The 110,669-nt window shown below is 72.5% G+C and carries 111 protein-coding genes and 3 pseudogenes (2 of these 114 running past the window's edge); 61 read left to right on the top strand and 53 right to left on the bottom strand.

The genetic code is table 11. From position 1 onward, the window contains the following. Window positions 1-564, bottom strand: partial view of a LysR family transcriptional regulator gene (locus AB6L24_RS04465; RefSeq protein ID WP_030362550.1) — the 5' portion only. It extends 312 nt beyond the left edge of the window; the window shows 564 of its 876 coding nt (coding positions 1-564); the start codon lies at window positions 562-564; the stop codon falls past the left edge of the window. Window positions 565-659: 95 nt separating this feature from the next. Between AB6L24_RS04465 and AB6L24_RS04460 the strand changes: the two genes are divergently transcribed. Genes AB6L24_RS04460 through AB6L24_RS04450 form a run of 3 tightly spaced genes read left to right on the top strand, consistent with a single transcriptional unit; the run spans window position 660 to window position 4,060 of the window. Further along, window positions 660-1,367 (top strand): succinate dehydrogenase, encoded by a 708-nt coding sequence (locus tag AB6L24_RS04460; protein ID WP_405652320.1) that lies wholly within the window; start codon window positions 660-662, stop codon window positions 1,365-1,367. 3 nt (window positions 1,368-1,370) lie between these two features. Then, window positions 1,371-3,320: a fumarate reductase/succinate dehydrogenase flavoprotein subunit gene (locus AB6L24_RS04455; RefSeq protein ID WP_405652318.1), complete on the top strand. Its 1,950-nt coding sequence runs from the start codon at window positions 1,371-1,373 to the stop codon at window positions 3,318-3,320. Further along, the gene (locus tag AB6L24_RS04450) at window positions 3,317-4,060 is read left to right on the top strand and encodes a succinate dehydrogenase/fumarate reductase iron-sulfur subunit (protein WP_405652316.1); all 744 of its coding nucleotides are present in this window, start codon (window positions 3,317-3,319) and stop codon (window positions 4,058-4,060) included. The genes AB6L24_RS04455 and AB6L24_RS04450 overlap by 4 nt, the downstream gene beginning before the upstream one ends. A 7-nt stretch (window positions 4,061-4,067) precedes the next feature. On the opposite strand, the gene AB6L24_RS04445 is transcribed toward AB6L24_RS04450, so the two are convergent. The 4 genes from AB6L24_RS04445 to AB6L24_RS04430 all read right to left on the bottom strand — a co-directional run bounded on the left by AB6L24_RS04445 (window position 4,068) and on the right by AB6L24_RS04430 (window position 9,906). Beyond that, entirely contained in the window at window positions 4,068-5,090 is a 1,023-nt protein-coding gene (locus AB6L24_RS04445) for an MBL fold metallo-hydrolase (RefSeq protein ID WP_405652314.1), read from the bottom strand. A gap of 232 nt (window positions 5,091-5,322) precedes the next feature. After that, on the bottom strand, window positions 5,323-7,701 hold the full coding sequence (locus AB6L24_RS04440) for an ABC transporter (protein ID WP_405652312.1): 2,379 nt from the start codon (window positions 7,699-7,701) through the stop codon (window positions 5,323-5,325). 87 nt (window positions 7,702-7,788) lie between these two features. Continuing rightward, window positions 7,789-8,853 (bottom strand): LLM class flavin-dependent oxidoreductase, encoded by a 1,065-nt coding sequence (locus tag AB6L24_RS04435; RefSeq protein ID WP_405652310.1) that lies wholly within the window; start codon window positions 8,851-8,853, stop codon window positions 7,789-7,791. Window positions 8,854-8,970: 117 nt separating this feature from the next. Further along, the gene (locus AB6L24_RS04430; protein ID WP_405652308.1) at window positions 8,971-9,906 is read right to left on the bottom strand and encodes an NAD(P)-dependent oxidoreductase; all 936 of its coding nucleotides are present in this window, start codon (window positions 9,904-9,906) and stop codon (window positions 8,971-8,973) included. Between the two features lie 60 nt (window positions 9,907-9,966). On the opposite strand from AB6L24_RS04430, the gene AB6L24_RS04425 reads away from it, so the two are divergent. Beyond that, the gene (locus AB6L24_RS04425) at window positions 9,967-10,317 is read left to right on the top strand and encodes a winged helix-turn-helix transcriptional regulator (RefSeq protein ID WP_405652307.1); all 351 of its coding nucleotides are present in this window, start codon (window positions 9,967-9,969) and stop codon (window positions 10,315-10,317) included. Window positions 10,318-10,439: 122 nt separating this feature from the next. On the opposite strand, the gene AB6L24_RS04420 is transcribed toward AB6L24_RS04425, so the two are convergent. After that, window positions 10,440-11,537, bottom strand: a complete 1,098-nt coding sequence (locus AB6L24_RS04420; protein WP_405652306.1) for an FAD-dependent monooxygenase — start codon at window positions 11,535-11,537, stop codon at window positions 10,440-10,442. Between the two features lie 285 nt (window positions 11,538-11,822). On the opposite strand from AB6L24_RS04420, the gene AB6L24_RS04415 reads away from it, so the two are divergent. Both AB6L24_RS04415 and AB6L24_RS04410 read left to right on the top strand, forming a co-directional pair. Then, window positions 11,823-12,032: a hypothetical protein gene (locus AB6L24_RS04415; protein WP_405652304.1), complete on the top strand. Its 210-nt coding sequence runs from the start codon at window positions 11,823-11,825 to the stop codon at window positions 12,030-12,032. Then, entirely contained in the window at window positions 12,029-15,160 is a 3,132-nt protein-coding gene (locus AB6L24_RS04410) for an AAA family ATPase (RefSeq protein ID WP_405652302.1), read from the top strand. Before AB6L24_RS04415 ends, AB6L24_RS04410 begins: the two co-directional genes overlap by 4 nt. Window positions 15,161-15,242: 82 nt before the next feature. Here the strand turns inward: AB6L24_RS04410 and AB6L24_RS04405 are convergent, their stop codons facing one another. Continuing rightward, window positions 15,243-15,680 (bottom strand): nitroreductase family deazaflavin-dependent oxidoreductase, encoded by a 438-nt coding sequence (locus AB6L24_RS04405; protein WP_405657031.1) that lies wholly within the window; start codon window positions 15,678-15,680, stop codon window positions 15,243-15,245. A 213-nt stretch (window positions 15,681-15,893) separates the two neighbouring features. On the opposite strand from AB6L24_RS04405, the gene AB6L24_RS04400 reads away from it, so the two are divergent. From AB6L24_RS04400 to AB6L24_RS04380, 5 genes are all read left to right on the top strand, one after another. Then, entirely contained in the window at window positions 15,894-16,715 is an 822-nt protein-coding gene (locus AB6L24_RS04400) for an SGNH hydrolase domain-containing protein (RefSeq protein ID WP_405652300.1), read from the top strand. Window positions 16,716-16,734: 19 nt separating this feature from the next. Further along, the gene (locus AB6L24_RS04395) at window positions 16,735-18,000 is read left to right on the top strand and encodes an acyltransferase family protein (protein WP_405652298.1); all 1,266 of its coding nucleotides are present in this window, start codon (window positions 16,735-16,737) and stop codon (window positions 17,998-18,000) included. Between the two features lie 94 nt (window positions 18,001-18,094). Further along, a complete protein-coding gene (locus tag AB6L24_RS04390) occupies window positions 18,095-18,793 on the top strand; it encodes a response regulator transcription factor (RefSeq protein ID WP_405652296.1) in 699 nt (232 codons plus the stop codon). Then, window positions 18,790-20,364, top strand: a complete 1,575-nt coding sequence (locus tag AB6L24_RS04385; RefSeq protein ID WP_405652294.1) for an ATP-binding protein — start codon at window positions 18,790-18,792, stop codon at window positions 20,362-20,364. The genes AB6L24_RS04390 and AB6L24_RS04385 overlap by 4 nt, the downstream gene beginning before the upstream one ends. After that, a complete protein-coding gene (locus AB6L24_RS04380; protein ID WP_405652292.1) occupies window positions 20,361-20,921 on the top strand; it encodes a hypothetical protein in 561 nt (186 codons plus the stop codon). Before AB6L24_RS04385 ends, AB6L24_RS04380 begins: the two co-directional genes overlap by 4 nt. A 32-nt stretch (window positions 20,922-20,953) precedes the next feature. Here the strand turns inward: AB6L24_RS04380 and AB6L24_RS04375 are convergent, their stop codons facing one another. Then, the gene (locus AB6L24_RS04375; protein WP_405652290.1) at window positions 20,954-22,237 is read right to left on the bottom strand and encodes a styrene monooxygenase/indole monooxygenase family protein; all 1,284 of its coding nucleotides are present in this window, start codon (window positions 22,235-22,237) and stop codon (window positions 20,954-20,956) included. Between the two features lie 59 nt (window positions 22,238-22,296). Between AB6L24_RS04375 and AB6L24_RS04370 the strand changes: the two genes are divergently transcribed. Beyond that, complete coding sequence (locus AB6L24_RS04370; protein ID WP_405652288.1) at window positions 22,297-22,815, top strand: hypothetical protein; 519 nt, start codon at window positions 22,297-22,299, stop codon at window positions 22,813-22,815. Between the two features lie 21 nt (window positions 22,816-22,836). Here the strand turns inward: AB6L24_RS04370 and AB6L24_RS04365 are convergent, their stop codons facing one another. Further along, window positions 22,837-23,052, bottom strand: coding sequence for a dodecin (locus AB6L24_RS04365; protein WP_030362570.1), 216 nt, complete (start codon window positions 23,050-23,052; stop codon window positions 22,837-22,839). Between the two features lie 242 nt (window positions 23,053-23,294). Here AB6L24_RS04365 and AB6L24_RS04360 point away from each other — a divergent pair, with 242 nt between their 5' ends. Further along, window positions 23,295-24,569 (top strand): extracellular solute-binding protein, encoded by a 1,275-nt coding sequence (locus AB6L24_RS04360; RefSeq protein ID WP_405652286.1) that lies wholly within the window; start codon window positions 23,295-23,297, stop codon window positions 24,567-24,569. 60 nt (window positions 24,570-24,629) lie between these two features. On the opposite strand, the gene egtD is transcribed toward AB6L24_RS04360, so the two are convergent. The 4 genes from egtD to egtA are packed head-to-tail and all read right to left on the bottom strand — an operon-like array spanning window position 24,630 to window position 29,099. Then, window positions 24,630-25,604: an L-histidine N(alpha)-methyltransferase gene (egtD, locus tag AB6L24_RS04355; protein ID WP_405652284.1), complete on the bottom strand. Its 975-nt coding sequence runs from the start codon at window positions 25,602-25,604 to the stop codon at window positions 24,630-24,632. After that, entirely contained in the window at window positions 25,601-26,362 is a 762-nt protein-coding gene (gene egtC / locus AB6L24_RS04350) for an ergothioneine biosynthesis protein EgtC (protein WP_405652282.1), read from the bottom strand. The genes egtD and egtC overlap by 4 nt, the downstream gene beginning before the upstream one ends. Then, window positions 26,362-27,726, bottom strand: coding sequence for an ergothioneine biosynthesis protein EgtB (gene egtB, locus AB6L24_RS04345; RefSeq protein ID WP_405652280.1), 1,365 nt, complete (start codon window positions 27,724-27,726; stop codon window positions 26,362-26,364). The genes egtC and egtB overlap by 1 nt, the downstream gene beginning before the upstream one ends. Then, window positions 27,723-29,099 carry an ergothioneine biosynthesis glutamate--cysteine ligase EgtA gene (egtA, locus tag AB6L24_RS04340; RefSeq protein ID WP_405652278.1) on the bottom strand — a complete coding sequence of 459 codons (1,377 nt, stop codon included), beginning with the start codon at window positions 29,097-29,099 and terminating at the stop codon, window positions 27,723-27,725. The genes egtB and egtA overlap by 4 nt, the downstream gene beginning before the upstream one ends. A gap of 274 nt (window positions 29,100-29,373) precedes the next feature. Here egtA and AB6L24_RS04335 point away from each other — a divergent pair, with 274 nt between their 5' ends. Beyond that, a complete protein-coding gene (locus AB6L24_RS04335; protein ID WP_405652276.1) occupies window positions 29,374-30,231 on the top strand; it encodes a TIGR02452 family protein in 858 nt (285 codons plus the stop codon). A gap of 19 nt (window positions 30,232-30,250) precedes the next feature. Here AB6L24_RS04335 and AB6L24_RS04330 read toward each other — a convergent pair whose 3' ends face one another. Both AB6L24_RS04330 and AB6L24_RS04325 read right to left on the bottom strand, forming a co-directional pair. Further along, window positions 30,251-30,586, bottom strand: coding sequence for a hypothetical protein (locus tag AB6L24_RS04330; protein ID WP_405652273.1), 336 nt, complete (start codon window positions 30,584-30,586; stop codon window positions 30,251-30,253). A 376-nt stretch (window positions 30,587-30,962) separates the two neighbouring features. Then, window positions 30,963-32,390, bottom strand: a complete 1,428-nt coding sequence (locus AB6L24_RS04325; protein WP_405652271.1) for an amidase — start codon at window positions 32,388-32,390, stop codon at window positions 30,963-30,965. A gap of 410 nt (window positions 32,391-32,800) precedes the next feature. Between AB6L24_RS04325 and AB6L24_RS04320 the strand changes: the two genes are divergently transcribed. Further along, window positions 32,801-33,886 (top strand): LacI family DNA-binding transcriptional regulator, encoded by a 1,086-nt coding sequence (locus AB6L24_RS04320; RefSeq protein WP_405652268.1) that lies wholly within the window; start codon window positions 32,801-32,803, stop codon window positions 33,884-33,886. A 117-nt stretch (window positions 33,887-34,003) separates the two neighbouring features. Here the strand turns inward: AB6L24_RS04320 and trxA are convergent, their stop codons facing one another. Continuing rightward, entirely contained in the window at window positions 34,004-34,387 is a 384-nt protein-coding gene (trxA, locus tag AB6L24_RS04315; RefSeq protein ID WP_030362580.1) for a thioredoxin, read from the bottom strand. Between the two features lie 118 nt (window positions 34,388-34,505). On the opposite strand from trxA, the gene AB6L24_RS04310 reads away from it, so the two are divergent. Then, window positions 34,506-35,948 (top strand): dihydrolipoyl dehydrogenase family protein, encoded by a 1,443-nt coding sequence (locus AB6L24_RS04310; protein ID WP_405652266.1) that lies wholly within the window; start codon window positions 34,506-34,508, stop codon window positions 35,946-35,948. Window positions 35,949-36,028: 80 nt separating this feature from the next. On the opposite strand, the gene AB6L24_RS04305 is transcribed toward AB6L24_RS04310, so the two are convergent. Then, entirely contained in the window at window positions 36,029-36,325 is a 297-nt protein-coding gene (locus tag AB6L24_RS04305; RefSeq protein WP_405652264.1) for a WhiB family transcriptional regulator, read from the bottom strand. A 69-nt stretch (window positions 36,326-36,394) separates the two neighbouring features. On the opposite strand from AB6L24_RS04305, the pseudogene AB6L24_RS04300 reads away from it, so the two are divergent. Next, a pseudogene (locus AB6L24_RS04300) lies at window positions 36,395-36,688 on the top strand (plasmid stabilization protein); the annotation flags it as partial. Between the two features lie 115 nt (window positions 36,689-36,803). Here the strand turns inward: AB6L24_RS04300 and AB6L24_RS04295 are convergent. Further along, window positions 36,804-37,826, bottom strand: a complete 1,023-nt coding sequence (locus tag AB6L24_RS04295) for an aminoglycoside phosphotransferase family protein (protein ID WP_405652262.1) — start codon at window positions 37,824-37,826, stop codon at window positions 36,804-36,806. A 256-nt stretch (window positions 37,827-38,082) separates the two neighbouring features. Here AB6L24_RS04295 and AB6L24_RS04290 point away from each other — a divergent pair, with 256 nt between their 5' ends. Further along, complete coding sequence (locus AB6L24_RS04290; RefSeq protein WP_405652260.1) at window positions 38,083-38,520, top strand: FluC/FEX family fluoride channel; 438 nt, start codon at window positions 38,083-38,085, stop codon at window positions 38,518-38,520. Further along, on the top strand, window positions 38,517-38,891 hold the full coding sequence (gene crcB / locus AB6L24_RS04285) for a fluoride efflux transporter CrcB (RefSeq protein WP_405652258.1): 375 nt from the start codon (window positions 38,517-38,519) through the stop codon (window positions 38,889-38,891). Before AB6L24_RS04290 ends, crcB begins: the two co-directional genes overlap by 4 nt. 90 nt (window positions 38,892-38,981) lie before the next feature. Here crcB and AB6L24_RS04280 read toward each other — a convergent pair whose 3' ends face one another. Then, window positions 38,982-39,914, bottom strand: coding sequence for a glycosyl hydrolase family 18 protein (locus AB6L24_RS04280; RefSeq protein ID WP_405652256.1), 933 nt, complete (start codon window positions 39,912-39,914; stop codon window positions 38,982-38,984). Between the two features lie 144 nt (window positions 39,915-40,058). Next, window positions 40,059-40,403, bottom strand: a complete 345-nt coding sequence (locus AB6L24_RS04275) for a tetratricopeptide repeat protein (RefSeq protein WP_405652253.1) — start codon at window positions 40,401-40,403, stop codon at window positions 40,059-40,061. A 274-nt stretch (window positions 40,404-40,677) separates the two neighbouring features. Between AB6L24_RS04275 and AB6L24_RS04270 the strand changes: the two genes are divergently transcribed. The 4 genes and pseudogenes from AB6L24_RS04270 to ligD all read left to right on the top strand — a co-directional run bounded on the left by AB6L24_RS04270 (window position 40,678) and on the right by ligD (window position 43,859). Beyond that, window positions 40,678-41,043, top strand: a complete 366-nt coding sequence (locus AB6L24_RS04270) for a PRC-barrel domain containing protein (RefSeq protein WP_405652251.1) — start codon at window positions 40,678-40,680, stop codon at window positions 41,041-41,043. Window positions 41,044-41,135: 92 nt separating this feature from the next. After that, window positions 41,136-42,101: a pirin family protein gene (locus AB6L24_RS04265; RefSeq protein ID WP_405652249.1), complete on the top strand. Its 966-nt coding sequence runs from the start codon at window positions 41,136-41,138 to the stop codon at window positions 42,099-42,101. A 514-nt stretch (window positions 42,102-42,615) separates the two neighbouring features. Next, a pseudogene (locus AB6L24_RS04260) lies at window positions 42,616-42,780 on the top strand (NAD(P)-dependent dehydrogenase); the annotation flags it as partial. Window positions 42,781-42,932: 152 nt separating this feature from the next. Then, a complete protein-coding gene (gene ligD / locus AB6L24_RS04255; RefSeq protein ID WP_405652247.1) occupies window positions 42,933-43,859 on the top strand; it encodes a non-homologous end-joining DNA ligase in 927 nt (308 codons plus the stop codon). Window positions 43,860-43,948: 89 nt separating this feature from the next. On the opposite strand, the gene AB6L24_RS04250 is transcribed toward ligD, so the two are convergent. Next, a complete protein-coding gene (locus AB6L24_RS04250; protein WP_405652245.1) occupies window positions 43,949-44,371 on the bottom strand; it encodes a CBS domain-containing protein in 423 nt (140 codons plus the stop codon). 308 nt (window positions 44,372-44,679) lie between these two features. Here AB6L24_RS04250 and AB6L24_RS04245 point away from each other — a divergent pair, with 308 nt between their 5' ends. Further along, on the top strand, window positions 44,680-45,873 hold the full coding sequence (locus AB6L24_RS04245) for a hypothetical protein (protein ID WP_405652243.1): 1,194 nt from the start codon (window positions 44,680-44,682) through the stop codon (window positions 45,871-45,873). Window positions 45,874-45,892: 19 nt separating this feature from the next. Here AB6L24_RS04245 and AB6L24_RS04240 read toward each other — a convergent pair whose 3' ends face one another. The 5 genes and pseudogenes from AB6L24_RS04240 to AB6L24_RS04220 all read right to left on the bottom strand — a co-directional run bounded on the left by AB6L24_RS04240 (window position 45,893) and on the right by AB6L24_RS04220 (window position 49,661). Beyond that, window positions 45,893-47,116, bottom strand: coding sequence for a cytochrome P450 (locus tag AB6L24_RS04240; protein ID WP_405652241.1), 1,224 nt, complete (start codon window positions 47,114-47,116; stop codon window positions 45,893-45,895). 93 nt (window positions 47,117-47,209) lie between these two features. After that, window positions 47,210-47,413, bottom strand: a complete 204-nt coding sequence (locus AB6L24_RS04235) for a hypothetical protein (protein WP_405652240.1) — start codon at window positions 47,411-47,413, stop codon at window positions 47,210-47,212. 60 nt (window positions 47,414-47,473) lie between these two features. Then, window positions 47,474-47,800 (bottom strand): plasmid stabilization protein, encoded by a 327-nt coding sequence (locus AB6L24_RS04230; protein WP_405657030.1) that lies wholly within the window; start codon window positions 47,798-47,800, stop codon window positions 47,474-47,476. A gap of 267 nt (window positions 47,801-48,067) precedes the next feature. Beyond that, window positions 48,068-49,162: pseudogene (locus AB6L24_RS04225) on the bottom strand (phytoene desaturase family protein); the annotation flags it as partial. A 34-nt stretch (window positions 49,163-49,196) separates the two neighbouring features. After that, window positions 49,197-49,661 (bottom strand): SRPBCC family protein, encoded by a 465-nt coding sequence (locus AB6L24_RS04220; RefSeq protein ID WP_405652238.1) that lies wholly within the window; start codon window positions 49,659-49,661, stop codon window positions 49,197-49,199. 496 nt (window positions 49,662-50,157) lie between these two features. On the opposite strand from AB6L24_RS04220, the gene AB6L24_RS04215 reads away from it, so the two are divergent. Beyond that, a complete protein-coding gene (locus AB6L24_RS04215; RefSeq protein ID WP_405652236.1) occupies window positions 50,158-50,286 on the top strand; it encodes a hypothetical protein in 129 nt (42 codons plus the stop codon). Window positions 50,287-50,635: 349 nt separating this feature from the next. Beyond that, window positions 50,636-51,439, top strand: a complete 804-nt coding sequence (locus AB6L24_RS04210; protein ID WP_405652234.1) for a SigB/SigF/SigG family RNA polymerase sigma factor — start codon at window positions 50,636-50,638, stop codon at window positions 51,437-51,439. Window positions 51,440-51,512: 73 nt separating this feature from the next. Here AB6L24_RS04210 and AB6L24_RS04205 read toward each other — a convergent pair whose 3' ends face one another. The 7 genes from AB6L24_RS04205 to AB6L24_RS04175 all read right to left on the bottom strand — a co-directional run bounded on the left by AB6L24_RS04205 (window position 51,513) and on the right by AB6L24_RS04175 (window position 56,281). After that, complete coding sequence (locus AB6L24_RS04205) at window positions 51,513-52,178, bottom strand: LysE family translocator (protein WP_405652232.1); 666 nt, start codon at window positions 52,176-52,178, stop codon at window positions 51,513-51,515. Window positions 52,179-52,193: 15 nt separating this feature from the next. Continuing rightward, window positions 52,194-52,988: a SigB/SigF/SigG family RNA polymerase sigma factor gene (locus tag AB6L24_RS04200; RefSeq protein ID WP_405652230.1), complete on the bottom strand. Its 795-nt coding sequence runs from the start codon at window positions 52,986-52,988 to the stop codon at window positions 52,194-52,196. Between the two features lie 166 nt (window positions 52,989-53,154). Further along, window positions 53,155-53,820, bottom strand: a complete 666-nt coding sequence (locus AB6L24_RS04195) for an HAD family hydrolase (protein ID WP_405652228.1) — start codon at window positions 53,818-53,820, stop codon at window positions 53,155-53,157. Continuing rightward, window positions 53,817-54,893, bottom strand: coding sequence for an iron-containing redox enzyme family protein (locus tag AB6L24_RS04190; protein WP_405652226.1), 1,077 nt, complete (start codon window positions 54,891-54,893; stop codon window positions 53,817-53,819). Before AB6L24_RS04190 ends, AB6L24_RS04195 begins: the two co-directional genes overlap by 4 nt. Further along, window positions 54,890-55,141 carry a CDGSH iron-sulfur domain-containing protein gene (locus AB6L24_RS04185; RefSeq protein WP_405652224.1) on the bottom strand — a complete coding sequence of 84 codons (252 nt, stop codon included), beginning with the start codon at window positions 55,139-55,141 and terminating at the stop codon, window positions 54,890-54,892. Before AB6L24_RS04185 ends, AB6L24_RS04190 begins: the two co-directional genes overlap by 4 nt. Continuing rightward, complete coding sequence (locus AB6L24_RS04180; protein ID WP_405652222.1) at window positions 55,125-55,790, bottom strand: HemK2/MTQ2 family protein methyltransferase; 666 nt, start codon at window positions 55,788-55,790, stop codon at window positions 55,125-55,127. The genes AB6L24_RS04185 and AB6L24_RS04180 overlap by 17 nt, the downstream gene beginning before the upstream one ends. Window positions 55,791-56,002: 212 nt before the next feature. Beyond that, window positions 56,003-56,281, bottom strand: a complete 279-nt coding sequence (locus AB6L24_RS04175; RefSeq protein WP_405652220.1) for an EamA family transporter — start codon at window positions 56,279-56,281, stop codon at window positions 56,003-56,005. Between the two features lie 593 nt (window positions 56,282-56,874). Here AB6L24_RS04175 and AB6L24_RS04170 point away from each other — a divergent pair. Continuing rightward, complete coding sequence (locus AB6L24_RS04170; RefSeq protein ID WP_405652218.1) at window positions 56,875-58,191, top strand: peptide ligase PGM1-related protein; 1,317 nt, start codon at window positions 56,875-56,877, stop codon at window positions 58,189-58,191. 65 nt (window positions 58,192-58,256) lie between these two features. Here AB6L24_RS04170 and AB6L24_RS04165 read toward each other — a convergent pair whose 3' ends face one another. Continuing rightward, window positions 58,257-58,412: a hypothetical protein gene (locus AB6L24_RS04165; protein ID WP_405652216.1), complete on the bottom strand. Its 156-nt coding sequence runs from the start codon at window positions 58,410-58,412 to the stop codon at window positions 58,257-58,259. Between the two features lie 298 nt (window positions 58,413-58,710). Here AB6L24_RS04165 and AB6L24_RS04160 point away from each other — a divergent pair, with 298 nt between their 5' ends. From AB6L24_RS04160 to AB6L24_RS04140, 5 genes are all read left to right on the top strand, one after another. After that, complete coding sequence (locus AB6L24_RS04160) at window positions 58,711-59,832, top strand: amidinotransferase (protein ID WP_405652214.1); 1,122 nt, start codon at window positions 58,711-58,713, stop codon at window positions 59,830-59,832. A 98-nt stretch (window positions 59,833-59,930) separates the two neighbouring features. Then, on the top strand, window positions 59,931-60,158 hold the full coding sequence (locus tag AB6L24_RS04155; protein WP_405652212.1) for a DUF5133 domain-containing protein: 228 nt from the start codon (window positions 59,931-59,933) through the stop codon (window positions 60,156-60,158). A gap of 120 nt (window positions 60,159-60,278) precedes the next feature. Continuing rightward, complete coding sequence (locus AB6L24_RS04150) at window positions 60,279-60,680, top strand: VOC family protein (RefSeq protein WP_405652210.1); 402 nt, start codon at window positions 60,279-60,281, stop codon at window positions 60,678-60,680. 204 nt (window positions 60,681-60,884) lie between these two features. Continuing rightward, on the top strand, window positions 60,885-62,168 hold the full coding sequence (locus AB6L24_RS04145; RefSeq protein WP_405657028.1) for an acetyl-CoA carboxylase biotin carboxylase subunit family protein: 1,284 nt from the start codon (window positions 60,885-60,887) through the stop codon (window positions 62,166-62,168). Between the two features lie 57 nt (window positions 62,169-62,225). Next, window positions 62,226-64,262: a CocE/NonD family hydrolase gene (locus AB6L24_RS04140; protein WP_405652208.1), complete on the top strand. Its 2,037-nt coding sequence runs from the start codon at window positions 62,226-62,228 to the stop codon at window positions 64,260-64,262. A gap of 64 nt (window positions 64,263-64,326) precedes the next feature. On the opposite strand, the gene AB6L24_RS04135 is transcribed toward AB6L24_RS04140, so the two are convergent. The 3 genes from AB6L24_RS04135 to AB6L24_RS04125 form a co-directional block, all read right to left on the bottom strand. Continuing rightward, window positions 64,327-64,836, bottom strand: a complete 510-nt coding sequence (locus AB6L24_RS04135; protein WP_405652206.1) for a DUF6328 family protein — start codon at window positions 64,834-64,836, stop codon at window positions 64,327-64,329. Window positions 64,837-64,867: 31 nt separating this feature from the next. Next, window positions 64,868-66,334 carry an aminotransferase class I/II-fold pyridoxal phosphate-dependent enzyme gene (locus tag AB6L24_RS04130; RefSeq protein WP_405652204.1) on the bottom strand — a complete coding sequence of 489 codons (1,467 nt, stop codon included), beginning with the start codon at window positions 66,332-66,334 and terminating at the stop codon, window positions 64,868-64,870. 267 nt (window positions 66,335-66,601) lie between these two features. Beyond that, entirely contained in the window at window positions 66,602-66,844 is a 243-nt protein-coding gene (locus AB6L24_RS04125) for a DUF6479 family protein (protein ID WP_405652202.1), read from the bottom strand. 83 nt (window positions 66,845-66,927) lie between these two features. Here AB6L24_RS04125 and AB6L24_RS04120 point away from each other — a divergent pair, with 83 nt between their 5' ends. From AB6L24_RS04120 to AB6L24_RS04095, 6 genes are all read left to right on the top strand, one after another. Next, window positions 66,928-67,062: a hypothetical protein gene (locus AB6L24_RS04120; RefSeq protein WP_405652199.1), complete on the top strand. Its 135-nt coding sequence runs from the start codon at window positions 66,928-66,930 to the stop codon at window positions 67,060-67,062. Between the two features lie 144 nt (window positions 67,063-67,206). Further along, window positions 67,207-67,620, top strand: a complete 414-nt coding sequence (locus tag AB6L24_RS04115) for a hypothetical protein (RefSeq protein WP_405652197.1) — start codon at window positions 67,207-67,209, stop codon at window positions 67,618-67,620. An 84-nt stretch (window positions 67,621-67,704) separates the two neighbouring features. Beyond that, window positions 67,705-68,394 (top strand): DUF6766 family protein, encoded by a 690-nt coding sequence (locus AB6L24_RS04110; protein ID WP_405652195.1) that lies wholly within the window; start codon window positions 67,705-67,707, stop codon window positions 68,392-68,394. An 872-nt stretch (window positions 68,395-69,266) separates the two neighbouring features. After that, the gene (locus AB6L24_RS04105; protein ID WP_405652193.1) at window positions 69,267-69,686 is read left to right on the top strand and encodes a CBS domain-containing protein; all 420 of its coding nucleotides are present in this window, start codon (window positions 69,267-69,269) and stop codon (window positions 69,684-69,686) included. A gap of 70 nt (window positions 69,687-69,756) precedes the next feature. Next, on the top strand, window positions 69,757-70,317 hold the full coding sequence (locus AB6L24_RS04100; RefSeq protein WP_405652191.1) for a hemerythrin domain-containing protein: 561 nt from the start codon (window positions 69,757-69,759) through the stop codon (window positions 70,315-70,317). 177 nt (window positions 70,318-70,494) lie between these two features. Then, window positions 70,495-70,728 (top strand): hypothetical protein, encoded by a 234-nt coding sequence (locus AB6L24_RS04095; protein ID WP_405652189.1) that lies wholly within the window; start codon window positions 70,495-70,497, stop codon window positions 70,726-70,728. Here AB6L24_RS04095 and AB6L24_RS04090 read toward each other — a convergent pair. Further along, window positions 70,710-70,973, bottom strand: coding sequence for an ANTAR domain-containing protein (locus tag AB6L24_RS04090; RefSeq protein WP_405652187.1), 264 nt, complete (start codon window positions 70,971-70,973; stop codon window positions 70,710-70,712). The genes AB6L24_RS04095 and AB6L24_RS04090 overlap by 19 nt on opposite strands. Window positions 70,974-71,263: 290 nt before the next feature. Then, on the bottom strand, window positions 71,264-73,069 hold the full coding sequence (locus AB6L24_RS04085; RefSeq protein WP_405652186.1) for a thiamine pyrophosphate-requiring protein: 1,806 nt from the start codon (window positions 73,067-73,069) through the stop codon (window positions 71,264-71,266). 808 nt (window positions 73,070-73,877) lie between these two features. Here AB6L24_RS04085 and AB6L24_RS04080 point away from each other — a divergent pair. From AB6L24_RS04080 to AB6L24_RS04065, 4 genes are all read left to right on the top strand, one after another. Continuing rightward, on the top strand, window positions 73,878-74,837 hold the full coding sequence (locus tag AB6L24_RS04080) for a TIGR03557 family F420-dependent LLM class oxidoreductase (RefSeq protein WP_405652184.1): 960 nt from the start codon (window positions 73,878-73,880) through the stop codon (window positions 74,835-74,837). Window positions 74,838-74,905: 68 nt separating this feature from the next. Then, window positions 74,906-75,505 carry a flavodoxin family protein gene (locus tag AB6L24_RS04075; protein WP_405652182.1) on the top strand — a complete coding sequence of 200 codons (600 nt, stop codon included), beginning with the start codon at window positions 74,906-74,908 and terminating at the stop codon, window positions 75,503-75,505. Window positions 75,506-75,574: 69 nt separating this feature from the next. Then, window positions 75,575-76,141 carry a DJ-1/PfpI family protein gene (locus tag AB6L24_RS04070; protein WP_405652179.1) on the top strand — a complete coding sequence of 189 codons (567 nt, stop codon included), beginning with the start codon at window positions 75,575-75,577 and terminating at the stop codon, window positions 76,139-76,141. Window positions 76,142-76,178: 37 nt separating this feature from the next. Beyond that, the gene (locus tag AB6L24_RS04065) at window positions 76,179-76,526 is read left to right on the top strand and encodes an SDR family NAD(P)-dependent oxidoreductase (protein WP_405652177.1); all 348 of its coding nucleotides are present in this window, start codon (window positions 76,179-76,181) and stop codon (window positions 76,524-76,526) included. A gap of 69 nt (window positions 76,527-76,595) precedes the next feature. On the opposite strand, the gene AB6L24_RS04060 is transcribed toward AB6L24_RS04065, so the two are convergent. Beyond that, on the bottom strand, window positions 76,596-77,018 hold the full coding sequence (locus tag AB6L24_RS04060; protein WP_405652175.1) for a winged helix-turn-helix transcriptional regulator: 423 nt from the start codon (window positions 77,016-77,018) through the stop codon (window positions 76,596-76,598). Between the two features lie 116 nt (window positions 77,019-77,134). Between AB6L24_RS04060 and AB6L24_RS04055 the strand changes: the two genes are divergently transcribed. From AB6L24_RS04055 to AB6L24_RS04045, 3 genes are all read left to right on the top strand, one after another. Then, window positions 77,135-77,986: an alpha/beta fold hydrolase gene (locus AB6L24_RS04055; protein ID WP_405652173.1), complete on the top strand. Its 852-nt coding sequence runs from the start codon at window positions 77,135-77,137 to the stop codon at window positions 77,984-77,986. A 37-nt stretch (window positions 77,987-78,023) separates the two neighbouring features. Then, on the top strand, window positions 78,024-78,578 hold the full coding sequence (locus AB6L24_RS04050) for a hypothetical protein (protein WP_405652171.1): 555 nt from the start codon (window positions 78,024-78,026) through the stop codon (window positions 78,576-78,578). Window positions 78,579-78,736: 158 nt separating this feature from the next. After that, a complete protein-coding gene (locus tag AB6L24_RS04045; RefSeq protein ID WP_405652169.1) occupies window positions 78,737-79,012 on the top strand; it encodes a hypothetical protein in 276 nt (91 codons plus the stop codon). 122 nt (window positions 79,013-79,134) lie between these two features. Here the strand turns inward: AB6L24_RS04045 and AB6L24_RS04040 are convergent, their stop codons facing one another. Next, on the bottom strand, window positions 79,135-80,199 hold the full coding sequence (locus AB6L24_RS04040; protein ID WP_405652167.1) for a Clp protease N-terminal domain-containing protein: 1,065 nt from the start codon (window positions 80,197-80,199) through the stop codon (window positions 79,135-79,137). 183 nt (window positions 80,200-80,382) lie between these two features. Between AB6L24_RS04040 and AB6L24_RS04035 the strand changes: the two genes are divergently transcribed. The 3 genes from AB6L24_RS04035 to AB6L24_RS04025 all read left to right on the top strand — a co-directional run bounded on the left by AB6L24_RS04035 (window position 80,383) and on the right by AB6L24_RS04025 (window position 83,177). Further along, complete coding sequence (locus tag AB6L24_RS04035) at window positions 80,383-81,252, top strand: alpha/beta fold hydrolase (RefSeq protein ID WP_405652165.1); 870 nt, start codon at window positions 80,383-80,385, stop codon at window positions 81,250-81,252. A 285-nt stretch (window positions 81,253-81,537) separates the two neighbouring features. Then, entirely contained in the window at window positions 81,538-82,263 is a 726-nt protein-coding gene (locus tag AB6L24_RS04030) for an RNA polymerase sigma factor (protein ID WP_405652163.1), read from the top strand. Next, window positions 82,260-83,177: a CU044_5270 family protein gene (locus tag AB6L24_RS04025; RefSeq protein ID WP_405652160.1), complete on the top strand. Its 918-nt coding sequence runs from the start codon at window positions 82,260-82,262 to the stop codon at window positions 83,175-83,177. Before AB6L24_RS04030 ends, AB6L24_RS04025 begins: the two co-directional genes overlap by 4 nt. 107 nt (window positions 83,178-83,284) lie before the next feature. Here AB6L24_RS04025 and AB6L24_RS04020 read toward each other — a convergent pair whose 3' ends face one another. Then, a complete protein-coding gene (locus AB6L24_RS04020) occupies window positions 83,285-83,917 on the bottom strand; it encodes a TetR/AcrR family transcriptional regulator (protein WP_405652158.1) in 633 nt (210 codons plus the stop codon). A 130-nt stretch (window positions 83,918-84,047) separates the two neighbouring features. Here AB6L24_RS04020 and AB6L24_RS04015 point away from each other — a divergent pair, with 130 nt between their 5' ends. Beyond that, a complete protein-coding gene (locus AB6L24_RS04015) occupies window positions 84,048-84,476 on the top strand; it encodes a DUF6463 family protein (RefSeq protein WP_405652156.1) in 429 nt (142 codons plus the stop codon). A gap of 76 nt (window positions 84,477-84,552) precedes the next feature. Here the strand turns inward: AB6L24_RS04015 and AB6L24_RS04010 are convergent, their stop codons facing one another. Beyond that, complete coding sequence (locus AB6L24_RS04010; RefSeq protein ID WP_405652154.1) at window positions 84,553-85,344, bottom strand: MBL fold metallo-hydrolase; 792 nt, start codon at window positions 85,342-85,344, stop codon at window positions 84,553-84,555. A gap of 54 nt (window positions 85,345-85,398) precedes the next feature. On the opposite strand from AB6L24_RS04010, the gene AB6L24_RS04005 reads away from it, so the two are divergent. From AB6L24_RS04005 to AB6L24_RS03995, 3 genes are all read left to right on the top strand, one after another. Beyond that, window positions 85,399-86,016: an ABATE domain-containing protein gene (locus AB6L24_RS04005; RefSeq protein WP_405652152.1), complete on the top strand. Its 618-nt coding sequence runs from the start codon at window positions 85,399-85,401 to the stop codon at window positions 86,014-86,016. A gap of 516 nt (window positions 86,017-86,532) precedes the next feature. After that, window positions 86,533-87,165: a winged helix-turn-helix transcriptional regulator gene (locus AB6L24_RS04000; protein ID WP_405652149.1), complete on the top strand. Its 633-nt coding sequence runs from the start codon at window positions 86,533-86,535 to the stop codon at window positions 87,163-87,165. Window positions 87,166-87,289: 124 nt separating this feature from the next. After that, window positions 87,290-87,781 carry a peptidylprolyl isomerase gene (locus AB6L24_RS03995; protein WP_030363713.1) on the top strand — a complete coding sequence of 164 codons (492 nt, stop codon included), beginning with the start codon at window positions 87,290-87,292 and terminating at the stop codon, window positions 87,779-87,781. A gap of 76 nt (window positions 87,782-87,857) precedes the next feature. On the opposite strand, the gene AB6L24_RS03990 is transcribed toward AB6L24_RS03995, so the two are convergent. Together AB6L24_RS03990 and AB6L24_RS03985 are read right to left on the bottom strand one after the other, a co-directional pair. Then, window positions 87,858-88,115 (bottom strand): hypothetical protein, encoded by a 258-nt coding sequence (locus AB6L24_RS03990; RefSeq protein WP_405652146.1) that lies wholly within the window; start codon window positions 88,113-88,115, stop codon window positions 87,858-87,860. Between the two features lie 159 nt (window positions 88,116-88,274). Then, entirely contained in the window at window positions 88,275-89,141 is an 867-nt protein-coding gene (locus AB6L24_RS03985; RefSeq protein WP_405652144.1) for an NAD(P)-dependent oxidoreductase, read from the bottom strand. Here AB6L24_RS03985 and AB6L24_RS03980 point away from each other — a divergent pair. Beyond that, on the top strand, window positions 89,140-89,541 hold the full coding sequence (locus tag AB6L24_RS03980) for a winged helix-turn-helix transcriptional regulator (RefSeq protein ID WP_405652142.1): 402 nt from the start codon (window positions 89,140-89,142) through the stop codon (window positions 89,539-89,541). The two genes, AB6L24_RS03985 and AB6L24_RS03980, sit on opposite strands and share 2 nt — an antisense overlap. Before the next feature lie 67 nt (window positions 89,542-89,608). On the opposite strand, the gene AB6L24_RS03975 is transcribed toward AB6L24_RS03980, so the two are convergent. The 5 genes from AB6L24_RS03975 to AB6L24_RS03955 form a co-directional block, all read right to left on the bottom strand. Further along, a complete protein-coding gene (locus AB6L24_RS03975; protein WP_405652140.1) occupies window positions 89,609-90,088 on the bottom strand; it encodes an SDR family NAD(P)-dependent oxidoreductase in 480 nt (159 codons plus the stop codon). 64 nt (window positions 90,089-90,152) lie between these two features. Next, the gene (locus tag AB6L24_RS03970; RefSeq protein WP_405652138.1) at window positions 90,153-91,496 is read right to left on the bottom strand and encodes a fibronectin type III domain-containing protein; all 1,344 of its coding nucleotides are present in this window, start codon (window positions 91,494-91,496) and stop codon (window positions 90,153-90,155) included. A gap of 404 nt (window positions 91,497-91,900) precedes the next feature. After that, the gene (locus AB6L24_RS03965; protein WP_405652135.1) at window positions 91,901-92,686 is read right to left on the bottom strand and encodes a hypothetical protein; all 786 of its coding nucleotides are present in this window, start codon (window positions 92,684-92,686) and stop codon (window positions 91,901-91,903) included. Between the two features lie 173 nt (window positions 92,687-92,859). Then, the gene (locus tag AB6L24_RS03960; protein WP_405657027.1) at window positions 92,860-93,957 is read right to left on the bottom strand and encodes a methyltransferase domain-containing protein; all 1,098 of its coding nucleotides are present in this window, start codon (window positions 93,955-93,957) and stop codon (window positions 92,860-92,862) included. Between the two features lie 137 nt (window positions 93,958-94,094). Beyond that, window positions 94,095-94,694: a DinB family protein gene (locus tag AB6L24_RS03955; RefSeq protein WP_405652133.1), complete on the bottom strand. Its 600-nt coding sequence runs from the start codon at window positions 94,692-94,694 to the stop codon at window positions 94,095-94,097. A 247-nt stretch (window positions 94,695-94,941) separates the two neighbouring features. On the opposite strand from AB6L24_RS03955, the gene AB6L24_RS03950 reads away from it, so the two are divergent. The 6 genes from AB6L24_RS03950 (at window position 94,942) to AB6L24_RS03925 (ending at window position 103,359) form a co-directional block, all read left to right on the top strand. Continuing rightward, on the top strand, window positions 94,942-96,567 hold the full coding sequence (locus AB6L24_RS03950; RefSeq protein WP_405652131.1) for a class I adenylate-forming enzyme family protein: 1,626 nt from the start codon (window positions 94,942-94,944) through the stop codon (window positions 96,565-96,567). 89 nt (window positions 96,568-96,656) lie between these two features. Continuing rightward, entirely contained in the window at window positions 96,657-98,081 is a 1,425-nt protein-coding gene (locus AB6L24_RS03945) for a helix-turn-helix domain-containing protein (protein ID WP_405652129.1), read from the top strand. 374 nt (window positions 98,082-98,455) lie between these two features. Further along, window positions 98,456-98,869, top strand: a complete 414-nt coding sequence (locus AB6L24_RS03940) for a hypothetical protein (protein WP_405652127.1) — start codon at window positions 98,456-98,458, stop codon at window positions 98,867-98,869. Between the two features lie 44 nt (window positions 98,870-98,913). Continuing rightward, complete coding sequence (locus AB6L24_RS03935) at window positions 98,914-100,968, top strand: bifunctional polysaccharide deacetylase/glycosyltransferase family 2 protein (RefSeq protein WP_405652126.1); 2,055 nt, start codon at window positions 98,914-98,916, stop codon at window positions 100,966-100,968. Continuing rightward, window positions 100,965-102,146, top strand: coding sequence for an LCP family protein (locus AB6L24_RS03930; RefSeq protein WP_405652124.1), 1,182 nt, complete (start codon window positions 100,965-100,967; stop codon window positions 102,144-102,146). The genes AB6L24_RS03935 and AB6L24_RS03930 overlap by 4 nt, the downstream gene beginning before the upstream one ends. A 106-nt stretch (window positions 102,147-102,252) precedes the next feature. Beyond that, window positions 102,253-103,359, top strand: coding sequence for an NAD(P)/FAD-dependent oxidoreductase (locus AB6L24_RS03925; protein ID WP_405652121.1), 1,107 nt, complete (start codon window positions 102,253-102,255; stop codon window positions 103,357-103,359). Window positions 103,360-103,411: 52 nt separating this feature from the next. Here AB6L24_RS03925 and AB6L24_RS03920 read toward each other — a convergent pair whose 3' ends face one another. Next, the gene (locus AB6L24_RS03920) at window positions 103,412-104,149 is read right to left on the bottom strand and encodes a polysaccharide deacetylase family protein (protein ID WP_405652119.1); all 738 of its coding nucleotides are present in this window, start codon (window positions 104,147-104,149) and stop codon (window positions 103,412-103,414) included. 387 nt (window positions 104,150-104,536) lie between these two features. Here AB6L24_RS03920 and AB6L24_RS03915 point away from each other — a divergent pair, with 387 nt between their 5' ends. Together AB6L24_RS03915 and AB6L24_RS03910 are read left to right on the top strand one after the other, a co-directional pair. Then, complete coding sequence (locus AB6L24_RS03915) at window positions 104,537-106,552, top strand: thioester reductase domain-containing protein (RefSeq protein ID WP_405652117.1); 2,016 nt, start codon at window positions 104,537-104,539, stop codon at window positions 106,550-106,552. A 326-nt stretch (window positions 106,553-106,878) separates the two neighbouring features. Continuing rightward, window positions 106,879-108,045 carry a cytochrome P450 gene (locus tag AB6L24_RS03910; RefSeq protein ID WP_405652115.1) on the top strand — a complete coding sequence of 389 codons (1,167 nt, stop codon included), beginning with the start codon at window positions 106,879-106,881 and terminating at the stop codon, window positions 108,043-108,045. A 150-nt stretch (window positions 108,046-108,195) separates the two neighbouring features. Here AB6L24_RS03910 and AB6L24_RS03905 read toward each other — a convergent pair whose 3' ends face one another. Beyond that, entirely contained in the window at window positions 108,196-109,740 is a 1,545-nt protein-coding gene (locus tag AB6L24_RS03905) for a hypothetical protein (RefSeq protein ID WP_405652113.1), read from the bottom strand. Window positions 109,741-109,747: 7 nt separating this feature from the next. Then, on the bottom strand, window positions 109,748-110,669 hold the final stretch of the coding sequence (locus tag AB6L24_RS03900) for a GTPase-associated protein 1-related protein (RefSeq protein ID WP_405652110.1). Its footprint extends 1,523 nt past the window's final position; 922 of the gene's 2,445 nt are visible here — the last part of the coding sequence; its start codon lies off the right edge, out of view; it ends in the stop codon at window positions 109,748-109,750.

Below are 110,669 nucleotides of genomic sequence, written 5' to 3'. Positions count from 1 at the left end.
CTGGAGGTCGGCGACGCGCGCGGACGCGCCGAGGCCGGGCGCGTCCGGCGAGGACACCACCACCAGGTCCTCGCGCAGCAGCTCCACCGTCGTCAGGGCGGGCGACGGCGTCGGCAGCGGAAGGACCACCAGGGCCAGGTCGAGGGCTCCGCGCGCGAGGTGGCGCACGAGGTCGTGGCTGCCGCCCTCCTCGATCAGGAGCTGGATGCCGGGGTGCCGGTCGTGGAAGTCGCGCAGGACCTGCGGGAGCAGCCCCGTGCAGACACTCGGGGTCGCCCCCAGTCGCACCCGGCCCCGGCGCAGCTGCGCCAGCTCCTGCACCTCGATGCGGGCGGTGTCGGCGTCCGCGAGGATCCGGCGGGCCAGCGGGAGCAGGGCCTCGCCCGCGTCGGTGAGCGCGATGTTCCCGCGCGCCCTGCTGAACAGCTCGGCGCCCAGCTCCTTCTCCAGGGCCCGCACCTGCTGGGACAGCGACGGCTGGGAGACGTGCACCTGCTCGGCGGCCCGTGTGAAGTGGCGGGTCTCGGCGACCGCGACGAAGTAGAGGAGCTGCTGGAACTGCATACGCCCCACGATAGGCCATGCATAGGGAGTGCCTATGGAGATGAGCGAAACCATCTCTTGGACTGATCAGGACCTTCGGCCGTAGCGTCTCTGACATGGCTCTGGCAACGCGGACGGACCGACGGCCGTCCCTCCCGCGCACGGTGTGGGACTCCACCGTCGGCAAGAAGACCGTGATGGCGGTGAGCGGCCTGATCATGCTGCTCTACCTGGTCGCCCACATGGTCGGGAACCTGAAGATCTTCTTCGGTCCCGGTGACTTCAACCACTACGCGCACTGGCTGCGCACCCTCGGCGCGCCCGTGATGCGCTGGGAGTGGACCCTGTGGGTCGTCCGCTTCGGACTCGTCGCCGCCGTCGTCGCGCACGCCGTGTCCGCGTACCAGCTCAGCCGCCGCGACATCAAGGCACGCCCGAGCAAGTACGTGCACAAGAAGCCGCGCTCCAGCTACGCCACCCGCACCATGCGCTGGGGCGGGATCATCCTCGGCCTGTTCATCGTCTGGCACATCCTCGACCTGACGACGGGCACCGTGCACCCGGGTGAGTACGAGCACCTGCACCCGTACCAGAACGTCATCGACACCTTCTCCACCTGGTACGGCAACGTCATCTACATCACGGCCGTGGTCGCCCTCGGCTTCCACGTCCGGCACGGGTTCTGGAGCGCCGCCCAGACCCTCGGCGTGGGCAACGCGGCCCGCGACCGCTTCCTGAAGACCTGCGCCAACGGCCTCGCGCTGCTGCTGACCGTGGGCTTCGTCTCCGTACCCGTCGGCGTCATGACCGGAGTGGTGAGCTGACCGATGAACAACTACGCCGAGTACACCACCGGAGAGCCCGTCGTCGACGCCAAGGCGCCGAAGGGCCCCGTCGCCGAGCGCTGGGACACCCGCCGCTTCGAGGCCAAGCTGGTCAACCCCGCCAACCGCCGCAAGCACACCGTGATCGTCGTCGGCACCGGCCTCGCGGGCGGCTCCGCGGGCGCGACCCTCGCCGAACAGGGCTACCACGTCGTGCAGTTCTGCTACCAGGACTCGCCGCGCCGCGCCCACTCCATCGCCGCACAGGGCGGCATCAACGCTGCGAAGAACTACCGCAACGACGGCGACTCCGTGCACCGCCTGTTCTACGACACCGTCAAGGGCGGCGACTTCCGCGCCCGCGAGTCCAACGTGCACCGCCTGGCGCAGATCTCCGTCAACATCATCGACCAGTGCGTGGCGCAGGGCGTGCCGTTCGCCCGCGAGTACGGCGGCCTGCTCGACACCCGCTCCTTCGGCGGCGTCCAGGTGTCCCGCACGTTCTACGCCCGCGGCCAGACGGGCCAGCAGCTCCTGCTCGGCGCGTACCAGGCGCTCTCGAAGGAGATCGCCGCGGGGAACGTCGAGATGCACCCGCGCACCGAGATGCTCGATGTGATCGTCGTCGACGGACGGGCGCGCGGCATCGTCGCCCGCGACCTGATCACCGGCAGGATCGACACGTACTTCGCGGACGCCGTCGTCCTCGCGTCGGGCGGCTACGGCAACGTCTTCTACCTGTCGACGAACGCCATGAACTCCAACGCGACGGCCGTGTGGCGCGCCCACCGCCGCGGCGCGTACTTCGCCAACCCCTGCTTCACGCAGATTCACCCCACCTGCATCCCGCGCACCGGCGATCACCAGTCCAAGCTCACCCTGATGAGCGAGTCGCTGCGCAACGACGGCCGCATCTGGGTGCCGAAGGCCAAGGGCGACAAGCGTCCGGCCAACGAGATCCCCGAGGCCGAGCGCGACTACTACCTGGAGCGCATCTACCCGTCCTTCGGCAACCTCGTCCCGCGCGACATCGCGTCCCGCGCCGCGAAGAACGTCTGCGACGAGGGCAGGGGAGTGGGCCCCGGCGGCCAGGGCGTCTACCTGGACTTCGCCGACGCGATCCGGCGCATGGGCCGCAAGGCGGTCGAGGAGAAGTACGGCAACCTCTTCGACATGTACGAGCGCATCACCGCGGAGAACCCGTACGAAGTGCCCATGCGGATCTACCCCGCCGTGCACTACACGATGGGCGGACTCTGGGTCGATTACGACCTCCAGACCACCGTCCCCGGCCTGTTCGCGATCGGCGAGGCCAACTTCTCCGACCACGGCGCGAACCGCCTCGGCGCCTCCGCCCTGATGCAGGGCCTGGCCGACGGCTACTTCGTCCTGCCCTCCACCATCAACGACTACCTCGCGCGCCACCCGCACAAGGACGAGGTCGACGCCGAACACCCGGCCGTCCGCGAGGTCCTCGCCGAGACCGAGGACCGTCTGAACCTCCTCCTCGCCGTCGACGGCGACCGCACCCCTGACTCCTTCCACCGCGAACTCGGCGAGCTGATGTGGGAGTTCTGCGGCATGGCCCGCACGGACGCGGGGCTGCGCAAGGCCCTGGAGCGCATCCCGCAGATCCGCGAGGAGTTCTGGCGCCGCATCAAGGTGCCCGGCACCGGCGAGGAGTTCAACCAGTCCCTGGAGAAGGCCAACCGCATCGTCGACTATCTGGAGCTCGCCGAGCTGATGTGCCTCGACGCGCTGCACCGCGCCGAGTCCTGCGGCGGCCACTTCCGCGAGGAGTCCCAGACCCCGGACGGCGAGGCCGCCCGCGTCGACGAGGAGTTCTCGTACGCGGCGGCCTGGGAGTTCTCCGGCACCGGCACCGCACCCGTCCTGCACAAGGAAGACCTCGTCTTCGAGTACGTCCACCCCACTCAGCGGAGCTACGCATGAAGCTCACCCTGCGCGTCTGGCGCCAGAAGAACGCCGACGCCGAAGGCGCGATGTCCACGTACGAAGTGGACGGAATCTCCTCGGACATGTCCTTCCTGGAGATGCTCGACACCCTCAACGAAGAGCTCATCGTCAAGGGCGAGGAGCCGGTCGCGTTCGACCACGACTGCCGTGAGGGCATCTGCGGCGCCTGCTCGCTCGTCATCAACGGCGACGCGCACGGCCCCGAGCGCACCACGACCTGCCAGCTGCACATGCGGTCCTTCGACGACGGCGACACCATCGACATCGAGCCGTGGCGGGCGGCCGCCTTCCCGGTCATCAAGGACCTGGTCGTCGACCGCTCCGCCTTCGACCGCATCATCCAGTCCGGCGGCTACATCAGCGCCCCGACCGGCGCCGCCCCGGAGGCCCACGCGACCCCGGTGCCGAAGCCGGACGCCGACTCCGCCTTCGAGCACGCCGAGTGCATCGGCTGCGGCGCCTGCGTCGCGGCCTGCCCCAACGGCTCCGCGATGCTCTTCACCTCGGCGAAGGTGAACCACCTGAACGTGCTGCCGCAGGGCGCCCCCGAGCGCGAGACCCGCGTCCTCGACATGGTCGCGCAGATGGACTCCGAGGGCTTCGGCGGCTGCACCCTCACCGGCGAGTGCGCGACGGCCTGCCCGAAGGGCATCCCGCTGCCGTCGATCGCGGCGATGAACAAGGAGTGGCTGCGGGCGACGCGCAAGGTGCGCTGACGTCGCTTCAGCGGGCGGGCCCGCGCGGTCGCAGGTCCGCCCCGTACGCCGTCGCGTAGTCCGGCACCACGACCCGCGACGCCGGACTCGCCTCGCGCACCCGCGCGACGAAGTCGTCCAGGGCCGTGCCGTCCTTGCGCGGCGGCTCGCTCAGCGGCCGCTCGAAGTCGTCCCAGTGCACCGGCACGACCACACCGGGACGGCCGAGCGCCGCGAGCAGGCGCGGCACATAGCGGTACGTCGACTCGGTCGACGCCACCGCGAGCATCGCCACATCCGGGGCGAGCCCCGCGAAGGACCGCTCGTCGAAGTCGCTCGCCCCCATGAACAGCGCCGACGGCGCGCCGTCCGGCGTCACCTTGAACGCCAGCGTGTCGCCCTCCGGCAGGTCCGCGACCGTCCGGGGCGCCGTCGCGGGCGGCGCGGTCAGGGTGCCGGGCGCGAAATAGGAGTACGCGGCGTTGCGGCTGTGCCGCGAACTCGCCACCTCCACCACGTACCCGTCGAAGTCCAGCACCTCGCCGCCCTTCACGACGACGAGCTGCGCCGCGTCCACGCCGAAGGACCGCAGCACGTGGTACGTCGTCTCCGTCCCGATGACCCGCGCGCCCGTGGCCCGGGCCAGGAAGGGCACGTCGTTGAGGTGGTCCCAGTGGGTGTGCGTGACGCAGATGACCTCCGGTGTGCCCGCGTGCCTGCGGACCAGCGGCTTGTCGGTGCGCAGCCGTGTGGTGGGGTCGAAGGCGCCGGTGAACAGGCCCGTGGCGAAGCGGGTGACGTAGGGGTCGACCAGCACGGTGGCCGTCGCCGGCCGCTTCTTCTGGCCCTGGGCCCGGCGGATGTCGATCCGCCAGCCCGAGGTGCCGAGCCAGCGGTACGTGACGGAGTCCGGCGCACGCGTGCGTCCGTCCGCCGCCTTGCCCGTGTCGGCGGCCGCGGTCCCCGAAAGGACCGGCGCGGCCGCGCCCAGGGCTGCGCCTCTGAGGAGGGTGCGGCGGGCGGGGGTGGTGGTTCTCCCGTGGGTGTTCATGGCGGCAGCGAAGCAGGTGACGTGGCGTCATGTCCAAGATGGGATTGACCGGGGATCGATACGGTTTCGGCTATCGCGGCAGGTCGCCCCGCTCCTCAGACGCCCAAGGGGCTGAAAATGTGCCGGTGCGGCAAGGTTTCAGCCCGTCCGGCGATTGAGGACGAGGCGCGGAGCGCCGATCGGCGGAGGCTGTCCCACCCGAAGGGAACACCCACCCCCGGGGTGCGAAGGCCTACCGCCCCACTGCCCGTCCCAAGAAACGCGCAGTCCGCCCCTGCCCCCGTCCCACGTCCCGAGGCGTCCCCGCGGCCACCACCCGCCCCCCGTCGGCCCCACCCCCGGGCCCGAGGTCCACCACCCAGTCCGCCCCGGCCACGACAGCCATGTCGTGCTCGACGACGACCACGGAGTTCCCCCCGTCGACCAGCTCGTGCAACTGCCCCACCAGGACCTCGACATCCGCCGGGTGCAGCCCGGCGGTGGGCTCGTCCAGGAGGTAGAGGGTGTGCCCACGCCGCACCCGCTGCAACTCACTGGCCAGCTTGATGCGTTGCGCCTCCCCGCCGGACAGCTCGGTCGCGGGCTGCCCGAGCCGCAGATAGCCGAGCCCGACGTCGAGGAGGGCGCGCAGGCTGCGCAGCACGGCGGGGGTGTCGGCGAAGAAGTCGGCGGCGGCCTCGACGGTGAGGTCGAGGACGTCCGCGACGGTGAGCCCGGCGTGGGTGACCTGAAGGGTCTCGGGGTTGTAGCGGGCGCCCCCGCAGTCCGGGCAGGGGGCGTACGTGCTGGGCAGGAAGAGCAGCTCCACGCTGACGAACCCCTCGCCCTGGCACGTCTCGCAGCGCCCGCCCGCCACGTTGAAGGAGAACCGGCCCACGCCGTAGCCGCGTGCCCGCGCCTCGTCCGTCTCGGCGAACACCTTGCGGACGACGTCGAACAGCCCGGTGTACGTGGCGAGGTTGGAGCGCGGTGTGCGCCCGATCGGCTTCTGGTCGACGCAGACGAGGCGGTCCACGCCGGGGAGGTCCGCCGCGTTCTCGGCCAGTTCCCCGATGAGCGTGGACTTGCCGGATCCCGAGACCCCCGTGACGGCGGTGAACGCGCCGAGCGGGAACTCCGCGGTGACGTCCCGCAGGTTGTGCCGCGTCACCGGCCCCACCTTCAACCAGCCCTGCGGCTCCCGCACCTGACGTACCGTCATCGGCGTCCGGTCGAAGAGGAAGCGGGCCGTCGCCGACTCCGCCACCGCCTCCAGGTCCGCCACCGGACCGCTGTGCAGCACCTGCCCGCCGTGCTCGCCCGCGCGCGGGCCCACGTCGACGAGCCAGTCGGCGTGCCGCATCACGTCCAGGTGGTGCTCGACGACGAACACGGAGTTGCCCGCGGCCTTCAGCCGGTCGAGGACGGTGAGCAGGGACTCCGTGTCGGCGGGGTGCAGTCCGGCGGACGGCTCGTCGAGGACGTACACGACGCCGAAGAGGCCGGAGCGCAACTGCGTGGCCAGGCGCAGGCGTTGCAGTTCGCCCGCCGAGAGGGTGGGGGTGGCGCGGTCGGGGGAGAGGTAGCCGAGGCCCAGCTCGGTGATGGTGGCGATGCGGGCGAGCAGGTCGGCGGTCAGGACGTCGGCCGTCTCCGCTCCGGCCGCGCCCGAGCCCGAACCGGCGGCGTCCTCAAGGCACGTGGCCAGTTCGGCGAGCGGCAGCGCGGACATCTCGGCGATGGTGCGGCCCGCGAACGTGACCGCGAGCGCCTCCGGCCGCAGCCTGCTGCCGCCGCACGCCGGGCACGGCTCACTGGCGAGGAAACGCTCGGCCTTCGTACGCAGCGTCGGGCTCTTGGAGTCGGAGAATGTCTTCATGACGTAGCGCCGCGCGCTCATGTAGGTGCCCTGGTACGGGCGTTGGATGCGGCCGGCGTCGCGCACCGGGTGGACCGTCACGACCGGCTGTTCGTCGGTGAACAGGATCCAGTCCCGGTCGGCCTGCGGCAGCTCGCGCCACGGCCGGTCCACGTCGTGCCCGAGGGTGTCGAGGACGTCCCGCAGGTTCTTGCCCTGCCAGGCGCCGGGCCAGGCGGCGACGGCGCCCTCGCGGATGGACAGCGAGGGGTCGGGGACGAGCAGTTCCTCGGTCGTGCGGTGCACCTTGCCGAGGCCGTGGCACTTCGGGCAGGCCCCGGCCGCGGTGTTCGGCGAGAAGGCGTCGGAGTCGAGGCGCTCGGCACCCTCCGGGTAGTCGCCCGCGCGCGAGAACAGCATCCGCAGGGAATTGGAGAGCGTCGTGACCGTACCCACCGACGAGCGGGAGGTCGGCGCCGCACGGCGCTGCTGGAGCGACACCGCGGGCGGCAGACCGGTGATCTCCCCGACCTTCGGCGCGCCCACCTGGTGGATCAGCCGGCGCGCGTACGGGGCGACCGACTCGAAGTAGCGCCGCTGGGCCTCCGCGTAGATCGTCCCGAAGGCCAGCGAGGACTTCCCGGAGCCGGAGACGCCGGTGAACACGGCGAGGACGTCACGCGGGACGTCCACGTCGACACCCCGCAGATTGTGCTCGCGGGCACCCCGGACCCGGACGAAGGGGTCGTGCTCGTGGGCGGGGCGGCTGTGCATGGGCGGGCTCCGTACCGGGCTCGGGGGCAAACCCCACGATTCTAGGCCGGGGCCCGATCCGCACCCCGGGGCGGACCGGGCCGGGCCTCAGGCACCCTCGGGGGCCCGCAGCCCGGCGATCCGGGCGAGCCGCCGGAAGGAGTCCCTGAGGCCCTCGCGGTCGTACGTGCTCGTGGTCACCAGGACCTCCTGGGCGCCGCTCTCCTTGAGCAGCGTCTCCAGCTCCGCGGCCACCTCGTCCTCGGTGCCGTGGAGGTGGCCGCGCAGCCCCGACTCGTAGAAGCCGCGCTCCTTCTCCGTCATCGCGCCCGTCGCCGCACGTTCCTCGACGCTCTCGGCGGACGGCAGCGGCGGGAACGTGCCGTGCGTGCGGGAGTACGCGAGGGACCAGGCCTCGGGGACGAGCAGGCGGCGGGCCGCCTCCTTCGACTCCGCGACGGCGATCGTGCCCGAGACGATCACGTACGGCTCGTCGGACCAGAGCGAGGGCCGGAACGCGGCGCGGTAGCGGTCGACGGCGGCGAGCATCTTCTCGCGGCCCCTGATGTCGCCGACGACCATCGGAAGACCCGCCTCCGCGGCGATCCTGGCGCCCTCGCCGATCGCGAGGACGTACGGCGGGACGCGCATCCCCTCGGCCGGGCGCGCGTGCACGCCCGTGTCCGAGGTGCCGCGGAACCAGCCGAGGAGTTCGGTGAGGTGCTCCGCGAAGTCGTCCGCGTCGTGCTTGTCGCGGCCGAGCGCCCTGCGCACCCCGTCCGTGAACCCCACCGAACGGCCGAGCCCCATGTCGATCCGCCCCGGGAAGAGCGCTTCGAGGACGCCGAACTGCTCGGCCACCACCAGCGGCTGATGGTTCGGCAGCATCACGCCGCCGGTGCCCACCCGGATCGTGCGGGTGGCCCCGGCGACCGCCGCCGCGAGCACCGTCGGCGCGGAACCGGCGACTCCGGGCACGCCGTGGTGCTCGGACACCCAGAAGCGGTGGTAGCCGAGCGCCTCCAGCTCCTGGGCGAGGGCGACGGTGTCCCGCAGGGGCTCCGCGGAGTCATGTCCCTCGCGGGTGCGGGAGCGGTCGAGGACGGAGAACCGCACCCCCTCGGCGCTGGGGGCCGCTGTCCGCGGCAGGTCGCTCTGCTGTTGCTCTCGCACGGCTGCTCCGGGGGAGTGGGATCCGGCTGTCACCCGGCTGATCTCCGCTGCAGCTTCCATGATCCGTCAGGCGTGCGGGGCGGGCAAAGTGATTCTGATCTCTGCGGCGGCCTGCTCTCAGCGGCGGCCCATCAGTTCGGCGACCCGGATGAACCCGTCGGCGCCGTGGCCCTGTCCGATGGCTCGGCGCGCCAGGCCCTCGGCCGCGCGCATCACGCCCGCGTCGATGCCGTGGGCCTCGGACGTGTGGACGATGTGGGCCATGGACGAGGCGACCGAGGTGAGCGGGGTGCCCTCGGCGGAGGCCGTGCCGTCGTCCACCTCCACCGCGAGCTCCTCGAAGATGGGCGGGAGGATGTCGCCGATGCCCTTGGCGAACGGCGCAAGATCGCCCGCGGTGATCCCTTCCGCCCGCGCCACCGCCACGGCGTGGGCATAGCCCGCCATGGCCGTCCAGAAGATGTCGAGCAGCGCGATGTCGTAGGCCGCGGCCCGGCCGATCTCCTCGCCGAGGTGGGTGTGGGTGCCGCCCAAGGCCTCCAGGACGGGCCGGTGCTCGCCGTAGAGGTCCTTCGGGCCGCTGTGGATGAACACCCCGGCCGGGGTGCCGATGGCCGCCGTCGGCGTCATGATCGCGCCGTCCAGATAGCGCACGCCGTGCCCGGCCGCCCAGGCCGCCGTGTCCCGCGCCCGGTCCGGCGTGTCCGCGGTCAGGTTGACCACCGTGCGGCCCTTGAGCGCGGCGGTGACCTCCTCGTGCCGCAACAGGGCGTCCACCGCGTCGTAGTTCACCACGCAGACCACCGTCAGGTCGCTCGCGGCGACCGCCTCCGCCACCGTCCCCGCGCTCACCGCGCCCCGCGCGACCAGCTCTGTGTCCCGGCCAGGCGTCCGGTTCCAGACCGTGGTGCGCACCCCGGCGTCGAGGAACGCGCCCGCCAGGGCCCGACCCATCGGTCCCAGACCGATGACGGTGACGGCAGACTGGTCCGTGGATGTGGATGTGGATGTGGAAGTAGACGTGGAAGTAGACGTGGATGTGGATGCGGGCATGGCTCGACTCCATGGATGATTGACATGTCGACAGATGTAGTGAGGGGCGAGGGGGAGAAGATGACGCGCAGTCGTGCTCAGGACCCGGAGGTGTGCGGGGTGACCGCCGCGATCGCTGTGATCGACGGGAAGTGGAAGACCGCCCTGCTGTGGCTCCTCGAATCCGGTCCGCAACGCCCCGGCGCACTGCGTCGGCAACTGCCGGGCCTCAGCGAGAAGGTGCTGACGCAGGCGCTGCGCGAGATGGAGAGCGACGGCCTGGTGCACCGGGAGGTGCACGACACGCTGCCGCTCAAGACCCTCTACTCCCTGACCGTGTTCGGCCGGGAACTCTCCGAGGCGCTGGGTCCCGTCTCCGACTGGGGCCACCGCCGCCTGAGCAGGCTCACCGACGTCCAGTCGGCTTCCTGACACAGCACCCGATCACCCCGCTTCCCGTCCCGGATCCGGCGGCCCCGCGGCCGCCCCACATCAGGATCACCCGAGCACCGGACACCGCCAAGTACCCACAAAAAAGTGGGTACGGCGGGCGCTCAGGCCGGCTCGGCCATCAGCCGGTGGCAGGCGTCGATCAGCGGATAGGTGTCGTGGAGCCGCCCCGCCCGCTCCAGGCCCACGAGGGCCACCGAGGTGTCCACGAGCGTGCGGCACCGCTCCGCGCGCCGGCTCACGAACGCCCCGAGCCCCGCCGCGGTCGACCCGTGCCGCTCCAGTTCCTCGGCGAGCAGCAAGCCGTCCTCGACGGCGAGGGCCGCGCCGCTGGCCATCTGCGGCGCGGGCGCGTGCGCGGCGTCCCCGATGACCACGCCGTTGCCCCGGTTCCACGGGCCTTCCAGGTACCCCGTCAGCACGGGGCGGCGTACCACCGCGTCCGCGCCGGACACCGCAGGGCGGATCTCCCGCACCCGGCCGGCGAAGGGGCCGAGCAACTCCCGCATGCGCGCCGCGAGTTCAGGCTCGGGCAGGACGTTCCGCGCCACGCCGTTCTCCGTCAGGAACACATACGCCCGGCTCTCCGAGACGGGCACGAGACCCGCCGAGTCCGGCTTCCCGGCGAAGTGGTGGATCCCGGTGAGCCACGAGGGGCGGGGCACCAGCGCCCGCCAGACCATCTGCCCCTGATAGCCGACCGGGCTCTCGAAGCCAAGGAGCCGCCGCACCGTCGAGCGGATCCCGTCCGCGCCGACCAGCAGCTCGACCTGACGTACCGTCCCGTCCGACAGTCGCACCCGGACGAGCCCTCCGTCCTGCTCCACCGCCGTGACCGTCAGCCCGTGCCGCACCCTCACGCCGCACCGCTCGGCCTCCGCGCGCAGGACGCGGTGCAGCAGCGGGCGCGCGATCCCCGCCATCGCCGGTCGCCGCGCACCGATGAGGCGCGGCAACGGGACCTCGCCCGCCATCTCGCCGTCCACCTCCACATGCGTGATGACGCTCATGCCGTATCCCTCGGCCAGACACGCGTCCGCGAGGCCCAGCGCGTCCAGCGCGCGCAGCGCGGGACCCGTCAGGCAGAGCCCCCAGCCGGACGTCGACCCCGACGGGCTCAGCTCGGCGATCTCCACCTGCCAGCCCTTGCGTGCCAGGGCGGTGGCCGCCGCCAGACCGGCGACGCCCGCACCTACGATCACGGCCGTCCGTGCACCGCGAGAACTCTCCATGTCCGCCTCCAGAGCGACGAATTCCTTCAGATTCCTTCAGAGCGACGATGTCCTCGCGACCGTAGGCGGCGGCGGGGTTCCGCCCTGTCCACATCCGGCGAGGACCATCCGCCGTCGGCAACGGGCCGCCCGGAACCCGCCGGGACGGCCCTAAGGTGCCTGCGCCCCGGACCTAAGGCAGCGCGCGCCCCGCAGGATCCGAAGACCTCCCGATGCGGCGCCCCCACCTGGGTGACGACGCTGGAAGCACACCGAATGACCAGCACGTCGAAGGAGGCCGTCGTGATGCATCACGAGTTCCAGACCGCCCGGCAGGCCGAGATCCTCGCCCGGGCCGCGCGCCGCCGCCTGGCCCGCGAGGCCGAGGAGGCGGCGAAGGCGGCGAAGGAGGCGGAGGCGGCCCGCACCGCCGCCGACAGCGGGCCCGCCCCGGACAGCCGCACGCGCTACGCCCGCACCGCGTGACGGAGCAAGAGCCGCGCGAGGCCGTGCCCCCGGCCGGGGCCGCCGCCGACGCCGAATCGGCTGTCCCGCCTCTCGCGCGGCATGCGATGCTCGGCACCATGCAGAGCAGCCACACCAGCCCCGTCTTCGTCGGCCGCAGCGCCGAGCTGACCGCCCTCGGCGAGGCCCTGTCCCGGGCGAACGCCGGGGAGCCCCGCGCCCTCTTCGTGGGCGGCGAGGCCGGTGTCGGCAAGACCCGCCTGATCCAGGAGTTCCTCGGCAGGGCCGCCGCGGGCGGCGCCGTCGTCGCCCTCGGCGGCTGCGTCGAGATCGGCGCCGACGCCCTGCCGTACCACCCCGTCTCCGCCGCGCTGCGCTCCCTGCGCCGCCAGCTCGGCGAGGAGCTCGACGCCGCCGTCGCCGGCCAGGAGGGCGAGCTGGCCCGTCTCCTTCCCGAACTCGGCGAGATGGACCGGGGCCACCTGGAGACCGACGGCCGCGCCCGGCTCTTCGAACTCACCGCCCGCCTCCTGGAGCGCCTCGCCGCGGACCGCACCCTCGTCCTCGTCCTGGAGGACCTGCACTGGGCCGACCGTTCCACCCGCGAGCTCCTGAGCTATCTGCTGCGCGCCCTCACGGACAGCCGCATGCTCATCGTCGCCACCTTCCGCGCCGACGACCTGCACCGCCGCCACCCGCTGCGCCCCGCTCTCGCCGAGTACGAGCGGCTGCGCACCGTCACCCGCGTCGACCTGCTCCGCTTCGACCGCGCCGAGGTCCGCCGCCAGCTCGCCGCCATCCGCGGCGAGGCCCCGCCGGAGCCGGTGCTCGACCGGATCTTCGACCGCTCCGAGGGCAACGCGTTCTTCGTCGAGGAGCTGGCCTGCAGCATCCTCGAAGGCTCACCCGGCGGCATCAGCGACTCCCTGCGCGACCTCCTCCTCGTCCGGGTCGAGGCGCTGCCGGACGAGGCGCAGCGCGTGGTGCGGATCGCCGCCGAGGGCGGCTCCGAGGTGGAGTTCCGCCTCCTCACAGCCGTCACGGGCCGCACCGAGGACGAGCTGATCGAGATCCTGCGCACCGTCGTCGGCGCCGCCGTCCTGCAGCCCTGCGACGACGGCGAGTCCTTCCGCTTCCGGCACGCCCTGATGCGCGAGGCCGTGGCGGGCGACCTGCTGCCCGGCGAGCGCTCCCGGCTGGGCCGCCGCTACGCCGAGGCGCTGGAGGCCGACCCCACGCTCGTACGCCCCGCGGAGCTGACCGGACGCCTGGCCGGGTACTGGTTCGGCGCTCGCGACGCGGCTCGGGCGCTGCCCGCCGCGATCGCGGCGGCGGCCGCGGCGCGCGGCCGGCACGCGTTCGCCGAGCAGCACCACCTGCTCGAACGCGCCCTGGAGTTGTGGGACGACGCCCCCGAGGAGCTGCGCCGCCGCACGATGCGGCAGGGCGTCGAGGACGGCCTGGGCGTGGCGTTCTCCCCGGACGTCACCGGGGACTTCGTGGACCTGCTCGCCGCGGTCGCCGTCGCCGCGCGGCTCGCGGGCGAGCGGGAGCGGGCCCTCGCCCTCTGCAAGCGGGCGCTGCGCACGCTGGAGGGCGACCCCTCGCCGGGTGCGTCCGGTCGCACGGCCGGGGGAGACCCCCTGCGGGCGGCCTGGTTCTGGACCGAGCGCCACCGGCTGGTGCGCGCCCTGTCCCGCTCCGACGGCTGGGACGAGATCGCCCACGCCCAGGAGCTCGTGCAGGGCCTGCCGCCGTCCGTCGTGCACGCCGAGGTGCTGATGAACGCGGCGTACTGGTGGGCGGTGCACCAGCCGGGTCCGACGGCGCTCGAGACCGCTCAACAGGCCGTGGAGATCTGCCGGTCGACGGGCGCCGAGATCGCGGGACTTGCCGCCCAGCAGACCCTGGCCTGGCTCATCATGGACACGGGCGACCTGGAGGAGGGGCTCGCACTGGCCCGCGACGTGTGCGCGCGGGAGCTGACGCCGGGCAACACGGACGTCGTGCTGCGCGGCTACGGCAACGTGGCCACGGCGCTGCACGGCATCGGCCGCTTCGGCGAGGCCGTCGAGGTCGCCGAGGAGGGCAGCGGCCTGGCTGACCGGCACGGCCTTCCGGACATCGCCTCCTTCGTCGACGGCAACCTCGCCGAGTCCCTCACCCAGCTCGGCCGCTGGACCGAGGCCGACGCGGTGCTCGCCCGGGCCGTCGGCCGCCGTGGGGTGAGCGCCCGCACCTGGGGGCAGGTCGCCGAGCAGCGGGCCGAACTGACCCTGGCCCGGGGCGCGTACGAAGAGACCCGGCGCGTCCTCGACGAGTCCGGCGGCTGGACCAGCGGCCCCTACCCGGAGCCGCAGCACACCCTGACCGTGGCCCGGTTCGCCATCGCCCTCGCGGCCGCCGACGGCCGGATCCTGGACGTGCGCTTCCTCCTCGAAGCCGAGGTCGGCGACGGCATCCCGTCCGGCCACCAGCGCTACGGCTGGCCGCTGCTGTACGAGGCCGCGGCGGCGGAGGCGCGGGCCCGCGGGCAGGCGGTGGCCGAGCCGGGGCGCGCGGCGGCGGTGGCGCGGATCCGCGAGGCGATGCGGGGCCAGCCCGACTTCGTGCCGCTGTGGGCCGCGCAGGCCCTGATGATCGAGGCCGAGCTGGTCACGGCCGAGGACGGTGACGCCACCGCTCTCTGGACGGAGGCCGTGGCCGCCGTCGAACAGCTGGAGACCCCGGTGCTCCTCGCCGGCGCCCGGCTTCGGCTCGCCGAGGCCCTGATCACCCACGGCGGCAGTGGGGCCCGCGAAACGGCCGGTGAGCTGCTGCGGCAGGCCGAGAGGGTGGCGCGCGACCTTGGCGCGGTGCCGCTGGAGGCGGAGATCGGCACGCTGGCGGGCCGCGCGCGGATCCCGCTGCGGCAGGCCGACGGGGAGGCGGCCCCGCCCCCGGCGGCGGCGCTGGGGCTGACCGCGCGGGAGCGGGACGTGCTGCGTCTCGTCGCCGCCGGACGGAGCAACCGGCTCATCGCTCAGGAGCTGTTCATCTCACCGAAGACGGCGAGCGTGCACGTCTCCAACATCCTGGCCAAGCTGGGCGCCTCCGGCCGGGGGGAGGCCGCGGCCATCGCGCACCGGCTGGGGGTCTTCGACGAGTAGCCCTGCGGGCCCGGCCCCGCGCGGCGTCCGCCCGGCGCGCGGGACCGGGGTCAGGCGGGAGTGGCGGTACTGTCGGTACTGGCTAGGGTTCCAGCACGAACACGGGAATCACCCGGTCGGTCTTCTCGCGGTACTCGTCGTACGTCGGGAACGCGGCGACCGCGCGCTCCCACCACGCGGCCCGCTCGTCCCCGGTGAGCTCACGGGCCGTCATGTCCTGGCGCTCGGCGCCGTCCTGGAGCACCACGCGCGGGTCGGCCAACAGGTTGAAGTACCAGTCCGGGTGGGTGGGGAAGCCGCCGTTCGTGCCCACGGCCGCGTACCGCCCCTCGTGTTCCACGCGCATGAGCGGCGCCTTGCGGATCTTGCCGCTCTTCGCGCCGCGCATCGTGAGGATGACGACGGGCAGGCCCGTGTCCCACAGCGTCCCCCCGCGCGTACCGCCCGAACTCTCGTACTGCTCGACCTGCTCGCGTATCCACTGCACCGGATTCGGCGCGTACTCGCCCTCAAGAGACATCGCGGTCCTCTCCGTCGTCACTCGCAGATGATGTCGCGCCGTTCCCCACGGGCCTCGCGCGCGAGCGGCGACGCCCTCGCCTCCCTCCCCTTCGTACCCCGGCTCCCGGCGGCCGAAGAGAGGACCGCGGCCTTTATGAGCGCTCCTTGCTCGGAGTATGAGCAAACGATGACGGCGGCCTGTGGGGCGCTCCGGGGCTGTTGTGCTGAGGGCATGAACAGCAAGCGCAAGTCCCGTTCCCGTGCTCCTCGGCGCCCGGCCCGCCACGCCCTGGGCGCGGTCGCCGCCGTCGCCGCCCTCGGCATCGCCCTCGTCGGCTGCGGTGAGAAGGGCTCCGGCACCAGGGACGAGGGGAAGAGCACGACGGCGAGCACCGACACGAAGGTGCTGTGGGTGGGCGACTCCATCGCGGGCGCCGAGGCCCCCGCTCTCGGCGCGGCCCTGAAGGCCAGTGGGGTGGCGTTCAAGGACTCCTCGTCCGACGGCGGCGGCACGATCGTCGACAGCGGCGAGAAGATCACGCGGATGATCTCCGGCGACACCTGGAAGCAACTGACCAAGGACATCGAGTCGTTCCGTCCCACCGTCGTCGCCTACCAGCTCACGACGTACGACTGGGGCAGCGCGGGCCGGCAGCGGGCCGCCTACGAGAAGCTCGTCGACAAGGCCGAGCGCGCCGGCGCCGACGTGGTGCTCGTGCCGTCCCCGCCCATCAAGATCGACGGGTTCTACAAGCAGCACGAGGCGCAGATGCGGACGGCCCCCGAGGTGGCCGCGAAGGTGGCGGGCGCGAGCGGGGGCGCGGCGGCGTTCCTCGACGCCTCGCGGGTGTGGGGCACCGACCACGCGGCGAAGAAGGCGCTGCGGGCCCCGGACGGGATCCACAACTGCCAGCAGGGCGCGGCCGCCTTCGCCCAGTGGTTCACCGGGGAACTCGGCAAGCGGGAGAACTTCACACCCGCGCCGGTGGACTCCTGGGCCCAGAAGACCTGGACCGGCGACGAGCGCTACGGCAAGCTCCGCTGTGCCGCGTGACGCAGCGGCAGCCGAGCCCATGCCCCCGCACCGTCCGGCGCCCCTCTCCGCGCCTCCGCCCCCGCACGGCCGCACGGTGCCCGCCCGGCACCGTGCGGCGCGCCCCGGCACGGCGGGGCGCCCGCACATCGCCGCACTCGACGGGCTCCGCGGGTTCGCGGTCGCGGCCGTGCTGCTCTTCCACGCCGGGCACCTGAGCGGCGGGTTCCTCGGTGTCGACCTGTTCTTCGTGCTCTCCGGGTACCTGATCACCGGGCTGCTGCTCGGCGAGGCGGCGGGACGCGGACGGGTCGCCCTGGGCGCGTTCTGGGGCCGCCGGGTCCGTCGGCTGCTGCCCGCCCTCTGCTGCGTGGTGGTCGTGACCGTCGCGGCCACCTGGGCGTGGGGGAGCGCGGAGCAGCTGCGCTTCGCGCTCGACGACCTGCCGTGGGTCGGGGCCCAGGCAGTCAACTGGCACTACATCGCCGAGCAGATCGGCTACTGGAACGCCTCCGACACCCGCGTCTTCGCCCACCTGTGGAGCATCGGAGTGGAGTGGCAGTTCTACCTGGCCTGGCCACTCGTGGTGGCCGTCGCCGCCCGGGGGCGGTGGGGCGAGCGCGTCGTGGCCGGGCTCGCCGGGTCGGGCGCCCTGGTCTGCCTCGCCCTGACCGTCTCGCTCGGCGCCGCGGTGGACACCACCCGCGCCTACGAGGGCACCGACACCCGGGGCGCCGCCCTGCTGCTCGGGGCGCTCGTCGCCACCGCGCCGGTACGCGGCCTCGCGCGCCGGGTGCCGCGCCGCGCGGCCGACCCGGTGTGCCTGGCCCTGGCGTGCGGCCTCGCGGCGGCGTGGACGGTGACCGAGGGCGAGAAGGCGCCCCAGCTCTTCCAGGGCGGGCTCTTCGCGCACTCGCTGGCCGCGGCCGTCCTGATCGTCCTGCTGGCCCAGGTGCCGGGCACCCGGGCGGCACGGATCGCGGGCGGCCGCCTGCCGCGCGGCCTCGGCAAGGTGTCGTACAGCCTGTATCTGTGGCACTGGCCGGTGTACCTGCTCCTGCTGCCGCGGCTGACGGCCCTCGGGGACCTCGGCGGGTCGGCCGTCGCGATCGGGGTGTCGCTGGTGGCCGCCGCGGTGACGACACGGCTCGTCGAGGATCCGGTGCGGCTGCGGACCGGGTGGGCGCGGGGTCGGCGCGGGCCGGTCGCGGTGGCGGCGCTCGCCCTGGTGGGAGCCGTGCTGTGGGCGGTGGTGCCGGAGCCGGTGATGGGGGCGGGGACGGTGGACGTGGACCAGCTCAGGTGACGCCGGAGCACATCCCACCCGCCCGTACATTGAGCGATCCACCGGATGGCTCACGCGATGCCGGAAAACCCGCCCGCTGTGGAAGGACCCCTCCATGACCCGTGTCCTGCTGATCGAGGACGATCCGGCCGTGCGCCGCGGCATCGTCCTCGGCCTGTCCCGCAACGGGCACGAGACCGAGGCGGTCGGCACCGGCGAGGACGGCCTGGAGGCCCTGGCCGCCTTCAAGCCCGACCTCGTGCTCCTCGACCTGATGCTCCCCGGCATGAGCGGCCTCGACGTGTGCCACCGCATCCGCGAGACCAGCCAGGTTCCCCTGGTGATCCTCTCCGCGCGCGGCGACGACATCGACGTCGTGATCGGCCTGGAGGCGGGCGCCGACGACTACGTGGTCAAACCCGCGGGGGCCGCGGTCATCGAGGCCCGGATCCGCGCGGTGCTGCGCCGCGTCGCCCCCGCCCAGGCCGACACCGCCCCGGGCGGCGGGCCGACCCGCGTGGGCGACCTGGAGATCGACCGCGACGCGCTGATCGTCCGCAAGCAGGGCGAGGAACTCCCGCTCGCCCCCTCCGAGTTGAAGCTGCTCCTCTTCCTCAGCGCCGCCCCGGAGCGGACCTTCAGCCGCCAGCAGCTCCTGGAGGACATCTGGGAGCACAGCTACTACGGCGACGCCCGCCTCGTCGACGCCTGCGTGATGCGGCTGCGCGCCAAGATCGAGGAGGACCCGCGCAGCCCGGTGTACGTCCAGACGGTGCGCGGCTTCGGCTACCGCTTCGGGCCGCTGCCCGCATGAGGTCCGCCCCGCCCCGCGGCCTGCGCCCCCGCCTGGTCGTGGCCTTCGTCCTCGTCGCCGCGCTCAGCGCGCTGATCACCGCCGCGCTCACCTTCCGGCAGGCCCGCAGCGCGATCCTGGACCGCACCCAGAACAGCGCCGTCCACGATCTGCGCCGCCAGATCGACTCGCTCGCCCCCAACCTGCCGCCCGACCCCACCGACACGGACCTGCGCACCTTCGCGCGCCAGCTCGACCGCGCCTCGGGCTCGCGCGCCTGGCACACGGCCGTCTCCCGGGACGGCGGCCCGCTCATCGGCACCGCGGCCGACGTCGGCGGCGCCCTGCGCGACGCGACCAGGAGCGGCGACGCCACCTTCTACGAGCGCGTGGAGCACACCGAAGGACCGCGACTCCTGATCGGCATGCCGATCGACCACACCGCCGGGCACCGAGGAACGGGCAGCGACGGAGGGACCGGCGACGGAGGAAGCGGCACCAGCGGAGGAGCCGGTAGCGGTGGAGGAACCGGTAGCGGCGGAGGAGCCGGTAGCGGTGGAGGAACCGCCAGCGGCGCGGCAGCGGCGAAGCCGTCGGGCCTCGTCGCCTACGCCGTCCTGTCCCTGAAGGGCGAACGGGCCGACATCTCCGCCCTGATCACCGCGGCCTGGGCCGGCGCCGTCCCCGCGCTCGCCTTCGCCGTCGTGCCCGCCCTGTTCGCGGCCCGCCGCGTGCTGCGTCCCGTACGACAGTTGCGCACGGCCGCCGAGAAGATCACCTCGGGCGCCCTCGGCACCCGCCTCGACGTCGTCGGCAAGGACGAACTCGCCTCCCTGACCGGCACGTTCAACACCATGGCCGCCACGCTGGAGCGGGACGCCGCCGAGCTGCGGCGGATGGAGGCCAACGCGCGCCGGTTCGCCGCCGACGTCTCGCACGAGCTGCGGACCCCGCTCGCCGCGATGGCCGTCGTCACGGACGCCCTGGACGAGGACGCCCGCTCGGAGGCGCTGCCCCCGGACACCGCCGACGCGGTCCTGCTCATCAGCGACGAGACCCGCAAGCTGACCGCCATGGTCGAGGACCTGATGGAGATCTCCCGCTTCGACGCGGGCGCCGCCGAACTGCGCCTGGACGACGTGAGCCTCGGCACCGTCGTCCACAAGACGCTTCAACTGCGCGGCTGGCGCGAGCCGGACGAGGTGATCACCGAGCTTCCGGAGGAGGACCCGCGCATCCGGGTCGACGCGCGGCGCGTCGACGTCGTCCTCGCCAACCTGATCGGCAACGCCCTGCGCCACGGCGCCGCTCCCGTCACCGTCCGGGCGACCGTCACACCGGAGACCCTGGTGATCGACGTCGCCGACAACGGCCCCGGCATCCCCGACGAGGTGCTGCCGCACGTCTTCGACCGCTTCTACAAGGCGGACGCCGCGCGCACCCGCTCCGCGGGCAGCGGCCTCGGCCTCGCCATCGCCAGGGAGAACGCACGGCTGCACCACGGCACCCTGGTCGCCGCCAACCTGCCGGGCGGCGGCGCGGTGTTCACCCTCACCATCCCGCGCACGCTCCGGCAGGAGGACCAGCGGTGAAGCGCCGACTCGCCCTCCTCGCCGCCGTGTTGGTACTCCTTTCGGCGGGCTGCGGCGTCGGCTCCACCGGCCCGGTGCGGGCAGGTGCCCCGGCGTCCGGCCTGCGGGCCCCCGGATCCGAGGGCCACTACGCCCACCTCTACTTCGTCGGCCCGTACGGCATCCAGGCCGTCACCCGCGAGGTCGACTCCGCCACGACCCCGCAACGCGCCCTCGACCTGCTCCTCAAGGGCCCCGACGCCGCCGAACGCGCCCGCGGCCTGATCACCGAAGTGCCCCCGATCCACGGGCGGCTGATCGCGACCGTCGACGACGGCGGCGTGGACCTGCGCCTCCCGGTGCCGGTGGCGCAGACGACCGGTGGCGGCGGCCTCGGGCTCAGCCAGATCATCTGCACGGCCGCCAACGCCTCGGTCGCCGACGGGAGACAGCCCCCGGACGTGGACGTACGGGTCTACGAGGAGGGCTACGGAAGCCCCTGGACGGTCCGCTGCAACGCGGCGGGCAACGTCGTTCCCGTCTCCGCGCCCTCCCCGAGCCGGAAGCCCGGACGATAGCCCGACCACCCGGGCCGCTCCGCCCGGGCCGCCTACTTGGTGAACCGGCCCAGATACGCGTCCGCGCCGTCCGGGTCCATCAGCCACGCGCGGTACGTCGACGGATCGGCGTAGCCGTTGGCGAACCGGTGGGCGACCTCCGGGTGGTCGAAGGCGGTCTCGATGGCGCGCCGCAGCTGCTCGGGCTGCGGTTCGCGCAGCATGAACTCGGTGAAGGCGTGCGTGTGCCGGGCGTTGTCCCAGTAGGCGGCGAAGGTCTCCCGCATCCACGGCTCGTCGAAGGGGAGTTCGCCGCGGCCGAGGACGGCGTCGAGGTAACGGGCCGCCGCCCGCGCGGCGTTGTTCGCGCCCTGTCCGGTGATCGGGTCGTGGACGGCGAGCGCGTCCGCCATGCCGAGGACGGGGCGGTCGCCGTCCACGTGGGCCACGGGGCGGCGGACGGTCGGGGTGATCGCGCCGTACAGGGCCGCGCCGGGGTCGGTGGGTTCGGCGCGGCGGAAGCGCTCGTACTCCCAGGGCGCGTACGTCCGCAGGAGTTCGAGGGCGCGCCGCCAGCCGGCGGCGGCGTCGGGGCGGTCGCCCCAGCAGTCGTAGGCCCCGCCCCAGCGCCCCTCGAACAGCACGATGTCACAGGGCCCGCCGACGGTGAGCGCCCGCATGATGATGACGTCACCGGCGGGCGGCACGCCGGTGGTCCTGACGTGTCCGGCGGCCGGGTCGGCGGCGTCGTGCGCGACGCCGTGCACGTAGAAGCAGGCGAGCGTGCGCTGCGGGTGGTCGTGGACCGGCCAGGAGGTGTCGTGGGCGAAGAGCGCGGAGAGCTCCCCGCGTCCGGTGGCGAGCACGGTCAGGTCGTGCGCGGCGGCGAGGTCGGCCACGTCCGCGCGGCCGACCGACCGGTACTCCGCGCGCCCGCCCCGCTCCTCGAACAGCTCAAGCCACGTGGCCAGCTTGACCCGCTGGTCGACGGAGCGGACCTCGTCGTCGAACGGCGCGGTGAACCGGTGCACCGGCGCGTCCGGTTGCCCGTCCGGCTCCCAGTGGCTCAGCTCGAACCCCGGCATCACGGGCGCGGTGTCGTCCCAGAGCGCGAGCCCGGCCGCCCGCTCGATGCCGAGGGCCGGTCCGAACATGAGCTGGGTCGAGGTGACCCGGCCTCCCCGCACCTCCTCCGGGCGCCGCTCGGCCACCAGCGTGACCTGATGTCCGGCCGCGAGGAGCCCGAGGCCCAGCTGCAGCCCCGCCTGCCCCGCCCCCACGATCGCGATCCCGCGCACCTCGTCCTCCGTCCCGCTCCGGCCGCCTCGGCCGGGCACGGTTCAGTCGTACCCAGGGTCCGGCGTCGCCATCTGCGGTCGTTCCGTACGCTGACGGCGTGACGCACCCCAAGAGCCAAGAGCGCGACGGCGCCGCGGCCGAGCGGCCCCTGGCCGTGTTCGACCTCGACGGCACCCTCGCGGACACCGCGCACCGCCAGCGCTTCCTGGAGCGCAAGCCGCGCGACTGGGCGGCGTTCTTCGCCGCCGCCCCGCACGACCCGCCGCTGCCGACCGGCGTGCGCCTCGTCCTGGACAGCGCCGAGGAGTGCGACATCGTCTACCTCACCGGGCGGCCCGAGCGCTGCCGCGCCGACACCGAGGCGTGGCTGGCCGCGCAGGGGCTGCCCGCGGGGCCGATCCGGATGCGGCCCGACCACGACCGGCGGCCCGCGCGCCGCACCAAGCTGGAGATCCTGCGCGCCCTCGCCCGCGACCGCGAGGTCCGGATGCTCGTGGACGACGACGAGTTGGTGTGCGTCGACGCCGAGCGCGCCGGGTTCACGGTGGTGCGGGCGCGGTGGGGGACCGCCTCCGCGGAGCTGCGGGACGCGCAGGAGCGCCAGGGCCGTACCTGAGGGCGGGCCGGGCCCGGTGGCTCAGGCCGAGTCCTCCAGGCGGAAACCGACCTTCAGGCCGACCTGGTAGTGCTGGATCTGTCCGTCCTCGATGTGGCCGCGCACCTGCGTGACCTCGAACCAGTCCAGGCCGCGCAAGGTCTGTGCGGCGCGTTCGATGCCGTTGCGGATGGCCTGGTCGACGCCTTCGTGCGAGGTGCCGACGATCTCGGTGACCCGGTAGGTGTGGTCGGACATGGGCGGGCTTCTCCTCTCCGCGGCGTTGCGGTGCCCTCCACGGTAGTGCCGGGGGCCCGCCGGGGCCCGTTGGCGGGAGCGCGGAGATTGGGCACGCAACGTTCACAGAAGTGTCACGGATCCCTTCACGCCCCTTGACCGATGACTTGGTACATACCAAAATCCTGCACACCCGTTCGAGCTTCAAGCTCTTCCCCACGTCGGGCCCCCTCCGCCCTGTCCGCAGGCAGAAAGTGACCGACGTGAACCGCCGCCGCCTCCGCATCGCCCTCTCCCTCACCCTGGCCCTCGCCTCCACCGCCCTGCTGCCCGGCTGCGGCCGTCTGCCCGGGGGCGGGGACGACAGCAGCACCGTGCAGGTGTGGCTGATGCGGGGCAGCGCGTCGGACGCCTTCGTGAAGCGCTTCACCGAGGACTTCGAGAAGCGGCACGGCAACATCGACCTGGACATCCGCATCCAGGAGTGGACCGGCATCGGCGAGAAGGTCAAGGCCGCCCTCAAGGACGACGACGGACCGGACGTCATCGAGGTCGGCAACACCCAGGTCGCGCAGTACGTCGACCAGGGCGGCCTGGAGGACCTCACACTGGAGTCCGCGCGCGACCTCGGCATGGAGGACTGGCTGCCGGGCCTCGCCGAGCCCGGGCGCTACGACGGCGGCCAGTACGGCATCCCCTGGTACGCCGCCAACCGCGTCGTCATCTACAACAAGGACCTGTTCGCGCAGGCCGGGATCGAGCAGCCGCCGAAGACGCGCGCGCAGTGGCTCCAGGACACCCGGCGGCTCGACTCCGGCGGCACACAGGGGCTCTACCTGGCCGGTCAGGACTGGTACACGCTCGCCGGATTCATCTGGGACGAGGGCGGCGACCTGGCCAAGGGGGAGAAGTCCGGCTCCTGGCGGGGCACCCTCGACACGCCCGCCGCGCTGCGCGGGATGGAGTTCTACAAGCAGCTCCAGGCGCTCGGGGACGGGCCGCCCGACGCCGACGAGGAGCACCCGCCGCAGTCCGGCGTGTTCGCCAAGGGCGACGTCGCGCAGATCATCGCCGTGCCCGGCACCGCGCGCGCCATCGAGGCGAAGAACCCGAAGCTCAAGGGCAAGCTCGGCTACTTCCCCATCCCCGGCAAGACCGCCCGCGAGCCCGGCGCCGTCTTCACCGGCGGCTCCGACCTGGTCGTGCGCGACGGCACCGACGAGCGCAAGGGTGCCGTCGAGGTGGTGAAGGCCCTCGCCGGGGACAAGTGGCAGAAGGACCTGGCCCGCACGATGGACTACGTCCCGAACAAGACGACGCTGGCGTCCGCCGTGTCCGGGGAGGCCGGGGTCGCCGCGATGGCGGCCGGGGCCGCGCGGGGGCGGGCCACGCCCAAGTCGCCCGCGTGGGCGGCCGTGGAGGCGGACAACCCCATCAAGGCGTACATGTCCAAGGTCCTCGCCGGCGGTGATCCGGCCGTCGAGGCCAAGGCCGCGTCCGGCCGGATCACCAAGGCGCTGGACCCCGCGGGGCACTGAGGCCGCCCGGCCGGGCGCGACCCGAGCCGCGCCCGGCGCCGTGGGCGGAGCAGGCCGACGTCAGGCCTCCGCCCCGGCGACCGTGCTCAGGGACAGCGCGAAGCGGGCCCGCTCGTCCGTCCACCAGTGGGTCAGTGACAGGCCGGCCGCCGCCAGTTCCGCCTTCACCACCTCCTCGCGGAACTTCGCGGAGATCTCCGTGCGCAGCTCCTCGCCCGCCGCGAAGTGCACGGCGAGGTCGAGCGCGGGGATCTTCACGGTCTGGGCGGCCCGGGACCGAAGGCGCATCTCGATCCACTCGTGGTCGCGGTCCCAGACGGCGACGTGGGCGAACGCGTCCGGGTCGAAGTCCGCGCCCAGCTCGCGGTTGATGACGTGCAGGACGTTCTTGTTGAACGCGGCGGTCACGCCCGTCGCGTCGTCGTACGCCGCCACGAGCACCCCCTCGTCCTTGACCAGGTCCGTGCCGAGGAGCAGCGCGTCACCGGGGGACAGCAGGCCGCGCACCGACGTGAGGAACGCGGCGCGCTCGGCGGGCAGCAGATTGCCGATCGTGCCGCCGAGGAACGCGACCAGACGCGGCCCCGGCGTGCCGGGCAGCGCGAGGCCGCGGGTGAAGTCGGCGATGAGGGCGTGCACATCGAGGGCGGGCCGCTCGGCGATCAGCGTGTTGGCCGCGCCGGTGAGCGCGGACTCGCTGACGTCGACCGGGACGTAGGTGTGCAGCGATTCCATCGCGTCGATCAGGTGCCGGGTCTTCTCCGACGAGCCCGAGCCCAGCTCGACGAGGGTGCGCGCGCCCGTCGCCGCGGCGATCCCGGCGGCCCGGGCGACGAGGATCTCCCGCTCGGCGCGCGTCGGGTAGTACTCGGGCAGCGTGGTGATCTCGTCGAACAGGGCGCTGCCGCGCGCGTCGTAGAACCACTTGGGCGGCAGGGACTTCGGAGTCCGGGAGAGGCCGTGCAGGACGTCGGCGCGCAGTGCGGCGCCCGCGGCGTCCTCGGGCAGGGTGCGGGTCAGCAGGAACGGGCTCACGCGGTGGGCTCCTTGAGCGGGGTCAGCAGGATGTCGGTCCTTGTGGCGGCGAGCAGGGTGCGGTCGGGCACCTCGCGCCAGGACGGGTCGTCGTCGTAGGGCTCGGAGGCGACGACGGTGCGGCCGGTGCGGCCGGGCTCGGTCAGGTACCAGAGGGTGTCGCCCCACGCCGTCGCGGCGATCGTCTCGCCGTCGGTGAGGAGCAGGTTCAGACGGGACGCGGGCGCGGCACGCGCCACCTCCACGGTGACGTCGCCGAGCGCCTGCGCCGCGTCGTCGCCGCGCCGCAGCCGCTCCAGGACCAGCGCCCACACGAGCGCCGAGTCGCAGCGCGCCTCCAGGGACAGCAGATCGGCGGGCGGCAGCGTGGTCGCGACCGCGGCGAGCGAGTCGGGCCAGCCGGACACCGCCCCGTTGTGGCTGAACAGCCAGGGCCCCGCGGCGAACGGCGCCGCCGCGGCCTCCCCGTCCGCGCCCGCCTCGGTGGCGTCCCGCACCGCGGCGAGCAGCGCGCCGGAGCGCACCACGCGGGCCAGGTCGGCGAAGGACTGGTCGCCCCAGATCGGCCCGGCCCTGCGGTAGCGGGCCGGCACCGGGTCGCCGTCCGCGTACCAGCCGACGCCGAAGCCGTCCGCGTTGACCGTCCCGTGCCGCTGCCTGCGCGGCGCCCACGACTGCCGGAACAGGCTGTGCGCGGGCTCCACGAGCAGCGCGCCGAGCGCCTCGGGCTCGCCCAGGAACGCGAGGTGACGGCACATCAGAGAACCCCCTCGGAGGTCTCGGCGGCCGTGACGTCGCGTGCCGTGCGGAAGCCGGAGAAGATCTGCCGCCGCACCGGATGGTCCCAGTTGCGGAACGTGCCCCGGCAGGCCACCGCGTCGACGGAGAAGGCGCCGCCGCGCAGCACCTTGTAGTCGCCGCCGAAGAACACCTCCGAGTACTCGCGGTAGGGGAAGGCGACGAAGCCCGGGTAGGGCAGGAAGTCGCTGGCCGTCCACTCCCACACGTCACCGATCAACTGCCGTACGCCGAGCGGCGACTCGCCCAGCGGATAGCTGCCCGCGGGCGCCGGGCGCAGATGCCGCTGGCCCAGGTTGGCCCGCTCCGGCGTCGGGTCCGCGTCGCCCCAGGGGTAGCGCAGCGACCGGTCCTCGCCCGGGTGGTGGCGCGCGGCCTTCTCCCACTCCGCCTCGGTCGGCAGCCGCCGCCCGGCCCAGCGCGCGTACGCGTCCGCCTCGTACCAGCTGACGTGCAGCACCGGCTCGTCGCCCGGAACCGGCTCCAGGGCGCCGAAGCGCCGCCGCAGCCACTGACCCGCCTCGCGCCGCCAGAACAGCGGCGCCGTCAGCTTGTTGCGGCGCACCGCCTCCCAGCCGCGCTCGTGCCACCAGCGCGGCTCCTCGTAGCCTCCTGCGTCGATGAAACGCTGGTACGCGGCGTTGGTGACCGGCGCGGTGTCGATGAAGTACGGCGGTACGAAGCGCCGGTGCGCGGGGCGTTCGTTGTCGAGCGCCCACGGCTCCGCCGACGTGCCCATCATGAACGGGCCGCCGGGCACGAGCACTTCGGGCGGACCCGTGAACACGGGCGCGGGATCCGGGTCCGGCGCGGTGAGCGCGGGGGCGCCCGACCGCAGCTGATGGGTGATCAGCATCGTTTCGTCGTGCTGCTGCTCGTGCTGCGCGATCATCCCGAAGGCGAAGCCCGCGTCGGTGAGCAGCGAACCGTGGAACGGCGTGCTCTCCAGGACGTCGAGCGCGCGGCCCCGCACGTCGGCGGCGTAGCGGCGGGCCTCGTCGGGGGCGAGCAGCGGCAGCGAGGGCCGGGTGGCCCGGGGGTGCTCGAACGCGTCGTACAGCGAGTCGATCTCGGGCCGCAGCGCGGCACGGCCGCCGACCGCGCGCAGCAGCCACTGCTCCTCCTGGTTGCCGATGTGCGCGAGGTCCCACACCAGCGGGGACATCAACGGCGAGTGCTGCGCGGTCAGTTCGCCGTCCTCGACACAGGAGGTGAGCAGCGCGGTGCGCTCGCGCGCGGCGAGCAGCGCGGTCTGCGCCCGGACCCGCAGCGCCTCGGGGTCGGTCGGGGAGCCGTTCGTGGGTCCCGTCGTGGAACCGGTCATCGGTGTGCGTCCTTCCCGAAGAGAGGGGTCCCGTCCGTGCGCGCCCCGGCCTCGTGCGTACCGTCTCCGTGCGCCCCTGCGCCGTCCGCCCCGTCCGGGGGAGCCGCGTCGAGCAGGTCGTCGGCGGGGCAGCGGCCGCGGGCCACATAGCGCTCGGTGTGCGCCGCGACGACCGACAGGACGTGGCTGTCGGCGCCGAGTCTCGGCAGCGCCTCGAGCGCGGCGGCGAAACAGGCCGCGGCGGCCTCGTGCAGCTCCGCGTCGGCGAGTCCGTGGCGCGCCGCGTCCAGCCACAGCGGGCTGTGCGGCGGCGGGGTGGCACCCGCGCGCTCGGCCAGGGGCTTGACGGTGCGGTAGGCCGTCTCCGCGGCGCCCGCGTCGTCGAACAGCGCGCTCGTCACCGCGAGCGGCACGATCCAGCCGTCCTCGCCGGGCTGCGCGTCGACCATCCGCAACTCCAGGTGGCCGCGCGGCCGGACCGGCGGGAACAGCGTGGTGAGGTGGTAGTCGAGATCGGCGCGGGTGGGCGGGCGCGGCGCCCCGGAGCGGGCCCAGGACCGGAAGCTCAGGCCGTCGGGAACCAGCCAGGGCGCCTCGTCGGCCGGATCGGTGCGCACGCACATCACGGGCGCGTCGAGCGCGTGCCGGGTCCAGGCCGCCCGCGGCTCCTCGTCGAGGGCGGGCGCCCCCGACCTGCCCGGGTCGATGCCCGCCCACACCGCCTGCCGGGTGGAGCGCCAGCCGGTGCGGCGGCCGTCCTGCAGCGGGGAGTTGGCGAACGCGGCGACCAGGACGGGGCCGAGCAGATGGGCCAGGCGCCAGCGGCGGGCATAGCCCAGCGGCCCGGGCTCCTCGTACCCCGCGTCCAGGCAGATCTGCACGGACGCCGTGGAGCACATCATGCGCCGCCCGGCCTCGCCGGTGCGGTCGAACCAGCTCTCCATCGCGTCGTAGCGCGGCTCGTGCAGGATCCGCGCGGGCGCGCGCCACGGGTCGGCGCCGAGGCCGGTGAGCGTCAGGTCCAGGGAGCGGAGCGTGTCGCGGACGACGGCCAGATCGGCCGATACGGCTGACACGCACTCCATCAGGGACGCGGCGGGAAGCGAGCTGAGCTCCAGCTGGCCGCCGGGTTCGACGGTGACCGTCGAGTGCAGGGGCTTGGTCCGCAGTGCCGTGCGAGCGGCTTCGACACGGGCGGACGACACGGGCGTGCGGGGCGCGTCCGGTGTGTGCAGGAGCCATTCCAGCTCCACACCGGTGACGGCGGGCGGTCCCGTCTTGAAGCAGATGCCGCGCACCAGGGCCTCGATCTCGGCCTCGGTGACGGCCTGGCCGAGACGGGCTCGGCGTTTCGTACAGTCTCCCTCTGGCATGTCGCGGGTCCTCCTGTTCGGCCCGCGCGGGCGGACTGCCCGCGCAGCGCTCGTAACACCCAAGACCTTCAACCTATTTCGCACAAGACTGCCCTCGTGGCCGGGAAATACCGTTGCGACGGCCGACAGGCACGGCACACCATCTGTTCATGTTCGACACGGGGTATGTACGTGGACATGGCACCGGGGACACCGGGAAAAGGGCCACGTCCAGCATGGGGGACAGCGCGGCGCACGGCACGCGGAGCACGGTGACGCCCGGCGGGAGGCGCCGGTGAGCGCGCGGCTGCGCGGGATCGCGCAGGACACGGTGGACATCGTCGCCGACGGGGCGTACACGGCGCCGGACGGGCGGCGCGTCGAGCTCGCGGACGCGGTGGCCGCCGCGCGGGCCGGGACCCGGCTCTACGGCCCCGATCCCGTCGAGGTGCCCCCGCGCGCGCCCGGCCCGACGACCGTCGAGGTCACGGGGGAGTCCAGCCTGGAGGCCGCCCACCGCCTGCACGGCGCGGGCGGCGGCCCCGTAGCCGTTCTGAACTTCGCCTCGGCCCGCAATCCGGGCGGCGGCTTCCTGAACGGCGCACAGGCGCAGGAGGAGGCGCTCTGCCGGTCCTCCGCGCTGTACGTGTGCCTCCTGGAGCAGCGCGGCTTCTACGACCACCACCGGGCGCACCGCGACCCGTTCTACAGCGACCGCGTCATCCACGCCCCCGCCGTGCCCGTCTTCCGCGACGACCGCGGCAACCTCCTCGGCGAGATGTACGCGACCGGGTTCCTCACCTCGCCCGCGCCCAACGCCGGAGTGGTGCGGCGCACGGCGCCCGAGCGGGCCGACGCGCTCCCGGACGCGCTCGCCGCCCGTGCCGGGCGGGTCCTGGAGACCGCCGCGGCCTGCGGCTACCGGCGGCTCGTGCTCGGCGCGTGGGGCTGCGGGGTGTTCCAGAACGACCCGGCGCAGGCCGCCGAGGCGTTCCGGGCGCTGCTCGGGGCGGGAGGCCGGTTCGCCGGGTACTTCGACCACGTCGTGTTCGGGGTGCTCGACCGGACCCGGGGCGAGACGACGCGCCGGGCGTTCGAGCGGGTCCTCGGGGCGGCGGGGTCCACGGGGGCGACGGGGCGGACGTCGGCCTGAGGCCGCGGGCCGCGGCGCCTCAGTCCCCGCCCTGCTCGATGCGGTACTGCTCCGCCAGCTCGTCGAAGGTGTCCGTGACGGCCTCCCGCAGGTCCGTCGGGTGCGCCTCGCCCACGAACGCCCGCACCCGGTCCCTGACCTCCGCGGCCTTCTCCGCGCTCGCGAAGATGCCGAGGACGAGGTCGCACTCCGGGTCGTCCGGGCCCCGCACGTCACCCAGAGTGAAGCCCCACGGCACCTCACAGGGGCCGACGTGGTCCTCGACGGGACACAGGAGCCGGGCGAGCGGCTCCTGCAGGGCGAGTGCGGCGTCGGTGCCGGCGAAGGCGCGGATGTGGATCTCGTAGATCTGCACGCTGGGGACGGTAGGCGGGCGGGGCGGTGGTCGCACGGGGTTTTCGGCGTGCGGGGCGGGCCTCGGGGCGCCGGGTCCATGCGGCCGGCGTGCTGGGGGTGCCGCACTCCCAGGGGCTGCCGGGCGCACCGGGCTGTCGGTCCGTGCGGCATGCGGGCTTCTCCGCGCGGCTGGGCCTTGTCGTGCGGGTGCCCGGGGGCAGTGGGCTCTTCGGGTGTCGGGCGCAGAGGGCCCTTGGGCTTCACGGCCGCAGTCCGCGCGACGACGTCCCGTACCGGGCGTGCGTGTCCGCCGTGCCGGGCGTGCCCGGTGGCCCGTGCGGCAGGGGAGGCCTCCGCGTCCCGGAAGCCTCCCACGTGTGCCGGGCGCAGAGCCCCTACGTCCTCACGGCGCCGCCTGTGTCCGCCAGCGGCGTCGGCCACTCCTCGTGCCAGCGCAGGTCGTCCTCCAACTGCGCCGCCAGGGAGATCAGCAGGGGCTCGCTGCCCTCGGGGCCGAGCAGCTGGGCGCCGACCGGCAGACCGCCCGCGACCCGGCCCGCGGGCACGTTCACGCCGGGCCAGCCGAGCACGTTCCACGGCCACGCGTACGGGCAGGCCGCGATCATCGCCTGGTCGGTGCGCCAGCCGCTGAGCGCGGCCATGGTGCCGACGGGCGGGGGCGGGGTCGCCGTCGTCGGCGCGAGCACCACGTCGTACGTGTCGAAGACCGCCCCGACCCTGCGGTGCAGCGTCGCCTCCGCCCGCCGCGAGAGCCGCAGCGGCGCGCCGCCGAGCAGCCGCCCCAGGCGCGCCGCCTCCCGGGTGCGCGGGTCGAGCAGCGACGGATCGGGCACCCGGCGCACCCAGTCCGCCACCCCCGCCGTGGCCCGCGGCACGAACGCGAGCCCGATCTGGCCGTAGCGGGGGTCGGCCTCGGACACGTCGTGGCCGAGCGCGGCGAGCCGCTCCGCGAGCGCCACGACCTTGCCGCGCACCAGCGGATGCAGCCGCTTCGGCGTCGCCGTGAACGGCATGCCCAGGGAGAGGGCCACCCGCAAACGCCCCGGCTCGCGCGTGGCCGCGTCGGCGGCGCGGATCGCGGGCGGCTGGTGCAGGTCGTCCGCGTGGTTGCCGCTGGCCACGTCCAGGAGCAGGGCGGCGTCGGCGACGGTGCGGGCCAGCGGGCCGTTGACGGTGATGCCGTTGAACGCCTCCGGCCACGGCCACGTCGAGATCCGTCCGCGCTGCGGCTTGATCCCGACGAGGTGCGTCCACGCCGCCGGTATCCGCACCGAGCCCGCGCCGTCCGAGCCGAGGGCCGCGGGGACCAGGCCCGCGGCGACCGCGGCCGCCGAACCGCCCGACGAGCCGCCCGGCGTGTGCCCGGTGTGCCACGGATTGCGGGTGTCGCCGAAGGCCGGGCCCTCCGTGAACGGCCACTGCCCCAGCTCGCACGTGTTGGTCTTGCCGACGATGACGGCCCCCGCCGCCCGCAGCCTGCGCACCGCCTCGGCGTCCTCGGCCTTCGGCGGGAAGTCACCGGGGCACCCGAAGGCGGTGGGCTCGCCCGCCACGTCGGTGTCGTCCTTCACCGCCACCGGCACCCCGAGCAGCGGCAGCCGCTTGCCCGCCGCCAACTCCCGGTCGGCCGCCTCCGCTTCGGCCGTCGCGGCCTCGGCGCGCACCACCCGGAACGCGTTGAGGCGGGGCTGCGCCGCCTCGATCCGGGCGAGCGCCCGCTCGGTCAACTCCCGTGCGGTCACCTGGCCCTCGGCCAGCACACGGGCGGTCTCCGCGAGTCCCGGGGAACGGTCGGCGGTCATGTGGGGGCACCTTCCATCGGGCAGCACAGCTGTGGGGCAGGGGAGCGGGGAACACTGCGGTGGGCGGGGCGGGCGGAGCACACGAGGAGCGGGGGCGGGGGAGCGGGGGAAGGGTCCGGGGGTCGGCGGCCCGGTCGGGCATGTGACCGAACGGTAGCCTCCGGCGGCCCAACGCGGTATCCGGACGGGGGAGTTCACGCCGCTCGCCGGGTGTGCCCCGCCCCCGTGGCGGCGCGCGGGAGAGGCGTGCGACGCCCTCGCGGGGCCGTGCGTGCGCCGTCGCGGGCGTACGTGACATGCCGCGCGACCAGGGACGACGGCGTGCGCGGCCGTGCCCCGCCGCCTGCCCGGCAGCGCCCCCGCGCCCGCCTGGGTGCGCCCCGGGGCCGTCTGGAAGGATTGCGAGGGTCATGGTGCAGATACCGAAGCAGCAGCCCGCGCCGGTCCCGGCGCCGGACGCGCCGAGCTCCCCGCCCGACTCCGTGCCGCAGGGCACGCCGCACTCCGTCCCGACGAGCGCCGACGTCGCCCGCCTCGCGGGCGTCTCCCGCGCCACCGTCAGCTACGTCCTCAACAACACCAGCGCCGTCCGGATCAGCGAGCCCACCCGCCGCCGCGTCCACGCGGCCGCCAAGGAACTGGGGTACGTCCCGCACGCCGCCGCCCGCAGCCTGCGCGCCGGGCACAGCCGCATGGTCCTGATGCCGACCCCGCAGATCGCGGTCGGCCCGCTCTTCAGCGAGTTCATCAACGAACTCCAGTGGGCGCTCAGCCGGTTCGACTACACCGTGGTGCAGTACGGCAGCCTCGGCCTGACCGGTGAGGAGGCGGCCCGCGCCTGGGCGGAGCTGCGCCCCGTGGCCGTCCTCGCGCCCGACGCGATCGCGCTCGGCGCCCGCGGCGTCGCCGTGCTCAAACGCTCCGGCGCCAAGGCCGTCTTCACCCTCGGCCCGCAGCGGGCGGACGGCGCGCACGCCCTGCTCATGGACCAGCGCCTGGTGGGCCGCGCGGCCGCCGCGCACCTCCTGGCCCAGGGCCGCCGCCGCATCGGCGTCGTCGTCCCTGAGGAACCCGGCCTGGAGGCATTCTCCCAACCGCGCCTCGACGGCGTCCGCACGGCCGTGCGGACCGTCGAGGGCTGCTCGGTGACCGAGCTGCCCCTGGCCTACACCGAGGACTCGGCGGCCCGCCTCGTCGACGGCTGGCGGTCGCTCGGCCTCGACGGGGTCTTCGCGTACAACGACGAGTACGCGATGCTCCTGATGCGCGCCCTCCAGGACGAGGGGATCACCGTCCCCGACGACATCGCCGTCGTCGGCGCGGACGACCTGATGCTGGCCCGGCTCCTTCGCCCGCGCCTGAGCAGCGTCCGCATCGAGCTGCCGTCGGGCCGGAGCCTCGCGGAACTCGTCGACCGGGTGGTGCGGGAGCCGGGCGGGCGGGCCGAGGTGCACGACGTGCTCGGCGCGAGCGTGGTGCACCGCGAGTCGAGCTGACCCGCGCCGCGCCCGCGGGGGCCTCCCGCGGGTCGGGGCCGTGCGGACGCGGCGGGCGCGGGCCCCGGGGTCGTCCACCCCGTCACCCGCGCCCGCACCCGCGTTCGTGACCCGCTGTTACTGCTCCTGCTCCTTGGCCTGCTGCTCGGCCACGGACTTGCGCACCTCGTCCATGTCCAGCTTGCGGGCCTGGCCGATCACGTCCTCCAGGGCCTCCGCGGGCAGCGCGCCGGGCTGCGCGAACACCGCGACCTGATCGCGGACGATCATCAGCGTCGGGATCGACTGGATGCCGAACGCCGCCGCGAGCTCCGGCTGCGCCTCCGTGTCGACCTTGCCGAAGACCAGGTCGGGATTGGCCTCCGCGGCCTTCTCGTAGACCGGGGCGAACTGGCGGCAGGGCCCGCACCAGGACGCCCAGAAGTCGATCAGGACGAACTGGTTGTCCGTCATCGTCTGGTCGAAGTTTTCCTTCGTGAGCTCCACTGTCGTGCTGCTCATGGTTTGTTCTCTCTTCCTGATGAGGGCGAAGCCGTCGTGCACAACGGCCGGGGCGACGGCCGTATTCCGCGCGCGTACCCGTGTGGCCACGCCGCACACCTGGGACCAGACTGTCCCCATGACGGATGCCACGGAAGCCAGCGAAACCATCACCTACGACGTCGTGGTCGTCGGCGCCGGACCGGTGGGCGAGAACGTCGCCGACCGGGCCCGCGCGAACGGCCTGAGCACGGCGATCGTGGAGAGCGAACTCGTCGGCGGCGAGTGCTCGTACTGGGCCTGCATGCCGAGCAAGGCCCTGCTGCGCCCGGCCGTGGCCCGCGCCGACGCCCGTCGCGTACCGGGCCTGCGCCACCTCGTCGAAGGCCCCCTCGACGCGGCCGCGGTCCTCGCCCACCGCGACTCCTACACCTCGCACTGGAAGGACGACGGCCAGGTGGGCTGGCTCGAATCCGTCGGCGTGGACCTCTACCGCGGCCACGGCCGCCTCGCGGGCACCCGCCAGGTCACGGTCACCGCCGGGGACGGCACGGTCCGCCGGCTCACCGCCCGCCACGCCGTCGCCGTGTGCACCGGCAGCCGCGCCGTCGTCCCCGACCTGCCGGGCGTCGCCGACGCCAGGCCCTGGACCAGCCGCGAGGCGACCAGCTCCGACCACGTGCCCGGGCGCCTCGTCGTCGTGGGCGGCGGCGTGGTCGGCGTGGAGATGGCCACGGCCTGGCAGGCCCTCGGGGCGCGGGTGACGCTGCTCGTCCGCGGGGAGGGGCTGCTGCCGAAGATGGAGCCGTTCGCCGGGGAACTCGTCGCCGACGCGCTGCGCGAGGCGGGCGCCGACGTCCGCACGGACACCTCGGTCCGCGAGGTCCGCCGGGAGGGCGCCACCCTCACCGTCACCCTCGACGACGGCGCCACCGTCGAGGCCGACGAGATCCTCTTCGCCACCGGCCGCGCCCCGCGCACGGACGACCTCGGCCTGGAGACGGTCGGCCTTGAGCCCGGCGCGTGGCTGACCGTCGACGACAGCTGCAAGGTGACGGGCAGCGACTGGCTGTACGCCGTCGGGGACGTGAACCACCGGGCGCTCCTCACCCACCAGGGCAAGTACCAGGCCCGGATCGCGGGCGCGGCCATCGCCGCCCGCGCCCAGAAGGTCCCGCTCCTGGAGACCGACCGCTGGGGCACCCACAGCGCCACCGCCGACCACGACGCGGTCCCCCAGGTCGTCTTCACCGATCCCGAGGCCGCCTCCGCCGGCCTCACCCTCGCCGCCGCCGAGGCCGCGGGCCACCGCGTGCGCGCCGTCGACCACGACCTCGCGTCGGTGGCGGGCTCCGGCCTGTACGCCGACGGCTACCGCGGCCGCGCCCGCATGATCGTCGACCTCGACCGCGAGATCCTCCTCGGCGTCACCTTCGTCGGCCCCGGCGTCAGCGAGCTCCTGCACTCCGCCACGGTCGCCATCGCCGCCGAGGTCCCCATCGAGCGGCTGTGGCACGCGGTGCCCGCGTATCCGACGATCAGCGAGGTGTGGCTGCGGCTGCTCGAGACGTACCGGGGCTGACGGCCGCGTACCGAGGCTGGCGGCCGTCCCGTCACCCGAGCTGAACCGGGGTGGGCGGCCGTCGCCGCCGGGCCACCGCGTCAGGCGGCGCGGCGGTCACTCCGCCGCGCCTCCCAGCGCTGGGCCGCCCGCCGCCTGCGTCGCAGCGCGGCCAGCTCCGCCTCGTCCTTGCCGCCCCAGACGCCCGACGTCTGCCCGGACCCCAGCGCGTACGCGAGGCACTGGTCCCGCACGGGACAGCGTGTGCACACCCGCTTGGCCTCCTCCTGGTCCCTTTCGGCCGGTCCTGTCGTGCCCACCGGGAAGAACAGCTCGGGATCGGCGTCCGCGCACGCGGCCCGGTGGATCCACTCCTGTCGCAGCGGTACCTCATCCATGCGGCGCGGGTGCCCGGGGCGGCCCTGGACAAACAACCCCCGTTTGACGATGGGGCCGAGTGGTTACACGTGGGTTTCCCGTACGAACACATCAAGGAGAGCGCCGAGCAGCGCGGCGAGAAGCGGGAGCGGGCGCGGGAGATCGCGGCGCGCACCGTGAACAAGGAGCGGGCGCGCAGCGGCGAGGCCAAGACCGCATCCCGTACGTCGACGCAGGACATCTCGTCCGGCCGCAGGGGCGGCCTGCGCTCGCACAGCGGCGCACAGGGTCCGACCCGCGACCAGCTGTACGAGGAGGCCAAGCGGCGCGGGCTGAAGGGACGTTCGTCGATGACGAAGGCGCAGCTGGCGCGGGCCGTGGGCGCTGAGGGGCAGGGTGGGGCGGGCGGCCGGGACGGCCGAAGCCGCCCCGCGCACCCAGGACGTCACCCCGCGCACCCTGTCCGCGCCTGCGGATCTGCGGGCCCGCGCCGGGTCCTCACGCCCCGTCCGCGAGGATCCCCTCCAGATGCCGGAGCGCCGTCGTCACCCGGGCCGGGTCCTGCTGGAAGAACGGGTCGTCCGGCACCGGAAGCGACCCGGCGAGGGCGATCCCCCGGCCCCGTGCCCACATCGCCTCGTCGGCGCCGACGGCCTCGCGGTACGTGGCGCGGGCCTGCGGGGGCAGGAACATCCACGCCGGTATCAGGTCGCACGCGGGGTCGCCCACGGCCAGCGTGCCGAAGTCGATCACCCCGGTGAGGTGGCCGTCGACGGCCAGGAGATTGCCGGTCGCGAGGTCGCCGTGCAGCCACACCGGCGGCCGGTCCCACGCGGGGGCGGCCAGGGCCTCCTCCCACACGGCGGTCACCGCGTCCGTGTCGACCATCCCGCGCAGCTTCGCGATCTTGCCGCGGACGAGGGAGTCGGCGGTCAGCGCATCGCACTCGGCGCCGACCCGGGCACCGCGGAAGGCGTTGCTGAGCTGCGGCTCAGGACCGCCCGTGGCGTCGATCGCCCGCAGTGCCGTCACGAACCCGGCGAGTTCCACGGCCGTCCGCCGCGGATCGGCCAGGCCGTCCGTCGTCGCGACCTCGCCGTCGAGCCACCGGCAGACCGACCACGGGAACGGGTATCCCTCGCCCGGCTTCCCCTGTGCCACCGGCCGGGAGACGGCGAGCGGCAGTTGCGGGGCCAGCCACGGAAGCCAGCGCTGCTCGCGCTCGACCTGCCCGACCCAGCGTTCGTAGCGCGGCAGCCGGACCGTCAGGTCGTCGCCCAGGCGGTACGTGACGTTGTCCATGCCCGAGCGCGGCACCGGCCGGATCGGCAATGGCGCCCACTGCGGGAACTGCGCGGTCAGCAGCCGTCGCACCAGGGCTTCGTCGATGCGGACGTCCCCGTCCTCGCCCCCGCCCCGCTCATCGTCTCCGTCGTCCTCGTGGTCCTCGTGGTCTTCGAAGTCGTCGTGATCCTCGTACTCCTCGTACGCGAACGGCTTGCCGGCACCACCTGTTGACACGGACTCTCCTCGACCTCTCCTCGACGCGACCCGACCGAAACACGGCCCGGCGGCCGTGGCCACCGGATCCGCGAGACCTCATCCCACCCACCGGATGCCCCGTTGTCCACCGAGTTTCCGCACGCCACAGCCGTCCCGGCACGCTCACGCGCCCCGACGCGCGCGACAATGAGGCCGCGGTCGAGGGCACGGGCACGGCACGCGGACTCCGTACGGTCGGGAGAACGCACGCCGTACGGGCGGGAACGGGAGACGGATGAGCGGGACGGCGGCGGCGCCGCGCGACGGGTGGCCGATCCTCGCGGCGGTGGCCGTGGGCGGCGCGGCCGGGGCGTCCGCCCGCTACGGCGCGGCCCTGCTGTGGCCGGTCGGGCCGGGCGGCTTCCCCTGGACGACGTTCGCCGTCAACGCCGTGGGGTGCGCGCTCATCGGCGTCCTGATGGCGCTGATCGCCGCGGCCCGCGAGCCCGTCCACCGCCTGGTCCGGCCGTTCCTCGGCACCGGGGTGCTCGGCGGCTTCACCACCTTCTCCACGTACGCGGTGGACACCGAGCGACTCCTTGACGGCGGCCACCTGGGGACCGGCCTGCTCCACCTGGCGCTGACACCGCTGACCGCGCTCGCTGCGGTGGCGGCGGCGGCGGTGGCGACGCGCCGGGTCCTCGCGGCACGGCGGGAGGCGGGCGGGCGGTGAACTGGCTCTGCGTGGTGGCGGGAGCGGCGATCGGCGCCCCGTTGCGGTACCTGACCGACCGGGCGATGCGTGCCCGGTACGGACCGGCCTTCCCCTGGGGGACGTTCACCGTCAACGTGGTGGGCTGCCTCGTCCTCGGCGTCGTCACCGGCGCCGCGAGCGCGGGCGCGGCGTCCGCGCACACCCAGCTGTTCCTCGGCACCGGTCTGTGCGGCGCGCTGACGACGTACTCGACCTTCGGGCACGAGACGTGGCGGCTGGCCGAGGACCGGCTGCCGCTCGCCGCCGCGGCGAACGTCGTCGGCAGCGTCGCCGTGGGCCTCGGCGCGGCCTTCCTGGGCGTGGCGGTCGGCGAGGCGCTGTGGGGCTGAGCGGAGCTGTGGGGCTGAGCAGCGCTTGTGGGGCTGAGCGGCGCCGCACCGCACGGGAGGCGCGGCGCCGGGACCCCTGACCCGCTTCCCTCAGCGGACCGCGGCCAGCGCCGACGACACCTCGGCGGCCCACCGCCACGGCTGCGCCGTCCCGCCGGGCTGCGAGTTGAAGTACTCCCAGCCCATGACGCCGCCCATGTCCGGGTACGTGGCGACCAGGCTTCGGATCGTCGACTTCAGCCGGGTCGGTGCCACGTACCCGCTGCCGCCGTTGGAGGGGTCCGTCAGCGTGCCCGCGACCACCTTCGACGCCGGTATCAGCCCGCGCCGGACGACCGCGTCATAGCTCGACGTGGACGTCATGCTGCCCCAGCCGTTGTAGAACTGCGCGTTGAACCAGGCTATGTCGTCGCCCCGGTCCCGGTAGAGCCGCTCGTAGTCGAAGCCCGACAGGTTCCCGCCCCCGCTCAGCGCGGACCCCACCGGGGCGAGGGTGATGAGGAAGCCGGGCCCGAAGTCGGCGCGCAGCGCGTCGATGACGCGCACGATGCCCGCGAGGGACATCCGCTCCTCCACATCCAGATCGACCCCGTCGAGCCCGTACCGCCGAATGAAGTCGCGGAGCAGCGGATAATACGTGTCGAATTCGTTGTCGAGCCGCGTGAAACTCCCCGGCGCCGCACCACCGACCATCGCGAGGACGTGCACCCCCCGCCCCTGCATCTCCTTCAGGTCCCGCCACATCCGGTCGTACTTCGCGGCCTCCGGCGGATCGTCGTTCACGTGCACCGGCGCGTAGGGACCGTTCAGGTCGTTCAGATGCACGGCGGCGACCAGGACATCGGTCACACCGGTCTTGTTCCTGGTCAGGCCCAGCGGCGAGACATACCTGCCGTTCGTGTACTGCGTCTGGTAGTAGACGACGACACGCCTGCCCACCGCAGCACGCGGCGCGGCCGCGGCCACCGTCCCCGACGCCACCGTCAGGGCGAGGGCACCGAAAAGCACGCTCCGTCTCTTCATCCCGAACTCTCCTCCAGGTCCGTCGAATTGCCGTACGCAGGCCGTTCCAGGCCTCGGCAATTCTGACGACGGAGGTGGTGCGGGGCTAGAGCGCGGGGGCAACTAATGCGCTTTAGTTGCCCCCGCTTGCCATGCTCGGTCGCGCTAGCCCGCGAACTCGCCCGCCAGCGCCGCCGCCATCCGCAGCTGCGGCGCCGCCTCCGCGTCCCGGCCCAGGCGCTCCAGGGTGCGGCCCAGCATCAGGCGGGCATAGCCCTCGACGGGGTCGAGGTCCAGGACCGTGCGCAGTTCGGTCTCGGCGCGGCGGAGCTGGGCCGAGTGGTAGTAGGCGCGGGCGAGGAGCAGGCGCGGGGCGACCTGCTCGGGGACCTCGTCGGCGAGCGGGGCGAGGATGCGGGCCGCCGTCGTGTACTCCTTGGCGTCGAAGAACTGGCCCGCGCGCTCCCAGCGCTCGGCCGCGGTGCCGTGGTCGAAGTAGGTGAACTCCACTGTGTGCCTCCTTGACCGCCCTCAACGGCACCAGAAGGTTGAATATTCCACTACTGGCATGGGTGGGCCGGGACGGGATATCGGATGTATCGGGTGCCTCGCTCGAACAGCGGCTCAGGAGGGGGTGACGGGGTGGACAATGAGCCGACTCTCAGCACCCCCGTCGCTGAGCGACATCCGTGGACGTGGCGCGACCCGCGGCACGTGGCGGAACCAGCGGCTGCGGACGTGGCGCGAGCCGCGGCCGGCCGCCCGAGTAGAGGGAGCACATGCGGTGAAGGACATCTGGGCCTATCCGCCCGGCAGCGGCCACCAGGCCGTGCCGCAGGAGCCCATGACGGGATTCACGGTCGAGGCGACCGACGGTGTCATCGGGCAGGTGGACCGGCACGTGGACCAGCCGGGCCGCCAGCACCTGGTCGTGGACACCGGAGTGTGGGTGTTCGGCAAGAGCGTGCTGATCCCGGCCGGGGCCGTCACGCGGATCGACCGCGAGGCCGGGACGGTGACGGTCGGACACTCCAAGGAGCAGGTCAAGGAGGCGCCGCAGTTCACCACCGACAGCCAGACGACCGACCCCGCGTATCTCAACGAGGTGGGCGCGTACTACGCCACGTTGGACAGCGGCTCGCAGCTCTGACACCGGTGCCGCCGCGCGGTGGCGGCACCGGTCGGATCCGGGCCGGGGCGTTGGCCTGTCCGCTCCGGGTGCACGGGGCTAAGTTGTGCCCTATGAGCAATCTTGATCGCGAGGCGGTGCCCGCGCTGTGCGGCGGCCGCGGGTTCGTCGTCGCGGAACCGGTCCGGGAACTCCTCAGCCCACGACACGTGAAGCTCGGCGAGGCGACCGAGGTACGGCGACTGCTTCCGAACCTGGGCCGCCGGATGGTCGGCGCCTGGTGCTTCGTCGATCACTACGGCCCCGACGACATCGCCGACGAGCCCGGCATGCAGGTGCCCCCGCACCCGCACATGGGCCTGCAGACGGTGAGCTGGCTGCACGAGGGCGAGGTCCTGCACCGGGACAGCACCGGCAGCCTGCAGACGATCCGCCCCCGCGAACTGGGCCTCATGACGTCGGGCAAGGCGATCTCCCACTCCGAGGAGAGCCCCAAGAAGCACGCCCGGCTGCTGCACGGCGCGCAGCTCTGGGTCGCCCTGCCGGACGCCCACCGCCACACCGAGGCGCGCTTCGAGCACCACGCCGACCTGCCGGTCGTGACCGCCCCCGGCGTCAGCGCGAAGCTGCTCCTCGGCACGCTCGACGGCGCGGAGTCGCCCGGTACGACGTACACGCCCATCGTCGGCGCCGACCTGACCCTCGGCCAGGGAACGGACGTACGCCTTCCACTGGAGCCCGACTTCGAGTACGCCGTCCTGTCCATGTCCGGCGAGGCCCACGTGGACGGAGTCCCCGTACTCCCCGGCTCCATGCTGTACCTCGGCTGCGGCCGCACCGAACTCCCCCTGCGCGCCGACTCCGACGCCGCCCTCATGCTCCTCGGCGGCGAGCCGTTCGAGGAGGAGCTGATCATGTGGTGGAACTTCATCGGGCGCACCCAGGAGGAGATCGAGCAGGCGCGGGAGGACTGGATGTCGGGGGCGCGGTTCGGGGAGGTGAAGGGGTATGACGGGGGGCCGTTGGCTGCGCCTACGTTGCCTGCGGTGCCGTTGAAGCCTCGGGGGCGGGTGCGCTGAGCTGGGGGTCTGCTGCAGGTTCGAGTTGGTCCGCACCTGGTCCGGTTCTTGGCGGACGGCCTGCAGCGCTCGCGAGTGGGTTCGCGGTACCACGGCACAGGTAGGCAGAACCATATTCTGGCGTGAGACCCGTGCGAGCCGTGCCGGAGCGGAGCGGTCCAGCGCGGCAGCCTGCGGCTTTCGAAACACTTTCGCCGCTCCTCCTGCGTCGGCCGCTTCAGCGACACGCCACACGGGAGAAGCATGCCCGCTGGCCCGGCTGTGCACGGCGGCACGTCAGTGAGACAACCGGCCGCACCGCGAGGTTCCCGCCCGGCGGCACCGTCTCTTACACACGGTCGGCGCAGCGGGATGCCTCGTCCCGCATGTGTGGGGCCGCGGATCACGGGACACCCGATACGGCGGAGAGATGCGTCCACGCAATCACAGCGAGCGGTGGGCGCGCGCCACCGTCCGGTGCGGCGCAAGCTGGAAACCGTGGCCCCGAGGAAGGAACAGCACTGATGGGCGCCCCCCGCAGGACCCGACGAGCAAGCCCCCGCAGCCGGAGTTCGCTCAGCAGGACCAGGAGCCGCCGGGCTGGACCGGTCCGATGGATCCGCCCCCTGACCACGGCGAGGACTCCTACCGGGGGAGTGGGCTGCTGCAGAACCGGGCGGCGGTGGTGACCGGCGGGGACCCTGCCGCACATCCCTTCGGGCGGATCCATCATCAACACCACCTCGGTGCAGGCTTACCGGCCGAGCCCGCACCTTCCCGACCACCCCTTGATCCGGCCTGGGGAGCGAGGGAGCGTGGCAGCGAGAGGACCGGCGCGGAGGAGGCGGTGAGGTGAGTCCAGACGTTGAGCTACAGGTCGGGCGGCGCAAGGTGACCGTGAAGCGGGCCGAGAAGGAGTTGTTCCCGCAAGAGGGCATCACCAAGGCCGATCTCGCCGAGCACTACCGGCGTGTGGCCCCCCGCATGCTGCCTGAGCTGCGCGGCAGACCGCTGATGCTGGAGCGGATGCCGGACGGCATCGAGGGCGATCGCTTCTATCAGAAGGCGGTCTCCGACCACTTCCCCGACTGGATCCATCGCGCGACCGTCGCCAAGGAAGACGGCGAAGTCACGCATGTGGTCTGTGACGACACAGCGACGTTGGTCTATCTCGCGGGCCAGGCGTGCATCACCCCGCACCGCTGGCTGAGCCGCGCCGACGAGCCGCGCCGCCCGGACCGCCTGGTCTTCGACCTCGACCCGCCCGCCGACGACTTCGAGCCGGTGCGCCGCGCGGCGCACCGCCTGCACGAGCTGCTCAAGGAGCTGGACCTTCCGTCGGGCCTGATGACCACGGGCTCACGTGGACTCCACGTCGTCGTGCCGCTGCGCCGGCGCGATGACGCCGACGACGTGTTGGCGTTCGCCCGTGACACAGCCGGGACGTTGGCGGCGCGGCACGCGCGGGAGCTGACGACCGAGCCCCGCAAGGAAGCCCGCAAGGGGCGTTTGTATCTGGATGTCGCGCGTAACGGCTACGCCCAGACCGTGGTGGCGCCGTTCGCCGTCCGGTCCAGGCCGGGTGCCCCCGTGGCGGTGCCGCTGGACTGGGACGAACTGGATGACCCCGAACTGACCGCACGCCGCTGGACGGTGACCGACCTCGGCGACCGCCTGGAGAAGGACCCCTGGACAGGACTCGCGCACCACGGCCGCGGCGTGACCGCGGCGAACCGGCGCCTGCGAGGACTGACACGGAGCGAAGGCGGTGAGACGTGACGGACAGCGTCCGCGTCGGGCGATGGACTTGGTGAAGATCACTTCTTCCGAGGCCGTCGCGTCAACCGGCCCAGTGTGTCCGGCGGGCCTCAGTCGGTGGAGAGTGCGGCGATCAGGCGACCCGCGTCGGGGGTGTCCAGAGCGCGGGCGGCGTCCGCGAGCGCGACCATGCCGACGAGGTCGGTGCCGTCGATCACCGGCAGGCGCCGGACCTTGTGCTGCGTCATGGTCGCGACGACCTCGTCGACGCCGTCGTCCGCACCGATCGTCACGGCCTCCCCCTGTGCCAGGGTGCCCGTCTCGACCTCCGCCGGAGCGAGCCCCGCACCGAGGACCCGCACCACGATGTCCCTGTCGGTGACGACACCGACGAGCCGGTTGTTCTCGCCGCAGATGGGCAGGGCGCCCACCTGCAACTCCGTCAGCTTCCGCGCCGCGTCAAGGGCGCTCTCGTGCGCCTGCACGCACTGCGCGCCGCCGGTCATGATGTCCCGTGCCGTCGTGGTGGCCATCGCGAATCGCCGTCCCATCTCTGCTTGCGGATGATCCCGCACGCTGTCGGTGCCGGAACTGTCCCGCTCCGGGTGACCGGGGCCGACGCCGGTGAAACAGATTGGTCGGAAGTTCCTCACGACTCGGATGATCGCTGTCCTTGAAGCGTCAAGGAGTGCGAGTGAGCCCGAGCAGTCGGGGCACCGGATGAAGTGGCGCGACCCGCAGAGGCACCGAACGTGATCCACTGAGGGCGCCTGTGAGCAGCCGGTGGGCTTCCGATCGAGCCGTGCAGAAGAGCAGAAGAGCGGTGGAAAGCGAGTTCAATATGGCGGCCGGACGGGCGGACGCTCAGGAGTCGTCGGGGTGGTTCGTACGGGGGCGGCAGTGGTGGGGGCGGGCTTTCCGCTACGCCGGTTCCGAACGGCAGAGCGTGCTGCTGGTCGCGAAGAGCACCCTCGCTGCCACGGTCGCCTGGATCGTCTCGTTCTACTGCCTTGACGCGCAGTCACCGGCGTTCGCCCCCTTCTCCGCAACAATGATCATGTATGTCACGGTCTACCAGTCGGTGACACAGTCCCTTCGCTACGTCGGCGCGGTCGCGGCAGGGGTGGCTGTCCAGGCCGCGCTCGGCTTCCTCGTCGGCTCGGATCTGCTGACCTTCGTGCTGGTGGCGGCTCTCGCCCTGTCGATCGGGCGCTCACGGGTGCTGGGGGTGCAGGGGCCCCAGGTGGCCACCGCCGCGTTCTTCGCGTTCTCCACCTACGTCAGCGCCGCCGACAACACCACCCGCCTCTCACACCTGGGACAGATCGTGCTGCTTGTCCTCATCGGCTGCGCCATCGGCACCGTGGTCAACGTCACCATCGCCCCGCCGCTGCGCTACCGGAGCGCCGAGCACAGCGTCCGCATCCTCGCCCGAGCGCTGTACGACCTCTCCGTCGACATCCACCCCGCCTTGCGCGAGGGTGCGCCGGATTCGGACACCACGGCGCGGTGGCGCGAGCGCGCCTATCGGACGGACGGCCTGATCGCGCAGGCCAGGGCCGGCTTGCACACCGCCAAGGAGAGCATCCACTACAACCCTCGGCGGCTGCTGAGGCGTTATCGTGGGCGACTGACCTTCCAGGGGTACGACGCGGTGCTGATCTCCCTCGAACGCACCCTGGGCCAACTGGCCTCCCTGACACGAAGTCTCGACCGGTGGAAGCAAGAGGAGATCGAGTACGCGTACCGCTCCTTCCTGGACCGGTACGCAGCGTTCCTCGAAGCCATCTCCGAGATCGCCTACGCGCTGAGCGCCCTGGACGAGCAGGAACTGAGCCGACAGACGGAGAATCTGGACGGACTGGTCCGCGCGGCGTGGACGCGGTGTCGAGAGGTAGCCGAGGAGGCCGAGGCCAAGGCCCTGCCGCTGGCTGACCCTGCCCGGCCTTACGGGGCCCTGGTCATCGATGCCGCCCGCCTCATGGAGGAGGTCCAGTACATGAGCGACACCCTCCGGAGCCGGGTGGAGGCGTAACCCGCCCGCCGCGTGAGGGCTACGGCTGAGGCAGCGGCGTCATGACGAAGCCGCTTCTGGGCGCCGTAGGCATGCGGCGCAGCGGAATGCGGAGGTTCTGCTCCGGCACGTCGTAGCGCAGTGCGGCCAGCAGGGGGACGAGGGTTTCGAGGACCTTCAGCGTGACGTCCTCCCCGGGGCAGCGGTGGTTGGTGGCGGGGTCGCCTCCGCCCTGGGGCACCAGTTCGTCGCGGCCGGGCTCGCGGCCCACGAAACGGCCGGGATCGAAGAGGTAGGGCGTGGGCCAGAGGTCCGGGTCGTGGTTGTGCCCGTACAGGTCGAGCAGGACCATGCTGCCCGCGGGGATGTCCTGCCCGTCCCAGAGCAGGTCGGCCGCGGCGATCCCGCCGACGAAGGGCGCGAAGGGGTAGAACCGCCGGACCTCGTGAGCGAAGGCGCGCGCGTAGGCCGCGTCACCGTCGGCGAGGAGCTTGCGGTGTTCGGGCCAGCGGTGCAGGGCATGTCCGGCGAAGGTCAGGAACCAGCTGACGGCGACCGTCGGGCGCAGCACGTTCAGGACCTCGACCGCCGCGGTATGCGCGTCCAACGGTTGCCCCTCGGCGTCATGGTGGGCTGCCACTGACGCAAGGACCGAATCAGCGGGAGCCGCCTTCGTCCCGTCGCGCACGTTCTCGACCAGCCGGGCGAGCCGCTCCTCCTGACGGCTGCGGGCGCGGCGGGCCCGCAGATGGCGGGGCCCCGGCGAGGCGAAGCCGTCGACCATGGCCACCAGATCGCGAGCCATCTCCTCACTGTCGACGTCGTTGAGGAGCACGCCTGACCAGGCGCAGACCGCGCGCGTGAGCAGCAGGCTCGACTCGTCGAAGAGCACTACCCGGTCGCGGCCGGCCCACCGCTGCCGGGCCAGGGCCCACTCGGACCTGAGACGCTCGGCAAGGGAGTCCAGGCTGCCGCGGTCTTTGAGCAGGGACATGAACAGGGCCTTGCGGACCTGGTGTTCGCTGCCGTCGAGGGTGTGCACCGCCCCGCGTCCGAAGAGGGTGTCGAGAACGGGGCCCGGCAGCGCGCCGTGGCGTTCGATGTGGCTCTCGTCGTAGAAGAAGCGCACCGCTTCAGGGCCGTGGAGGGCTACGGCGTTCTTGCCCATGAGACGACAGCGCACCGGCTTGCCACGGCTGCGTCGATAACGGTCGGGCAACCACGCGTATCCCTGGGCGATCAATGCCAAGGTGCTGTCGAACACATCGGGCCTCCTTTGCTGTGAACTGGCCGTGAACCGGCGGATGGGATGGGGGCGGGTGTGCGGGCCCGCGGCTGGAGCTTGCGAGGGCAGTGGTCAGGTTCCGTGACGGCGGGCGTCTTCTTGGGCTTCCTTGTTCGGGGACAGCGCGTCAGCCGCCTCACTGTCCTTGCCGCGCCGTTCCCCGTCGTCCACCACGCTCGTCTCGGCCTCTTCCGCCTCGCGCAGAATCTCGTCGGCGGCCGTAGCGGGGTGCTTCTCGTCCTGCGCGGGCTGGTGCCTGGGTTGGTGGGTGCTCATGGGTCTCCTTGATCGCGTGGCGCCCGCCGCCCGGGGCTCCGAGGGCGCCGTGGTCGTCGGTCAGCGGCCGAGCGCCTTGGCCAGCTGCTGTTTGTTCATGGACGACCGACCGTCGATGTTGCGCTTCTTGGCCTCCGCGTACAGCTGATCCTTCGTCGGCCCCTGAGAGCCGCTGTGGGAGCGCTCGCCGCCGCGCTGCGACGCGGACTTCTTGTCCCGCGTGGATGTCTTGCTGGCCGTTTTCGACTCGCCGGAACGGGCCCGCTCCTTGTTCACGGTGCGAGCCGCGATCTCCTTCGCGCGGCCCTTTGAAGCGCCGCGCTTCTCGGCGCCTTCCTTGATGTGCTCGTACTGGCGCTCACGCTTCTTGCTGGAACCCTGCGGCATGTCGTATTCCTTCCAGGCTGTACGCGTTCCACGGGGCGGGGTGCCCGAGGGCGTTCCGTGTACCCACCGGGCCGGCCTCTTATCCAGGCCCCCGACTCGTCCCATCTGACGTGGAGCCCCGGGATGTGTGCGAGCAGACGGCGACCGAACGGATGACCAGGACCGCAGGCCGGGCGGCCAGGTGGCCCGGGTGAGTTCAGCGTCGCCGCCGGGCGAGCGCGCGCTGGGCCGCCACGGCCGTGGTGTGGAGGGGGCCGCGGGCCCGCAGGGCGGCGCGAGGATCCGCCGAGCGCCGATCCGGTCCCGGAAGCCGGGTGCGTACCGCTCGGCCCGTTCCTCCATCCGGTCGGCCATGACCTCCGTCTCGCGTTTGTTCCAGCGGCCGGTGATGCCCTTGTCGCCGGCGTCACCCCGTACCTCGTGCGGTACGTGCGTGTAGGCCCAGGCGGACTCCGTGCCGGCGGGGGACCGGGTCTGGTCTGCGGTGGTCATCTGGCCGAACAGCAGGAACGGGTGGTCCGGGACGTGCCCGGTGGCCAGCTGGGCGGCAAACCGGGTGAGTGCGTCGACACCGTCGGCGAGATGGACGGTTCCGGCGCCCGCAGCCTCGGGAGCGGTCCAGGGAACAGGCCGGTCAAGTGCCCAGTCCCCCTTGAAGGTCGCGAAGTCCCAGGTGAAACGCCGTAGGTCCGCGTGCACGCGCGGCGGCAGATGCTGTTCGGCGACCAGGTCACGGTCAGAGGTGGGGTGCCGAGACGTCGGCCAGCACGGCGTGCCGTGCGCGCACCGCGTCGCCCTGCGCCGTCCGGACGCCCAGCGCCCGGCCTCCGCGCACCACGACTTGAGTGACCCGCCGTCCGCAGCGCAGGCTGCCGCCGCGATCACGCAGCCGTGCCACCAGAGCGTCGGTCAGCGCTCCGGCACCGCCGACGGGCACGGGGAAGCCGTGGCTCTGGCCGAGCATGGACATCAGCCAGCCGAAGTCTCCGCTGCCGGCGGCCTCGGGAGCCAGGTCGGCGTGCAGCGCGTTACCCGCGAGCAGCAGCCGGCCGCCCTCGCCGGCGAACTTCTCCTCGCCCAGCCGTCGTAGCCCAGCCGTCGTACTGGAAGCAGGAGTTCGCGTACGAACCGCAGCCCGCCGGCGGCCCGTACCCGCGCGGCAAGCGCAACACCGGCGCGCACGGGTGGGAACGGGGTGAACAGCGCGTCCAGTACGGGGCCGCCCACCCGGTCCCAGCCCCGGCACAGATCCAGCCAAGCCTCCCCGTCGCCGGGGGCGAAGCCGTCCAGGCTCGCGGCCGTCGTCGCGCGGTCGCGATCGAGCACGGCGCACCGCCCGTCCGACAGCAGGTTCGCGGCCACCAGCCCGTTGGGCCCGCTGCCGATCACCCCCGCGTCAGACATGGACGGCCTTCCCGCCCCTGTCCGGCGCCGACTCTTCGACGACGCGGGCCAGCTGTCCCAGCATGCGGCGGTGGCGCAACTGCAGCAGCGCATCGAGTGCGCTGTTGTGCAGGGCGCCGCCCATGCCGCGCAGGGGGTGCTCGTCCAGGATGACCAACGTGTGCTCGCCCCAGGGCCGGATGTCGAAGGCGATCCTGGCGGTGCCGAGCGGCCCGCTGTGCGCCTCCAGCTCCAGGGCGCGCGGAGGCTCGTGGCGGCGTACGACGGTGAACCCCTCGAACTCCTTGGGCCCCAGCCGGACGGTGTAGTTCAGGGTGGAGCCTGTCGTCGGCCAGTCGCCTTCCCCTGGGTGCGAGGAGTGCGTGCCCACCACCCATTCGTGGAAGCGTGACTCATCGCTGAGCACCGCCCACAGGGCTTGCGGCGGGCGGCGGATGAGCTGGTGCCGTACTGCCATGGCGTCTCCCGGGGACGGGGCCGGTCATCTGTGGCGGAACGCTATTGATCGTCTCGCAGAAGCCGAGTGACCGCCCGCGCCCGGTTCACACCCTTTCCTCGATGGGACCGATCACCGGTGTGGCCCCGCCCGGGCGCGGGTACCCCAGCCGTCTGTGCGCAGGCGTCCGCCGCTCGAGGGCGCGCATTGACCTATGGCTCAACGACGTCGCGGTCGGTGGTTTCTGGCCCTGCTGCTGACGTGAGGAGGCGGGTTTGCGGGCAACAGGCGCGGGCACTCGTCGGCGGAGCCTGTGCGGGAAGCGGGCTCAGCGGGCCTCGCCGCCGGCGGTGGGCACCACGGTGCCCGCTCGGCCACGGGGCGGGCCACCCTCGCCAGCGAAAGCCGCAGCTGCCGGCCCCGTTGGACATGAGTCTGCAGTATTCGACGTTGGACCCGTTCGCGGTGGAGGTCCTGCTGGAGTCGGGTGCGGCTCGGTTCCCCGGGGGAGGGTGCGGTGATCGAGATCGCACACGATGTGTTGAGGCAATGGCTCGACGTCACCCTTCAGCTCAGCCCTCTCGGCGACGAGGCGAGCCACATCGACTGGGATGTGGTGATCAGGATGCTGCTGGATGCCGAGTGAGGGTTCCAGGGTGGGCCGCAGTACGAGTCCAGCACCCCCGTGCCGTGTCGGGCGGGGCCGGACCGGTCCCTGCAAGGCTTCTGCGTTCGGGTGTGTGATCCGGTCCCGGTCCCCGCAGGCATGAGCGATCGGTCTCTCGCCGGCCGCCTGCGCCTGAAGCCTGATTCCTCGATGCGGCGTGACCCCGCGCCACCGGTAGGCCAGGTGGCCGTTGCCGGGGCTCTCAGCAGGCGGGCCGGCCCATCTGGCCGGACAGTGGCAAGGACGGACGACCATTGTGCCCTCAGCGAAGCACGCGACGGCCGCGCCGCCCCCTTCACGCGCAGACATGGCCGAGGAGCGAAGTCCCATGCCCAGGGATACGTCCGCCAGCAGCCCCAGACATCGCCCGCCCGAAGACCGGCCACACTCCGCAGCGTCATTCCGCCACCTGGCCGGACTGCCGCGGAGCCCCGAGCGGGACCTGCTGTGCGAGGAACTCGTCGCGGCCTGGCTGCCGATGGCGCACCGCATCGCGCGGAGGTTCCGAGACCGGGGCGAGAGCCTGGACGACCTGCGCCAGGTCGCCGCGCTGGGCCTGGTCAAAGCCGTGAACCGCTACGATCCCGGGCGCGGTGCCTTCGAGAGCTACGCCGTGCCCACCATCACCGGCGACCTGCGCCGCCATTTCCGCGACCACACCTGGGACGTACGGGTCCCGCGCCGCGTCCAGGACCTGCGCAACCAGGTCCGCCTCGCGCGCCGTGAACTGGCCCAGGCGCCCGGCAGCCCGGAACCGACCACCGCGCAGTTCGCGGAACGCACCGGCCTGACGAACGGGGAGGTCCAGGAGGGCATGGAGGCCATGGACGCCTACCGTTCACTGTCCCTCGAGGCCGAGACGGCGACTGCGGGGGACGGCACCGTGAGCTTCGCCGACTCACTCGGTGCTGCCGACCCCGGGTTCGACCTGGTGGTGGATCGCCAGTCGGCGAAGGCGTGGCTGAGTCGGCTGTCGGAGCGGGAGCGGACGGTCTTGTACCTGCGCTTCTTCCAGGACATGACGCAGAGCGGCATCGCGGAGCAGCTCGGTGTGTCGCAGGTGCACGTCTCCCGTCTCATTGCCAGGTCCTGCCGCCAGGTCCGGGCCGAGGCGACAGGGACAGCCGGCTAGTCACCCATGGAGCGGCCCGTACGGAAACCGCGCAGGCGTTCGTGCGGGCGCAGCGATTCTCCGTCGGCCGGCCTCAGCGATTCTCCGTCGCCAGCCATGCCGCCAGGCCCAGCATGGCCACGCCCGTCAGGCCGTCCAACCAGCGCCGGGCGCGGCGGGTGATGCCCATGCTCCGTAGCCGACTCCCCAGGGCGGCATAGCCGAAGGCGCAACAGAACTCGATGCCGATGTAGGCGGCGCCGAGGGCAAGCAGCGGAACTGCCACGCCCTCGGCGCCGCGCGGGAGGAACTGGGGCAGGAACACGGTGAACAGGATGAGTGCTTTCGGGTTGGTCGCCGCGACAAGGAACTCCTGCCGGGCCAGGCGCCACGACGAGCGAGGGGCGCGGGTGTTCGCCGTGTCGACGTCCCGGTCGGCCTTCCCCTCGCCCTTCCCTCGGCTCTGTCCGCGCACGGCGGCCACGACCGTTCGTGTCCCCAGCCACAGCAGGTAGCCCACACCGCACCACTTGATGGTGTTGAAGGCCACCTCGGACGCGGCGAGCACAGCGCCGAGCCCCGCCGCGACCGCCGCGACCATCCACGCGAAAGCGGTGAAGCGGCCGAGCGAAGCGCTGACAGCAGGAGCCAGACCATGCCGCAGTCCATTACGCAGTGTCAGTAGCTGATTCGCTCCGGGTGTGGCGGCCAGCAGAAGCGCCGACGGAACGAACGCCGCCCACTCCACATCCGTGTTCACGACGCTACGGGCGAGTCAGGCGGCTTGCCGGTCCGCCGAGGGGTCGCGGGCGTACTCGCGGATCTGCGCGCAGCTGCGGGTGATGAGCCGGGACACGTGCATCTGGGAGATGCCCATCCGTTCGGCGATGTGGGACTGGGTCATGTCCTCGAAGAAGCGGAGGTACAGGATGGTGCGGTCGCGTTCGGCGAGACGCTTGATGCCGTCCTTGGCGGCTTCGCGGTCGAGGGCGAGGTCGTAGCCGGGCTCGTTCTCGCCGAGGGTGTCGGACAGGCTGAACCCGTCGTTGGAGGCGCCGACTTCGACGTCCAGGGACAGTGCGCTGTAGCTCTCCAGGGCCTCCATTCCGGTACGGACCTCGTCCAGGGTCAGCCCGGCCCCCGCGGCGATTTCCTCGATGCCGGGTTCGGTGTGGTGGCCGGGCTGGTCCATCAGGTCGCGGCGTGCGCTGCGGACCTTGTTGCGCAGGTCCTGCACGCGCCGGGGGACGTGGAGGTCCCAGGAGTGGTCGCGGAAGTGACGGCGCAGTTCGCCGGTGATGGTCGGCACGGCGTACGGCTCGAAGGGTCCGCGCTCGGGCTCGTACCGGTCGACGGCCTTGACCAGGCCCACCGCCGCGACCTGCCGCAGGTCCTCCTGGTTCTCGCCCTTGTTGCGGAACCGCCCGGCGATGCGGTGGGCCATGGGCAGCCAGGCCTCCACGAGTTCCGTGCTCAACAGGTCGTGCTCCGGGCCCGACGAGGTCCTCGCCAGTCGTTGGAAGGTCTGCCGGGTGTCGGGGGCGTCGTCGTGCGGGTGGGTGGCTGCCATCAGAGGTGCTCCTCAGGACGTGCTCTCAACGAGGTCACCGCAGGAAGCACATGGACCGGCGTCCGGGCACACTGCTCCCCGCAGCTGCGCCTGTGGTCCCAAGCACTCCATTCCGCTTGCCCTGCCTCCACGTGAGCAAACAGTGCCGGTTCGGGCAGCAGACGCCTCAGCCCCGCCCGAACGCGCTGCTGTCGAGGTTCCTCAGCAGGTCGGCCGTGTCGCTGTAGATCTCCTGAGCTCCTGCCTGCTCCAGTTCCGCTCGGCACACTCCGCCGCTCAGTACGGCGACGGGAAGGACGCCCGCGCGTCGCCCCGCCCGCATGTCCCAGACCGAGTCGCCGACGAAGACGCTGCCCTGGGCCTGGGCTCCCACCAGGTCCAGGGCGTGCAGGACCGGGTCGGGTGCGGGCTTGCCCGTGTCCACGTCGTCGGCGCTCGCGGTCTCACTGATCGCCTCGTCCGCGTCGATCGCCGCTCTGAGCGCCGTGAGTTCGGGGCCGCTCGCCGAGGTGGCGAGCACGACGGGCCAGCCGTCCGCGTGCAGCCGCCGCAGGAGGTCGCGAGCGCCGTCGAAGGGGCTGAGGCGCTCGTGCCAGGTGCCGTAGAGCGCTTTGTGACCGGCGCTGATGGCGGAGTCCTCGTCCTGGTCCCGGCCCTCGCCGAGGAGGTGCTCCAGGAGGTCGGCGGAGCCGAGGCCGATGGCGCCGTGCACCGACGTCATGGAGACACGGTGTCCTGCCTGGCGCAACGCCTCCCACCAGCAGACGGCGTGCAGGTGGTTGGTGTCCACGAGAGTGCCGTCCACGTCGAAGACGGCAGCGCGTTCACTCACGGTGTGCCTCCTTGGAGCCGTGTGTCGTTGTCCGGCAGAGGACGCAGCAGCGCACTGGCACCCTGTCGCCATCGGGTCAGAAGCCGGTTGCCGAGGCGGCCTTCGAGGAAGCCGGTGGCGCGCACGCCGAAGGCGACATCCCCGTCGAGGAAGGGCTCGGCGCACAGGAGGCCGTCGACGATCTCGTGGCGGACCACCTGTTCATGCACGGCGTCGGCCTCCACGTGTTCGTCGTAGAACCGCTGGGCCGCCGGACCGGCCCCCAGCCGCCGCAGGGCGTTGGCCAGTCGGCGCGAGCCCGGCGGCGAGGTGATCTCGACCGTCGCGAAATGACCCACCAGAGCGCCGCGCAGGCTGCGGTGCAGGCCGAACAGGGACATGACGTTGACCGTGGCGAGGGCTGCGGCCGGAGTCACGTCGAGATAGTGGCCGTAGGCGGTCACCAGGTCGAGGTCCCTCATCAGGTCCGCGAACAGACCGGCGTGGATGTCCTCGGCGCGGCCCGCCCCGAACTCGTCGTACTCGACGGCGACCATGGCGGCTTTGGCCCTGCCGTGCAGACGGGGGATCACCCAGGCATGGGGGTCGGCCTCCTTGAGGTGGTAGAGAGAGCGCAGCGCGGCGTACTCCCTGAACTGCCCCAGGACTCCCTCGCGTTCGAGGTGGTGGCTGACGCTGGTGGGATCGTGACCGACGGGCTCGATCTGCAGGTCGGCCAGCGCCTTGGCGGCGTCCGCCCGCGGAACCGCGTCGGCGCGGAGTGCGGTGAGGAAGCGGCGTTCGAGCAGGCGCCGCAGGGCCAGCAGGCCCGGCTCCCACTCCAGTTCGGGATCGACCCCCTGAAACCCCTGGTAGTGGAGCTCGTAGAGGACGTACAGGGCGAGTTGAAGGTCTTCGCCGTACGGATCGGCGACGGTGACCGCGCGCTGCTGCGTCGGGATGTCGGGGAGGGTGCCGTCGCGCAGCGCGATGTCCACCTGGTTGGACAACTCACCTCGTGGCTCGGGGAGCGCGGGCTGTTGCGCGCGGGATTCCGGCGGTCGCGACGGTGGCTCCCTGTGCGTGACCGTCATGTCTCCTCACCTTCGTCCCGGGCCGGGCCCCGGGGCCCGGCGGACTCCTGGAGATCTTCTCGGCGGCGGTGGCTGGTGTCGCACCAAGGGAAGGTACGACTGCGTCGGCACGTGCAGATGGCGACCTGGAAGCGGTGGGACTCGTGCACGGCCCCGTCGCCGTCGGTCACCTCGACGGGGCCCTCCACGAGCAGGGGCCCGTCGCGGTCGACCCTGATACGACGAGGGCGCTCAGAGGAGTTCGGCACGGATGACCACCAGCTCTTCCACGGTCGCTTCCCGGTCGAGCAGACCCCGGGCACAGAGCCAGCCCCGGCGTGCGCGCATGACCGGCCCGAACGGCACGAAGGCCCGGTCGACCACGGTCGGCTTCATGCCGAGCCCGTCGAGGCGCTCCAGGCTTTCGTCCTCTCCGCACAGCGCGGAGTGGACCATCAGCAACGTTCCGCCCGGGCGCAGGGCCCGTGCCGCGGTGGCGCAGACCTGGTCGACGACGGCACGGCCGGACGGCCCGCCCTCCCATGCCTGCGCGGCACCGTGCCGTGGCGGCGCCCCCGGAGAGGGCACATAGGGCGGATTGCTCACGGCGAGGTCGAACGCGCCGAGGCCCGTGAGCGCGCCGAGGTCGCCCCGTCGGACGGTGACGGCGGCCCCGTTGCGCAGGGCGTTCAGGCGCGCCGTCCACACCGCCCGCCAGGAGATGTCGACCGCGGTCACCCGCGCCCCGTACCGCGCCGCGGCCAGGGCCAGCGCACCCGACCCGGTGCCCAGGTCCAGCACGGTGGTCTGCGGGTCCACGGGTTCGTGGTCGAGGGCCCGCACAAGGAGCGCGGTGTCGTCGGCGGGCTCGTACACGCCTCGGGGTGACAGGAGACGGCGTCGGCGGGGAGTTCGCATTGCGTTCCCCGTCCTGGGCTGTGTCGTCATGCAGCGCTCACCGCGCTGGGGATCACGGAGTTCAAGACCGGACCTTCCTCTCATCTTCCGGCGCTGCGCCACGAACGGCCACTCGTGGCGCGGTGTGACTCACCGTGCACATGAGGCGTGGGGCGCCGAAGAGGTGGAGTGCCCAGGTGACGGCGGCCGAACCATGGCGAAGGCAGCTCGGATCAACCGACCGCGAGCAGCACGGTGGCCACCGCCGTGCCCACCAGGCCGATCGCACGACGACGCTCGACCCGTTCGTGGAGCACACCGATCCCGAGAACCACCGGCAGGACCGGGTACAGGGAAGCCAGCACCACGACGACCGCGAGCATCTGCCGCTGAGCTGCGAGCAGATACAGGCTCAGCCCCAGAGCCGCGCCCGCGCCGATCAGGACGGCTTGCACCGCGGGGATCAGGGGCGGCGCCCGCAGGTGGCGTGCGGCGGTCGGCAGCAGCACCACGAGGGCCGCGAGCCGGCCCGCCCACCGGCCACAGCCCGCTCGACACCTCGGCCTGCGAAAGGGCCAGATACTGCAGGGCGACACCCACGCTCGCCAGGAGGCCGTCCGAAGCACCGCGACGGCTGAGCCCGCGGTTGAGCAGCAGCATGGCCAGGGCGCCGCCGACACCGGACAGAGCTCCCCAGTACAGGTCGGTCGTGTGCGGGGACGGCGCCGGTACGACGAGAGCGGCCCCCACGGCGAACAGGAGTCCGCCGAACTGACCGAGGAGAGTGACGACGGTGAAGGGGATACGGCGGGACAGAATCCCGCCCGCGAAGTCGACCACGCCGTAGCAGACGGCGGAAGCCAGAGCGAGAAAGGCGGCCATGCGCTCCCGGGTGTCCCGAACGATCGATTCCAAGAGATCTTCTTTTCAGGCGCGACGAGGACGCCGCGAGATGGCGCGCGATCGGCGTCAGGAGGGCTGCAGGTGCCCCTGACAGTCACCCTGGTGCATGGTGGGGTGCGTTCTCTTGTCGTCCGGCCCGTCTTGGGTGCGGATCTCGACGAGGGGGCGGGCCGGGCAGAAGCGGCGAGAAGGAGACGACATCGTGGTCGACCCGGCGGACAGGCCCGCACAGTTGGTGCTGGCGAACTTCGCCTCCGCACTCGCGGTGGACCTCTCCGAGCACGTGGTGCTCCAGAAGTGGGCCACGCAGGCGCCCCGCGAGGTCTGGCTGCTGCGCCCCGGCGACCTGCTGGTCACCCCGGTGCGTCCGTCGGAGGCGTTCCTCAAGGCCGCGTGCGGGCTGCTCGGCATGGCCCCGGCCGACGTCGACATCGTCACCGTTCCCGACCTGCCCGGCCTGGCCATGGCCGATTCCGTACGTCGCGCCGGTCTGCTCCCGGTCCTGGCGCGCTGGGCCCATGAGCGGCCGGGGGCCCGACTGCTGCCCGTCGCCCTCGACACGCCGACCGCTCTCCTGGCGCGTGAGCTCGGCATCGGTATGGCCCCCTATCCGGATGAGGCCCCGCCGACCCCGCGCACCGTGGCGGCCGTGAGGGAACTCAACACGAAGTCCGGCTTCCGTACGGCTGCCCGGGATCTGGGAATCCGCATCCCGCCGGGCGAGACGTGCGCTGCGGCCGACCTGCCCGACGTCATCCGGGACGCGCTCGGCGTGCACGGCGGCGTCGCCGTCAAGCCCGACCGGGCGGCCGGGGGCCACGGGCTGCGCTTCCTCACCGAGCCCGAGACGGAGCCCGAGGCCGATCCCGAGGTCGGCGCCGAGTCCGGGGCCGCGCCCACCCTCACGTCGGCGCCCGTCAGAGCCGCGAACCGCTGGGTCGTCGAACGCCTCATCCCTCACCGGTGGTCCCTGAGCGCCCAGTTCACCGTCGAGGGGTCCTCCACGCACTGGGACTTCGACGGCTCGATGACCGTCCACGACGGCGCTTTCACCGGCTACCGCAGCCCTTCCCCGGTCCCGCGCGCGGCCGGGGAACTGCGCGAATGGGGCGCCCTGTTCGGGCGCCACCTCGCCGCCCGCGGCTATCACGGGCCGTTCGGCCTCGACGCCCTCCTCGCCGAGGACGGCAGCACGTTGTACGCGACCGAGGCCAATGTCCGCCGTACCGCCACCACCACCCCGTACGCGCTGGTACGCCGACTGGCCGCCGCGGGGCAGCGCAGCGATGCGGCCTGGCACACCGGCCACACGCCCGGCGGCCCGGACGCGTCCTTCGAGCAGACGAACACGCTGCTCACGGAAGCCGGGCTCACCTACGACCCGGACACAGGCGAGGGCGTCGTGCTCTACGCGGACGTCTCCTCCGGCGTGCCTGTGCGCTATCTGGTGGTCGCGGCCACGACCGAGCGGGCGGCGGAATTGGAGGGGGACGCGCGCCGGTTGCTCAACGGGCGGTAACCGGCCATGACAGCATGTGACAGCCGGGCGTTCAGGCCCTGAGCAGTTCCCTTCTTCTCTTCACGTCACCAGTAGTGCCGTCGGCCGCGGAACGCGTGTCCCATCCCGCCGAGAACCCACAGCACAGCGCCGATCGCGACCAGGATGACCCCGATGGTCCACAGAATGCCTATGCCGGCCACCAAGCCGACGATCAGTAGGACTACGCCGAGAATGATCATGACGCCTCCTGTCCAGAAGGCCCCTGATCAAGTGTCCTCCCGTGCGCGCCCTCCGTGCAAACTCCGGGAGCGGGCCCGCCCGCCAGGTTGACGGCCGGGCGCGCTTGCCCAAGGTCATCCGTAAGCTCTTGATCCTTGGAGTGCTTCATGCCTCCTGGCGCTCATCATCGCGTTCTGGTTCCCTGATACGGCGCTGACAAGCAAGAAGACCGGCCGGTCAGTAGAGTTTGTCCTGACGCGCACGCTGCGCGCGTGGAGACGGTAGGTCCGCAACTTCCGCAACCGAAAGCGGTTGACCATGGCTGTGTTGCCGGAACCCTCTGCGTTTTCCTCGGAACCCTCCGATTCCCCGGTCAATTCCCACAACGAGTGGGACCCGCTGGAGGAGATCATTGTCGGACGTCTCGACAGCGCGACCATCCCCTCCCATCACCCGGTCGTGACCTGCAATATCCCCCGCTGGGCGGCGCGGTTGCAGGGGTGTGCCGCGGGCTTCGCGTATCCGCGCAGGATGGTGGAACCGGCACAGCAGGAGCTGGAGCAGTTCGTTGTCCTTCTGCAGTCTCTCGGTGTCACGGTCCGGCGCCCGGAGCCGGCCGACCATCGTCGGCGCTTCAAGACTCCCGATTGGTCATCGCGCGGCTTTTGTCATGCCTGCCCGAGGGACGGCATGCTCGTGATCGGCGACGAGATCATCGAGACACCGATGGCCTGGCCGTGCCGTTATTTCGAGACCCACTCCTACCGCCCGATTCTCAAGGAGTACTTTCGTCGCGGCGCACGCTGGACCGCGGCGCCGAAACCCCAGCTCACGGACGCGCTGTTCGAGAAGAATTTCCGTGTCCCCGAGGCGGGCGAGCCCATGCGCTACATCCTGACCGAGTTCGAGCCGGTCTTCGACGCCGCCGATTTCGTGCGCGCCGGACGCGACCTGTTCGCCCTGCGGAGCAATGTCACCAATCAGATGGGCATCGACTGGCTACGCCGCCACCTCGGACGTGGATACCGGATCCATGAGATCGAGAGCCGTTGCCGCACACCCATGCACATCGATACGACATTCCTCGTGCTCGCGCCCGGCAAGGTGATGGTCAACCCGGAGTACATCGACGTCGACCGTCTGCCGGACTTCCTGCGCTCCTGGGACGTCTTGATCGCTCCTGAGCCCACTCCGATCGACGAGCGCCTCCTCAGGCTCACATCGCTCTGCGGCAAGTGGCTCAGCATGAATGTCCTCATGCTCGACGAAAAGCGAGTGATCGCGGAGCGACACCACACCGACATGCTGCGCGCCCTGGAGTCGTGGGGATTCGATCCCGTTCCATGCGACCTCTTGCACTACGCGCCGTTCGGCGGCTCGTTCCATTGCGCGACCCTCGACATCCGGCGTCGAGGCACGCTCGAATCGTATTTTCCGTGACAGCCAGAAGCCCTGGTGCGTGGCGTACGCGAGCGAGACGGGGGTACTGGGGTGACGGCACGGTCCCCCCGCTGCGCGAGAAAGTTGAAGGAGTCACCATGCTGATGGCCCACCCCGCTGTCCTGGCCAACCTCGTTGAGCAGTACGACACCCTGCGCGTCCTGCAAGCCGAGAACAGCACCGAAGGTGTCCGCAGGCGCATGGACGACATCGCCTACACGCTGTGCGTGAGCACCGGCACCCGCCACATCGACGCCGCCCTCATCGCGGCGCGGCACCGGCTGCCGGGCACGAACGTCGAGGACGACTCCCTCCTCGCCTCCTGAGTGGTGCCTCGCGCGGAGCGAGCCTGACGCGGTGCGGCCCGAGGCCGCGCTGTTTACATGAGCTTCCGGTTTGCCCAGTGCCGTACCGGACACTCGGTTTGCACGAGCCAAGGAGGCGGCATGGGACTGATCACCGAGGGCGCGATCGTGCTGGACTGCTCGAATCCGGAGGAACTCGCCCAGTTCTACCTGAAGTTGCTCGACGCCGAGCAGTGTCCGGACACCAGCGGCAGCCGCACCGACATCCAGACGCCCAGCGGGCTGCGCATGGGGTTCCGTCTTGACCTCAACGCCACCCCGCCCAGCTGGCCCCGGCCCGAGGACTCGCTCCAGGCCCACGTCGACTTCCTCGTCGACTCCGGCGACCTCGATGAGGTCGAACGCCACATCGTGGGCCTGGGCGGTACGCCGATCCAGGCCTCGGGCCGCGGCGGGCCCACGGAGGCGCGGCTGTTCTCGGATCCGGCCGGCCACTCCTTCACGGTCCGCGCGTCCCTGCGGCACGGCCCGAAGGCCGACTGACCATCGCTCCGCATGGACGGGCCCGGGCCCAGGGCCGCCGCGCCGGGGCGGCGACCGCGACCAGGCCGCTCATGGCTCCCGCGCATACCCATGACTCTCCTTGGGCACCCGGGGGCCGGACAACGGCCCGGCCTCGTCCGAGGCGGATCCCGGTCCGCCGGACCCCAAGGAGCACCTGTGAGCGAGAACATCTTCGTCATCGGCATGGACGAGGCGAACGTGCCGATGCTGCGCGCGGCCGGCGCCGGCCGCGACTGCCGGTTCCACGGTCTCCTGACCATCGAGGAACTGCAGGACGGCGAGGTGTCCGTGGCGGACCTGCTCGCCCGGGCCCGCCGCGTGCTCGACGCCTTCGACGGCACGATCGACGCGATCACGGGCTACTGGGACTTCCCGGTCTCCACCATGGTGCCCCTGCTCGCCCGCGCGTACGGCACCCGCGCCACGGACCTGGCGTCGATCGTCAAGTGCGAGCACAAGTACTGGAGTCGCCTGGAGCAGCGCGCGGCCGCCCCGGAGGCGGTCCCGGCGTTCGGCCGGGTGGACCTCGACGTGGACGAGCCGGAAGTCCCCGACGGGGTCTCCTTCCCCCTGTGGCTCAAGCCCGCCCTCTCCTACTCCTCCGAGCTGGCCTTCGGCGTGCGGGACCAGAGCGGCTTCCGCGCCGCCGTGGAGGAGATCCGCGAGGGCATCGGCCGCATCGGCCGCCCCTTCCAGTTCGTCATGGAGCGACTCGAACTGCCGCCCGAGATGGCGGACGTCGGAAGCCTGGTCTGCCTCGCCGAGGAGTGCCTCACCGGGATCCAGGTCGCGGTGGAGGGCTATGTGCACCAGGGCGAGGTGACGGTCTACGGAGCCCTCGACTCCATCAACTACCCCGACAGCTCCTCGTTCCTGCGCCACCAGTACCCCTCCATGCTCCCGCAGCCGGTGATCCGCAGACTGCACGACGTGTCCGAACGCGTGATGCGCCGCATCGGCATGGAGGGGTCGACCTTCTCGATCGAGTTCTTCTACGACCCGGGCACGGAGGCCGTCCGCATCCTGGAGATCAACCCGCGCCACTCCCAGTCGCACGCCGAGCTGTTCGCCTTCGTCGACGGCGTCCCCAACCATCACTGCATGCTCGCCCTGGCCCGCGGCGAGGACCCGCGCATGCCGTACCGCGAGGGCCGCCACGCGATGGCCGCCAAGTGGTACCACCGCTGGTTCGCCGACGGCGTGGTGCGGGACGTACCCGGCCGCGACCGCCTCGACCAGATCGAACGCGACCTCCCCGGCGTCCGGGTCGACGTGCCGCCCGGGGAGCGGCAGCGCCTGTCCGATCTGCCGCAGCAGGACAGCTACAGCTACGAACTCGCGCACATCTTCACCGCGGGCGACAGCGAGAAGGAACTGCGCGAGAAGTACGACCGCTGCGTGGCCGCCCTCGGCCTCTCGTTCGAGAACGCCGCGGCGGGCCAGGACCGGCAGCCCGACCCGGCCTGAGCGGCCCGCACGCCCGTCCCGCCGACCCCGAATCGACGGAAGGATCCCGATCCCTCCATGCGCAGTGTGACCGACCTCCCGTACAAGATCCGCGAGGAAGCCCACGTCCGCATCCCGATGTCCGACGGCGTGCGACTGTCCGCACACATCTGGCGCCCGGCCGTCGGCGACGGGGAGCCCGTACCGGCGATCCTGGAGTACATCCCCTACCGCAAACGCGACCTGTCCTCGGTGCGCGACTCCCTGAACCACCCCTACCTCGCCGGACACGGATACGGGTGCGTCCGCGTCGATCTGCGCGGCACCGGCGACTCCGAGGGCGTCCTGACCGACGAGTACCTGGACCGGGAGCAGCGGGACGCCGAGGAGGTCCTCGCCTGGCTCGCGCGGCGCCCCTGGTGCGACGGCGGCACGGGCATGATGGGCATCTCGTGGGGAGCGTTCGCCGCGCTCCAGGCCGCCGCGCGCCGCCCGCCCTCGCTCAAGGCGATCGCCATCGCCTCCTTCACCGACGACCGCTACGCCGACGACATGCACTACATGGGCGGAGCGCTCCTCTCCGACAGCCTCGCCGAGGCCGGCACCATGTTCGCCTACGCCACCTGCCCGCCCGACCCCGAGGTGGTCGGTGACCGCTGGCGCGACATGTGGCACGAACGCCTGGAACACACCCGGCCCTGGATCTTGGAGTGGCTGCGCCACCAGCGCCGTGACGGCTACTGGCGGCACGCCTCGGTCTGCGAGGACTACGCGGCCGTCCAGTGCCCGGTGCTGGCCTCCAGCGGATGGGCCGACGGCTACTCCAACGCGGTCACCCGCCTGCTCGCCCACCTCGACGTCCCCCGCAAGGGGCTCATCGGCCCGTGGTCCCACAAGTTCCCGCATCTGGGCGAGCCGGGGCCCGCCATCGGGTACCTGCAGGAACTCGTGCGCTGGTGGGACCACTGGCTCAAGGGCGCCGACAACGGTGCGATGGACGGGCCCATGCTGCGCACCTGGATGCAGGAGAGCGTGCCCCCTTCCACCTCCTACGCCGAGCGGCCGGGACGCTGGGTCGCCGAGCCGTCGTGGCCCTCGCCCCACGTGCGAGAGAGCGTCCACCCCCTCACCCGGCACCGGATCGGGCCACCGGAGCCCGACGAAGGCACCGGGCGCGGCGTGCTGACCGTGCGGTCACCGCTGTCCGTGGGCCAGTTCGCCGGCAAGTGGGCCTCCTACAACGCCCCGCCGGACCTGCCCTACGACCAGCGCGAGGAGGACGGGGGCTCCCTGGTCTTCGAGACGGACGTGCTGACCGAGCCGCTGGAGATCCTCGGGTCCCCCCGGGCGGACCTGGAGGTGTCGGTCGACGAACCGGTCGCCATGGTGGCGGCCCGCCTCTCCGACGTGGCCCCCGACGGGCGCGCGACACGCGTCACGTACGGCCTGCTGAACCTGACTCGGCGCGGCGGCGGCGGCGACCCCGATCCGCTGGAGCCGGGCCGCAGGTACCGCGTCAGTGTGCTTCTCAACAGCGTCGCCCAGACGTTTCCCGCGGGCCATCGGATCCGTCTGTCCCTCTCCACCTCCTACTGGCCGCTCGCCTGGCCGCCGCCGCGGCCGGTCCTGCTCGGCGTCCATGAGGGCACCAGCGCGCTGGCCCTGCCGGTGCGCCGCCCCCAGGCCCTCGACGACGCGCCCCGCGGACCGGGGCCGTTCGGCGCCGCCGAGGGGACCACGCCGCTCTCCACGACGCAGGTCACACCACCGGAGCAGCTGTGGGAGGTGCGTCGCGAGCTGGTCACGTACGGCTCCGCCCTGGAGATCGTGAAGGACACCGGCACCGTCCGCTTCGACGACATCGACCTGGAGGTGGGGCGCCGGGCGGTCGAGCGGTACGGAGCCGTGGCCGACGACTTCGGTTCGGCGACCGGGGAGTCCACGTGGACGATGCGTTTCCACCGGGACGACTGGGACACGAAGATCGTGACCCGTACGGAACTCACCTGCGACGAGCAGGAGTTCCACGTGTCGGCGACCCTGGACGCGTTCGAGGGGCGGCGGCGGGTCTTCTCCCGGACGTGGAACGAGTCCGTGGCACGCGACTGCCTCTGAGCGGGCTCGTCCCGTCACCGCGGGAGCCGGTGCCCCAGGCCGCGCACGGCACCCGCACCGTGCGTCACTGCCCGTCGTCGACCGTGGTGGGCGGGGCCGTGTAGCGCCTCTTCGCCCACCAGGGCAGGGCGAACCAGCACAGCACGTACCACACGAGGATGACGGCCACGAGGACCGGCGCGATCACGTCGTGCGTCGCGACGCGCAGGATCAGCAACAGCGCAGAGGTGAGGGTGCACAGCAGCAGGACGAGGCCGACCATGGTGAGCCGGGACGCCCAGATCACCGCCTGGGGTTTGATGCGGCGCCCGCTGACCATGCGATGGAAGGCGACCGGTCCGATGAGGGCGCCCGTCGACGCCGACCCGAGGAGCACGGTCACGATGTAGATCGTCCGGTCGGTGGCGGCAAGGTCGGGGAAGCGCGGGGTGAACACCACGGTGAGCAGGAACCCGAAGAGGATCTGTACGCCGGTGAGCGCGACCCGCATCTCCTGGATGAGGTCCGTCCACCGCCGGTCCGCCCGCTGCTCGGATGTCTCGTCGCGCCCGCTCCGGGGGTGGTTCTGCTGCACGGATCCTCCTCGGTCCTCGCCGGGTCGGCGGCTACTTGACCACGCGTACGGTGCCGAAGGCGGGGTCCGCGGCGTCGGGGAGGTTCATCCCGGCTGCCACACCGGTCCGCAGATAGGTCAGGACCGGTTCGGTGAGGCGCTCGCCCGGGAGGATCGCCGGGATGCCCGGCGGGTAGGGAGTCACCATCTCCGCGGCCACACGCCCCGCCGCCTGCTCGACGGGGACGTCCTCGGTCGGGGCGAAGAAGGCGTCCCGGGGCAGGCAGGCCTGTTCCATGCGCAGGCCGTCGGCGCTCGGCACCACCACGACCGGTGCCTTGTCCCAGTCGTCGGCGGTGTCCACGAGGTCATGGAGCGCCCGCAGCAGGGGCTCGGTGGTGAGCCGGCTGTCGGCGTGGGTGATCTGCACGTTGATACGGCGGTGGTCGGCGATGTGGACGTTGATGGAGCGGTGCTCCCGCAGCCAGTCGGCCGCCCGGTAACCGGAGAGCGCGGGGCCGGACAGGTCGACGACCACGGGCAGCGGGTCGAGGTCGTCCGCTCGGCCGGGGCCGCAGAAGTCCTGTGCGTCGTTCACATGGAGGCCGTCGATCCGTTCGATGGCGCGCCGGAGTCCGCCGGCGGTGGTGAGGGCGTGGCCGATCAGCTCGTGTCCGTGCAGCGCCATCTGGCGGCGCCAGCCGTCCATGGCCGCGTACACGAGGACCGACGGACTCGTCGTGCCCATCAGATCAGCCCGGTTCTTGAGCACCTCGGGCTCGACCAGGTCGCCCTGGAGGTGGAAGACGGACCCCTGCTCCAGACCGCTGCCCATCTTGTGGATGCTGGTCACACAGACGTCCGCGCCCGCGTCCATCGCCCAGGCGGGCAGGTCCTGGTGGAAGGGCAGATGGGCGCCCCACGCCTCGTCCACGATCAGCGGCCGCCCGTGGCGGTGGCAGACCTCGGCGACGCGGCGCAGGTCCGCGCAGCCGCCGTACGGCGTCGGGCTCGTGACCAGGGCCCCGCGTGCCTGCGGTGCGCGTGCGAAGGCCGCCGCGTACTCCTCGGCGGACGGCGGGTGCGCGAGGTGCCGTTCGTCGTCCCAGCGCGGTTCGACCCACACGGGTTCGATGCCGGACAGGATCAGCGCGGCGACCACGGACTTGTGGGCGTCCCGGCTGATCAGGAGCTGCTCGCCGGGACCGGCGACGGACAGCATGGCCGCCTTGACCGAGAGGGAGCTGCCACAGGTGGTGAAGAACGTGTGGTCCGCGTGCACGGCGTCCGCCATCAGCTTCTCGGCGTCCTGGAGGTACCCGCCCCGCATACGCCGGTCGTCCAGGCCGCCGGAAGCAAGGACATCGTGCTGGAAGACCTCCTGCCCGAGCAGACGCCGCACGTCGGGGTCCACCCCCGCGCCCTGTTTGTGCCCCGGCGGCGTGAACGACAGCATGCCCCGGCGTCGATGAGCGTCCACTGCCTCCACGACGGGGGCCCGTGAGTGATCGAGTGCCATGGTGCCTGCCTTCCCTGCTGAGAGCGAGACACTCACCTGCGGAAGATCGGTGGTCGGCAAGGGGGCGCTGAGGCCGTCCGGTTCGGCGAGGAGGCCGAGCCGACGCTGTGCGGCGGTTCTCAGGGCGTGGTCACGGGCATGGTATCCGCGCGTCCGCGCGGCGGGGACTCGCGCGCACGGGGCGGCGATGGACGAACTGCCGTAGCGAGCAGGCCCGTTCGTGCCTCCGGCGGGTGCCGTGGCGTGCCCTGCCGTTCGAACTTCCTGTCAGCGATGGGGGTTTCCCTGGTCGGGGTCGTCGTCGGGGGTCTGCCAGGTCTCACCTCGCTGTGCTTCGCCGCCGGGAGGCATGGTGCCGGGGGCGGGTGTGCTTCGGGTGCGGCGGGCGGCGCGGCGGCGGCCCGCGACGAACATGGCGAGGAGGCCGACGACCACGACGACGCCGACGATGATGAGGACCAGCGAGGCGCCACTGGAGGCGGCCAGGACGGTGTGACTGTCAGCACGCATTCCGGTGGTGTACCCGATCGTCGGCAGAAATCGCAGGGCCGGGCGAGTGAGAAACGCGGGACCGGTCGGCCGTCGCGTGGTGATTGCGGACGCTCACCGGGGGTACGGGGGCGGCTCCACACGCGCTCGCGTGGCTGTACGAGGAGGCTGAGAAGAAGAACATCCACGGCCGCTCGTCGATGAACAAGCGGGAACTCAAGCAGGCCCTCGGCCACTGAGGGGTGAAGCCGACTTCTCCCACGCTGCCCGCGGTGCCGTCGAGGTCGGCCGCCGTCCTCCGCGAGGGCCCGGCGTGTCGAACTCGGTGACGGCCGGTCCCGCGCAGGATGATCACGCATCGACCTTCGTCCCCGGGAGGCAGCGTGAGCAGTGGCCGCAGGAGCTGGGTCCTGGTGTCGGCCCTGGCCCTGGTCTGTGCCGTGAGCGGCTGCGGCACGGTCGACGGGCGGCGAGAGGCCGTCCGAGCCGCGGTGGCCCGCTTCGAGCAGGCCGTACGCACCGGCGACGCCGCCGCGCTGTGCGGGGCTCTGGCGCCCGGCACGCGAGAGGAGCTGGAGCTCTCCGGGCAATCGACGTGTGCCGCTTCCGTGCTGGGTGAGGGCGTGCCCTACGGCGGTGCCGGGCGGCACGTCGATGTCCATGGTCGGCAGGCCCGCGTCGTGCTGGAGAAGGACACGGTGTTCCTCTCGCAGTTTCCCGACGGCTGGAAGGTGGTGGCCGCGGGATGCCTGCCTCAGGGCGATCGGCCGTATCGGTGCTCGGTGAAGGGGAGCTGACCTCGTGCGGATCATGTTCGTGGTCTGCCTGGGCACAGTCGTGCTGGGCATCGCGTATTTCACCACGGTGGGGGCGTTGCAGCGATGACATCGAAGCCGCGGTCCTTCCTGCGGGACAACGGACTTTCGCTGGCCTTCGGCGCCGCTTTCCTGCTGGCCCTGGCCGGGCAGGCCTTCGCCGGGCACGCCGAGTTCAACACGGCACTCAAGGTGGACGGCCTGGCTCCGATCAGCCTCTCCGACTACCTGGCGACCTCGGACTTCGCTGTCGACGTCACCGAGAACTGGCAGTCGGAGTACCTCCAGTTCTTCCTGTTCATCTTCGGAACGGTATGGCTGCTGCAACGCGGTTCCCCGGAGTCCAAGGAGATGGACCGAGCGGGTCCCGAGACCGACAAGCAACAGCGGGTCGGACGCTACGCGCGACCGGACTCGCCCCGCTGGGCCGGCACGGGGGACTGGCGCCAGAGCGTGTACTCACGCTCCCTGGGCATGCTGATGGCCGGGCTGTTTCTGCTGTCCTGGGCAGCCCAGTCGGTGGCCGGAGCCGCCGCCCACAACGAACAACGCCTGCGGCTGTTGCAGCAGCCGATCGGATGGGGTGAGTACGTCCTGGGCGCCGACTTCTGGAGCCGCAGCCTGCAGAACTGGCAGTCCGAGCTGCTCGCCGTGGCATCGATGGCCATCTTCTCCGTCCATCTGCGCCAACGGGGCTCGCCCGAATCGAAACCGGTCGGATCACCGCACACGTCCACCGGCGTGGAAGGCGGCTGAGTCTTGTCCGGCGCCCGGAGCCGAGCAGAATTCTCCGGGCCTGGACGACCGCGACGGGCAGGTGCGGTGGTGCACAGAACAGCCACGTCGCACCGCTGGGTTCAGCGACTGGAGAGCGGCCTTCCGCCCCGGCGGAATGGTTTCTCCCCGAGAGGGAGGGGGACCCGTACAGGCGACCGGCGGGGAACCCCGCCGGGCTCACGAGAAGAGGCGTATGCGCTATGGAGCCCGCGTTGGCACGTGTAGTCGACCGTACATCGCAGGACGACCGGATCGGCTCCGGGCAGGAGACGAACACGACCGCCCGCGCGAGTGACGGACCCTTCGCTCATGGCCCGCGTGTGGTCACCGACCAGGCGGATCCGGAAGCGCACATCATCCGCAGTGTCAACTGAGCGAACCCGCACCGAGACGTTCGTCCAGGACGTCCTTGCCGAGCATCGGCGCGAGACGGCACCAGCGGCTACTGGTCCTCCCTGCGACTCCTGCCACGACTCGCCGCGTGTGTGTCGTGGCCCTGTCGCTGCTTCTCGCGCTGTCCTTCGGCCCGTAGCCGCTCGTCGCCCAGTGCGATGCCGTCGGCCTCTTTCTTGCGTCCCAGCGCCCGCTTGAGTGCTGCTTTGAGCCACTCCATGCGTTGCCACCTGTCCCTTTCGGCCGACCAGGTCGATTCGGTCGGCGTGTGTGGCCCTCGGGTGCCCGGGCGGGAGCCCTCCTACACGCGGGGCCGCTGCCGAGGCCGGCTGCTGCCACGAGGCTCCCCCGGCCGGGCGGAGCCGGGCGTTCCGGCGGCGGGGATGGAGCGCGTCGGCTCGGGTACCCGGGGCCGAGCGGCGGTGCCGGGCGCCGTCGAACCAGACGAAGGAGGCCCCATGGCTCAGCAAGTACGCGACATCATGACCGGCGCACCCGTCGCCGTCGCACCACTCACCTCCGTGCGGGAGGTGGCCCGTCTCATGCGCGATCAGGACCTCGGGGCCGTCCTGGTGACGGAGGCGGACGAACTGCGGGGGCTGGTCAGCGACCGGGACTTGGTGGTGCGGGTGCTCGCCGAAGGCGCCGACCCGGACCGGACGACGGCCGTCGGCGTGTGCAGCGAGGAGGTTGTCACCGTCGGTCCGGACGAGCGTCTGGGGCTGGTGGTGGAACGGATGCGTGAGCACTCGGTCCGACGGGTTCCGGTGGTCGACGGCGGCCGGGTGGTGGGCATTGTCGCCCTCGGCGACCTGGCCATGGAACGGGACCCGGAGTCGGCCCTCGCGGACATCAGCGCGGCGAAGCCCAACCGGTAGCGGCCGGGGCCTGGAAGCACATCACACCGGACAGCGACAGCGAAACAGCGACACCGAAGGGAGCCCTCACATGGGGCACGGCGGAAACGTGATCGCGGAACTCACCATCGACCACCGCGAAGTCGACGAACTCTTCGCGATGATCGAGGCCCAGCCGGTCGGCGACGAGCGGCGCCGCAAGCTGGCCGACGAACTGACCATCGAGCTGGTACGCCACTCCGTCGCCGAGGAGGTCCACCTGTACCCGGCGGTGCGCGCGCACGTCCCGGACGGAGACAAGATCGCGGACAAGGAGATCGCCGACCACGGGCGGGTGGAACAGCTCCTCAAGGACCTCGAAGGCCTCGGCGCGACGGACCCGGACTTCGACCATCTGGTGGCCAAGCTGAAACTCGACGTGAGCGAGCACGTGCGCGACGAGGAGGCCCGGCTGTTCCCGCTGCTCGCCGCGGCGTGGACGCCCGAGGTCCTGGACGAGCTGGGTGACAAGGTCCGCACCGCGAAGAAGACGGCCCCCACGCGCCCGCACCCCTCCACGCCGTCCACGCCGCCCGGCAACAAACTGCTGGGCCCTGGCGTGGGGCTTGTGGATCGGGCCCGCGACCTGCTCACCGGCCGCGGCAAGAGCTGAGGCGAGGCCGCGCGACGACCAGCTCGTGCGGATGACGTCGAGGTCGCCGTCGGCGCCACAGCCGACGGCGATGTCGCCGATGAGCTCACGCCCTGCCGTCGTGGGCAGGTGCGCTGTCTCGGACGCGGCGACACGACGCTGCCTTCCGAGACGACCCCGCGCTACACGGTCCCGGGCATGACGGTGGAAGACGCCGGCTTGCTCACCGAACTGCTGCAGCGGCGCCTGCACTGCCTCAACGACCTGCGTCTCACGCTCAAGCATGTGCAGTGGACTGGCACCCTCAGGACGGCCGACGTCGCCACCGAGACGGAAGCTGCCAGGCAGTCAGCCGACCGCCAGGCAGTCAGCCGACCGGTGACCTCAACGCGCCGCGCCTGTGTACGGACCGATTACGGACTGCGCAGCTGAAGTTGACGCTCCAGCTCGCTGCGGATCTCCGTGGTCAGTTCGCCGGACCGGCCCCACTCGACCAGCAGCCCGGCGACGTGCCGGAGCTTGGTGTTGGTGTGCATCGAGACCTCCCGCAGGACGTCCCACGCCTCGGCCGGGGTCAGCTGTCCCACGGCGACCACCACGCCTATGGCCTGGTCCACGATCGCGTGGGAATCCACGGCGTGCTGGAGCTGCGAGACCTCGTTCCGCAGCTCCTCCACTTGCTCGCGGACGGGTTGGAGATCGTTTGTGGCTGGAGTCTCCTCGGGCGTGACGGCCACTGACATCGCCTCCGAGGGCTTGGGGGGCAAGCTTCTCCCACCGTGCCCGTGCCTTGGGTGATCAGCAACCCTCAGGCGGGCTCGGCGGGCTCGGCGGGCTCGAAAGCGGCGCGGATGTCAGCGAGCGCGCCCACGACGCGTACGGCCTGCCTGGCGCCGTAGCCACCGTCGCGTCCGCGAACGGAGGGGACGTGTCGCCCACGCCCACGCGGGCCCGCTCGGCTGGTTGCTCACGCGCTGTCGTCCTTGCCCCGATGGCCGGGCAGCATCTCCTGGACCTTGGCCTTGAAGCCCTGGCGAATCATGCCGGCTCGGTCGCTGTCGCCTTTGAGCACGGAGGCGGCGGCCGCCTCGATCTGGTCGAGCGTCGCGTGCGGCGGGATCGGAGGGACGGCGGGGTCGGTGCGGAAGTCGAGGACGTAGGGCCGGTCGGCGGCGAGTGCCGCCTCCCACGCGCCCTGCACGTCTTGCGGCTTCTCCACGCGCAGCCCACCGAGGCCCAGCGAGCGCGCGAAGTCACTGTAGGCGACGTCCGGAAGTGCCTGGGAGGGCAGGAACTGCGGGGCGCCGGACATGGCGCGCATCTCCCAGGTGACCTGGTTGAGGTCCTGGTTGTTCAGGACGGCGACCACCAGGCGGGGATCGGCCCACTGCTCCCAGTACTTGGCGATGGTGATCAGCTCGGCCAGGCCGTTCATCTGCATCGCGCCGTCGCCGACGAGCGCGACGGCCGGACGGTCGCCGTGGGCGAACTTGGCCCCGATCACGTACGGGACACCGGGCCCCATGGTGGCGAGCGTGCCGGACAGGGAGCCGCGCATGCCCTCGCGCAGCCGCAGGTGCCGGGCGTACCAGTTGGCGGCGGAACCGGAGTCCGCGGCGAGCACGACGTTGTCGGGGAGCAGACCGTTCAGGGTATGGGCGACGTACTCGGGGTTGATCGGGTCCGCGTCCACGGCGGCTCGCCGTTCCATCACCCGCCACCAGCGCGCCGTGTTCTTCTCGATCTTCTTGCGCCAGCCGGTGTTCTTGTGCTGCTCAAGGTGCGGCAGCAGCGCCCTCAGCGTCGCTCGGGCGTCGCCGACGAGATTGATCTCGAAGGGATAGCGCAGGCCGATCATGTGCGGGTCGATGTCGATCTGCACGGCGCGCGCCTGGCCGAAGTCGGGCAGGAACTGGGTGTAGGGGAAGCTGGATCCGACGACCAGGAGGGTGTCGCAGTCCCGCATCATCTCGTACGAGGGGCGGGTGCCCAGCAAGCCGATGGCACCCGTGACGTACGGCAGGTCGTCGTCCAGGGCGTCCTTGCCGAGCAGGGCCTTGGCGACGCCGGCGCCGAGCCGGTCGGCGACCTCCATGACCTCCTGGCGGGCCCCGCGCGCGCCTTGGCCGACGAGGACGGCGACCTTCTCCCCCTCGTTGAGCAGTCGTGCCGCGCGCTCGACATCGGTGGTTGCGGGCACCGGGGCGTAGGAGGAGAGGCCGAGACTGGAGGGCACCATCTTGAAGGCGTGCTCGGGTGCCGAGTAGTTCAGTTCCTGGACGTCGGCGGGGACGATGACGGCTGCCACCGAGCGACGGGCGTAGGCGGTGCGGATGGCCCGGTCGAGGACGTTGGGCAACTGCTCGGGGACCGTGACCATCTCGCAGAAGTCGGAGGCGACGTCCTTGTAGAGGCTCAGCAGGTCGACCTCCTGCTGGTAGGAGCCCCCCATGGCGCTGCGGTTGGTCTGGCCGACGATCGCAACGACCGGCACGTGGTCGAGTTTGGCGTCGTACAGGCCGTTGAGCAGGTGGATGGCGCCGGGCCCCGATGTGGCGGCGCACACGCCGACGCGGCCGGAGAACTTGGCGTAGCCGACGGCTTGGAAGGCGGACATCTCCTCGTGCCGCGCCTGGATGAACTCGGGCTTGTTGTCCGCCCGCCCCCAGGCGGCGAGCAGTCCGTTGATGCCGTCGCCGGGGTAGGCGAAGACGTGCTCGACCTCCCAGGCCCGCAGACGTTCGAGGATGTGGTCGGAGACCTTCGTGGCCATGGGAACTGTCCTTTCCGAAGAGAACTGCGGTGCTTACCTGCGATGAAGCCGAGAACGGATGCCTGCGACGGCGGCGCCGACGGCGACCGCTCCCGCCACCGCGCTCACGATCCCGCGGGCCGCGGGGGAGGGGCCCGGCGGCCGGTCGGCCAGGCACTCGGGATGCTCGCTGGGCAGGTTCCCATCGAGGCCGACGGCAATCACCTCGGCCAGACCGCGGCAGCCCTCGTCGAGAACATGGCCTGGCCAGATGGGCGCGTGGTGAACCAGTTGTGCCGCGCATGTCCGCCAGGCAGGCGGGCGCGATCCGCTCCAGGTCCGCGCAGATCTCGGCCCGGCGCCCGCCCTCCTCGGATATCCGGCACCGTTCGGCGCGGGAGGTCGGGCCGACCCACATGCGGGCCCCCGTCCTGCGTAAGGATCTCCAGGCGGCGCACGTCGTCCACGGTCCTGCCGTACGCCCCCCGGCTGCCTGCGTCGAGAGCCCCGTCTGGTCCATGCATGCCGGATCCGTCCTCGCATGAAGCGTTCGGTCGTGCGGCGCGTCCCACCTCCGGGCCCCGCGCGGGATCGGCCTGTGCGGGGTGCCGGTCGCCGGGCGGGGTGACTTGGATTTCGGCTTCTGGGTACACGGGCCACGCGCTCCGCTCGTGTGGTGCCCCCTGTCGGGAGCACGCAGGCTGTGGAGGGCGGGGCCCAGGGCATCGGTCTCCCGCCGGGCCGAGCCGGGAACCGGGTGAGGCCGCGCGAAGGGCTCAAGGCACGAGCCGCCGGGGTCGCGCGCAATGCAGAGGAGAGGGTGCGGGTCATGACGAGTTTTGGGTATTTCCTGGCGAGTGAGGAGTTCACACCCGGTGAGCTGCTGGAGCAGGCGCGTGCGGCGGAGCAGGCGGGGTTCACCTGTCTGGCCATCTCCGACCACTACCACCCGTGGACGGACGAGCAGGGGCAGAGCCCCTTCGTCTGGTCGATGGTCGGTGCGCTCGCCCAGGTGACGTCACTGCCGGTGACGACGTTCGTCACCTGCCCCACCGTCCGCATGCACCCCGCCGTCAACGCGCAGGCCGTCGCGACCTCGGGCGTGCTCACCGGCAACCGCTTCCGCTTCGGCGTGGGCAGCGGTGAGGCCCTCAACGAGCACATCCTCGGCGACGCCTGGCCGGCCGTCGACGTACGCCTGGAGATGCTGGAGGAGGCCGTCCACGTCATCCGGATTCTGCAGAGCGGTGAGGAGGTCACGCACCGCGGCAAGCACTACACCGTGGAGAACGCCCGCCTGTACACCGTGCCCGACGAGCCCGTCCCGATCCACGTGTCCGGGTTCGGGCCCAAGGCCGCCGCGCTGGCGGGACGGATCGGGGACGGGTTCGTCACGATGACGCCGGACGCTGATCTGGTGGGACAGTTCCGGCGCGCGGGAGGCGGGCAGAAGCCCGTCCTCGGGGGTGTGAAGGTGTGCTGGGGCGCTGACCGCGACCAGGCGGTCAAGACGGCCCACCGGCTGTGGCCGACGCAGTTCCTGCCGGGGGAGCTCGGGCAGGTGCTGCCCGACCCCGCTCACTTCGAGCAGGCGGCGACGCTCGTGACCGAGGAGGCCGTCGCCGACGGGATGGTCTGCGGCGCCGACGCGGACGCACACGTCCGCGCTGTGGCCGCGTACGTCGACGCGGGATTCGACGAGGTGTACGTCGGCCAGATCGGGCCCGACCAGCAGGGCTTCTTCGACTTCTACCGCAGCGACGTCCTGCCGAGGCTGAACGCCGAGTGACCCCGTGCGTGCCGCGTTCCCGCCGCCGCACCCTCCCACCCGCCTTCCTCCGAGGAGAAAGATCCACCATGCGCGCCCTGTCCTTGGTCTGCACGCTCAACGCTTCCCCGACCCCGTCCAGCAGTCAGCTGCTCTCCGACCAGGTCTGCGCCGAACTCGACAAGCTCGGTGTGACGACCGAGACGGTGCGCGTCGCCGACCACGACGTCCGCCCTGGTATCGGGGTGGACATGGGGGAGGGGGACGCCTGGCCGCTCCTGCGTGCCAAGGTGTTTCAGGCCGACATCCTCGTGATCGCCACGCCGATCTGGCTGGGCCACCCGTCCAGCATCTGCCAGCGGGTCCTGGAGCGGCTGAACGCCGACTCCTCGGAGACGGACGACCAGGGGCGGCCTCTCCTCCACGGCAAGGTCGCGGCGGTGGCGGTGGTCGGCAATGAGGACGGCGCGCACAAGGTCAGCGCGGACGTGTTCCAGGGCCTGAACGACGTCGGCTTCTCCCTCGCCCCCGGCGCGGTCACCTACTGGGTCGGGGAGGCCCAGCAGGGCACCGACTACCAGGACCTGGACGAGACGCCCGACGCCGTGGCGGGCACCACCCACACGCTCGCCGTCAACACCGTCCATCTCGCGAAGCTCCTGCAGGAGCACCCCTACCCGACCCCCTGACACGGCCGGGGCCCGACCGGAGCAGATCAGCACTCGCACAGCCCACACCGCACGCAGAAAGGTCCTCCCATGGCTGACCGACGACTCGACGGCCGCAGCGTCCTGGCCCTCGTCACCAACTATGGCGTCGAGCAGGACGAACTGCTCGTCCCACTGAGGGAGTTGCGCAAGGACGGCGTCGACGTCACCGTCGCCGCGGTCAGCACGGATCCCGTCCAGACGCTTCAGGGGGACAAGGACCCCGGGGAGAGGTTGGACCCGGACGTGTCCCACGAGGCTCTGGGCGCCGCCCCGCACGATCTGCTGCTCGTCCCCGGTGGCACGCTCAACGCCGACCACCTGCGCCTGGAGACGGCCGCCGTCGACACCGTGAAGGCGTTCGCCGCGAGCGGCCGCCCCATCGCCGCCATCTGCCACGGCCCCTGGGCCCTGGTCGAGGCCGACGTGCTGCACGGCAGGACCCTCACCTCGTATCCGTCCCTGCGCACCGACATCACCAACGCCGGCGCCAAGGCGTGGGTGGACGAAGCGGTCGTGGTGGATGTGGACGGCGGTTACCCCCTGATCACCTCCCGTACCCCGAAGGACCTGGACGACTTCGTGACGGCGATCCGCGATCGGCTCGCCCGGGTCTGAGGGCGCACTGGCGGGGAGGCGGACGAGCCACACGGTCGTGTGCGATGTACGCAACCGGACCGCCGTCGGCGAGATGATGCGCGAGAGCCATGAGCGCGACGGCCTGGAAATCGTGGTCGCCAACGCCGGGGTCATCCAGGTCGCGCCCGTCGAGACGATCGGTTCCAAGGAGTTCACCGACGCCGTGGACACGATGTTCTACGGCACACTGCACACGTCTTTGGAAGCGTTGCCCTATCTGCGCGGGAGCCGGGGACGCCTCGCTCTGATCGGATCCGTCAGCGGCCTGCTCGGCGCCCCCGCCTGCTGCCCCATCCGTGTGCCAAAGCCGCGGTCGGTGCTCTCGCCGAGGGGCTGCACGCAGAGGCGGCCGCCGCAGGCGTGAGCGTCACCGTCGTGCCTTGGTCGTGGCTTCGGCCAACGAGTGGCTGCGGCCGGCACATTCGGTGCACGCCTAGCCGGGAGGCGACTCGTCGGCGAGCTGGTTGCTGCGGTCGATCTCCGGCATGTGGGTCTCGGCCCAGGTCCGCAGGGCGGAGAGCGGTCCTTCGAGGGACAGGCCGAGTTCGGTGAGCCGGTAGTGGACGGCGGGTGGCACGGTGGGTTCGACTCGGCGTGCGACCAGGCCGTCGCGGACCAGGCTCTGCAGCGTGACGGACAGCATCTTCTGTGAGATGCCGGGGATACGGCGCCGCAGTTCCGCGAAGCGGAGCTCGTCCGGGGCCTCCTCGGCCAGCACCTTGACCGTCATCGAGGTCCACTTGGTGCCGATGCGGTCGAGCAACTGGCGGACCGGGCAGCGCGGATCCAGCAGATCACCCCGCTCACCCCGCTCACCGGGCCGCCGGGCGGGTCCGCCGGGCTTCGATGTGGTCACTCAGGGCTCACCACCTGAAGGAGAAGTGCCGTCTTGGACGGACCAGGTTAGTTCCCTAGCGTGACGTGGTCACTATTCCTCACCTCGCCTCACCCCACCACACACCTGGAGCCTCCATGCCCGAACTGCGGCGCGTCCCCGTCAACGGTGTCGAACTGAACGTCGCTCTCACCGGATCGGGCCCGGCCGTACTGCTGCTGCACGGTTTCCCGCACACCTGGGAGCTGTGGACGGACGTCATGGCCGACCTGTCCGGCCGCTACCGCGTCATCGCGCCGGACCTGCGCGGGTTCGGCGCGAGCAGCCCGGCCGCCTCCGGGTACGACGCGGGCACCCTGGCCGAGGACGCCGCGGCGCTTCTCACCACGCTCGGCGTGTCCTCGGCCGCGGTGGTGGGCATCGACGCGGGTGCCGCGCCTGCCTTCCTCCTCGCCCTCCGTCGCCCCGGTCTCGTCCGGCGCCTGGTCGTCATGGAGTCCCTTCTGGGCACGCTGCCCGGCGCCGAGGACTTCCTCGTCGGCGGGCCGCCGTGGTGGTTCGGCTTCCATGCCGCCGCGCCCGGCCTTGCCGAGACCGTGCTGGAGGGCCACGAGGCCGCCTACGTCGACTGGTTCCTGCGCGCCGGCACGCTCGGTGAAGGGGTGCGCCCCGCCCTCCGGGACGCCTTCGTCCGCGCGTACACCGGCCGCCAGGCGTTGAGCCGCGCGTTCTCGTACTACCGGGCGCTGCCCGAGAGCGCGGCACAGATCGAGCAGGCGGTCGCCACCGCCCGACTGGCGGTGCCCACGATGGCGTTGGGCGCCCGGCCCGTCGGCGATGCGCTGGAACGCCAGCTCCGCCCTGTCACGGACAACCTCACCGGACACGTCATCGAGGACTGCGGCCACATCATTCCGCTGCACCGCCCGCGTGCCCTGCTCGCACTGTTGCGCCCGTTCCTCGCCGGTGAGAATGCGAACGCGGCCTGACCGGGGCCGGTCCGGCTCTGCGAGAGGGGGCGAGGCGATGACATGGCGTTCCGATGTGGCCGAGTTGCTGGCGGGGGCCGGCATCCTCGACGTGGACGTCGACGACGCCCTCGCGGACGAGCACGTCCGATCGGCCGCGTACCTACGTGTCGTCTCGGTGACCGCTTCCTCGCGGAGCCGCGACCGGGACCGCGCGATCGTCGCCGCGATCCTGCGCGACCCCCACGAGATGGGGTCCAAGACGGCGGTGGTCGCCCTCGTGGACAGCATCGCGACGCAGGTGAGTGGCCCTGCCGAGTTCCGGCGGTGGTCGGCCGAACTGCTGCCGGAGATCGACCGGTTCAGAGCGGAGGGGCACCGCGAGTTCATCCGCCGCCGCATCCACGACTGGCTGTTCCACCTGTCCGTCGAGGACGGTCACGTGCCGACGCCGGTCGAGTTGGCGAAGGTCACGTACTGGATGCAGCGCGTCCTCGCCGAGCGGTCGACGTCGCCGGAGGTGCTCGCCCTGCTCGCCGGGTCAGGCTGCAGCAAGAAGGTACGGAACATCGCGAAAGACCGGGCCGGACACCGCAAGCTGAGAACGCGATGAGTCCATGGTGGTGATGGGCGGGCGCGCGGACTGTCGCACCCTCAAGAACCGCGCCGTGCCCCACCGTCAGGCTGCGTGCCTCACTCATTGAGCCAATCGGGGGAAGGTGGAGCGCTCTCCACCGGTGAGGGCCCGTCAGCTGCGGAAGGATGCGTTCCATGCGAACCATGAAACGCGTACTCCTCGCGGCCGCAGCCGCGTCGCTGCTGGTGGCGAGCCACAGCGCGACCGCCACGGCCTCCGCGCCCGCACCCACTCCCGTACAGTCCACGCCGGCAGCCGGGCCGGGCTGGCACCACGTGGCGGACTTTCCTCCGCACGAGGAGCACCGCTGTCATGAGCGCGGCCGGTGGTACATGGAGAACGGCGTACGCGCCTACGAGTGCCGGGCCGCCGGAGTCTGGCAGTTGTGGGTTCTCACCGAGCCCTCCTGATCAGGGGCGGGGCCGGATCGTTGTCCTGGAGGCGGTGCCTGCCCGGCAGCAATGTCGGGCAGGCACCGCCTCTGCGCGTTGCGGGACTCCCGGCCCGTGGTGGCCCCGTGACTGGCGCGCGGTCAGTTGCCGGGAGGGGCAGTCAGCGCGTCGACCACCTGCCGGGCCCGTGTCTGCTCTCCCAGGAGGGCCTCGACGAGGGGGCCGGTGCCCGGGTCGGTCAGCGGTTCCTCGGCGGCAGCGGAGTCGTGTCCGGGGGCCGGCGTCGGGGCCTGGCCCTTGGTCTCGTCGATGTACTGGTCGACGGGGCGGGCGTCGGATGTCAGGTGAAGGCGGTCGCCGGTCTTGAGGGCGTTGTGTACCGAGGCGTAGTCGATGCCCAGGCGGAGCAGGCGCTCTCCGCCCGCGTACAGAGAGTCGGGACCGGTGGTGGCCTCGCCCGTCAGGTGCGGGTAGCGGAGCGCCACCTCGTGGGTGGCCAGGATCGCGAGCAGGGCGTGCTCGGTGCCCACTGTGCTGCTTCCGAGACGGCGTGCCTGCTCGTACGTCTCCATTTTGACCCACCAGGCGGGCCGTGCCGCCCAGTTGATGCCGCTGAGCTTGAGCATCCACCGCATCCAGAACGGGGCCCGGCGGTAGTGGCTGTGGCCGAGGAGGATGTCACGGGTGGCGTGCAGCAGGGGGTCGAGGTCGTCTTGCCGGCCCTGGGTGTCGCCGTCCAGGCGGGCGAGTACGGCTTGCGGGGAGATGCGGCACGATCCCAGCGCCTCCACGGCGCGGTTGTCCCCTTCCAGGAGCCCGCGCAGCAGGTGCTCGGCGCCGAACTTCCCGGCGTCCTCCCGCTGGGCCCGTCGCATCGCGGCGGTCAACGCCCTGGCCGCGGCGCCCGTGTAGCGGGTGCCCTGTTCGCCCTCCTCGCCCAGGATGTCCTTCTCGGTGACGATGCTCTCCGCGCCGTCGTCGACGCTCCACGCACCGTCCCGTTCCATCCGGTCCCGCAGGACCGCCAGCAGCGCGACTTTGGTCGCCCCTTCGGCCGCGAGCGCTTCGCGTGCCGTCCCCTTGGCCGTGGTGATGCCGGCCAGGAGATGCTCGCTCCCGATGGGGCCTCCTGCTCCCGACCGCGCGCCGCGCGCGGCCCCCAGGATTCCCACGGTGTTCCAGTCGGGCGACTTGGTGGCTTCCATGCGGCCTTTCCTCTTCTCGCTGGTCCTGCGGAGCAGCCTCCCCGAACGGAGCGGAGGCCGCGTCGCCCCGCAGAAGGATCTCCCCCCGCATCCTGAGACGGAGCACGCGGCCGATGGCAAGGCCAACGGACACGCCGGCTGTCTCGCCGATGACTTTCCGGGACCGGGCCGGTCTGCACCCGTATGGAGACTCACACCCTTGAGACAGTCGGCGCGGACCTCGTCTATGACGTTCGCGGACCGCTGCCGACCGCGGACGGACGCCCGCCGCTGCTGATGATCGGGCAGCCCATGGACGCCACCGGCTTCGTCGCGCTCGCCGCGCGTTTCCCCGAGCGGACCGTTGTCACCTATGACCCGCGCGGGCTCGGCCGCAGCATCCGGAAGGACGGGCGGGGCGAGTACGCGCCGCAGACTCTGGCCGACGACGTGCACGCCGTCATCGAGGCGCTCGGGGCCGGTCCTGTCGAGATGTTCGCCAGCAGCGGCGGTGCGGTCGTCGCGCTCGCGGTCGTGGCGACGTACCCCGCGGACGTGACCACTCTGGTCGCGCACGAGCCGCCGCTCATCACCCTCACGCCGGACGGCCCGGCCGCCGTGCGGGCGCGGGCCGCGGTCCGGGAGGCCTACGAGAAGCGGGGATGGGGGGCCGGGATGGCGGCGTTCGTGGCCATGACCTCGTGGGAGGGGGAGTTCACCGAGGCGTACTTCGCGCAGCCGGAGGCCGATCCCGCCGCGTTCGGGATGCCCGTGGAGGACGACGGCTCACGTGACGATCCGCTTCTGTCCGGCCGGTCATGGGCGGTCAGCAGCTATCGGCCGGACGTCGAAGCGATCGCCGCCGCGCCGACCCGCGTCGTGATCGCTGTGGGCGAGGAGTCCGTGAACGTGCAGACGGGGCGCACCTCCGCCGCGACCGCCGAGCTGCTCGGGCAGCGGGTCACGGTGTTCCCGAGCCATCACGGCGGGTTCCTCGACGGAGAGTTCGGATATCCGGGGAAGCCGGACGAGTTCGCGCACCGACTGCGCCAGGTCCTCGACGGCGCCTCCTGAGCCGACCGCCGGGCGAGTGGTTCTCCGGCCCCGGGTGCGTACCCGGGGCCGGTTCGAGGATCCGCCGAGGCCGCAGCACCGCTGTGCTCGCGGTCAGGTCCTCGGCGCGGCGGGCGCGCATCGAGTCGTCGTTGCCGGACCGGAAGTCGGACCGGAAGCCGGAACCGCCTGGGCGTATCGACCCGCGGCGTTGTTCACTCGGGTCGAGCTGATCGGTGGGCGGCCGCCGAGTGCGCCGTGACGCACGTCACCGGGACGGTCCGCGGCGAGCGGACAGGAGGCGACGTGGACCTTTCCCTACGCGCTCGCATACGAGCCGGTGACGCCCAGGCGTTCGCCCACCTCTTCCGGCAGCACGCGCAGGCCGTGCACGCTCACGCCGCACGGTGGCTCGGTGATCCGGGCCCGGCCGAGGACGTGGTCTCGCTGACCTTCCTGGAGGCCTGGCGGCTGCGGGAGAAACTCCTCGACGACGACGGCTTCGCCGCACGCGCCCCGCACAACGACAACGACGACCCCGACGACGGCCTGAGGGCCTGGCTGTTCGGCATCTCCACCAACGTGCTGCGCAACACCCGCCGCACGGCCCGGCGGCACAGGGCCGCCCTCGATCGCCTCCCCGACCGACAGCCCGGCACCGGGACGGTGCCCGACTTCGCCGACACCCTGATCGGCCGCATCGAGGACACCGAACGCCTCGCCGCCGCCACGGCCGCCCTGCGACAACTGCGGCCCCGCGAACGCGAGGTCTTCGCGCTGTGCGTCTGGTCCGAGCTGAGCTACGCCGACGCCGCCGTGGCCCTGCGGGTGCCGGTCAGCACGGTGCGTTCCCGGCTCGCCCGCGCCCGGCAGCGCCTGCGTCGCCTTGCCGAGAGCGAACTGGCGCGCCGTACCGGAGCACCGGCCGGAAGAGACATGACCGACGCGAGAACGAGACGCCTCCCCGCCCGCGGACAGGAACCGGATGACCGAGCCGCGACGGCCCGGTCGGCACAGGAGAGAGACCGATGAATCCCACAGAACGCCAGGAGCTGGCCGGGCTGCTGCCGAGCCCCGGCGCCCCGGCCCTGTCGAGCGACCGGATGACGCAGATGGAGGCCCATCTCATGCAGGAGATCACCAAGGAAGCCCCCGCCCCCACTCCCACCCCGGCCGGCTCCGGCCGCGTCCCGCCCCGGCGGCTGCGACGGAAGGTGGCCCTGCTGGCCGTACCCGTCACGGCCGCCGCCGTCCTCACCACCGTCCTCACCGTCGGCGGCGACGGCCCGGCCAGGCCCACCACCGACTCGGAAGCCGTCGCGCTGCTCGACCGCATCGCCAAGGTCACCGCCGCCAAGAACACTCCCGCCGTGCGGGACGACCAGTACGTCTACACCCTCATCCAGGGCACCGACGACTTGACGGACGAGGGCCTGGACCGCTTCCGTCGCGCGGACTGGCACGCCGTCGACGGCAGGCGTGACGGGCTCGCCCGTACCACCGTCCTGTCCGGCCCCTCCGGCAAGGGCACCACGGACATGCGGATCCAGGCCGACCCGAACGCCACCACGTACCGGGAGCTGCAGGCCCTGCCCACCGACCCCGGCGCGCTGTACGACAAGGTCTGGTCGGCGACCGAGGGCCAGGGCCCCACCCATGAGGAAGCCGCCCTGGAGATGATCGGCAGCATGCTCGAAGGGGCCACCCTGCTGCCCGACGTGGGTGCCACCCTCTACCGCGCCGCCGCCCGGATCCCGGGCATCACCGTGGTCGACGACGCCAAGGACGCGTCCGGCCGCTCCGGCGTGGGGCTCGCCTTCGGCGACGGCGACGACCGAAAGGTCTGGGTCTTCGAGGAGAAGAACCTCACCTATCTCGGCTCGGAGGACGTCGCGCTCCTCGACGTCACCGTGGTCGACCGCAAGGGGCAGAATCCGGCCGGCTGATCGCCCGTACGACGCCGTGGCTGCACCACCGGCCCCGGGGCACCGCGCCGCGCGGTGCCCCGGGGCCGCCGCGTGGCGCACACGTGGCCGGGGGTGACCACGGCGGGTCAGCCCGGCTCGGCGGCCGCGCCGGGGGCGCCGTGGTGCCGGTCGGCCAGGGCGATGATCCCCGCCGTGGCGGCGGTGGCGAGGTCGGCGACCATCGCGTCGTCGACGGGCAGGTTCAGGACGTACAGGGCGGACGCCAGGGAGCCGAGCAGCAACAGGTGGGCCATCGCGGGGTCGACGGGTCCGGCCAGCTCGCCGCGGGCCACGGCCTGGTCGACGATGTCGGCGAAGGCGGCCTGTTCGGCGGCCAGGAACGTGTCCTGGAACCGGGTGTCCAGTTCGGGGTTGACGGCGAGTTCGCTGATCAGGGCCGGTGCCAGCTGTCGGGCCGCCGGGGCGGCCATGCGCACGTGAAACGCGCGGACCAACGCCAGCAGGTCCCCGTGCAAGGAGCCGGTGTCGGCCGGTGGAGGCAGCTGCTGCTCGTGCATGGTGGCGACGAACGCCATCTCGGCCTTGGAGGCGTAGCGGCGGTAGATCGCCGCCTTGCCCACCCCGGCGCGTGCCGCGACCTGGTCGACGGTCAGGGCCGGATAGCCGACCTCGTCGATCAGTTCACGCGTGGTCTGCAGGATCTTGTGATCGACGCGACTGTCCCGGGGGCGTCCACCCCGTTGCCTTCCCACTGTCATGCCTGCACTATACGGAACGAGAGTATCGAAACTACGGTATCGGAATTGCGGTTGCGCTGATCCTCGCCGGGCGGCGGCAGCCGTGGTGGAGCCGCCCCGCGCGGCTTCGCGACGAGAACGGAGAGTTCGAATGATCAAGTGGGCTGGCTGGATCATCACGTTGTGCGGAACCGCGCACACCGTCGGCGCCCTGACGGTCGAGAAAGCCGCGCGCCACGCCGGGACCTGGTTCAGCGGCGGCCTGTGGAACGAGGACCTCGCCGACATGAGCCCGGCGGGCAGCGCGTACTGGCTGAGCCTGGACAGCTTCGGCGTACCGCTCGTCCTGATCGGTCTGACGGTGCTGTGGCTGGACCGCCGCGGCATCACCCCACCGGCCTTCATCGCCTGGACGCTGGGGGTCTGGACGCTCGTCGACGCCGTGATCCTCCCGTTCACGCCCTGGCCGCTCTTCCTGCTCGCGTGCGCCCTGCTGCTGATCGGGGCCCGCCGCGCCCGCCGCGGCAACCCCATGCCCGAGGCCGGCCTCGATGAGCGGTGCGAGACTCCCCGACGGTGAGCACACCCCCGGCGCCCTTCGTGGTGCCGCGGGCGGGTGCGGGGCCCGGCAGGCAGGTGCCGCCGGGCCCCGCGTGTCACGCGAGTTGGACGCGGTCGGTCAGCCCGGCGGCGGCGAACGCGGCTGCCAACGGCTCGCTCCCTTCGGTGAAGTGGGCCCAGCTGTCGAAGTGGACGGGGACGATCCGGCGGGCGCCGAGGATGGTGGCGGCCTCCGCGGCCTGGGCGCTGTCGAGGGTGAGGAGCGCGCCGTCGAAGACGCTCGGGACGCGGGCGGCACCGGCGAAGAGGACCGCCGTGTCGACGGGGCCGAACCGGTCGGCGATCTGCCGGACCAGGTCGAGCGAGGCGTTGTCGCCGCTGACGTAGACGGTGGGCAGGTCGTCGCCGGTCAGGACGAAGCCGGTGACTTCGCCGGTGACCGGCTCGCACCCCTCGGGGCCGTGCTGGGCGGGCGCCGCGGTGACGGTCGCGCTGCCGCCGTCGGGTCGCTCCAGTGGTACGGACTCCCACGGGGTCAGGCCTCGCGCGGTGCCACCCAGGCGCCGGGCGCCGCCAGGGGTGGTGAGGGTGAGCGGGACGTCCGCGAGGAGTGCGCGGCCGGCGTGGTCGAGGTTGTCGGGGTGCTCGTCGTGGGAGAGGAGTACGGCGTCGATGCGGCCGAGGTCGGCGGGCGTGGCCGAGGGCGGGCGGGTCTTGGTGAGGCCGCCGCCGGGCGCCGGGTAGTCGCCGGGGGTGTCGAACGTGGGGTCGGTGAGCAGGCGCAACCCGCCGTACTCGATCAGGGCCGTGGGGCCGCCGAAGACGCGGACCGCTGGCCGCGTCGACTCGAACTCCGCATCGTCACGGATAACGTCAATGTTTTCCATGACGCTCACGCTAGGTGCATGTCACGGAAAAACGCAAGGGATACCATGAGCGACATGAAAGCGACCGAACGCGCCGACAGCGTGCTGCCCCCCGCTCCGGGTGCCGATCGGTACCGCTGCGTGGACTTCGCCGACAGCGCGGCGACCCTCCCCGGCGGGCAGGGCTACGACCTGCTGGCCGTCCCCGACGCCGCCATGTCCTGGCTCGTCTCGCACGACCTGGCCGCGCCCGACGTGCAGATGTACGACGTGTGCGCGCACCGCATGCGGACGCTGCGCGAGCACGTGCGCACCCTGTTCGCCGCCCGCGTCGAGGGAATCGTGCCGCCGGACCGGTCCGTGCGGGCGCTGAACGAGGCGCTGACCCGGGTGCCCACCGCCCCCCTGCTCGCCTGGGATGCGGCCCACGGCCCGCACCGCGCCCGGGCGCACCCCGCCGACCAGGCCGTGAACCACGCCCTGGCCACCCTGGCGGCCGACACCGCCGACCTGCTCACCGGGCCGGACGCCGACCGGCTCGCGGCCTGCGCCGCCGCACCCTGTGACCGCTTCCTGGTGCGCACCCACGGCCGCCGCCACTGGTGCTCGACCCGCTGCGGCGACCGCGTCCGTGCCGCGCGGGCCCGAAAGGGCAGCGCTATGAACAACGATAAACAGTCCCGTTTTTCGTGACGCGACCGTCGGCCTGGCCAAGGGTGGCCTCCCGGTGGGCTGCCCCGGGTCGGTGGCGCGGCGTGCTCCATCGCCCCAGGGCGGTCAGCCGTCCACAGGCTGATGTCGGTGAGCCACTGGCGTGTGGTCCGGGGGGTGATGCCGAGGAGCTTCTGGGCGGAGTTCTCGGGGGATGTCGAGAGGTCGGGCAGGGTGCTCATGGCCTGGTAGAGACCGGCGACACCGGCGGCCGGGCCCTCGCCGAGCACCGGCGCGAGGAAGGCCCGCATCTGCTCGGGCGTGATCGCCTCGAAGCCCACGTGCCGGCCGAAGCGGGCGCCGAACGCCTCCGCCAGGTCCGGTCCGGTGATCGCCGGGTACTGGCCGACGGAGACCACGCCGGTGACGTCCGGGCGGTCGAACAGGGCGAGCGCGACGTCGGCGATGTCCAGGTGCGACGCCCACGAGACCGGGAAGTCGGCGCGGATGGGACAGGGCAGGACACCCCGTTCGCGGACCGCGTCGAGGACGTACGCCATGAGCAGGTTCTCCAGGTACAGCGTGGGCGCGATCACCGCGTGCGGCACCCCGCTGTCCGCCAGTCCGCCGGCCAGGAACGCGGCCGCGCCGCCCTGTCTGCCCGAGTGCGGCGTCGCCCGCTTCCTCACCCTGCTCAACGGGCCGTGGGCCACCCTCATCGTGCGCGAGCTGCTGCACGGACCGCTCCGCTTCAACCAGCTGCGCGAGGCCCTGCCCGGCATCAGCCCGCACACCCTGACCAGCAGGCTGCGCCAGTTCGAGCGGCACGGCATCGTCACCCGCACCACGTACGCGGAGATCCCGCCCCGCGTCGTGTACGCGCTCACCCCGCTCGGCCAAGGGCACCGCGACCTCCTGGAGGCCATGGGCGACTGGGCCCTGACGGTGAAGCTGACGGCCGCAGCGTTCTGCGAGGAACTCGCCTACCAGCAGACGTCGTGCGCCTACACGCGCAAGCAGGCGGACGACTTCTGTCTGAAGCCTGGCCCCAGGCCCCGCGTGCTGCGCTCCGTCATGGTGCGGAACACGGAGGAATCCGACACCCGACTCGGCGACTCACCTTTCGGCGAGGACAACAAGGTCCTCCCGCAGTCCGAGTGCGGCAACAGCCCCCGTGGTCGAGCCTCTTGAGACACCTGCTCAAGGCCCGCCGATCGGCGTCGGCACGGAGTCTTCGCGACCACAGACCCGCAGGTCGGCGGCTGTGTGATGGCGGCGTCCTGGTGGGGGAGCGGTTGATGTAAGGATGGGGCCCATGCAGAACGTTTATTTCGACATCACCATTGACGGCAAGGACGCCGGGCGCATCGTCTTCCGGCTTTTCGACGACGTCGTGCCGGAGACGGCCCGCAATTTCCGTGAGCTCGCCACCGGCCAGAACGGCTACGGGTACGCCGGCTCGGCCTTCCACCGTGTCATCCCGGAGTTCATGCTCCAGGGCGGCGACTTCACGCACGGCAACGGCACCGGCGGCAAGAGCATCTTCGGCGCGACGTTCGCCGACGAGAACTTCTCCCTGAAGCACGACCGGCCGTTCCTGCTGTCGATGGCCAACCGTGGCCCGGACACCAACAGCTCCCAGTTCTTCGTGACGACCGTCACCACCCCGTGGCTCGACGGCAAGCACGTCGTCTTCGGCGAGGTCGTCGAGGGCGAGGACCTCGTCAAGCAGATCGAGGCCCTCGGCTCCCGCGGCGGCGCCCTGAGCTCCGACGTCGTGATCAAGGCGAGCGGCACCGCCGCCTGAGGTCAGCGTTCGGACAGGAGGTCGGCGGCGCCCCGCGGGTGCCGCCGACCGCGGCGCCGCCGCGCTCCGCAGCTGGTCAGGGCGTACAGCTGACGGTCGCCTCGGCGCGGAACACATGGCCGAAGTTCGGATCGTTGAAGCTCTCGAACACCAGGGGCTCGCCGACGAGCGCGCACGTGTAGAGCCGCTCGGCCCCGGCCGATGCCTCCGCGTCCCCGATGGCACTCTGGATCGCCACCGCGGCAGTCGGCCCGCGACCGCCGCCCGTGAAGAGCTTGGCCTGGGCGCCCGCGTCGGCCACAGCCAGTGGTGAGCCCACCAGGAGGACGGTCAAGACAACTCCTGCGACGGCCAGTCGGCCCCTGGTGCGCACCTTCATCACCCGCATCCCTTTCCCTGATCGCTCACCGAATCGGGGTACTTGACACACTCTTGACACACTACTGAACGAGGCCGAGCTGACCAGCGTCCCGACCGCCGCACGGCCACGGATTCAGCCGCGGAGCAGTTCGGCGACGTGGGCGTAGGAGTCGTCCCCGTAGCCGGCCGCCATGCCCCGGCGGGCGACGTCATGGGCGGCGGCGATCACCGTGCTGTCGACGCCGCGGCTGCGTGACGCCTCCAGGACGTGGGACATGATCGCCGCTGCCGAGCGGAGGTTGGAGCCCCCGGCGGGGTAGCTCCCGGAGTCGACCTGCTCCGCGAACGCGTCGATCACATCGGGCAGGAGCGCGGTGACACCCTTGGCGTAGGGGGCCAGGTCGGACGCGGTGACGCCCTCGGAGCGGGCGAGGGCGAAGGCGTGGACGACGCCGGTCAGGGCCGTCCAGAAGATGTCGAGCAGCGCCACGTCGTGCGCCCCGGCGCGGCCCGGATCGGTGCCCAGGTGCACGCAGGTGCCGCCGATGGCCTGGAGGGTGACCTGATGGCGCTCGTACAGGTCGGCCGGGCCGCTGTGCAGGACCAGGGCGGACGGGCCGCCGACGAGGTACGTCGGGACCATGATCGCGCCGTCGAGATAGCCGACGCCGTGCGCGTCCGCCCACGCGGCGGTCGCACGGGCGTCGTCCGGCGTACCGGCGGTGAGGTTGACCAGCGTGCGGCCCTTGAGGGCGGAGGCGTGCGGGGTGACGACCGCGCGGACGGCGTCGTGGTCGAGGACGCAGATCACCACGAGGTCGCTCGCCGCGATCGCCTCCGCGGCGGTGCCGGTCTCGACGGCACCGCTCTCCACCAGGCCGTCCGCCCGGCCAGGAGTACGGTTCCATACGGTCGTGGGATGGCCCGCGGCCAGGAACGCGGAGGCCAGGGACCGGCCCATCGGGCCGAGGCCGAGAACGGTGACGGGGGCAGCAGACATGGGGAACTCCGAGGTCGTGACGGTGACCGATCCGCACACGTGCGGGATGGGTGTGGCCGTCGGGGTGTTCGAGGGCAAGTGGAAGTCGTTCATCATGTGGGCGCTGTCCGAGCGTCCGCGCCGCTTCGGGGAGACCAGACGGCTGGTCACCGGCATCAGCGAGAAGGTGCTGACCCAGCAGCTCCGCGAGTTGCAGGCCGACGGGATCGTGCACCGACAGGACTACGGCGAGGTGCCGCCCCGGGTCGAGTACTCGTTGACCGAGCGGGGCCGACAGCTCTACGAACTCCTCGAACTGCTCTCGGCCTGGGGTCGGGACCACCTGGCCGCGAGGACAGGGGCGGAATCGGACGACGGACTTGGCGCGCCTCGACCAGACTCCCCGGTCACCGGTCCTTGATCAAGTACGTACCTTCAGGTACGTGGCCGCGGCCCGCGCCCGCCCGCTCCGCACCGGTCACGGCCGGTCACGCCCGCGCCGCGAGGTGGTTCCACGCCTGCCGGGGGTCGAGGACGGTGGCGGCGGTGGCCCGCGGGTCCTGCTCCTGGGCGAGGGCCTCGCTCATTCCTTCCAGGGCCCACTTGGAGGCGTTGTACAGCCCGGGCGAGGGGAAGGCGGCGACGCCACCGAGGCTGGAGACCTGCAGGATGTGGCCGCCGCCCTGCGCCCGCAGGTACGGCAGGGCCGCCTGCGTCACCCACAGCGGACCGAACAGGCCGTAGCCCGCGTTGTCGACAACCACGTCGAGGCGGCCGAAGGTCTCGACGGCCCGCCGTACCGCTCCCTCGCCCGGGCACTGGAGTTGGACGCCGACGCCGCCGCGCGCCTCTTCACCCTCGCCGGAGCGTGGGCGGCCCGCCCGGCGTACGTCCGTGACCGGCGCTTCGACGTGCTTGCGGCGAACAAGCGGGCCCGCGCGCTCGCCCCGATGTACGAGCCCGGGCACACCGGTGCGTTGCCGGGTGCCGCTGTCGGGCCGGGAGGACGACGTCCTCCCGGCCCTCGTCCTGTCAGCCGGACGGCGTGGCCGACACCTCCGGCGAGAGGGCGGACTCCAGGCCGTCCTCGTCGACGGTGGCGACCGCGTAGTAGTACTTCGTGCCGCTCGTCAGACCCCGGTCCACGTACTCCGTACCGGATGTGACCTCGTGGCTGAACTCGGCGTTCGCCTTCGTGACGTCGGGCTTCGTGGAGCGGTAGACGCGGTAGCCGGTCACCGGGGCCTCCCCGCTGCCGTACGGGGCGGCGTACCAGGTGAGCCGGACGCTGCCCGCGCCCGGCACGACGTCGTACACCTCCGTGGCGCGGGGCGGCTGCGGCTCCTTGTACGTCGGCTTGACCGACGCGGAGGCGGGCGAGGCGACGGAGTGCTTGGACGTGGCGACGATCGCGTAGTAGTAGTCCCGCTCGCCCTCGTCCCCGGTGACCGTGGCGGTGTACTCCGTGTCCGTCGTGGTGGCCAGGCGGTTGCCCGGGGCCGTGATGTCGACGGGGGAGGTCTTGGAGCGGTACACGGTGTAGGAGGAGACGGGGACGTACGGGCTCTGCTGCCACGACAGTGTGAGCCGTTTGCCCACCAGGGCGGTGTGGCTGACAGAGGGGGCCTTGGGCGCGGTGGCGGAGGTGACGGTCTTGGTGCCCGTCACGGCGTTCGACGCCTCGGACTCGTTCCCGACGGCGTCGATGCCCCTCACCTCGTACCTGTACGTGAGACCCGCCTCGCCCTTCGTGTCGCGGAAGGTGAGCGTCGTCGTCGTACCGATCTTCGTGCGGTGGCCGCCCGTGCTCTCGGCGCGGTACACCGCGTATTTCACCGCGTCCGAGTCACCGCTGCGCCACGTCAGCGTCACACCGCGCTCGTCCTCGCGGGCGCGGGTGAGGTCCCGCGGCGCGAACGGCGCGACGGTGTCCCGGGTGCCGCGTCGGGGCTCGGTGTAGGGCGAGACATGCCCGGCGTTGTCCCGGGCGCGGACCTTGTAGGCGTACTCGACGTCGGGGTCGGCGTCACGGTCGACGTACGAGCCCGTGCTCACGGTGGCGAGCAGCGCGTACGGACCGACCTCGTCCGGTCCGGTGCCCTCGGCCTCCGCGCGGTACACCTCGTAGGCGGTGGCCGCGGAGAGCGTGCCCCAGGACAGGGAGACGGCTTCACGCCCGGATTCGACGTAGAAGCCCTCGGGAGCGTCGTACAGGGGGTTGTCGGGCTGGTCCGGATCGTCGCCGACACGGCCGGCGGAGCTGGCGGCCGCGTCCGGTACGGCGGCGTGGGCGGTGCCTCCTAACCCGAGCGCGAGGACGACGACGGCGGCCGCGGAGGCGATGGCTGCGGGTCTGAGACGGTGGTGCTGAGTCACGGCTGGCGTTCCCTTTCCGGTGGAACTACGGACAGGCGTACGTGAGTACAGGAAGCAGTCGTGGGGGGAGAGTTGGTGGTGCTGTGGGGGCAAGGCACTGTAGCTGTATATGGCCGGGATGTGGGAGGCGGCGCGACGGTTCGCGTGGCGGCCCGGGTCGTCGAACGCCTCGTCCCTCACCGATGGCCCCTGAGCGCCCAGTTCACCGTCCAGGGACCCACCACACGTGGGGACTTCACCCCGGGCGCCGGGGAACTGCGCGAGTGGGGCGCCCTGTTCGGGCGCCACCTCGCTGCCCGTGGCTGTCACGGGCCGTTCGCAGACGGGCGGCCGCCCGACAACAACGATGACGGCTTGCGCGCCTCGCACAACAGCCCGACGGGCTGTGTCTCATGGAGACGTGTTCACGACGATGTGCAGATCGCCTGGGCCGTCACCTTCTGGGGGGTGTCTGTCGTGTTCTCGGCAGTGATCTGCCAGCCAGTGCCGTTGGCGAGTGGACGCGAGGCTCCGATGAATGCCTGGCCGCTGGGGAAGGAGCCACCGCCGCTGGCCACTTGGCCGGGGTCGCAGTTGGCCGTCGCGACCGCCTCACCGCCGGGCTGGACGGTGACCTGACTGCCGAGCCGGGGCTCGTGGGCGACGGCCGAACACAGCACGACCGCATGGAAGCTCTGCTCGGCGTCCGAGTTGTTGAACACCACGGAGTGGTAGTTGTTCCCCGAGGAGGAGAACCGCAGGCCGACGACGTCGGAGCCTGTCGCTTCCCACCCGCCGCCGGTGGGCACCTGGCCGCTGGGGCAGCTGAGGAAGCTGCTGACGCTCTGTCCGTGGGCGGGCACCGTGAGGGGAGTGTCGGCCAGGCGGGTGTGGGACTGGCCGGTGCAGACGACGAAGGCGGAGCCTCTGCGCTCCACGCCCGACTTGTTGCTGAACCTGACCTCCCATCCGTTGCCCCGGGGCGCGGAGCCGGTCAGGAAGAGCCCCTTGCCGGACCTGACCCCGCCGCCTCCGCTCGGTTGACGGCCGGCTGGGCACGACGCGATGGCCGTCGCGGCCCCGCCCGCCGGGATGACCAGCTCGCGGCCTTGAACCCCGGAGTGGTCCGTGGGGGCTGCGGCCCGGGGCTCGGAGGTCCGCGCGCTGCCGGTCGAGCCGGCGGCAGCGGGCATGCCTGCGGTGAGGGTCAAGGCGGCAGTGTCCGGACGGCAGCGGCAGCCGCACCGACAGCCGCTTTCCTGCTCGCCCTGGCCGGGCAGGCCTTCTGCGCCAACGGGGCTTTCGCCGAGCACGCGCGGACGTCTGCAGAAGGCGGACTTGTCCGGGTGGTGCGGTCACGGGGCGGCGCGGGGGCTGTGCTCGCTCAGGCGATGAGTAGACGCAGCCCGAGATCCGCCGCCTCGCGGTCGACCAGGTCACCGTTGCGGGCGGCCCACCGGCCGGAGCGCAGGTCGGTGCGGAGGCTGTCGACCGCGCGTTGTTCGGGCTCGGGGCCGACCCTTGTCCATACCGACATCGCGCGGCGGACGTGGTCCTCGAGGTAGGCCTCCGGGCGGCGCCAGTACGCCTCGAACAAGCCGTCGGCGCAGTCCCACGGGACGGGGACGGGTTCGGTGCGGGCGGCGAGCGTGGTGGCCATCGCGGTGAGGGAGGGGAAGTCGGCGAGGACGTCGGTGAATTCGGGCAGGTAGTCGCGGGTGAGCCAGAAGCGGTCCTGCCAGTGGGGCTCGTCGGTGTCGAAGGTGAGCACCACCACGCGCCGGGCGACGCGTCGCATCTCGCGCAGGCCCGCCATCGGGTCGCCCCAGTGGTGGACGGTGGAGACGGCCATCGCGGCGTCGAAGGAGCGGTCCTCGAACGGCAGGCGTTCCGCGGCGGCGGCCACGCACGGTGCCGCGTCGGCGGGCCGCTGCGCCCGCATGACCGCCGACGGCTCCACCGCGGTCACGTCGCGGTCGGCGGGCTCGTAGGAACCGGTGCCCGCCCCGACGTTCAGCACCGTCCGCGCGTCGCCGAGGGCGTCCCAGATCTGTGCGGCGATGCGTGGGTCGGTACGCCGCGTCGCGGGGTAGGCGTCACCGATCGCGTCGTACAGCCGTGCACCGAGTACTTCCAGTTGTTCCTCCGGGGTCACCTTCAGTCCCTTCGCCCGCGCGTCAAGTTCCTTGTCGATGGCGGTCACCATGGCGTCGGCGCGGTCACGCCGTTCGAGGAGCAGGCCGCGCAGTCGGCGCAGGTGCGCGACCGCGTCGATGGACGCGTCGTCCACCAGCGCGGCGACCTCCCGCAGACCGAATCCCAGCCGCCGGTACGCCAGTGCCTCCCGCAACCGCTCCACGTCGTCCGCCGAGTAGGCCCGGTACCCGGCGGCGGTCCGCGCCGACGGCCGTACCAGCCCGATCGCGTCGTAGTGATGCAGCGTGCGCACGCTGACGCCGGCCAGCTCGGCCACGCGTCCCACAGTCCAGTGATCTTCCACGGCACCGACTATGCGGCCTCACGCCACGTGAGGGTCAAGGGGCTGCTTCGCGGCTGCAAGAGGCGCAGCCGGTGGGCGGGTTGGAGGGGGGAGTCCGGTTCGGTCCCGCCGGGGCGGGTTCAGCTGTCGTCGGCCTCGCGCGCCACCCGCTCCAGCCGCTGCCGGTGGTCCTCCCACCACGCCACATCACCCGGCGGCAGGTCCTCCTTGCCCTGCAGCCGCCCGACGGAGCCGTCGATCAGCTCGCGCACGATGTCCGCGTGACCGGCGTGCCGATGGGTCTCGGCGGTCATGCGGACGAGTACGTGATGGAGTGTCACCGCCCTCCGTTCCTCGGGCCACCACGGGACGTGGCCGACCGCGTCCAGCGCGAGCGTCTCGATCGTGGTGTCGGAGTGCGCCCAGGCCCGGCGGTACAGCCCCACGATCTGGTCCCGCGACTCCGCCGCGGTGGCCCACATGTCCGCGTTGGCTTCGGCGTCCTCCGTGTACCACCAGGTCGGGCGCTCCTTGTCGAAGTACGGCCGCCCGAACGTGTCGCCGAAGTAGCCCAGTTCCACCGACGCGAGGTGCTTGACGAGCCCCAGCAAGTTGGTGCCGGTCGGGGTGAGGGGGCGCCGGACGTCGTACTCGGAAAGCCCGTCCAGTTTCCACAGCACGGCTTCGCGGGCGTCCCGCAGATAGCGGAGGAGGTCTGTCTTCGCGTCTGGTCCGATCATGCGGCGCAGTCTTCCACCCGGCACTGACAGCCATGCCGCACCGACGGCCGGGGATTGTTGTATGACTCACATAGTTGGGAGCGATTCCTCGCCATGATGCGGGGAGTCCCGCACGCCCCCTCGGGTGCGCCGCTGAGCCGCGGATGCGGAATCTCCGGCTCGGCATGGGCATGATGTGCCGCCCGATGATGGCCGAAGGTGGCCCCTGTGGGGCAAAAGCCCCTGAGCGGCGTGTTTGCATGTGTTGATGATCGCTGACTCGCAGGACATCGCCGCGCCCCGGACCTATGTGGACCGGATTCTGGAGCACTGGTACGAGGACGAGGGCGCCGAGGCGCTCGTCCAGGGGACGCAGCGGCTGACCAGAGGGGAGGCCCGGCGGCGGCTGTTCGGCCTGGGGCACGCGCTGCGCGGGCAGGGACTGCGGCCCGGCGACGGCGTGGGGCTGTTCCTGGCGAACCGCGTGGACTCCGTCCTGGTGCAGCTCGCGGTGCATCTCATCGGCTGCCGCGTCGTGTTCCTGCCGCCCGAGCCGGGGCCCGGCGAACTCGCCGCGCTGGTCGAGCAGTCCCGGGCCCGCGCCGTGGTCACCGACCCGACGTTCGCGCGACGGGCCGCCGACGCCGCCGGGCGCAGCGTCCACGCGCCCGTGCTGCTCGGCCTCGGCCCCTGCGAGCAGGAGTGCGCCGACCTGCTGTCGCTGGCGGCCGAGTGCCCCACGACGCGCCCCGACGGCGTGCCCGCCCCAGGACCCGACGAGGCCGTCACCGTCCTCTACACCGGCGGCACCCTGGGCCGCCCCAAGCTCGCCGCCCACAGCCACCGGCTCTACGAGATGCTCCTGGAACCGGTGGACGACGACCCCGAGGACTCCGGCACCGCGTTCTTCCCCGCCATGGACCCGACCACGGACAGGGTGCTCACCGCGACCCTGCTCACGCACGGCAGCGGCCACCTCACCTCGATCCAGGCGCTGGTGACGGGGTCCGCCCTCGTCGTGCTGCCCGAGTTCGAGGCGGGCGCGGCCCTCGCGGCACTGCGTGCGGAGCGGATCACCGCCACCATGTTCGTGCCGCCGATGCTGTACGCGCTCCTCGACCACCCGGAGTGCGTGCCGGGCGTCCTCCCGTCGCTGCGGCGGATCGTCGTCGGCGGCGCGGCCTCCTCGCCCAGCAGGCTGCAGCAGGCGGTCGAGGTCTTCGGGCCGGTGCTCAGCCAGGGCTACGGGCAGTCGGAGGCGCTCGGCATCGCCTCGTTCGGCGCGGAGGAGCTCGCCTCGGAGGGAGCCCGGCGGCCCGAACTGTGGCGCAGCTGCGGTCGCGCGATAGCCGGCACCGACATCGAGATACGCGACACGGACAGCGCGGCGGCGCTGCCCGTCCGCGGGGTCGGTGAGGTGTGCGTCCGGGGCGAGACGGTGATGCTCGGCTACTACGAGGATCCGGCGCGCACCGCGGAGGCCCTGCACGACGGCTGGCTGCGCACCGGGGACATCGGCTACCTCGACGCCGACGGCTACCTCTATCTCGTCGACCGCGCCAAGGACATCATCGTCACCGGCGGCACCAGCGACAACGTCTACTCCCGGGTCCTCGAGGACTTCCTGCTCACGCTGCCCGGGGTGCGCAACGCGGCGGCCCTTGGCGTACCGGACGAGGAGTTCGGGGAGGCCGTGCAGATCTTCCTGGCCACGGCCGCGGGCGCGGACGTCGTCCCGGAGGCCGTCGGCGCGGCGGTGACCGCGGAGTTGGGGGAGCTGTACACGCCCCGGAGGACGGTCCTGCTCGACGAGCTGCCGACGACCAAGGTCGGCAAGGTGGACAAGAAGGCGCTGCGGGCCGCGTGGACGGGGGACGCGGTGGGCGCGCCGTAGGGGGGGCTTCCACCGGTCCACCGGACCACCGGGCCTGACTGGAACTGCGACCGAGCCACGTAATGTCTCGGTCCTGGAACACATGACGGATGGGGCAGGTGGGGATGGAGTCGCTCGCGGAGCTGCTGGGAGAGCTGAAGGAGCGGTCCGGTCTCAGTTTCGGAGTGCTGGCCAAGCGGCTTCCCACCAGCGCGTCGACGTTGCACCGGTACTGCAACGGCGAGGCGGTGCCGACCGAGTTCGCGTTGGTGGAGCGCATGGCCCGGATCTGCGGTGCGACGCCGCAGGAGCTGGTGGAGGTGCACCGGCGGTGGGTCCTGGCGGACGAGTACCGGGGGCGGGGAGCGGACGCCGCAGCGGCTCCTTCGTCCGACGCCGAGGACGCCCTGCGACTCGCGCCCGCTCCGCGACCCGCGAACGGCCTGCACCCCGCCGGGTCGAGCGCCGCGGAGCCTGGCGCCGAGACCCTGTCCGGCCCCGGCTCCGCATCCCCACCGCCCCCGGCGCGCAGGCGCCGCACCCTCGTCCTCGCAGCCGCCGTCGCCGCGGTCGTCGCCATGGGCTCCCTCGCCCTCACCCTGAACGACGGCCCTGACGACGGCGCCGACGGCGACAAGAGCCGTCGGATCGCCGGTCCTACGGCCCCGCCGGACCTGAGCCCCACGCCGTCCGCTTTACCGGGAAGGAGCGCCGACAAGGACGAGCCCCACGGCAAGGGCACATCCCGCGAGACGGACCTGCCCGACGGCGAGGACAGCCCCCGGAGCAAGGGCAAGTCCCCCGGGACGGGCGCGAAGGGCACACCCTCCGGCCCGAGCTCCCGGACGGCAAGCCCACCACTCGGCGTCTCCCGGGGCGACGGCAAGGGTCCCGCGTCCGGCGGCCCCCAGGGCGAGGCCCCCGGCGTCGCCCTGACGGCACGCACCAGGCCGTACGCCTCCGAGTACGAGGACGACTGCCTCGAGAGCTACCTGGTGAACCGCGCGCCGGACAAGGTGCCCGCGATGCCCGTGTCGCAGGACGTGCCCGCCTGGGTGGGTGAACTCGGCGCCGTCGCGGCCCGCGAGCAGTACGTCGAGGTCACCGTGCAGGGCGCGGGCGAGGAACCGGTCGTCGTGCAGGGCATGAACGTCCGTGTGCGGTCCACCGGCACGCCGCCGGCCTGGAACAACTTCCTCACCAGGAGCCGCTGCGGCGAGATCGTGGAGACCAAGTCCTTCTCCGTCGACCTCGACGCCGCGGCGCCGCGCCTCACGCCCCGGGCGGACCAGGACGACTTCCCGTACGAGGTCAGCGAGAGCGACCCGCTGGTGTTCTACGTCACGGGCCGCGCCGAGAAGCACGACGTCCGCTGGTACTTGGAGGTGGAGTGGTCCCAGGGCGACCGGCACGGCACGCTCCGCATCGACGACCAGGGCAAGCCGTTCCGCACCAGTGGCGCGCAGGGGCGCCCCGCGTACGAGTGGGGAGGTTCGGACGGATGGCTCAGGGCGGGCGGGAGGCAGGCGCCGTGACGGCCTGTTGCCGAGCCACCGGGGTGCCCGAGTAGGGTCGGAGGCTGCGTGACGGCTGACGGCCGCGTCCTGGCCTCCCGGCCCTTGCGGGGGCAGATGCGTACGGGCCCTTCCCGGCCCCACCCGGGACGGGCCCCGGCATGCGCGCGTGCGGGAGGACTCCGTGCGCGCCGGGCACCGGGATGCGGCTCCTGACGTCTCACGGGCAGTACTGCGGGCCCCCGGGTCCGTACCCCCCACACAAAGAGCCGCGCGTGCGCGGCCGCAGATCAGGAGCACCAGTGCAGGGCATCCCCCACATAGCCAGCACACCGCACGACGGGCGCTCGTCGCCCGTACCCCCTGCGCGCGGGGCGCGGCCCACGGGCCGCGACATGACGCCGCGCGTGCCGTACGAGGCGGTGACGCCGCGCACGCCGTACGAGGTGGCGCCGCCGCACGCGGCCCCGGTGACGCGGCACCCCCGTGCCGCCGACCCGCAACTGCCCGTGTTCATCGACGAGTCGGGCTGGCGCCGACGGGCCCTGCAAGGGGTCGCGGTCGTCGTGAGCTGCGCCTGCGTCGGGTATCTGCTGTTCGTCGGCACACTGATGAGCGGGCTGCTGCGGCCCGTCGGCACGCAGCCGCCGAGCACGAACGAGTCGGTGCCCGCGGGACCCGACACCGGCAAGCGGACGCAGGGCTCCGACGCGTCGGGGCGGACCGGCGCCCACGCGGACCGCGACAGCCACCGCCGCCCGTCCTCCGGCAGATCCGCCGAGCCCCCGGCCGGAGGCCCCGGGCAGTGAGGCGCGGCGCCGCTGTCCGCCGCCCGCCGCGCGGACACTGGCTCGTGCTCCTCCTCGTCCTGCTGGTGGTCGCCGTCACCCTCCTCTTCGAGGGCTGGACGACCCACCAGGTCGACGCCGCGCGCACCAAGCCGCCGTGCACCCGGCCGATCCCGCGCGCGGCGGACGACGGGAAGCCGCTGCTCCGGTTCGGCCCGAAGGGCGTCACCACCGCGGCCATGCCGCCGGGCACCGTCGCGCTCACCTTCGACGGCGGGCCCGACCCGGTGTGGACGCCGCGCCTGCTCGACCTGCTGCGCAGGCACCAGGCACGGGCGACCTTCTTCGTCTACGGCAAGGACGCCGCCCGGCACCCGAAGCTGCTGCGGCGGATCCTGTACGAGGGCCACGAGATCGGCTCGTACACCTACAGCGGCGGCGACCTCGGCGTCGCGTCGGCGCTGCGCGCCCGCCTGGAACTGTCGCTCACGCAGACCGCCCTCGCGGGCGCCGCGGGCGTCAACACCAAGCTGCTGCGGCTGCCGCACACCACGGCCGCGGACACGCTCTGCGGCCCCCAGTGGCCCGCGGCGCGGCGCGCGGCCGAGCAGGGGTACCTGGTGGTCGCGTCCGACTACAAGGACCGCAAGCCGTGGCGTGGTCTCGTGTCGCAGCACAGCCAGACCGACCTGGGCTACCGCGAGGCGGAGGACCTGCTGCGGGACCGCCGCGTGCAGCGGTTCACGACCGTCAGCGGCGGGCTCGGGCGGCCTTCGTTCGTCGACGCGGTCCCGGTCGCCGACGAGGTCGAGGGCGCGGGTCTGATCTGGTCGAAGAAGCTCGGGCAGGCCTTCCTCACCGTGATGGTGTGGACGCTGACCCTCGCGGGCACGCTCGGCGTCCTGCGGATGCTCCTGTTCACGGTGTTCGCCCGGCTCCATGTGCGCAGGCTGCACCGGTACCGGCCCGGCGCGCCCCGACTGCGCGAGGTGCGGGACCCGGTGACGGTGCTCGTACCCGCGTACAACGAGGAGGCCGGCATCGCCTCCACCGTGTACTCGCTGCTCGCCTCCACCCATCCGCACTTCCAGATCATCGTGATCGACGACGGCTCCACCGACGCGACCGCCGACATCGCCGAGTCCATCGCCGACGCCGACCCGCGCGTGACGGTGATCCGGCAGCCCAACGGCGGCAAGCCGAGCGCCCTCAACAACGGCCTGGCGCACGCCCGGTACGACATCGTCGTCATGGTCGACGCCGACACCATCTTCGAACCCGAGGCCCTGGCCCGCCTCGTCCAGCCGCTCGCCCACCCGGCGGTCGGCGCGGTCAGCGGCAACACCAAGGTCGGCAACCGGCGCAGCCTGATGGGCAAGTGGCAGCACCTGGAGTACGTGCTCGGCTTCAACCTCGACCGGCGGATGTTCGAGGTCCTGGAGTGCATGCCGACAGTGCCGGGGGCGATCGGCGCCTTCCGCAGGGACGCGCTGATGGGCGTCGGCGGTGTCAGCGACGAGACCCTCGCCGAGGACACCGACCTCACCATGGCGCTCTGGCGGGCCGGCTGGCGCGTCGTCTACGAGCAGTCGGCGGTCGCCTGGACCGAAGTGCCGGGCACCCTCAGGCAGTTGTGGCGCCAGCGCTACCGCTGGTGCTACGGCACCCTCCAGTCGATGTGGAAGCACCGGCGCGCGGTGGTGGAGGTCGGCCCCGCCGGACGCTTCGGCCGCCGGGTGCTGCTCTACGTCACGCTGTTCCAGATCGCGCTTCCGCTGTGCGCACCGGTCGTCGACATGTTCGCGCTGTTCGGGGCGCTGTTCCGCGATCCCGTGGAGGCCGCCCTCGTCTGGTTCGGGTTCCTGTCCGTGCAGCTGGTCACCGCCGCGTACGCGCTGCGGCTCGACCGCGAACGGCTGCGCGTGCTGTGGGTCCTTCCGCTCCAGCAGTTCGTCTACCGGCAGTTGATGTACCTGGTGGTCATCCACTCCGTGACCACGGCACTGCTCGGCACCCGGCTGAAGTGGCACAGCATGAAGCGCGCGGGGACCGCCGACCCGTATCTGCTCGAACCGCCGCCCGACGAGACGCGGCGGAGCCTGCAAGGGAGTCGACCATGACAGACCCGCTCGACCAGCGGGCCGGGGACTCCCCGCCCGCGCAGGAGCCCGGCCCTCTGGACGACACCGCAGCGCCCGACCCGATCGGGCGCTTCACCGGCCGCCCCAGCTCCCGCTACGGCCCCCGGCGCGCCCACGCCCGCCAGCCGAAGAGGAAGCGCCGACGGCTGCGGCGGGCCCTGCTCGTCCTCCTCGCCGTGGTCGTCGTCGCTGCGGGCGGCGCGTACGGATGGGCCGAGACCCGGCTCCAGCGTGACGTCGACCTCGGTGCGTACGGGGACCGGCCGCCGCCGGGCGAGGGCACCAACTACCTCATCGTGGGCTCCGACAGTCGCGACGGGCTCTCCGAGGGCGACGTGCGGGACCTGCGCGCGGGCGGGGGCGGCGGGCGGCGCACCGACTCGATGATGCTGCTCCACACCGGCGCCCACGGCACCAGCATGGTGAGCCTGCCGCGCGACTCCTGGGTCACCGTGCCGGGCCGCCTCGACACCCTCACCGGCAAGACGAAGCGCGCCGAGGGCGACAAGCTGAACGCCGCCTTCGCCTACGGCGGCCCCGAACTCCTGGTCCACACCGTCGAGAAGAACACCGGCCTGCGCATCGACCATTACGCGGAGATCGGTTTCGCCGGGTTCGTGAACATCGTCGACGCCATCGGGGGCGTACGGATGTGTCTGGACCGGGACATCAAGGACAAGAAGTCGGGTGCCGACCTGCGCAAGGGCTGCCAGACCCTGGACGGCCGGCAGGCACTCGCCTTCGTGCGCCAGCGGCACCAGGAGCGGGAGGGCGACCTCGGCCGCTCCAAGAACCAGCAGAAGTTCCTCTCGACCCTCGCCCACCAGGCCGCCCGCCCCGACACGCTCTTCGACCCGACGGAGATCGGCCCCGCCCTCCAGGCCGGCCTCGACACCCTCATCGTCGACAAGGACATGAGCCTGAGCGACCTCGCCACGATGTTCCGCGCCGTGCAGGGCGTCGCGGGCGGGAAGGGCAAGCAGATCAACGTCCCCGTGTCCGGCATCGGCGTCCCCACCTCCAAGGGCAACGTCCTGAAGTGGGACGCGAAGCGGTCCGCCCGCCTCTTCGCCGACCTGCGGCACGACCGGCCCGTGACGGAGACGGGGGAGACGTCCAGGGAGCGCGAGCGCGGCGGGGCCCGCCCACCGGACTGACCCCGCGGCGGGGCGCGCCGCCTCACGAATCGCGGGGGTGCCTCGTCGTACTGCGTGAGACCGCGGCCATCGGCCCGCTGTGGCCCGTTCGACGCAGGAGGTACTCATGAAGATTGTCGTGGCAGGTGCCGGGTACGCCGGGACGCTGGCGGCGAACCGGCTGGCGAAGAAGGTGCCGGACGCGGAGATCACCGTGGTCAACCCGCGGGCGGACTTCGTCGAACGGGTGCGGCTGCACCAGCACGTCGTCGGCACCGGGGCGGTGGCGACGCCGCTCGCGGAGATGCTGCGGGACGGCGTCGGGGCGCGCCTGGGGGCCGTGGAGAAGGTCGGGGACGGCGGTGTGACCCTGGACAGCGGGGAGTTCGTCGACTTCGACCACCTGGTGCTGGCCGTGGGGTCCACGGTCTCACCGCTGCCGGGCACGGTGCCGGTGGGGACGTGGGAGGGCGCGGAGTACGCCCGCGCGGCACTGGCGCAGCTTCCCCCGGGCGCCACGGTGACGGTCGTCGGCACCGGAGCGACCGGCATCGAGACGGCCGCCGAGATCGCCGACGGGCGGCCCGACCTGGACGTGTGTCTGGTCGGGAACCGGCTCGCGGGCACCTTCTCCGACGGCGCCCGGCGGCGCGTGCGCGCCGGGTTGGAGCGGCTGGGGGTCACGGTGATCGAGGACACCGTGACGGAAGTGCTGCGTGGTCAGGGGGAGGCGGGCACGGACCGGCTGCGGCTCCGGTCGGCGGGCCCGGACGAGGGCTTGAGTTCCGCTCTGACGCTGTGGGCCGTCCTCGGGACCATTCCCGATCTGGCCGGGCGCAGCGGCCTGGAGGTCGACGAGCGGGGGCGTGCCCTCGTCGACCCGTATCTGCGCAGTGTGAGCGACCCGCGGATCTTCGTCGTGGGTGACTGCGCCGCCGTTCCTGGCTCCCGCGCGGCCTGCCAGACCGCGGGCCCGCAGGGCGCCCACGCCGCCGACACACTGGCCCGCCTGATCAGGGGGCGGGAGCCCGAGCCGTACTCCATGGGGTACTTCGGCACGGGGCTCACCCTCGGCCGCAGGGACGGCGTGATCCAGCTGTCCCGGCGCGACGACAGCGCGCGGCGGCAGTATCTCGCGGGCCGTCCCGCGGTCGTGGTCAAGGAAGGCGCGACGTGGGGGGCCAAGTACGGGTCCCGCACGGCCACCATCGCCTGGCTGCGCGGGCCGAAGTGATCGCCCCGGTGGCCGGTGCGCCACGGCAGCAGCGGCTGTCGGCCTGTCCCGGCTACTCCGGCACCAGGAACTCCCGCAGGTCCACGACCCCGTAGCCCGCCGCCCCGATCGCGTCGAGGATCCGGGGCAGCGCCTGGGCGTCGAGCACGACTCCGCCGGAACTGCTGCCCACGTGCATCTGGATGATCGCGCCGGGGGCGAGGGCGTCGACGGCCCGCTCGACCACCCGCTCCACGGTCATGCCGCGGCCCGGCCCCAGATAGCCGTTGGTGTCCGTGGTGAACTCGATCGCCGCGTACCCGAGCGCGTTGACGTCGGCGACCGACGCGGTCGTGGTGGAGCTGTAGGGGAAGCGGAAGAACGGCAGCGGCTCGGTCCCCGCCGCGGCCCGGATCGCCGCGTCGGCGCGGCGCACCTGCCGTCGGCGTTCGGCGCTGCTCAGGCCGTCGAAGGAGGGGTGGCTGTGGGAGTGGTTGCCGAGGCCGTGCTCGACGCCCATGGCCCGCACCGCCGCGGGGTGGGCCTCGGCGTACTCCCCGGTCGGGAAGAACGTCGCCGCCAGGCGTCGGCGCCGCAGCTCGGCCAGGACCACGTCGACGCCCCGCTCGTCCCACGCCGCGTTGAAGGTCAGCGCCACCACCTTGCGTGCCGTGGGCAGCCGGCGGATCTCCCTGCCGAGGAGGGAGTCCGGCGGGCGGGGGCCTGCCGCCGCGGCCGGCCCCGTCGCCAGGGGTACGAGACCCGTGGCCGCCAACAGCCCTGCCAGGACGGCCCGTCGTGTGGAGTTCATGGTGCGTGAGTCTGCGGGCCCGGGGGCCTCCGCCCGGGTACGCCGTGCCGCGCAACTGGGTGGTCCCGGCGGCGCTCCGGCACGCAAAGCGCGAGGTCGCCCGTGCTGTCCCGCCACCAGGACGCCTCAACGCGGCCCCGCGGTTAGGTAGTTGAGTGCGTGCACGACGGGCGGACTCGTGGGGCGGAGGACGGGTTCAGGGGGCGCGGACGCCGCCCGACGGGTTCGTGCCTGGCTGCGCCGGGGCTTCTTTGCCCTTTCCGTACCCCGTGCGCGATCTCCTTCGCCACGGGTTGCTCACGCCTGGACACGGGGCGCTGCCGGTCCGTTGACTTCTGCTCCGAGAGCGGACGTTCACCGCTCTTCGTCCCCGACCAGGCCGGAGCCATGAGAACACCCATCGGCAGCCCGCTGCCCAACATGCGTGCCTACATCCTCAGCCCCTCCCTGACACCGCTTCCCCCGGGTGTCGTCGGCGAGCTGTACGTCGCCGGGCAACTGGCCCGCGGCTACCTCGCCCGGGCGGCCCTGACCGCCCAGCGGTTCGTCGCCGACCCCTTCGGCCCGCCGGGCTCCCGCCTGTACCGCACCGGCGACCTCGCCCGCTGGAACGACGACGGGCACCTGGAGTACGCGGGCCGCGCCGACAGCCAGGTCAAGATCCGCGGCTTCCGCGTCGAACCCGGCGAGGTCGAAGCCGCCCTCACCGCGCACCCCGACGTCCACCAGGCGGCCGTCGTCGCCCGGGACATGCCCACGGGGAAGCAGCTGGTGGCCTACCTGACGGGCGCGGACGTCGACGTCCCGGCGCTCCGCGCGTACGCGTCCGGCAGGCTGCCCGACTTCATGGTCCCGGCGGCCTTCGTGGTCCTGGAGCGGATCCCGCGGGCCCCCAACGGCAAGCTCGACCGCGCCGCCCTGCCCGCGCCGGGCCCCACCGCAGGCGCGGCGGCGTACCGCGCCCCGCGCACCGCGGACGAGGGGACGCTGTGCGCCCTGTTCGCGGAGGTCCTGGGCGTGCCGCGGGTCGGCGTCGACGACGACTTCTTCGCCCTGGGCGGCCACTCGCTCCTGAGCGTGCGTCTGCTCGCCCGCGTGGACGCCGAGTTCGGCGTGCGCGTCGGGCTGCGGGACTTCCTCGGCGGCTCACGGCCGGGCGACCTCGCCCGGATCGTCACGGACACGGCGGCGGGCCGCGCGCCGGACACCCCCGCCGTGGTGCCGTGCTCGGAGGCGCGGCTCGCCCCCGGCCTGCGCTTCCCGGACGCCGGAGGCTTCGGCACGCCCCCGCGGCAGGTGCTGCTCACCGGCGCCACCGGGTTCGTCGGCGCCTTCCTGCTGCGCGAGCTGCGCACCCGCACCGACGCGGAGGTGCACTGCCTGGTGCGCGCGGACTCCGAGCGTGCCGCCCGCACCCGGCTGCACGCCGTCCTCGGCTCCTACGGCATCGACCCGGGCCTCTGCGCCGAGCGCGTGCACATCGTGCTCGGCGACCTCGCCCGCGAGGGCCTCGGCGTCGAGGCGGCCCACTGGAGGCGGCTGCGGGCCGAGGTCGACACGATCGTCCACGCGGGCGCGTACGTCCACCACCTGTCGTCGTACGAGCGGCTGCGGGCGGCGAACGTCGCGGGCACCCGCACCCTGCTGCACCTCGCGGCCGAGGGCAGGCCCAAGCGCTTCCATCACGTCTCGACGCTGGGCGTCTTCGGCACCGCGGACACGCCTCGGCTGCTCACCGAGGACTCCCCGGTCGCGCGGGCACGGCACACGTCCGCCGACGGCTACGGGGCGAGCAAGTGGGTGGCCGACGTGATGGTGCAGGACGCGGTCGCCCGCGGCGCGTCCGCCCGCGTGTACCGGCTCGGCCGGATCTGGGCCGAGTCGGAGCGGGGCGCCGTCAACCCGGACGACATGTTCTGCCGCCTCCTCGCCAGCTGCGCCGCCCTGGGCTGCCATCCCGAGGACGCGGCGCTGCGGGCCGAGCTGCTGCCCGTCGACGTCGCGGCCCGCGCCCTGGTGGCCCTGGCCTGCACCGCCGACGGCCCGGAGCCCGCTGTGGCGCACCACTTGCACCACCCGCGGCAGACCGGCGTCGGCGCGTTCCTGCGGGGCCTCGACGAGCGGCGCGGCACCCGGTCGGAGCCGGTCGGGCTCGGGGAGTGGCTGCGCCGCCTCAGGCAGGCGGGCGAAGCCGGGCGCGAGCTGCCGTTCCTGCCGTACCTGGACGTGTTCCGGCACTTCGAGGACGGCCTCGGGGACACGGCGGACCTGCCGAGCGACACCTGGCGCAACGAGCGGACGCTGGGCGCCCTGGAGCGGATCGGCGTGACCTTCCCCGACGTGGACGCGCGGATGATCCAGGACTTCTGGCGGCACCTGGAGGCGGTGGGGGAGATCGACTGAGGGGGTGGGCGGGCGGGGCGTGTGCGGAGACGCGGCCGGGCGGTGTGTGCGCGGAGCCGCGGCCGGGCGGTGCGTGCGCGGAGCCGTGGCTGGGCTGGAACTGCACCTTCCGCTTCTCCGTGCCGCACGGGCGGCTGGCGCGGACTCGCGGTTCGACTGGCCGATAGGCATACCTGTATGACTCGTTGGAGTGACAGCGCCCAGGGTTCGGTTTTCCGGTACCCGGGGCGGGCATCCCGTGGAGCGGCACGCTGTCGACGCGCGACTCGGCCCACGCGGTTCGGCATCCGGCGCCAAGAGGCTCGCCAGGGGGTGGCTGGATGCACATGGGGGACAGGCGCCGGTTCCGGCAGGATCCGCTGGAATACCTCGAAGACCTCCGTCGCCGCAGCGCGACGGGTCTGATTCCGCTCCCCTGGGGCGGCTGGTGCGTCAGCGACACGGAGCTGGCACAGACGTTGCTGCGCAGCCCGGAGTACAACGGGGGCAGGTCGGGCTTCTTCGGCGAACTCCTGCCCACCCGCGAGGCCCAGATCGAGGTCGGCCACGCGGTACGCGACCTGATGCGCGCCGGCGTACCGCACTACCGCGCCGCCCTGACCGCCGCGGCGGCCGACCTGCCCGCCGTCGGCCGCTGGCCCGACGCCGGGACGCGCCTCGTCCACCGGGGCCTGGAAGACCTGCTGCTCCACCCCGAAACCCCCGCCCGCACACGCGAGTTGATGCGCCGGGCCGCGCTCGGCGGCGTGGCGGTCCGCGCGCCGCACGTGTGGCAGCGGGCCCGCGCGGAGTGGCTGCGCCCCAAGCTGCTCGCCGCCCTGACCGAGGAGGTGGCGCACCGCAGGGAGGACCCCGCCTGCGCGCCGCGGGACGTCCTGGACGCCGTGCTCGGCGCGTGCCCTCCCGGTGAGACGGGCGACCGGACCGTGGCCGAGCTGCATCTGATGATGTTCCGGGCGGTCATGGCCCCCCTCAGCTCCTCGCTGGCGTGGTCGGTGCTCCTTGCCTGCCTGCGCCACCCGGCGGCCTCGCCCTGGCCGTGGCCCGCCGACGACATCGTGCGCGAGGCGCTGCGGCACCGGCCCATGGCCTGGATGCTCGGCCGCGTCCTCCCGCAGGCCGTCAAGCTCGGCGGCACCGCCTTCGAAGCGGGCGACCTCGTGTCCGTCAGCCCGTACCTGCTGCACCACGACACCCGCCACTGGGCCGACCCCGACGCGTTCCGGCCCGAGCGCTGGACCGGCGGGGACACCCGGAACGGCCCCTACATCCCGTTCGGCGCGGGCCCCTTCACCTGCGCCGGCGCGGCGGTGGCGCACACGCTGATCACCGAATCGCTGACCGCCCTGTCCCGCGACGCCCACCTGACCGTCACGGGCGGCGACACCCGCCCGGCCATGGCCGAGGGCAACGTCCCCCGGCCGTTCACGCTCCGCCGCACGCTCGAGCCACCTGCCGAAGGCGACACCGGACACGACCCAGGAGGGAGGTGAACAGCAATGGCCACGATGCGTCGCATCTTCACCAACCAGCCGGCCCGCCGCTGGTACTGGTACTGACCCTGACAGTGCCACCACACGGTGGCCCGGACGTCGCCCAGACGTCCGGGCCATCCAGGCGACGCTCCGCCCGCCCGCCGCCGCTCAGCCGCGCAGACACCACTCGACGAACACCCCGATGCTGGGGTCCACACGCCCCCGCTCGTCCGCGACCGCCGCCGTGCAGAAGAACCGGACCTCGCCGAACTCGAGGTCCATCGCCCGCACCAGATTCCGCAACCCCAGCCGCTCGCGCAGCCACGTCCGGATGGCATCGCTGTCGTCCGGGGGGTCGGGCAGCAGGGCGGGCTGCCCGGCGAGCAGATCCCGCTTGCTGACGGCGACGGCGAGCCGCGCCTTGTCGAGACGCGTGCCCATCGTGTGGACCGTCTGCACCGACGGGGAGAACACGTCCTCCGGGTCGACCGTCGAGGCCAGCGTGCCGTCCACCGTCGGGCGCTCCGGGGTGAGGCGGGTCCAGAACGCGTCGACGGCCATCGGGTCGAGGACGAAGACGAAGGTGCGGGCCGCGCGGACATAGCGCAGCGCGTCGGTCTCCTCCCGGTTGACGAACCGTTCACCGGCTGTGTCGAAGACGTGCACGAGGCGCTCGGCGCGGCCGTCGCCGAGCACGAACGAGTGGGCCCGGGGCAGCGTCTTCTGCGTGGGCCGGGTGTGGCCCCGGATCTCCAGGACCTCGTTCAGGACCTGCTGGGTGGCGGTCGACTCGGGATCGGCGAGCCGGACCGCGGGGCCGCCGTCCGCCGCCGTGTCCTCCAGCGACTTCACCATCGCCGCCATCAGCTGCGTCTTGCCCGCGGCCCGGCCGCCGACCAGCGGCAGGACCAGCTCGCGCATGTGCCCGGCGTCCGGATTCATCGGCTTGCCGCAGTGCTCGTGCGCGCAGTGACCGGCGAGGCGGGCGTCCCGGCTCATGAGCAGCAGCAGGGTCGGTATCCGGCGGTCGCAGGCACACCGGCGCCGGAACAGGCCGAAGGTGCCCGGGCGGATGTCCGTGTGCCGACGCCGGCAGGTCGGGTTCGGGCAGTCGTACGCCGGGTGGGGGACGCGTTCGAAGCAGCTCGGGCACAGCATGCCCCGGGGCAGCCCGCGCAGGGCCATCACCGCGCGGTCGGTGCCCCGCAGGGCGAGCGCGGTCAGCCGGGCGCCGACGGTCAGCAGCCCCACGCCGAGGGCCTGGGCGCCGAAGAGCACGCCCCACAGCGGCAGCGTGACGGCGGCGCCGATGCCGAGGCCCACATAGAGGGTCAGGCCGTACGGGATCGAGGCGGCCCGGTGCACGGTCGGCGCGGTGAACTGGTGATCGGTCACCCGGCGGTAGGCGTCCTCGACCGAGCGGACGTACAACCGCCAGCCCTGGGTGAGGAGTTGACGCAGGTCGCGGACGGCGGGGCCGAAGAAGTAGGTGCGGTACGCCAGTTCGTCGGCGGGGCGGAACGGTGGGACCGTCACGAACTCGGGGGTGCGCAGACGCAGTACGCCGTGCAGCAACTGGACGTAGCGCCACAGGAGTTCACTGACCAGGGCGGCCCCGCGCAGGACCGCGATCAGCGGGGCGACGAACAGATAGAGCAGGAGCAGGACCAGGTAGAGCGCCGGGACCACGATGAAGGTCAGGATCTCCGCCATCGCGGGCTCACCCCTCTTCCGGCCGGGGCGTGTCCGGCGAGCGCCGCTGGGTGAGCTTGCGGCTCCACTTCTTCACGCGACCCCTGCGGCTCTCGGCGTACTCCCGATAGGTGTCGGCGAGCCGGGTGCTGTACGGGCGGAGCGCGCGGGCCAGGCGTTCAAGATCGTCGGGCGGCCAGTGCAGCGCGATGTGGTGGCGCAGCGTCCGGACGGTCTCCAACTGCGCGTGCGGCAGCCCGGACCGCTCGTCGTTGATCGCGACCACCCCGGTGACATGGCCGAACAGCACCTCGTCGGGTCGGCCGGAGGCGATGGCGGCATCCAGGACGGCGCGCAGATAGCCGTCGGCCAGGGTGAAGCCGAACTCCCTGATGTCCGTGCGAAGGCGCGCCGGGTCCACGGGCAGCGGCAGCATGGCGGGGACGAGCCGGTGCCGCTTCAGGGCCAGGGGCGCCGCCCAGACCTCGATCTGCGGGATCCGGAACGCGCGGGCGAGCGCGGTGGCCTCGGTCGCCTCACGCAGGACCGCGTCCAGCTGGAGGGTGACCTGCACGCACTCCTGGGTGACGGGACGCAGCCAGGCGTAGCGGCCCGGCGCCGACAGCGTCTCGCACAGCACCAGGCAGGCCCGCAGGTCCCGTTCGTCCCTGATCTTCTGCTTCACCGCGCGGTCGAACCACTCACCGACCGCATCGGTCACCGGCTCGTCCGCGGGCAGTCGACGGGCGATCACGGTGGCCTCCTCGTGCGTCCAGGTCGGCGACGGCTGCCGCCACAGCCCCCGCAGCAGCGCCGCGTCCGGCGAGGCCTCGTCGCGCGCCGCCAGGATCTGGAAAAGCAGCTCGATCGTGCGGGCGGGCTGCCGCTCGGCCTGCGCCACCCAGTAGTGCTCCAGGAGCCGCTTGCGCCCGCCGAGGTCGCGCTCGACC

Origin of the sequence: Streptomyces sp. RK9 (assembly GCF_045070545.1) — a bacterium.
GTDB lineage: Bacteria > Actinomycetota > Actinomycetes > Streptomycetales > Streptomycetaceae > Streptomyces > Streptomyces alboflavus.
This window is presented reverse-complemented; position numbering and strand designations above follow the sequence as displayed.

Coding starts and splice junctions, on each gene's coding strand:
- AB6L24_RS04010 (WP_405652154.1), bottom strand. CDS start 85,344: ATGGAAAACATTGACGTTATCCGTGACGATGCGGAGTTCGAGTCGACG.
- AB6L24_RS04235 (WP_405652240.1), bottom strand. CDS start 47,413: ATGAGCACCCACCAACCCAGGCACCAGCCCGCGCAGGACGAGAAGCAC.
- AB6L24_RS03915 (WP_405652117.1), top strand. CDS start 104,537: ATGAGAACACCCATCGGCAGCCCGCTGCCCAACATGCGTGCCTACATC.
- egtA (WP_405652278.1), bottom strand. CDS start 29,099: ATGCCAGAGGGAGACTGTACGAAACGCCGAGCCCGTCTCGGCCAGGCC.
- AB6L24_RS04325 (WP_405652271.1), bottom strand. CDS start 32,390: ATGACCGCCGACCGTTCCCCGGGACTCGCGGAGACCGCCCGTGTGCTG.
- AB6L24_RS04390 (WP_405652296.1), top strand. CDS start 18,095: ATGACCCGTGTCCTGCTGATCGAGGACGATCCGGCCGTGCGCCGCGGC.
- AB6L24_RS04125 (WP_405652202.1), bottom strand. CDS start 66,844: ATGCGTGCTGACAGTCACACCGTCCTGGCCGCCTCCAGTGGCGCCTCG.
- AB6L24_RS04460 (WP_405652320.1), top strand. CDS start 660: ATGGCTCTGGCAACGCGGACGGACCGACGGCCGTCCCTCCCGCGCACG.
- trxA (WP_030362580.1), bottom strand. CDS start 34,387: ATGAGCAGCACGACAGTGGAGCTCACGAAGGAAAACTTCGACCAGACG.
- AB6L24_RS04050 (WP_405652171.1), top strand. CDS start 78,024: ATGACATGGCGTTCCGATGTGGCCGAGTTGCTGGCGGGGGCCGGCATC.
- AB6L24_RS04200 (WP_405652230.1), bottom strand. CDS start 52,988: ATGGCAGCCACCCACCCGCACGACGACGCCCCCGACACCCGGCAGACC.
- AB6L24_RS03955 (WP_405652133.1), bottom strand. CDS start 94,694: ATGATCGGACCAGACGCGAAGACAGACCTCCTCCGCTATCTGCGGGAC.
- AB6L24_RS04440 (WP_405652312.1), bottom strand. CDS start 7,701: ATGCACAGCCGCCCCGCCCACGAGCACGACCCCTTCGTCCGGGTCCGG.
- AB6L24_RS04305 (WP_405652264.1), bottom strand. CDS start 36,325: ATGGATGAGGTACCGCTGCGACAGGAGTGGATCCACCGGGCCGCGTGC.
- egtB (WP_405652280.1), bottom strand. CDS start 27,726: ATGACCGGTTCCACGACGGGACCCACGAACGGCTCCCCGACCGACCCC.
- AB6L24_RS04105 (WP_405652193.1), top strand. CDS start 69,267: ATGGCTCAGCAAGTACGCGACATCATGACCGGCGCACCCGTCGCCGTC.
- AB6L24_RS04210 (WP_405652234.1), top strand. CDS start 50,636: ATGCCCAGGGATACGTCCGCCAGCAGCCCCAGACATCGCCCGCCCGAA.
- AB6L24_RS04045 (WP_405652169.1), top strand. CDS start 78,737: ATGCGAACCATGAAACGCGTACTCCTCGCGGCCGCAGCCGCGTCGCTG.
- AB6L24_RS04415 (WP_405652304.1), top strand. CDS start 11,823: ATGACCAGCACGTCGAAGGAGGCCGTCGTGATGCATCACGAGTTCCAG.
- AB6L24_RS04015 (WP_405652156.1), top strand. CDS start 84,048: ATGATCAAGTGGGCTGGCTGGATCATCACGTTGTGCGGAACCGCGCAC.
- AB6L24_RS03985 (WP_405652144.1), bottom strand. CDS start 89,141: ATGTCTGCTGCCCCCGTCACCGTTCTCGGCCTCGGCCCGATGGGCCGG.
- AB6L24_RS03920 (WP_405652119.1), bottom strand. CDS start 104,149: ATGAACTCCACACGACGGGCCGTCCTGGCAGGGCTGTTGGCGGCCACG.
- AB6L24_RS04280 (WP_405652256.1), bottom strand. CDS start 39,914: ATGAAGAGACGGAGCGTGCTTTTCGGTGCCCTCGCCCTGACGGTGGCG.
- AB6L24_RS03995 (WP_030363713.1), top strand. CDS start 87,290: ATGCAGAACGTTTATTTCGACATCACCATTGACGGCAAGGACGCCGGG.
- AB6L24_RS03925 (WP_405652121.1), top strand. CDS start 102,253: ATGAAGATTGTCGTGGCAGGTGCCGGGTACGCCGGGACGCTGGCGGCG.
- AB6L24_RS04035 (WP_405652165.1), top strand. CDS start 80,383: ATGGAGACTCACACCCTTGAGACAGTCGGCGCGGACCTCGTCTATGAC.
- AB6L24_RS04290 (WP_405652260.1), top strand. CDS start 38,083: ATGAGCGGGACGGCGGCGGCGCCGCGCGACGGGTGGCCGATCCTCGCG.
- AB6L24_RS04040 (WP_405652167.1), bottom strand. CDS start 80,199: ATGGAAGCCACCAAGTCGCCCGACTGGAACACCGTGGGAATCCTGGGG.
- AB6L24_RS04190 (WP_405652226.1), bottom strand. CDS start 54,893: ATGACGGTCACGCACAGGGAGCCACCGTCGCGACCGCCGGAATCCCGC.
- AB6L24_RS04455 (WP_405652318.1), top strand. CDS start 1,371: ATGAACAACTACGCCGAGTACACCACCGGAGAGCCCGTCGTCGACGCC.
- AB6L24_RS04245 (WP_405652243.1), top strand. CDS start 44,680: ATGGCGGCCGGACGGGCGGACGCTCAGGAGTCGTCGGGGTGGTTCGTA.
- AB6L24_RS04025 (WP_405652160.1), top strand. CDS start 82,260: ATGAATCCCACAGAACGCCAGGAGCTGGCCGGGCTGCTGCCGAGCCCC.
- AB6L24_RS04405 (WP_405657031.1), bottom strand. CDS start 15,680: ATGTCTCTTGAGGGCGAGTACGCGCCGAATCCGGTGCAGTGGATACGC.
- AB6L24_RS04265 (WP_405652249.1), top strand. CDS start 41,136: ATGAGCAATCTTGATCGCGAGGCGGTGCCCGCGCTGTGCGGCGGCCGC.
- AB6L24_RS04385 (WP_405652294.1), top strand. CDS start 18,790: ATGAGGTCCGCCCCGCCCCGCGGCCTGCGCCCCCGCCTGGTCGTGGCC.
- AB6L24_RS04070 (WP_405652179.1), top strand. CDS start 75,575: ATGGCTGACCGACGACTCGACGGCCGCAGCGTCCTGGCCCTCGTCACC.
- AB6L24_RS04020 (WP_405652158.1), bottom strand. CDS start 83,917: ATGACAGTGGGAAGGCAACGGGGTGGACGCCCCCGGGACAGTCGCGTC.
- AB6L24_RS04155 (WP_405652212.1), top strand. CDS start 59,931: ATGCTGATGGCCCACCCCGCTGTCCTGGCCAACCTCGTTGAGCAGTAC.
- AB6L24_RS04220 (WP_405652238.1), bottom strand. CDS start 49,661: ATGGCAGTACGGCACCAGCTCATCCGCCGCCCGCCGCAAGCCCTGTGG.
- AB6L24_RS04080 (WP_405652184.1), top strand. CDS start 73,878: ATGACGAGTTTTGGGTATTTCCTGGCGAGTGAGGAGTTCACACCCGGT.
- AB6L24_RS04445 (WP_405652314.1), bottom strand. CDS start 5,090: ATGAACACCCACGGGAGAACCACCACCCCCGCCCGCCGCACCCTCCTC.
- AB6L24_RS04395 (WP_405652298.1), top strand. CDS start 16,735: ATGCCCCCGCACCGTCCGGCGCCCCTCTCCGCGCCTCCGCCCCCGCAC.
- AB6L24_RS04450 (WP_405652316.1), top strand. CDS start 3,317: ATGAAGCTCACCCTGCGCGTCTGGCGCCAGAAGAACGCCGACGCCGAA.
- AB6L24_RS04310 (WP_405652266.1), top strand. CDS start 34,506: ATGACGGATGCCACGGAAGCCAGCGAAACCATCACCTACGACGTCGTG.
- AB6L24_RS03950 (WP_405652131.1), top strand. CDS start 94,942: ATGATCGCTGACTCGCAGGACATCGCCGCGCCCCGGACCTATGTGGAC.
- AB6L24_RS04150 (WP_405652210.1), top strand. CDS start 60,279: ATGGGACTGATCACCGAGGGCGCGATCGTGCTGGACTGCTCGAATCCG.
- AB6L24_RS04055 (WP_405652173.1), top strand. CDS start 77,135: ATGCCCGAACTGCGGCGCGTCCCCGTCAACGGTGTCGAACTGAACGTC.
- AB6L24_RS03910 (WP_405652115.1), top strand. CDS start 106,879: ATGGGGGACAGGCGCCGGTTCCGGCAGGATCCGCTGGAATACCTCGAA.
- AB6L24_RS04100 (WP_405652191.1), top strand. CDS start 69,757: ATGGGGCACGGCGGAAACGTGATCGCGGAACTCACCATCGACCACCGC.
- AB6L24_RS04110 (WP_405652195.1), top strand. CDS start 67,705: ATGACATCGAAGCCGCGGTCCTTCCTGCGGGACAACGGACTTTCGCTG.
- AB6L24_RS04160 (WP_405652214.1), top strand. CDS start 58,711: ATGGCTGTGTTGCCGGAACCCTCTGCGTTTTCCTCGGAACCCTCCGAT.
- AB6L24_RS04430 (WP_405652308.1), bottom strand. CDS start 9,906: ATGCCCGCATCCACATCCACGTCTACTTCCACGTCTACTTCCACATCC.
- AB6L24_RS04000 (WP_405652149.1), top strand. CDS start 86,533: ATGAGCAGGTTCTCCAGGTACAGCGTGGGCGCGATCACCGCGTGCGGC.
- AB6L24_RS04400 (WP_405652300.1), top strand. CDS start 15,894: ATGAACAGCAAGCGCAAGTCCCGTTCCCGTGCTCCTCGGCGCCCGGCC.
- AB6L24_RS04095 (WP_405652189.1), top strand. CDS start 70,495: ATGACGGTGGAAGACGCCGGCTTGCTCACCGAACTGCTGCAGCGGCGC.
- AB6L24_RS04180 (WP_405652222.1), bottom strand. CDS start 55,790: ATGCGAACTCCCCGCCGACGCCGTCTCCTGTCACCCCGAGGCGTGTAC.
- AB6L24_RS04425 (WP_405652307.1), top strand. CDS start 9,967: ATGACGCGCAGTCGTGCTCAGGACCCGGAGGTGTGCGGGGTGACCGCC.
- AB6L24_RS04320 (WP_405652268.1), top strand. CDS start 32,801: ATGGTGCAGATACCGAAGCAGCAGCCCGCGCCGGTCCCGGCGCCGGAC.
- AB6L24_RS04075 (WP_405652182.1), top strand. CDS start 74,906: ATGCGCGCCCTGTCCTTGGTCTGCACGCTCAACGCTTCCCCGACCCCG.
- AB6L24_RS04365 (WP_030362570.1), bottom strand. CDS start 23,052: ATGTCCGACCACACCTACCGGGTCACCGAGATCGTCGGCACCTCGCAC.
- AB6L24_RS04140 (WP_405652208.1), top strand. CDS start 62,226: ATGCGCAGTGTGACCGACCTCCCGTACAAGATCCGCGAGGAAGCCCAC.
- AB6L24_RS03945 (WP_405652129.1), top strand. CDS start 96,657: ATGGGGCAGGTGGGGATGGAGTCGCTCGCGGAGCTGCTGGGAGAGCTG.
- AB6L24_RS03905 (WP_405652113.1), bottom strand. CDS start 109,740: ATGGCGGAGATCCTGACCTTCATCGTGGTCCCGGCGCTCTACCTGGTC.
- AB6L24_RS04130 (WP_405652204.1), bottom strand. CDS start 66,334: ATGGCACTCGATCACTCACGGGCCCCCGTCGTGGAGGCAGTGGACGCT.
- AB6L24_RS03940 (WP_405652127.1), top strand. CDS start 98,456: ATGACGCCGCGCGTGCCGTACGAGGCGGTGACGCCGCGCACGCCGTAC.
- AB6L24_RS03980 (WP_405652142.1), top strand. CDS start 89,140: ATGGGGAACTCCGAGGTCGTGACGGTGACCGATCCGCACACGTGCGGG.
- AB6L24_RS04145 (WP_405657028.1), top strand. CDS start 60,885: ATGGACGAGGCGAACGTGCCGATGCTGCGCGCGGCCGGCGCCGGCCGC.
- AB6L24_RS04165 (WP_405652216.1), bottom strand. CDS start 58,412: ATGATCATTCTCGGCGTAGTCCTACTGATCGTCGGCTTGGTGGCCGGC.
- AB6L24_RS04085 (WP_405652186.1), bottom strand. CDS start 73,069: ATGGCCACGAAGGTCTCCGACCACATCCTCGAACGTCTGCGGGCCTGG.
- AB6L24_RS04005 (WP_405652152.1), top strand. CDS start 85,399: ATGAAAGCGACCGAACGCGCCGACAGCGTGCTGCCCCCCGCTCCGGGT.
- egtC (WP_405652282.1), bottom strand. CDS start 26,362: ATGTGCCGTCACCTCGCGTTCCTGGGCGAGCCCGAGGCGCTCGGCGCG.
- AB6L24_RS04250 (WP_405652245.1), bottom strand. CDS start 44,371: ATGGCCACCACGACGGCACGGGACATCATGACCGGCGGCGCGCAGTGC.
- AB6L24_RS03930 (WP_405652124.1), top strand. CDS start 100,965: ATGACAGACCCGCTCGACCAGCGGGCCGGGGACTCCCCGCCCGCGCAG.
- AB6L24_RS04230 (WP_405657030.1), bottom strand. CDS start 47,800: ATGCCGCAGGGTTCCAGCAAGAAGCGTGAGCGCCAGTACGAGCACATC.